The sequence below is a fragment of the Micromonospora sp. CA-248089 genome (genome assembly GCF_050948515.1).
Lineage (GTDB): Bacteria > Actinomycetota > Actinomycetes > Mycobacteriales > Micromonosporaceae > Micromonospora.
In genome coordinates this window covers 5,332,361-5,447,703 of the sequence record NZ_CP192016.1, presented here as the reverse complement: position 1 = coordinate 5,447,703, position 115,343 = coordinate 5,332,361, and the positions used below count along the sequence as shown (strand labels likewise).

Genomic DNA, 115,343 nt, shown 5'->3' with positions numbered 1-115,343 from the left:
GGCTTCGCCGAGCTGTACCGGCAGGGCGCGGCGCGGGCGCCGGAGCAGACCGCCGACCTGCTGCGCCGCATCGAGGACGAGGCGTCCCGGATGGGTCTGCTGGTGGAGGACCTGCTGCTGCTGGCGCGGATGGACCGGGAACGGCCGATCGCGCTGGCCCCGGTCGAGCTGCCGGTGCTGGCCTCGGACGCGGTGGAGGCGGCCCGGGTGGTCGCCCCGGACCGGCGGATCGAGCTGGAGCGGGAGCCGGGCGCCGGCCCGCTGGTGGTGCTCGGCGACGACGCGCGCCTGCGTCAGGTGATCGGCAACCTGATGACGAACGCGCTCACCCACACCCCGCCGGACGCGTCGGTGACGCTGCGGCTGCGGGCGGAGGCGGGCAACCTCGCCGTGGTGGAGGTGGCGGACACCGGTCCCGGGCTCACCCCGGAGCAGGCCGAGCGGGTCTTCGAGCGGTTCTACCGGGTGGACGCCGCGCGTACCCGCCGGGCCGGCGGACCGATCAGCACCGGCCTCGGCCTGGCCATCGTGGCGGCGCTCGTCGCCGCGCACCACGGCACCGTCGAGGTGGCGGAGACGCCGGGCGGCGGGGCGACGTTCCGGGTGAAGCTGCCGCTGCTGCCGGAGGCGCCCGAGCCGGGCGAGTGACATTCAGAAAACTTCCAGGCGGATTCCAGGCTGGTGACAGTGCTACGGGGAAAGCTGGTGACATGACCGACCACGAGACCGATCCGCAGCGGTCGCCGGCCCCCGCCGACGCCGAGCCGTCGCACCACACCGCCGAGCTGCCCCGCGTCGAGAGCGGGACGTCGGACTCCTCCAGCAACCCGGCCGCGGCGTCGGTTCCGGCCGACTCCCCGGCCGCCGGAACCAGCACGCCCGCCGGGCCGTACCCGCCGCAGCCGGCGACGCCGTCCGCGCCGCCGTATCCGGCCTCGGGGCAGCCGCACCCCTGGTACGGGCAGCAGCAGGGCGGCTGGAACCAGCAGGCCACCTCGGGCTACCCGTCCACCCAGCACGGCGGGCCGGTCCCGTCGTACCAGGCTCAGCCGTACCAGACGCAGCAGGGCTACCAGTCGTACCAGCCCGGGCAGCCGATGCCGCAGTGGGGCCAGCAGCAGCCGCCGCGGCCCAGCCGGGCCGGGAAGATCGTCGGCGCGGGCGCGCTGGCACTGGCGCTGATGTTCGGCTCCGGCGTGGCGGGTGGCGCCCTCGCTCTCGGGCTCAACGGGGACGGGCCCACCCGCACCTACTCGGCCGCTCCGGTGATCAACAGCGCCGACCTGCCCAAGATCGCGGCCTCCGTCCAGGACAGCATCGTCACGATCATGACGGGCAGCGGTGAGGGCTCCGGGGTGATCCTCAGCGCCGACGGGTTCGTGCTCACCAACAACCACGTGGTCGCCGGCGGCGGCGACACCGTCCGCGTGGTCTTCGCCAACGGCAAGAGCGCCTCCGCGAAGGTCGTCGGCACCGACCCGAAGACCGACCTGGCGGTGGTCCAGGCCAGCGGCGTCAGCGACCTGAAGGCGGCCAAGTTCGGCGACAGCGACGCCATGCAGGTCGGTGACCAGGTGCTCGCCCTGGGCAGCCCGCTCGGCCTCCAGGGCTCGGTCACCGCCGGCATCCTCAGCGCCCGCGACCGCACCATCCAGGCGGGCGGCGGCCAGCAGCAGAACCCGCAGCAGGGCGCGAGCTCGATCTCCGGCCTCCTGCAGACCGACGCCCCGATCAACCCGGGCAACTCCGGCGGCGCGCTGGTGAACACCCGGGGTGAGGTCATCGGCATCAACACCGCCATCGCCACCGCCGGACAGGGCAGCACCGGGAACATCGGCGTGGGCTTCGCCATCCCGAGCAACAAGGCCAAGGACGTGGCCGAGAAGCTCCAGCGCGGCGAGAAGATCAGCCACCCCTCGCTCGGGGTGAGCGTGAACGGCGCCGAGGACGGCGGAGCGCTCGTCGCCGCCGTCACGCCCGGCAGCCCCGCCGAGAAGGCCGGGCTCCAGCGCGGCGACGTGATCACCAAGTTCGGCGACAAGGTGATCAACGATTCGAACGACCTGGTCGGCGCCGTGCAGGCCGGCAAGGTCGGTGACCGGGTCGAGGTGCAGTACAAGCGAAACGGATCCAGCGAGAGCGCAACCGTGACGCTCGCCGAGACGTCGTAGTCCCGAGGACCTGCCTCCCTCCTGGGCGGCGGGTGACGGAGCCAAGGGGGTTGGCTCCGTCACCCGCCGCCCCTCCTCGTTTTCTCACCCGGTGCGGGTGAGCGCGCCTCACCCGCACCGTGGGCAGGCTCGGGGCATGACGACCACGTCCGCCGTGCGTACCGACCAGGAGATCCAGCGCGACGTCCTCGCCGAACTGGACTGGGACGCGCAGACCCGCGCCACCGAGGTCGGCGTGACGGTCTCGCGGGGCGTCGTCACGCTCACCGGCCAGGTGGACAGCTACGCCCGGCGCTGGGCCGTCGAGCGCTGCGCCCACCGGGTACGCGGCGTCCGGGCGGTCGCCAGTGACCTGGCCGTCGACCTGCCCGCCACGGACCTGCGTACCGACGCGGACATCGCGATCGCGGCAGGCCGGGCGCTGGAGTGGGACAGCTTCGTGCCCGCCGAGCGGCTGGACGTGACGGTGGCCGACGGCTGGGTGATGCTCCGGGGCGAGGTCGAGTTCGGCTTCCAGCGCCGTACCGCCGAGCGGGAACTGCGCCGGCTGCGGGGCGTACGCGGGGTGACGAACCTGGTCGAGGTGCGGCCCCCGGCTCCGCCGAGCGACGAGCAGAGGCGGCTCGACCTGCGCGCCCTGCTGCTGCGGCGCACCGGGACCGATCGGATCGACGCCCGGGTCGACGGGGACACGGTGGTGCTCGACGGCGCGGTGAGCGCCTGGTGGCAGCGGGAGGACGCGGAACGGGCCGCCTGGGCGCTGCCCGGCGTACGGGAGGTGCACGTCGGGATCGTGGTGTCCGGCTGACCGGGTGTCGTTTACCGAGGGCCGGGCCGGGAACCCGCGCGCAGCGGGGTACGCCGGGGACCGACGGGGAGGACTCGTGGCCGTGAACCAGCAGTCCCCGGAGCGCGCCCGGGCCGGGCCGCTGCGGATCGCCATGGTGGTGCCGCCGTGGCTGTCGGTGCCGCCGCCCGGCTACGGCGGGCTGGAGACAGTGGTGGCGGGCCTCGTCGACGCGCTCGTCGACAGGGGACACCGCGTCACGCTGTTCGGCGCCGGGACCGAACACGGCACCGCCGCCGACTTCGTCTCCACCTGCGACGACCTCCAGTACGAGCGGATGGGCGAGTCGCTGCCCGAACTGGCGCATCTCGCTCACGTGGACCGCCTGGTCGACCCGGCCGCCTTCGACCTGATCCACGACCACACCACGATCGGCCCGCTGGTGGCCGGCCGCCGCCGGGTGCCCACCGTGGCCACCGTGCACGGCAACCCGGTCGGGGAGTACGGCACGGTGCTCGGCAACACCGACCGGGGGGTGGGGCTGGTCGCGATCTCGCACACCCAGCGCCGGGCCAACCCGGGTCTGCCCTGGGCCGGCACGGTGCACAACGCGATGCCGCTGCGGGACATCCCCCGCAAGCGCAGCCCCGGCGCGGGCCCGGTGCTCTGGCTGGCCCGGTTCAGCCCGGACAAGGGCCCGGACGTGGCGATCGCGGCCTGCCGCGCGGCCGGGTTGCCGCTCACGCTCGCGGGCAAGAGCAACGAACCGGCCGAGCGCCGCTACCTGGAACAGGTGGTCCGGCCGCTGCTCGGCGACGACGTGACACTCGTGGTGAACGCGGACCGGGCGACGGCGTTGCGGCTGCTGCTGGACGCGCGTTGCCTGATCATGCCGATCCAGTGGGCGGAGCCGTTCGGCATGGTGATGGTGGAGGCGATGGCGACCGGTACACCGGTGGTGGCGCTGGGCCGCGGCGCGGTGCCGGAGCTGGTCCGCGACGGGGTCACCGGTTTCGTCTGCGAGCACCCCGGCGAGCTGCCGGCGGCGTTGCGGGCGGCGGCTGACCTGGACCCGGCGGACTGCGTGGCGCACGTGGGGGAGAACTTCTCGGTGGAGCGGATGGCCGCCGACTACGAGGCTGTCTACCGGGGCTTCCTCGCCGCGCGGGCGCCCGCACGGGCACCCCTGGCGGTGGCGCCGGCCGTCGCCGGGTGAGCCGTCAGGTCTGCCCGGCCACGAGTTCCGCCGCGGCGGCGTCGAGTCGCCGCGCGTACCCGGGGCTGATGCTGCCCTCGCGGCGACGCTCGTCGATCTTGCCGCGGAGCCGGTCCACGGCGGCGGTCACCTCGCCCTCACCGCTCGCGGCGACCGCGTTGCGCAGCAGGTTGCGCAGGTCCACCCCGACGTCCTCGCGGATCTGGCCCTCCGTCAGCCCGTCCTCGATCAGCCCGTCCACCCGTTCGGCGGCGTCGGCCTGACCGGCGCCCGGCGGGCGGGCGCCGCCGGTCGGCGGCACCGACGTCGGCGCGGCCGGCGACGTGGTGGCCGGCGTCTCGGTCACCGGCGGCTCGGCGGGCGTCGGTTGCACCGGCCCGGCGGTCGGCAGCACTCGGGGGTCGGCGGGCCGGTCCGGCGTCAGCGCGGGCGCCAGCAGCGCCGCGGCGGCGACCACTGCCACGCCGACGGCCGCCACCGTGAGGGTGCGGCGCCGCCCGGCCCGGCTGCCGGAACCGGCTGCGCGGCGGGGACGGGCTCCGGGGCGGGACCGGCCCCGGCGGCGCGGCTGCGGCGGCCGGTTCCGGGCCGGCCGGCGGCGAGGTCAGAGCGGGCAGCGTCATGGTCGGCGCCAGCATGGTGGCGGCCTGCGGGTCCGCCGGCAGCATCTGGTCGCGCAGCACGGCAGCCACCCGGTGCGCGGTGGGCCGGCGACGCGGGTCGCGGGCCAGGCACCGCAGGCAGATCTCCGCGACCGGCCGGGGCAGCCCCGGTACGTCGTCCAGCGTGGGTTCCGGACTGTCCGCGAGCGCCGCGCTCAGTTGCTCCCAGGTCTCCGCCGGGTACGGCGGCTGCCCGGTCAGCGTCTCGAACAGCAGCACGCCCAGCGAGTACACGTCGGTGGCCGGCTGGGCGGGCGCCCCGTCGAGCCGTTCCGGGGCCACGTACGCCGGGGTGCCGAACGTGCCGCCGTCCTCGTCGTCGTCCGGCGTGCCGATCCGGGTGGCGATGCCGAAGTCGAGCACCTTCGCGCCGGTGCCGGTCATCATGACGTTCGCCGGTGTGACGTCGCGGTGCACGATGCCGAGCCGGTGTGCCGCGGCCAGCGCCTCGGCCACCTGCGCGCCCGTCTCCACCGCCACCGGCCAGGGCAGCGGCCCCTGGGTGAGCCGGTGCTCCAGCTCCTCGCCGCTGAGCAGCTCCATCACCACGAACGAGGTGATCGAGCCGTCCGGGGCCACCGTCTCGCCGTAGTCGTGCACGGCGGTGACGTGCGGATGGTCGAGCTGGGCGGCCGAGCGGGCCTCCTCGCGCACCATGTCGCGGAACCGCGCGTCGGCGGCGAGCGAGGGGGCGAGCACCTTCACCGCCACCACCCGGTCGAGCACCTCGTCGCGGGCACGCCAGATCACCGACATGCCACCGGCACCGATCCGGTCGATGAGCCGGTACCGCCGGGCCAGCAGACGGCCGGCCTGGAGTGTCGCCATCAGCTCGCACCTGCCTGTGCTCGGGAGCGCTATCAGGTTCCGTGAATGTGTCTTACGTGTCAACAGTCCGCGCGGCGCCAATCGCGCGGCGCACATCCACGATGGCTCCCCGTCACCGCCGGGAGCGGCGGGGACGTCCGCCCGGCCGGTTGTGGGCCGCGTGCCAGGATGAACGCATGGCAGCAGGTCCGGTGGCGTTCGTGCTCGGCGGCGGGGGAGTGCTCGGCGCGGTCGAGGTGGGCATGCTGCGTGCGCTGTTCCGCGCCCGGATCACACCCGATCTGGTGCTCGGTACGTCGATCGGCGCGGTCAACGGCGCCCTGGTCGCCGCCGACCCGACCGAGGCGGTCACCGACCGGCTGGTCCGGCTCTGGGCCTCGCCCGAGGCCAGCGAGGTGTACGGCGACTCGGTCGCCCGGCAGTTGCGCCGATTCGCCGCCCGCACCCACCTGCACTCGCCCCGCCCGCTGTACCGCCTGCTGGAGAGCACGCTGGGCGAGGAGACCACCTTCGCCGACCTGGCGGTGCCGTTCCGCTGCTGCGCCGCGAACATCGAGCGCGCCGCCGAGTACTGGTTCCACAGCGGACCACTGGTGCCGGCGGTGCTCGCCTCCGCCTCGGTACCCGGGCTGCTGCCCCCGACCCAGATCGACGGCCAGCACTACATCGACGGCGGGGTGGTCAACTCGATCCCGGTCGGCGAGGCGGTGGCGCTCGGCGCGAAGCAGATCTTCGTGCTCCAGGTGGGCCGGATAGAACGCGAGCTGAGCCCGCCACGCCGCCCCTGGGAGATCGCCCAGGTGGCGTTCGAGATCGCCCGCCGGCACCGGTTCGCGCGGGAGATGGCGGCGCTGCCCGAGGACGTGGAGGTGCACGTGCTGCCCACCGGCGGGCTGGAGCCGCGCGACGACAGCCCGTGGGCGTACCGGGACACGGCGGCGGTGGGCCGGCGGATCAGTCGCGCGTACACTGCGTCGCGCCGATACCTGGACACCGCGCTGGAGCGCTGAATGCCGCTGCCACCCCGCTGGCTCCGCCGGCTGGTGCTCGCCCCTGGCGTGGTGCTGCTCGCCTTCTTCGTGGTGACCACGCTGCCGGCCTGGGCGCTGCTGGCGCTCGCCGCGTCTCCGCTGGTGCCGGGGCGGCTGCGCCCGCTGCGACTGCTCTGGATCGGCACCGTCTACCTGGTCTGGGACGCCGCCGCGCTGCTCGCGCTGTTCCTGCTGTGGCTGGCCTCGGGCTTCGGCGCGTACAAGCGCGCACCGGCGTTCCAGCGGGCCCACTACGTGCTGGCCGGCTGGTTCCTGCGGATCATGTTCTGGCAGGCCCGGTGGACGCTGCGGCTGAGCATCGACGTGGTCGGCACCGACCCGGACACCGCCCTGCCGGGCCGCCCCGAACTGGTGGTGTGCCGGCACGCCGGGCCCGGTGACTCGTTCATCCTGATCCACGCGCTGGTGAACTGGTTCAACCGGGAACCCCGGATCGTGCTCAAGGAGACCCTCCAGTGGGATCCGGCGATCGACGTGCTGCTCAACCGGCTGCCCAACCGGTTCATCGCGGCCGGGCCGGACGGGCGGGAGTCGGTGGTGCGGCAGATCGGCCACCTGGCCACCGGCCTGGACGACGACGACGCCTTCGTGATCTTCCCGGAGGGGGGAAACTTCACCCCGTCCCGGCGGCTGCGCGCGATCGACCGGCTCCGCGGGCTCGGGCTGGAGCGGATGGCGCGGCGGGCCGAGCGGATGCGGCACGTGCTCGCCCCGCAGCCCGGCGGGCTGCTCGCCGCGCTGGACGCCGCGCCGGACGCCGGAGTGATCTTCGTGGCGCACACCGGTCTGGACCAGATGCTCACCGTCGCCGACGTGTGGCGCGAACTGCCGATGGACAAGCGGATCGTGATGCGGTTCTGGTCGGTGCCGCCGGAGGAGATCCCGGCCGGCAAGCAGGAACGCGTCGACTGGCTGTTCGACTGGTGGGCCCGCATCGACACGTGGATCGCCGCCAACCGCAACGGCGCGGCCGACGACGCCTGAGCGGAATCGCCGCGCGTGTTCAGCGCGGTGCCAGGTCCGCCGCGTAGGGTGCGCTGGTGGAGCAGATCTGCGTGGTGACGACGGTGGTGGACGCCCGCGGGGTCGCGGACGTGCTGGCAGCCGCGGCAGTCGCCGGTCGGCTGGCGGCCTGCGCCCAGGTCGGCGGCCCGGTGGACAGCACCTACTGGTGGCAGTCGGCGATCCAGACCACCGTCGAGTGGCAGGTGCGGTTCAAGACCGCGCCGGACCGCGTGGACGCCCTGGTCGACCAGCTCCGGGCCAACCACCCGTACGAGGTGCCGGAGATCCTGGTCAGCCGGGAGGACAGCGGCAACCCCGGCTACACCGCCTGGGTGCACGAGCAGACCCGGCCCTAGGTATTCCTACTCTGTCCGTCCGCTCCGTCGCTGACGAAGCTGGTCGGGTGGAGAACACCGGCTACCCCTGCCCCGGTTGCGGCGCCCCGGCCGACCTCGTCGCCGGATGTCGCGGCTGCGGCCGTCCGCCCTATCCGCCCGCCGCCGAGGTGGTCCGGCTGGACCGGGAGATCACCGAGCTGGTGCCGCGCGTCGAGGCGGCCCGGCTCGCGTACCAGGACCTGTCCGGCCGGCTGGGCACGGCCCGGCAGCGGCGGGCGGCGCTCGCCGCCCGGATCCGCCAGGAGATCCCCGCGCCGCGCCCGGTCGCCGTGCCCGTGCCGCAGGCCGCCGGCCCCGCGCCGCTCCCGGTGGCCGCGCCGCCGCGCGCGCCCGCCGCCCCGGTACGCCCCGGCGGCGCGGAAACCTCCACCCGGGCGGTGCAGGGCCTGCTGTTCGTCCTCGGTGGACTGCTGCTCGGCACCGCCGCCGTGGTGTTCACCACTGTCGCCTGGGCCACGTTCGGAGTGACCGGCCGGGCGCTGATCCTGCTCGCGGTCACCGCGCTGGCCCTGGCCGCGCCGCTCGTCGCCCGGGCGCGCGGGCTGCGCGGCACCGCCGAGACACTCGCCTCGGTGGCGTTGCTGCTGGTGGTCCTGGACGGGTACGCCGCCTGGTCGGTGGACCTGTTCGGGGTGACCGGCCTGCCCGGCAGCCGGTACGCGGCGCTCGTCGCGGCCGTCAGTGCTGTGGTGGCGGCCGGGTACGCGCTGGTCAGCCGGCTCACCGCTCCCTGGTTCGCGGCGTGGCTGCTGGCGCAGCCGGTGCTGCCGCTGGCCGCTGCGGCGTTCCGGCCCACCGCCGCCGGCTGGGCGCTGGTGCTGACCGCCGTGGCGCTCGGTGATCTCGCCGTGGTGGTCGTGCTGCGCCGTCGTACCTCCGGCAACCCCACCGCCTCGGCGGCCGGGCGGGTGCTGGGCTGGACCGGGCATGGCGTGGCGCTGGTCGTGGCGGCCGGCTGCGCGCTGGTGCCGCTGGCGGTCGGCCACGCGGCGGGCGTGCCGCTGCTGGCCGGTGGCCCGCTGCTGGTGGTGGCGCTGGCAGTGGTCGCCGGCGCGCTCGCGGCCGGCAGCCGGGTCTGGCGTGCGACGACCACCGGGCTGCTGGTGCCGGTGCTCGCCCTCGCACTGATCCGGCCGGTCGGTGAACTGCGCCCGGGGCTGCTGCTGCTCGCCGCCGGTCTCGTGGTGGCGGCGCTCGCCGGCGCGGTCCGGGCGCTGCCCGCGCCGGTCCGGACCGGTCCCCGGGTGGGCGCGCTCGCGGTGACCGCCGCGCTGGGCCAGGTCGGTGTCGTGCTCACCGGCCTGGTCGGCGCGGCCACCGCGATCGACTCGTTCCCGGCCTGGCAGGGCGGACGGGACGTACCGGCCCCGTCCTGGGGCTGGCAGCTCCCGGTCGCTCTGCTGCTGACCGCCGGCGCTGTCGCGCTGCTGACGCCCCGGGCCGGTCGGCCGCTGGTCGGCGCGATCACCGCCGGGCTGGTCGCGCTCGCCGTGCCGGCCGTGACGGCGACGCCGTGGCCGCTGGTGCTCGTCGTGGACCTCGCGACGGCCACCGCGCTGCTGCTGGTGGCGGTGGCCCGGCCGCGTGGGGGACGGGTCGTCGTCCCGGTCACCGCGTCGGCCGGTGCGGTCCTGCTCGGGTACGCGCTGCTGGTCGGCGCCGCCGCGCCCGTCGGGGTGGTGGTGGTGCTCGCCGTGACGGCGCTGCTCGGCGTGACGGTGGCCGGGCTGGGCCGGCGCGGGCAGGGCGTGCAGCCGGTCGTCGGCGGCGTCGCGCTCGCGGTGGCGCTGGTCGCCGTACCGGCGGCGGTGGCCGTGGGGCTGCTCGGCCTCGGCGCGCCGCTGTGGTGGCAACTGCGGGGCGCTCTCGCCGCCGTCGTGGTGCCGGTCGTCGTCCACCTCGCCGTCCGTCGCCTGTGGCCCGACCTGAGCGGGTACGCCTCGACTGGACTCGCCGTGGCGCTCGCCGGGACCGGCCTCGTGCCGCTCGTCGCGCCGGGCGGGGAACCGGTGGCGCTCTACGCGGCGGCGGGAGTCCTGCTGGCGCTCGCCGCCGGGGGCGGCTCCCGGCCGGCGGCCGCCCCGCGCGCGGTGGGCGCCGCGCTGGCCGTGGTGGCGTTGCTGGCCACGGCGCGGACCGTGCTGCTGGTGCTCGCGGACCTGCCGGTGCGCCCCGGGTCCGGAGTGCCCGCCGTCGCGGCGGCGTCCGCCTCGACCGCCCGTGCCGGGCTGGTGCTGCTGCTCCTGGGTGCTGCCGCCGCCGGGGCGTACGCCGCGACGGATCGCCGCGTCGCGTGGTGGGTCGCCGCGTCGCCGTTCGGCGCGGTGGCGCTGCCGGTGCTGGCCGAGGCGGCCGGCGCCCCCTGGCCGGTGGTGCCGGCGACGGCGTTCGGGATCGGGCTGGCCGCGCTGCTGGCCACCGCGCTCACCGGCGCGTACCGGGCGGTGCTCGTGCCGCTGGCAGTGGTGCTCGCCGTTCCCGGGTTCGGCGGCCTGCTCGCCACCCGGGCCGGGACGCTCACCGCGCTCGGCGTGCTGGTGCTGGCCGGGGCCGTGACCGGGGTGGCCGGGCGGCCGGTGGTGGTCCGGATCGTGGGGTGGCTGGGCGCCGTCGCGGCGGCCACCGGGTTCGCCGTCGTCGCGTCGCTCACGGCCGGCCAGCCGCTGCGTACCGGGGCGTTCGCGGCCCTGGCCGTCGCGGCGGTGACGCTGCACGCGGTGCCGCTGCTGCGCGTGGTCCGAGGGCCGGAGGCGTCGGCGCGGGGCAGGCCGTCGCGTGGGCGATGGAGGCGGCGGCACAGGCCGTGGCGCTGCTCGCGCTCCTGCTCGCCGGCGGCTCGTTGCGGCACGCGGCGGCGGTCTGCGTGCTCTGGGGCGCGGCCGTCGCGCTCAGGGTGCCGCGCCGGGGCGAGTCGCCGGGCGGGCGTCGCGTGCTGGCCGTGGTGGCCGCCGGCAGCGAGCTGGTCGGCGGGTGGCTGCTGCTGGCAGCGGGCGGTGTGGTCGTGCTGGAGGCGTACACGCTGCCGGCGGCGGCGCTCGCCGTGGGCGCCGGGCTGCTGGCGCTGCGGCGCCGGCCCGGGCTGACCAGCTGGCTGACGCTCGGCCCGGGACTCGGTGCGGCGTTTCTGCCCAGCCTCGTGTCGGTGCTGGCCCTCGGTGAGCCGCAGCCGTGGCGGCGGCTCGCGCTCGGCGCGGCGGCGGTGGCGGTGGTGCTGGGCGGGGCTGCCCGGCGCTGGCAGGCGCCGGTGGTGCTGGGCGCGGCCACGCTGGTGCCGCTGGCGCTGCACGAGCTGGCCCGGGGCTGGGAGCTGCTGCCCCGCTGGCCCTTCCTGGGCGTGGGTGGGCTGCTGCTGATCGGGCTGGCCGCCACCTACGAGCGGCGCCGGCGCGACCTGGTCCGCCTGCGCGACGCGGTCGCCCGGCTCGGCTGACCCGCGCGACGAAGCCCTCTCACAGAAAGTGGTGAGAGGGCTTCGTCGCGTCAAAATTGATCGACGACAATTATTGCTCCGCGACATCGAAGGTTGTTAGATTCCTTCCGGCACCCACGGGGGGCGCTGAACCGACTCGCTCACAGAGCTTGGTCGCGGTGTCGGCACACGCATGCGCGTGCGCGGATTCTCCTTCGCGGCAGTACGAACGGCACGTCACGTGCCGGGACTCGTCACGCCCTTTTCGCGCGCTCCGCATGGAGGACACGCATGCGTCAACGTCATGCCCGCCGTCTGCTCGCGGCGGTGATCGGTGCCGTCCTGGTCGTCTCCGGCGCCCCGGCACAGGCCCGGCCGCCGGGCCAGGAGAAACCGGAACCGCGCCCCGGCACGGTGCTCCGCCCGCCCGCGGTGAAGGGCCGGGACCTGCCGGCGACCCCGCCCGGCCCGGGCAAGGTGCTTCCGTCGGTGGCCCGGCCGGTACCCGCCGCCCCGATACCCGCGCCCCGGCGGGTCCGCGAACTCACGGACCGCCGTACTGCCACCGGCAAGGTCTTCCAGCTCGCCGACGGCCGGACGCAGGCGGAGGTCAGCCGCGAACCGGTGCACTACCGGGACGGGAACGGCCGCTGGCAGGACATCCGGCCTGCGATCGCGGCCGGCACCACCGCGGGATACCCGTACGCCGCCACCCGCAACGCGTTCGTCTCCCGGTTCGGTGACCGCAGCGACCGGGTGCTGTCCTACTCGACCGGCGCGTACGGGCTGACGCTCGGACTCGCCGGGGACCGGCGTGAGCTGCGGCCGACCGCCAGCGGCACCCGGGTCAGCTACCGGGGTGCGGTCGGCGGAGCGGACCTGGTCTACGAGGTGACCCGCTCGGCGGTCAAGGAACAGATCGTGCTGGCGGCTCCGCCGAGCGGACCGGCGACGTACTCGTTCACGCTGGACACGCGGAAGGTGCGGCCGGTCGCGCACGCCGACGGCTCGGTGTCGTTCTACGCGACCGACCGCGAGGGCCCGCCGCTGTTCACGATGCCGCGGCCGTACATGTACGACAGTGCCGACGACCCGGGCTCGGTAGTCGGCAAGCGGGTCAGCTACCAGGTCACCCAGCGCATCGAGCAGCAGGGCGGCCGCACCGTGGTGACGGTGAGCGCCGACGGTGCCTGGCTGCGCAGCCCGGACCGGAAGTACCCGGTGGTCATCGACCCCACCATCAAGATCCAGCCGACGCTCGGCCAGGCGCAGGACGTCATGCTCGCCTCCGGCGGCCCGACGGAGAACTTCGACAGCACCTGGCGGCTGTCCGCCGGTGCGTCCAGCGGCGGCACCTTCCGGTCGTTGACGAAGTTCGACCTGTCGAAGGTCCCGGCGAACACGGTGCTGGACTCGGCGCAACTCGAGATGTACTTCGACCAGACCCACGGCGGCGCGGACGACTACTCGATGGCGTTCGAGGCGCGCCGGGTGACAGCGGCGTGGAACGAGAGCACCGCGACGTGGGACAGCATGGGCGGCAAGTTCGCCGAGGTCGGCGAGAACCGCGAGCAGGTCGACGAGGCGGACGCCACCAAGGTCACCGCGAGCGGGGAGTGGCCCGGTGCCACCGGCACCGACCGCAGCCAGGCGCTCAACGGCGCCTACCGCTACAACGCCGACTCCACCACGGGGCAGACGTTCACCTGGGTGCCCCGGCTCACCGAGACCGGCCAGTACGAGGTGTTCGTGCACTACGTGCCGGGCAGCAACCGGGCGACGAACGCGCCCTACACCGTCCACTACGACGGCGGGTCGGTGGTGAAGACGGTCAACCAGACCACCGGCTCCGGCAACGGCACGTGGGTGTCGATCGGCTCGTACGCCTTCAAGGCCGGCACCACCCACAAGGTGGTCCTCGGCGATGTGGCCGGCAAGACGGTGGTGGCCGACGGGGTGCGCTTCGTCAAGCGCCCCGAGGTGACCAAGCCGGCACACCAGACGAACGCCTGGCACAGCTACAGCGTCCGGTCGATCGTGCAGGGCTGGCTGGGGGACCCCGCGACCAACCACGGCTTCATGGTCAAGGGCAAGGACGAGTCGAACAAGAACGGCGGCCCGCGCTACGAGTCCGGCGACTTCTCCTACGGTGGTGAGGACGACCACGGCCCGAAGCTGGTGCTCACCTGGGGACGCCCCGGGGTCGCGTTGAACCCGGTGAACACCGTCCGCGCGACCGGCGCCGACCTGTCCTGGTCGACCTACGCCGACCCGTCCTCGTCGCCGGACGACGACCTGCTCGAATACCAGGTGCACGCCAGCCGGACGCAGAACTTCATGCCGAGCGCGGCCACGCTCGTCGCGCCGGTACGGCCGGGTCGCACCAGCTACGCCGACACGCACGCGACGCCGACCCCGGCGAACTCGTCCGGCCAGTTCGGTGACGCCTACTTCTACATGGTCGCGGCCCGGCTGCGCGACGGCACGGTCCTCCCGGCGCAGACGCAGATGGTGCGGCTGCCAAAGGCCGGCCAGGTGATCAAGTTCTTCACCGGCGCCGACGACAACACGCTGACCAGCGCCAAGCCCAACAACAACTGGGACACGCTGGACGCCGGCGGCGAACTCCAGGTCGGCAACAAGGGCTCGATCTACGGCACCAGCCGCGTCGTGCTGAAGTTCCCCAACGTCACGGGCCTGCCCGCCAAGACCAAGGTGATCAACGCCCAGGTCGGGCTCTGGGGCTGGTACAGCGAAGGGACGGGCGTCGGCCAGCAGCAGTTCCAGCTACGCGGCCTGACCCGCGGCTTCAGCGAGACCACCTCGACGTGGAACAGCGCCCAGACCGGCACCGCCTGGACCACGCCGGGCGGTGACGCCGAGTCGACGGTCCAGTCCACGGTGGGCTCCCTGAACGGGGATCCGGGGTGGACGAACTGGGAGGCCGGACCGCTGGTGCAACGCTGGATCGACGACGCCGCCACCAACAAGGGCGTCCTGATCCGGCAGGCCGACGAGGCCGGCGCGGAGCAGCGGGTGCTGTTCCTCTCCGCCGAGGCGGCCGAGCCGTCGCTGCGCCCCCGGCTCCGGGTCATCTTCACCGCGCCGACCAGCGACCGGACCTACTACGCGCCGAACACCCCGGGCCGGATGGTCCCGGGTGACCAGTACCTGGTGCCGGTCACCGTCACGAACACCACGTCGTCGGTGTGGTCGCCGTCGGACTGGGTGCTGTCGTACCGGTGGACCCGGCAGGACGGCAGCGCGGTGAGCGCGGACCCGATCGAGACCCCGCTGCCGTCCGCGCAGGCGCCCGGTGGCGTGGTCACCGTCAACGGCACGGTGAAGGCACCGACGTCCGGCAGCGACGGTGACCGCCGGGAACCGTACGTGCTGAAGTGGGAGCTGCGGAACAAGACCACGAACCAGTGGCTGTCGCAGACCGCCCAGATCGACCCGCTGGACCAGTCGGTCGCCGTGGAGGACCCGACCTCCGACCAGCTCGGGCTGGAGAAGTTCTACCAGTACGCGGGCGGTGGCACGGGGGCCGGCTCGACGCTGCTGGTCAACCAGTTCTCCGGAAACGCCCTGGTCGGCTACAACCCGATCAACAACCCGAGCCGGGGCGTCACCACGTTCGTCCGGATGACGTACAACAGCCAGGACACCTCCACCTCGTCGGCCGGCCTCGGCTGGTCGTTGTCCACCTCCAGCGCGGTCCGGCTCGGTTCGCCGCTGGAGTTCCGGGGCGGGGACGCCACCTGGCCGCAACAGGTCGCGATGACCGACGGCGACGGCACCACCCACCTGTTCGAGCTGAACAAGAACGGCAGCGGCAACCCGGCCGACTGGCGGTACGTCAAGCCGTCCGGTGTGCACCTGTACCTGCAACGCACCGGCAGCGGCGACCCCGCCGAGGCGTGGACGATGACGCGGCCGGACCGCAGCCAGTTCGTCTTCGACGAGCAGGGCTACCAGATGGCCGTGCGGGACCGCAACGGCAACCAGTTGCGCTTCGCGTACGAGCGCAAGCAGGTCGGCAACCGCAACGCGGCGGTGCTGCGGCACCTCACCGATCCGGACAACCGGCAGACGCTGACGCTCGACTACTACGAGCCGGGCGACGCGTACACGGCCTTCGTCGCCGGCACCCGGCAGTCGCTGACCAACCTCCAGAACCTCCGGATCATCGGTCAGCTCAAGTCGGTCACCGACGTGAGCGGCCGGACGCTCTCCTTCGTCTACAGCGACACCGGCCTGCTCCGGGAGGTCACCGACGGCGCCGGCACGGCGGAGGCCAAGACCTTCGGGTACGCCTACGACGAGTCGCAGGGGGCGCAGAACGCGCGGCTGATCAAGGTCACCGACCCGCGGAACTCGAACACGAAGATCGCCTACAACGATCCCGGGGACGCGTTCCAGCAGGGCAAGGTCAACACGATGACGGACCGGCTCAACCGGTCGACCCTGTTCGAGTACCAGGACCCGGACGGCGGCGCGAGCACGGGCGTGGTCACCACGGTGACCGACCCGAAGGGTCGGGCGACCGAGACGACGATCGACGGCTACGGCCGCAGCACCCGGATCTCGAACGCCAAGGCCGAGGTCACGCTGCTCGGCTGGGACGCGGACAACAACGTGGTCCGCCTCGAGGACGCCAAGAACGCGGTCTCGACCTGGCGTTACGACCAGGCGACCGGCCTGCCGCTGGAGGTCCGGGACGCGGAGGCGGTCAAGAACAACACCCCCGGCATCCGGATGGACTACCGGTTCGGGCTCGGCGGTCACACCGCCGAACTCACCGACAAGTACTCGGCCGAGGGCCGGCACTGGAAGTTCGGCTACGACGCGGTCGGCAACGTCACCTCGGTGACCGACCCGAAGGGCACGGCGACCAGCACCGAGGGCGACTTCACCACCTCGTACACGTACGACGCGGCCGGGCGGATGCTCACCGCCACCGACGCGAACGACGGTGTCACCAAGTACGCGAGCTTCGACGCCAACGGGTTCCCCCGGACGATCACCGACGCGTTGCTGAACGACACCACCTACACCTATTCGGCGATCGGCTCCGTCACCACCATGACGGACGCGAAGCAGCACACGTCGACGTACGGCTACGACATCCTCGGCCGGCCCACCACCAGGAAGATCCCGGTGGACAGCGCGGCGGGTGTCTACGCCACCACCCCGGCACCGGTCTACGACAAGAACGACAACGTCACCCAGCAGACCTCCGCCACCGGTGCGGTGACCACCGCCACCTACGACCTGCTCGACCGGACGAGCACCGTCACCACCGCCAAGGACACCAGCACGTCCGACGCGCCGACGACCAAGTACGACTACGACCCCGTCGGCAACGTCACGAAGATCACCGAGCCACGCGGCATGCTCACTCCGACGGACCCGAACGACTTCGCGACCGTCTACGTCTACGACGAGCTGAACCAGCTGACCGACGTCACCGACGCCGCCAACGGCCGGGTGCACATCGACTACGACCGGGTCGGCAACATGATCAACGTGGCCGACCAGCGGAAGATGGCGACGGCCGACTCCACCGACTACACCGCCAAGTACAACTACGACGCGAACCACCGGGTCATCGAGACCGTGGACGCGAAGGGCAACACCACTGCCGTCTCGTACGACCGGGACGGCAACACGAAGTCCTCAACCGACCAGGACGGCAACAAGACGCTCCTCAGCTACGACGAGCGGTCCGCGCTGATCGAGCAGAAGGTGCCCTACTCCTCGGCCAACGGCACCATCACCTACCGCACCACCCGCTACGGCTACGACGAAGTGGGCAACCGGACCACCCAGGTCAGCCCGCGCGGCGTGGACACCGCCGAGGCCGACGACCCGGACGACTTCACCACAGTCACCCTGTACGACAAGCTCAACCGGGTCCGTGAGGTCCAGCAGCCGTACGACCGCGACGACGAGCGGTTCACCACCCCGGCCACCACGATCTACACCTACGACAAGGTGGGCAACCCGGAGCGGATCTCGGCCCCGCCGTCGCAGGGGGAGAGCACCCGCAACGACACCGTCCAGACGTTCTACGACACCGGCTGGGTGCGGACCTCCGAGGACGTCGGCTGGAACATCAAGACCGCCTACAAGTACGACCTCAACGGCGCGCAGACCTCCCGTACGGTCACCGGCGCCAGCGGCAACCCGCGCGAGATGCTGTGGACGTACCACCCGGACGGCAAGAAGAAGACCCAGGCCGACAACGGTGCCGGCTCCGGCACGGCGCGCAAGGACTTCAGCTACGAGTACGACGTCAATGCCAACCTGACGAAGATGTCGGACGCCAGCACCGGCGCCACGGTCGACACGTACGTGATCTCCTACGACCCGCGTAACCAGGTCGCCAGCGTCGAGGAGAAGAAGTCCGGCACGGTCAAGAACACGACCACGTTCAGCTACGAGCCCAACGGGCTGCTCAAGCGCCGGACGCACGACACGCAGATCTCCGAGTACACCTACGAGCCGCAGCGGGACCTGGCGACCGAGATCAAGAACATGACCTCGCCGACCGACCCGAAGCCCAAGTACACCCGGTACACCTACACCAAGCGGGGGCAGACCGACACCGAGACCAAGGGCAACGGCAACGTCGTCACCTACGCCTACTTCCTCAACGGCGCGGTCCAGAGCCAGGCCGAGAAGAAGTCCGCCGGGACGCTGGTCAACCAGCACACCTACGAGTACGCGGCGAACGGGCAGAAGTCCAAGGACGTCTCGCGCAAGCAGAACGCGGACAACCGCACGGCCTACCTGGACACGACGACCACCTGGACGTACGACCCGCAGGACCGGGTCCGCTCGGTCACCAAGACCGGGGCCGGCGCGACGACCGAGAGCTATGTGCACGACGCGAACAGCAACGTCGCCACGCAGACCGTCGGCGGCCTCACCACCTCGTACAACTACACCAAGAACCGGCTGCTCTCCGCGACCACGAGCGGGGTGAGCGCGACCTACGCCTACGACCCGTACGGCCGGCTCAAGACGGTGACCGCCGCCGAGATCACGCTGGAGAGCTACACCTACGACGGGTTCGACCACGTGGTCACCAACGTCAAGAACCCGGGCAACAAGACGACCACGTACAAGTACGACCCGCTGGACCGGCAGGTCGAGCGGACGTACGGCGGCAAGACCACCACGTACGCCTACCTGGGCCTCAGCTCGGACATCTCCGCCGAGTTGGAGGGCACGAAGGTCGTCAAGTCCTACCAGCGCGGCCCCGGCGGCAGCCTGTTGTCGCAGGTCAAGACCAACACCGACAACAGCCAGGAGGACTCGTACGTCGGCTACGACGGCGGCTCGGACGTCGAGCAGATCACCGACGACAAGGGCGACGGCCGGGCGACGTACGGCTACACCGCCTACGGCAAGAACGACTCCGGTCAGTTCACCGGCGTGGACAAGCCGGACGCCGACAACCCCGACAACCCGGATCGGGTGCCCTACAACTCGTACCGTTTCCAGGCCAAGCGGTTCGACCAGTCCACCGGCAAGTACGACATGGGCTTCCGCGACTACGACCCGGGTATCAACCAGTTCCTGTCCCGCGACTCCTACAACGGGGCGCTGAACGACCTGGCGTTGGCGGTCGACCCGTACACCGGCAACCGGTACGCCTTCGCCGGCGGCAACCCGATCTCGAACGTGGAGCTGGACGGCCACAGCTGGATCGACAAGACGCTGGACGCCGCCAAGGAGTACGTCGGGACCGTCGCCAGCGGCATCAAGGACACGGTCAAGGGAACGCTGGACACCTACGCCGAGGTGGACGACTGCGCCTCCGGTGACAGCGACGCCGCCTGCGACAGCGTTCGTGGCAAGGCGAAGGCCGCGGCGGACCAGTTCGACAAGGCCGGCGACTGCGGTTACAACAACGACAAGGCCGCCTGCGACTCGGTCAAGCAGTCGGTCGGCTGTGGTGAGGACAAGTCGGGCCCGGAGTGCGCCGGCAACCTCACCGTGGCCGCGTTGGACATGTTCGCCGGCAAGGGTGCCGGCCGGGGTGCCGGCGCGGCACGCGCCGGCAAGGCCAGCGGGGCCTCGCCGGGCAGCCGGGCCTCACAGGGTGGTGGGGCGTCCACCGCCGCGCGGGACTGTTTCTCCAACAGCTTCGTGGCCGGCACGCTGGTGCTGCTCGCGGACGGCACCACGAAGGCGATCGAGGACGTCGACCTCGACGACGAGGTGCTGGCGACCGACCCGGAGACCGGTGAGACCGAGGGCAAGCCGGTGAGTCGCCTGATCCAGGGTCAGGGCCACCGCGACCTGGTCGACGTCACCGTCGACACCGACGGCGACGCCGGGGACGCGACGGCCGACATCGTGGCCACCGACGGCCACCCGTTCTGGGTGGACGACGAGGGCCGGTGGATCGACGCCGGGCAACTCGTGGCCGGTGACCAGGTGGCGACGCCCGACGGGGGAACCCTGACTGTGGTACGGACGCGGCACTGGACGCAGGTCACCGCCGTCTACAACCTCACCGTCGAGGACATCCATACGTACTATGTGCTGGCCGGCACGACGCCCGTCCTCGTCCACAACTGCGGCGACGGCAAGATCTCAGACAAGGTGATGAAGGAACACATCATTGAGCGGCATGATCCCTTCGACATCACGTCCGTGACTGAATGGCCGGATAAATCCAAGTTCGATGACTGGGTCAAGCCGGAGCACATTCGCAACTGGGCTAAGCTCGCGATGCGAAAGCCAATCGACCGAACGAACATCGGAACCGGATCAGGGCATAGTCACACACTGCAGATCAGAAGTGTTCATCCAGTCGGCTACGACATGAATAACAATCCGCTACATGGCGTCAAGGTGTGGGTGAATAATGGCGAGGTTGAGTCCGTCTACCCGAACTGAGGGAGTCATCCTTGATTAATCTGCAGATACGCGATGAGAAGTTCCGGATCTTAAGACGCGGATCACGTGGGATCGATTGGTCCGTCGCGGAGAAGCTAGACGAGAACAGCTATCCGATGCTCGGGGGCTTACTGCCGTTCGCGGATACCATGTTCAATCTTCGGCAGGCTGCGCGACTCCGGAGAGAGGTATCGGTAACAGCAGTCCGGGAAGCGCTGGGCGAGGATTTGGCAGACGAGATCGAACAACTCTGCCGCCAGGTCGAGAACGGGTCCCACCTTTACCTCTGGTTCTTAGGGGATTAACCAGGCTGAGCCCTGCCCGGGGCCGCCTCGTGCAGCCCACGAGGCGGTCCCGGCACGTAGCGCCCTTAGCGGAGCCACACGAGTCCGCCTCTAGGGTCACCGCGGCTCGTGGTGGAGCACAGAGACGCCGGCGGCCACCACCGAACGGCCGAGATTGCGAGAAGGGTGAGAGCGGGAGACTTGTCGCCAGATACCTTGATCGAGTTTGTGATTTCGCCTCCGCGATGATGTCATTCAAGTATCTGATCAGTGGCGAGCAGCGGTTAATTGCCATACTTTTTTGGCTGGTGAAGCCGCTGCCGACACCCGGCTGTGGATATGTTTGGTTGCCGGACAACCCGACGGTCAGAAGTGGCTGGGTTGGCTGCTGGAGTGGTGACATGGGGAAGATGAAAACGGTATATCCCATTGGGCAGCTACTCAAGGAATTGAACGCAGAAGTGACGCGTGTGGGGCGCACGGGACCGTTTGGCGCATATCTCGAAGATCACCTCTTCTTCGAAGGGTGGGATGCTGGGGGAGGTGGAATTCCGGCAGCGATATCCAACCTGGCCCCGGTTGATGTTTTGCGCCCGCGAAAGGCTGCCGGTCGAGCGATGACCATGTAAGTAGACTTTTTGGCAGAGGAAGCAAAAGCCGATTCTCCTGAGTAACAAGAAAGATTAACGCGCGGCTCGGACGGGTATTCCTGTAAGGTGCTTGCCCGGCTATTTCGCTTCGGTCCGTGACCACGTTCCGTGCCCGAAGGGCGCTGGGTGCCTGCCGTCGTTTGACCATGTTGCCGTCAGGGTTGCCGTCACGACGACGATGAGGACCAGGCCAGTAGTCATGGGAGGAGGAAATGTGCAGATCGGTCTCGTGGACGTCTACGCCAATCATGGGGTCCTCGTTATCGGAAACCGGCTGGAACCCGATGCTGATCTACCCCTCCGAGGCGCGGCTGCCGTTTCCTCCTCCCATGTCCTGCTGGCAACCCGCGGGCAGGCCGGCCTGGTGAGAGTCCGTCTGTGGAGCGGCGCTGGCCCTCGGGTCGGTGAGAACGTTGTCGCGGCGAGGCTGGAGCTCGCCAGTCAACATCTGTTCGTCTTCGATCTGGAAAAGATCAGCGTGCATTCCTTTGACACCGGAAGATCGGGGGATGTTCCCGTCCGGATTTCGGTCGACGATCCTGGGTTCGCGTCCCGCGTGGACATTCTGGTCGGGGAGGAGGGTAGCGAGAGAGATTTGCCAAGTGTGGCGAGCCACCCCCTCTTTCCGGTGACGGTAGGCTCCGATGACGAGCTGGAAGTGGCCGACGAGTTGGATCTGATCCTGTCCGGGCACGACTTGCCGTTGAACCGTCTGGCCGCTGCTGTCAAGCTGATTTCGACTGCCCCTGCGGCCCGGCCCGCAATTGTGGATTCGCGAATGGATCAAGTGGTTGAATGGAGTAGGTGGCTCACGCCTCAGCAATCTGTGGGTCGCAGCCGGGAGCTTGGGCGGTTCCTACGCCGTGGAATTGCTGGCCTGCGCGAGCCTGTCCAGGATGATGAGGTGCTGAGCCTGGCCGAGACGGCTCTGGCGAAGACCGTCTTCATCCGATAAGCCAGGCGGCGGCGCCTGGTTGTGAGCCAGGGGAGCTGACGCGCTACGCGCTGCTCTTCCGCAGAGCCGGGTGGCGTTCCGACGAGACGCCACCCGGCTCCGTGACCTGGGCTGAGCCCTACGTCTCACCTGATCGGCGAACCACCGTCGACCGGGATGGTGTGGCCGTGGATGAAGGACGCGTCGTCGCTGGCGAGGAAGCAGACCGCGCGGGCGATCTCGTGCGGCTCGCCGTACCGGCCGGCGGGCGCCTGCATGGTCAGGTCGTAGAACGGGAAGTCGCTGGTGATCTCCGCACCCTCGAAGGCGGCAGTCTTGATCACGCCGGGGCCGATGCCGACCGCGCGGATGCCCTGGTGGCCGTAGTCGTAGGCGATCTGCTTGGTCAGCCCGATGACGCCGTGCTTGGCGGTGGTGTACTCCGCGCCGACCTCGCTGGCGACCACGCCGGACGCCGACGACACGTTGATCACGACGCCCTTGCCGCGTTCCAGCATGTGCGGCAGCGTGGCCTTCGTGGCGAGGAAGACGCCCTTCAGGTCGACCTCCATGACGCGGTCCCACTGGCTGTTCTCGATCTCCAGCAGCGGCACGTACGCGCCGAACACCCCGGCGTTGTTCACCAGCACGTCGATGCGCCCGTACGCGTCGAGGGCGGCGCTCACCATGGCGCGCACCGAGTCCTCGTCGGTGACGTCGGCCGCCACCGCCACCGCGTCGCCGCCGGCTTCCTTGACGCGCGTGACTGTCGCCTCGGCGCGCTCCAGGGAGAGGTCGGAGACGACGACCTTCGCGCCCTCGGCGGCCAGTTCGACGCACATGGACATGCCGAGTCCGGAGCCCACCTGGTCGGGGCTGAAGCCGCCGCCCGTCACCAGCACCACCTTGTCTGTCAATCCACGCACCGCGCTGTCTCCCGTCTGTCGATGACCGTGCGACCTGCACCCTGGCCGTTCGGATGAGTGGCCCTCGTATTTACGTACAGATTAGCTGGTCAGAGGGGGTGCGCCCACCGGCGAGAGGGGCCGCCGCAGTGTGATGAAGATCGTTTGCGTCGCGCCGGCCCGGAGGGGTAGGGACAGCACCACCCCCGAGCCGGGGGTCTGCGGGATTACCCACGGCGACGATCATCGCCAGAATCGGTGACGGAGAGTCGCGTGCGGAGCGTGGCTCGCGGCATCGGGGGCGACATGACTTCTTCCACGGCGACGGAACCCGCGGCACGGCGGGGCAGCGACTACGCGCGGTTGTCCCGCCGGATCGCCGAGGCGGGGCTGTTCGAGCGGCGGCCCGGCCGGTACGCGCTCCGGATCGCGCTCACGCTCGGCGCGTTCCTGGCCGGCTGGGTCGTGGTGGCACTCGTCGGTGACTCGTGGTGGCAGGTGCCGCTGGCGGTGGTGATGGCGGTGGCGACCACACAGGTGGCGTTCCTTGGCCACGACGCCGGGCACCGGCAGATGTTCCGCCGGCGTGGCCCGAGCGAGGCGGCCGGGCTGGTCGCCGGCAACCTCGCGGTCGGGCTCAGCTACGGCTGGTGGGTCGACAAGCACAACCGGCACCACGCCAACCCGAACCACACCGACGAGGACCCGGACGTCGGGGCGGGCGCGCTGGTCTGGACGTACGAGCAGGCGATGGCCACGCGCGGCCTGAGCCGGTGGATGGCCCGCCGCCAGGCGTGGCTGTTCTTCCCGCTGCTCCTGCTGGAAGGGCTGGCGCTGCACGTGGCGAGCGTGCAGGCGCTCGTCGGCCGGGAGCCGGACGGGCGGTGGCGGGTGCCGATGCGGCACCGGGCGGTGGAGGCGATCCTGCTCGCCGCGCACGCCGCCGGCTACCTCGGTCTGCTGTTCGCGGTCATGTCCCCGGCCAAGGCGCTGCTGTTCGTCGCCGTGCACCAGGGGCTGTGGGGGCTCTACATGGGCTGCTCGTTCGCCCCGAACCACAAGGGCATGCCGATGCCGACCGCCGACGACGAGCTGGACTACCTGCGCAAGCAGGTCCTGACCTCGCGCAACGTACGCGGCGGCCGGCTCGTCGACCTGGCGCTGGGCGGGCTCAACTACCAGATCGAGCACCACTTGTTCCCGAACATGCCGCGCGCCAACCTGCGCCGGGCCCGGCCGCTGGTCATGGCGTACTGCGCCGAGCAGGGCGTCCCGTACGCGGAGACCGGGCTGGTCGAGTCGTACCGGCAGGCTCTGGCGCACCTGCACGACGTGGGCCGGCCGCTGCGCGCGGCCTGAGCGCGGCGGGCCGGGCGGGGGCGAGTGGCGCCCCCGCCCGGCGCCGGGTCAGATCGGGGTGCCGGAGAAGGCCGCGGCGATCGCCGCCGGTGCCTCCTCCACCGCGCCGGGTGCGGGCGGGCTCAGCCGCACCGGCGTGCCGTACTCGGAGTAGGTGACAGACATCTGCTCGAGCGACGCGTCGATGGGCGTCATGTCCAGCGTGAAGGTGCTCAGGCGCCCCTGCTCGTCGACGGTCGCGGTGAACGGCAGCGCCTTCGCCTTGTCGCCCGCCGCCGTGAGCGCCTTCGCGTTGGCGCCGCTGCGCGTGTAGTCGAGTGTCCCGGCGTACGCGCGGTCACCCGAGCTGCGGACGTCGACCACTGCCGCGAGCAGCTTCTTCACCCCGCCCGGGTCGTCCACCGGCATCACGCCGTCGCCGGTGTCCATGCGCAGCCACTTCCGGGAACCGCCGAGCTGCTCGCCCAGCGTGCCGTCGAACTTGACCCAGGTGTCGGTGCCGATGACCAGCATGCGCACCTCACCGAAGGCGGCCATCGTCAGGGTGGTCTGCATGGTGCGAGCCCGCGGGTCGGTCACGCCGTGCGCGGTGAGCATGGCCGAGTCCAGCTTGACCCGCAGCGTCTGCTCGTTGAGCTTCCCGATGGCGGCGGTCAGTTCGTTACGCGGCGTCGTCGCCGGGCTCGCGGAGCCCGCAGCGGCGGCCCGTTCGGCTGGCGCGCCCGTTCCGGTCCGGTCGCCGCATCCGGTCAGACCGAGGCCGAGCACCGCGACGAGCGCGACCCCCGTGGTCGCCAGCCGTCGTTTCGTCATCAGTGATGTTCCTCCGTGAAAAGGGCCCCCACCGGGGCCGGACGATCAATGTATCGGCACCCGCCCGACGCCGTGCTCCCGTTTCCGCAGTGCGCGGCGAGGCCGCCGACGGGGGTGGCCGGTAGGGTCGTCGCATGGTGGAGGGCGCGCCGCGGTGGTGGCGCGCGGCGCGGCGGGCCGACCGGCCCCGGCCGCGTCACGGGACGACATCGTGCGGAGCTGCGGCATGAGATTCGAGATCAGCAAGGTGCTCGACGCCATCGAGGGTCGGGTCTGCACCGACCCGTCGCTGGCCCGGGCCGTGGTCGACCTGGCCGAGGTGATCCGCTGGCAGAACCTGGACGGCGGACGCCCGGCCAGCCTGCTGCGGCTCGGCATGGTGATCGACGCGCTGTCCCGGCAGATCGGCGAGGACAGCGTCCCGGTCTACGCGATCGTGCACCGGGCGCTGCTGTCCGACGCCGACCTGACGTCCAACGAGCGGATGGTGGTGCGCCGGTGGGCCGACGACGGCCTGGTGGAGGTGCTCGACCAGCCCGGTGACCGGATGCTGGAGGTGGCCGACCTGCTCGGCCTGCCGGTGCTCACCCGGGCGCGGCTCGACGGGGTCGTCGGGCGGTACCCGTGGATCGGGCAGGCGGGCCGCGTGCTCGCCCCGGTGCCCGGCGCCGGCGGGCCGGTCTTCATCGCGCACGTCGGTGGCGGCCAGGACCCGGCCACCGGCAGCCGTTCCCCGGCCGGGGTCAAGCTGCTCACCCGGAAGTGGCGGTGCCCGGAGCCGGGCTGCGCGCTGTTCGGCGGGGGCGGCGGCGCCTTCGCCGACCTGGCCGCGGTGGACCGGGTGCCGGCCGAGCAGCCGCCGCCCACGCTGCGTACCGGTGCGCCCACCTGCCCCCGGCACGGTACGCGGCTCTCCGACGCCGGCCCGCGCCCGCGTACCGAGGTGCTCGCGGTGCGCATCGGCGGGCTGGTCCGCAAGCGGTTCGTGCTCACCGAGACCGAGCCCGTCGCGGTCGGCCGGGCGCCGGACGGGCCGGGCGGGGTGACGCTCGGCCAGTGGCTCAACGACGAGGCCCGGCGCTGGATCAGCCGCAGCCACATCCGCCTGGAGCTGCGGGTGGGCGAGGTGGTGGTCACCGACACCAGCACCAACGGCTCCGGCGTACGCCCCGGTGGCTCGATGGCGGAGCACGAGCGGATCGCGCTGGCGCCGCAGCAGTCCCGGGTGCTCACCGAGGGCGACCTGATCGAGCTGTACCCGGGCGTGCAGGTGGGTCGCGCCGGTGCCATGAGCAGCGACGCCAAGTACACCCCGAACTCGGTGATGGCCGAGGCGCCGACCATGGCGATGCGGCTGCCGCGTCAGTAGCGGCGACGTGCGAAGGCGCCGGGACCGTCGTGGTCCCGGCGCCTTCTCGCGTACGGCCTCAGCCGCGTCGCGTACGGCCTCAGCCGGCCAGGACGGCGGCGAGCTGCGCCACCGCGTGGTCGATCTCGTCGGCGGTGATCACCAGCGGCGGGGCGAGCCGGATGGTTGAGCCGTGGGTGTCCTTGGCGAGCACACCCCGCTCCATCAGTCGCTCGCACGCCTGCCGGCCGGTCATCAACGCGGGGTCGATGTCCAGCCCGGCCCACAGCCCGCGACCGCGTACCGCCACCAGGCCCTTGCCGATCAGGCCCCGCAGCCCGGCGTGCAGCCGCTCGCCCAGCTCGGCCGAGCGGCGCTGGAACTCGCCGGTCGCCAGCAGCCGGACCACCTCGGTCGCGACCGCGCAGGCCAGCGGGTTGCCGCCGAACGTCGAGCCGTGCTGGCCCGGCTGGAGCACGCCCAGCACGTCGCGGTTCGCGGCGACCGCCGACACCGGCACGATGCCGCCGCCGAGCGCCTTGCCCAGCAGGTACATGTCGGGCTCGACGCCCTCGTGCTCGCAGGCGAACGTCGCGCCGGTGCGGCCCAGGCCCGACTGGATCTCGTCGGCGACGAACAGCACGTTGCGCTCGGTGCAGACCCGGCGGACACCCGGCAGGTAGCCCCCCGGCGGCACCACGACGCCCTGCTCACCCTGGATCGGCTCCAGCAGCACGGCCACCGTGTTCTCATCGATCGCCGCGGTCAGCGCGTCCAGGTCGCCGTAGGGGACCACAGTGAAACCCGGGGTGTACGGCCCGAAGTCGGCGCGCGCGTCCTCGTCGGTGGAGAAGCTGACGATCGTGGTCGTACGGCCGTGGAAGTTGCCCTCCGCCACCACGATGTTGGCCTGGCCCGGCGTGACGCCCTTGACCTGGTAGCCCCACTTGCGGGCCACCTTGATGCCGGTCTCCACCGCCTCGGCGCCGGTGTTCATCGGCAGCACCAGGTCCTTGCCGCAGAGCGCGGCCAGTTCGCGGCAGAAGACGGCGAACTGGTCGTGGATGAACGCGCGGCTGGTCAGCGTGAGCCGGTCGAGCTGCGCGTGGGCGGCCTCGATCAGCTTCGGGTGCCGGTGGCCGAAGTTCAGCGCCGAGTATCCCGCCAGGCAGTCGAGGTAGCGGCGGCCGTCCACGTCGGTCAGCCAGGCGCCCTCGGCCGACGAGATCACCACGGGCAGCGGGTGGTAGTTGTGCGCCGTGTGACGCTCCGCGTCCCGGACGGCGGACGGAGTCCGCAGCATGTCGTCGATGATCACTTGCTCGCCTTTCCCTGACGGAGTCGCAACGTGCAGCACTTCGGTCCGCCGCCGGCCTTGCGCAGCTCGGACAGGTCGATGCCGATGGTCTCGTAGCCCCGGTCGCGCAGCTTCGCGGCCAGGTCGGTGGCCTGCGCCGGCAGCACCACGTGCCGGCCGTCGCTCACCGCGTTCAGGCCCAGCACCTCGGCGTCGGCCATGGTGGCGTGGATCGCGTCCGGGAACAGCCGGCGCAGCACCGCCCGGCTGCCGGGGGAGAACGCCTCCGGCAGGTACGCCACGGTGCGCTCGTCGAGCACCGTCAGCGCGGTGTCCAGGTGGTAGAAGCGAGGGTCCACCAGCTGCATGGTGATCACCGGGTAGCCGAAGGTCTCCTGGAGCTGGGCGTGCGACGCGTGCGCGGTGCGGAACCCGGTGCCGGCGAGCAGGTGGTCACCGGCCAGCAGGACGTCGCCCTCGCCCTCGTTGACGTGCTTCGGGTCGTAGATCTCGAAGCCGGCGCTCTCGAACCAGGCCCGGTACGCGGGCGCCTCGTCGGCGCGCTGCGGGTCGCGGAACTGCACCGCCATGGCCTTGCCGTCGATCACGGTGCCGCCGTTCGCGGCGAAGACCATGTCCGGCAGGCCGGCGACCGGCTCGATCAGGTCGACCTCGTGGCCCAGGTCGAGGTACGTCCGGCGAAGCTGCTCCCACTGCCGGATCGCCAGGTCGGCGTCGACCGGGGCGGTGGGGTCCATCCACGGGTTGATCGCGTAGTCGACGGCGAAGTACGTCGGCCGGCACATCAGAAAGCGCTGGCGGATGGCGTCCATCGTCATGTCGTGCTCCCAGGGTCGGGCGCGCCCGGCCACGGTCGGCCCACGGGCTGGCGCCGTGGTCCAACGTTATGCGGCCCGGGTAGACGATATCCACCGCGAGAAGTTGCGTCCGGCAGCGAATCGTTGCGTTGAATCGGTCAGCGGCGGGTGATCCTTGCGCCGACGCCGGACACACTTCGGGGGCGGCGAACCGCCGCCCCCGAAAGAGGTGTTGCCCGGCCGGTGAACCACCAGAACTGATCGGGCTGACCGGCCCTGCCGGCGATCGGGACAGTGCCCGTCAGAACCAGGCGCCAAACTGTGAGTCAAGCCACTCGCGGAAGCGGCCCACCCACTCGCCGTCGGTGGTCGGCCAGTCGAACTGGCCGGTCATCGCCACGATGCCGAGCACCACGGCGGCCAGGCCGACAGCGATGCCGATCAGCGCGTCGGTCTTGCCCGCCACATGCCGGCGGCGGGTGGCGATCAGGCCGAGCACGGCGAGCACCGCGCCGGCCGCGCCGACGCCGATGCCGTACCCGGCGAGCGTGCCGGAGAGCACGAACAGGGCACCGACCACCGAGACGATCAGGCCGAGCGTGGCGAGCAGGCTGGCCCGGGGACGCTTCGTGGTGTACGGCTCGGGCCGGTCCACCCGGCCGTCGCGGTCGGTGTCCGTACCGTCGGGGCGGCCGTCCCGGTCGAGGTCGGCGCGGCCGTCGCGGTCCAGGTCGGTGCGGTCCGGGCGGCCGTCGCGGTCCAGGTCGGCGGTGCGCTCGGCGACGGGCGCCGCGCCGGCGGTCCGCGCGTCGGTCACCGGAACGGTGTCGGCGTCGGCCCGGCGGCCGGTGACCGCACGCGCCGCCGCACCCCGGTCCGCGGCCCGCCGCCGCGCCTCCGCGTCCCGCTCGTCGTCGGCCGTCGCGATCCGGCCGTCGGTCGTCGTGGCCGCCGTCCGGCCGTCGGTGGCCGCCGTCGCGTCGCGGTCGCGGGCGGCCCGGTCGGTCGCGTCCCGGGCGCGCTCGTCGTCGGTCGCGGTGGCGGCGCTGCGGTACGTGGTCCGCTCCTCGTCGCGGTCGGTGACCACGGGCCGGTCGGCGGGCTGCTGGGCGGTCCGGTCGCGTTCGTCGACCACGCCGTCGCCGTTGGTATCGGTACTGGTCGCCGGAGAGTTCCGGCGGGACAGGATCTTCACGATGGCACCTCCTGATCCAGGCGCGGAGGCCGCGCATGACATGCAGGAAGTACCCAGGTGTGCCGAAATCGACACCCCTGGGTCGCTCCGCACGCTCAGGCGTGCCGTCCGGTCACGACACGGTGCGTGACCACTGCTGGTTGGTGCCCGCACCGCAGGCGTACTGCTGGACGTCCGCGCCGTCGCCGGTGCCGGCGTTCACCACGTCCAGGCACTTGCCGCTGTGCCGGGCCCGCAGTTGGAACCAGCCGTCGCGCGCGGCCCACTGCCACTGCTGGTTGGCGCCGCCGCCGCAGGTGTACTGGATGATGTTGGCGCCGTCGGCGGTGGACGCGTTCGCGACGTCGAGACACTTGCCGCTCGCCGCGTTGACGAGGCGGAACCAGCCGCCGCCGGCGTCCTGGAACTCCCACCTCTGGTTGCCGCCGCCGTTCCAGCCCCACTGCTTGACCTCGGCGTTGTTCGCAGTGGAGCCGTTGATCACGTCGAGCACCCGGCCGCTGTGCCGGGCGGTCACGCGGTGGTACGTGGGCGAGTTCCCGGTGACGGTGCCCGCCGCGGTGTCGACGGTGACGGACGGATACCAGGTCAGGCTCATGCTGGTGGCGGTCGGGAAGGCGATCGGCAGCCACACGTACTGGGAGTCGTTGGCCGGGCCGCCCCAGGCGCCCGCCCACCTGTCACCCAGATAGAGGTAGCTGGTGCCGGAGGTGCCCTGGATCGGCAGCACGAACGCCGGCTGGGAGTTGAACGTGGTGCCGTTGCCCACGTCGGTCCAGCCGCTCCACGGTCCCGAGATGCTCGGCGCGGTGGCGTACCGGGCCTGGTTCGGGCTCCAGCCCGTCGCCCCCGAGGTCAGCAGGAAGTACGTGGAGCCCCGCTTGAACATCGCCGGCGCCTCCCGGTGCGCGCCGTCCCAGAAGTTGCCCACCAGCGTGGCCACGTTGAGATAGTCCGAGGTGAGCCGGTAGATGTGCAGGTCGTAGTTGTCGTCGGCGGCCGAGATCATGTACGCGGTGCCGTTGTCGTTGTAGAGCGTGATGTCGCGGGACATGTGCTGCCCGAGCGGCCGGAAGCTGCCGTGGTACGTGTAGTTCCCGTCCACCGTGGCCGACGAGGCGACGGCGGCCCGCGCCTCGTTGTAGTCGGACCCGTTCTCCTTGTGCATCCACATCACGAACCGGCCGGTGGAGGCGTTGTAGACGACCTTCGGCCGCTCGATGTTGGCGACACGCAGTTCGGCCGCCGACGACTGGGTGAGCACGTTGTTGCGGAACTCCCAGGTGCGCAGGTCCGTGGAGCGGTAGACGGAGACCGCCCGGAACGTGTTGTCCGGGTTGCGGTTCTCGCCGAACCAGTAGTAGTAGTCGCCGACCTTGAGCACGCCGCCGCCGTGGGCGTGCACCACGGCGCCGCTTGTGTCGGTGAACTGGGTGCCGTTTGTGACCGTCACCGGCGCCGCCAGCGCGGCCGCCGGTCCCATCACCGTCACCGCGACGGCCACCGCGAGCGCCAGCCCGGCCGCCAGGAGGCGGCCGGTGGCGCCGTGCCGTGCCGCCCGTCGCACGCCGGTCACCGCCCGCAGACCGGCGTGATCGTGGCGGGTGTCGCGCTGCTCGCCACGAGCATGCCGAACGTCGTCGACGCGCCGGGTGCCAGCGTCCCGTTCCAGGAGGCGTTACGGACCGTGGCGTCCTGGCCGGTGCCCTCGGCCACCCCGCCCCAGACCGACTGGATGCGCTCGTCACCGGACCAGCGCCACGAGACGAGCCAGCCCGGGACCGGCTCGGTGCCGCCGTTGCGCACCGTCACCGTGGCGACGAAGCCGCCGCCCCACCTGCTGTCGATAGTGGCCGTCGCGGAGCAGAGCGACAGCGTGCGCGCCGGTCCGCCGATCACGTACGGATCCCGCGTGCCCTTGGTGTCGCCGAACCGGAACCAGTACTCGGTGCCCGGGGTCAGGCCGCCGATGGTCACCGTCCCCGACCGTTCCGGCCCGGTGACGGCCTCGGCCACCGGATCGCGCCACCCGGTGGCGTCCTCGCGGCTGGTGAAGAGGCTGATGAGCAGCGGCGGGTCGTAGCCGCAGGGCGGGCTGAGCACCATCCAGTAGGTGATGGTGACGCTGGTGGTGGTGGCGCCCGTCACCTGGCCGGTGACCGGCAGCGCCGGCGGGCAGGCGTACGTGGGCGTCGGGGTGGGCGTCGCCGCGGTGGCGGGCGTGATCGTCGTGGCGGCGGGTGACCGGTCGGAACCGGCCGAGGCGGCCAGGCCGGTCAGGGCGAGGGTGGCGGCCAGCGCCGCGCCGAGGGTACGGAGCATCTGTCTCTCCCGAGCTGGGGGCGCCGGGGGCGGTCGGCGCCGGAGGTGGTGGACCGCGATGTCGCCGCCGCGGCGGCACGGCGGACTTGCCGGAGACGACTGCCCGGCACCGGGGTGGCGCATCACCCCGCGCTTGTCCCTCCGGCGAGATCGAGCTGCTCGCACTGGCTCCCGAGCGCTACCGCCGCCAGTCTTTCAGTCGACGATCGTCGATTCAATGCCGTCCCAGCACCCGACGTCGCCGACGGCGCGGTCTGCTGGCTACGCTTGGCCGTTGTGCCAGAGGGACACACCATCCACCGCCTCGCCGCCCGGCACGCCGAGCTGTTCGCGGGCGACAAGGTGCACGCCGACAGCCCGCAGGGGCGCTTCGCCGAGGGCGCGGCCCGCCTGAGCGGCACCGTCCTGGACGGCACCGAGGCGTACGGCAAGCACCTGCTGCACCACTACGCGGGCGAGCTGACGCTGCACGTACACCTGGGGCTGTACGGGAAGTTCGCCGACGGGCCGGGGGAGCCGCCGGCCCCGGTCGGGCAGCTGCGGCTGCGTCTGCACAGCGACCGGCACTGGCTGGAGCTGCGCGGCCCGACCGCCTGCGAGCTGCTGACCCCGCCCGAGGTGGCGGCGCTGCGCGACCGGCTCGGGCCGGACCCGCTGCGCGCCGACGCCGACGCCGACCCGGACCGGGCGTACGCGCGGATCCGCCGCAGCCCCACCCCGCTGGCCGCGCTGCTGCTCGACCAGTCGGTCGTGGCCGGCACCGGCCTGATCTTCGTGACCGAGGCGCTGTTCCGGGCCGGTCTGCCGCCGCTGCTGCCCGGGCGGGAGCTGACGCCGGCCGGCTGGGCCGACCTCTGGGCGGACCTGGTGACGCTGATGACCCTCGCGGTCGAGCGGGGCCGGATCGACACGGTGCGCGACGCGCACCTGCCGGAGGCGACCGGCCGCGCGCCGCGCGTCGACAGGCACGGCGGTGAGGTGTACGTCTACCGCCGCCCCGGCGCGCCCTGCCACGTCTGCGGCACCCCGGTCAGCCGGGGCGCGCTGGCCGGGCGCAACCTCTACTGGTGCCCCGCCTGCCAGGCGGGCTGACTCACATCTCGTCGAGCAGCCAGCGGGCCGCCTCGACGTTGCCGGGGAAGACCTGGTCGCCGCCGATGCTCCAGGCCACCGTCTGGCCGATGGCCCAGCCGCGTACCCGCTCCCGGTCCAGACCCAGCTCGGCGCTGAGCCGGTCGAGCCGGTGCCGGACCGCCGCGGGGGAGTGGCCCAGCTCTGCGCCGCGCACCAGCGGCACCACGGCGAACTCCCGCTCGCCGACGAGCGGCTTCGGGTCGATCACCAGCCACGGCTCGCGCCCGGCCGCCAGGATGTTGCCGGCGTGCAGATCCTGGTTGACCAGCACCTGCTCGCCCTGGCTCGGCGTCAGCTCGGCGAGCAGCCCGAGCGCGGCGTCGAGCAGGCGCCGCTCGTACGGGCGGCCGGCCCGCCGCCAGTTGCCAGGCATCCGCTCCGCCCAGCCGGCCGCCTCCTCGGCCAGCGGCGTGAACGGCGCACCGGCCGGCACCGCGAGCTTTGGCAGCAACCCGATCGCGACGTCCAGCGCCGCGTCGGCCGCCAGCGAGTGCAGCGGCGTGCCGGGATCGCACCGCTCGACGAGCAGTGCGCGCCGGCCAGGGTCGTGCCCGAGCAGCCGGATCGCGCCGCGCCCGTCCCAGTGCGCCAGCGCGGTGGCCTCGTGCACGCTGTCGTCGTCCGGGTACTGGAGCTTCAACACGGCCCGGGTGCCGTCGGGCAGCGTCGCGGGCAGCGCCAGCGACGCGAACGCGTACGCGAACGGCGGACCGACCGTCAACTCCCACCGCGCGACGCAGTCGGCCAGCCGGCCGGGCAGCTCCGCGAGCCACGCCCGGCCGGTCTCGGTCCGCTCGACCCAGCGCAGCCCTTCGGGAATGTCGCACCGCATCGGCACATCCTGACCGGTGCGGCGAGTCTCCGCTGTCCCCGACGCGGCCCTCCGGCCTCGCCGGGCCCCCTCGTCCCAACCAGGCCGGCGCCGCCTCGCCTGCGGCGGGCCCGCCGAGGGCCTGTCACCGCAGTCGGCGGATGTCCCCGTACGCCCGGTAGAAGCCGCCCCGGCCGGACTCGCGGACCTCGGTGACCAGGTAGCGCGCGCCCGGCTCCCGGATGCCCTTGGGGAACTGCACCGACCAGTCCCGCCGGTAGCCGTCGGCGAGAACGTGCACCCGCAGCCGGCCGCCCTGCTCGACGCACTGCACCAGCACGCCGTCGCGGTCGTCGGTGGTCACCTCGACCGACGTCCAGGCGGCAGTCTCGGGCATCCGGGCCGGCGCCTTGACGTCGACCACGTCGGGCACGCTGCCCGCCTCGGCCGCCCGGATCGCTGCCTCACTCGCGTCGATGCAGGCCAGGTGGCCGCTCGTGGTGACCACGTAGAGCCGGTTGTCGTGGTACTGCATCGAGTACGCCGAGCCGCAGCCGGTGCCGAGCTTCCACAGCCGGTTGCCGGACTGGTCGAAGCAGTAGATCGAGGACGCGCTGTCGCCCGCGAACACGTACCGGCCGCCCTCGGCGGTGGCGCAGGAGAAGACCGCGGAGTCGCAGCGGTAGACCTGCTCGGCCCGGCCGTCCTTGCGCAGGCGCACCACCTCGCGGGTGCCCGTACCGGCGAACACGGCGTCCCGCTCCTGCCAGCCGAACAGCACCGCCCCGGTGCCGGTGTGCCACAGCTCGCGCCCGGTGCGCCAGTCGTAGCCGGTGACCCCCTGCGAGTGGCCGTGGTAGAGCGCGTCGGCGTCGCAGCGCACCATCCACGCCGACCGGCCGCGTCCCGGCCGGCGCCAGAGGAACTCGTCCTCGTGGTCGATCGCCGAGATGCCACCGTCGCGGTCGGACACGCCCAGCACGCCGTCGTGGATGTCCAGCCAGTAGATGTCGATCTCGGGCGCGATCGCGTACGCCGCCCGGGGCACCTTGCCGGACAGGTCGTAGACGTTTCCGTCGTCGCAGCCCGCGTAGACCCAGGCGTCGTCGGCAACGATGCACTTCACCCCGTCGGGCAGCCGGACCTGGTTGACCAGCCGGGCGTCGTGGTCGAGCGTGGTGATCACGCCGTGTTCGTTGCCGACCATGCAGTGCCGGTCGTCGACGAAGATGCCGAAGGCGGGCGCGCCCGAGGCGTACCGCCAGAGGACCGGGGCGGTGCGGGCGGTCGAGCGGGTGCTGACGATCTGCCGGCGCGACACGGTGCGCTTCTGGCGTACGCCGCGCACCGCCGGGGCGTACCCCTTGCGGATCTTCTCGCCGATCTTCTTCGCGGCGGCGGCGCGGGCGCGGGCGTTGTCCGGGTAGGTGCTCGTCTTCACCTGGCCCTGGTCGCCGATCCGGCCATAGCGCACTGTCATCGCGGTGTCATCGACCACCACCTCGTAGAACTTGTGCGCTCCACCGTCCACTTCGGACAGTTCGAGGTAGGTCGTCTCCTGGGACATGGGGGTTTACCTCCGAGGGGAAGTGCCGGACCGGCAACGCGCACACGCTAACGCCGGGCACCGACAAACCCGGGTGCCGGTGTTAAGAAGGGGCCCTTCCTCTACCGGAGGCGTTAACAGGGGGCCCTTCCTTACGCGGCGGCGAGGGCGTCGACGGCCTTTCGGGCCGCGATCAGCACCGGGTCCCACACCGGGGCGTACGGCGGCGCGTACCCAAGGTCGAGCGCGGTCATCTCGTCCACCGTCATGCCGTTCCAGAGCGCCACCGCGAGCGCGTCGATCCGCTTGGCCGCCTCGGACCACCCGACGATCTGCGCCCCGAGCAACCGTCCGCTGGGCCGCTCGGCGAGCAGCTTTACGGTCATCGGCCGCGAGCCCGGGTAGTAGCCGGCCCGGTTCGTCGACTGGGCCAGCACGGTGACGAACTCGAAGCCCGCCTCCCGCGCGTCCCGCTCGCGCAGCCCGGTGCGGCCCACCTCCAGCTCGCAGACCTTGGTGACGGCGGTGCCGATGACGCCGGGGAAGGTGGCGTACCCGCCGCCGATGTTGATGCCCGCTACCCGGCCCTGCTTGTTGGCGTGCGTGCCGAGCGGGATGTGCACGGGCATGCCGCTGACCCGGTGCAGGGACTCCACGCAGTCGCCCGCCGCCCAGACGCCCGGTACGCCCGGCACCCGCATCCGGCGGTCGGTCCGGACCGCGCCGGACGGACCGATCGGCAGGCCGGCGGCCTCGGCGAGCCCGATGTTGGGGCGTACCCCGAGGCCCAGCACCACGACGTCGGCCGGCATCGGCCCCTCGTCGGTGACCACCGCGGAGATCCGGCCGTCCCGCTCGTCGAGGCCGGTGACGGTGAGGCCGGTGCGGACGCCGATGCCGGTGCCGCGCATCGCCTCGGCCACCAGCTCGCCCATGTCGGGGTCGACTGTGGACATCGGCTGGTCGGCCTGCTCCACCAGCTGCACCGAGAGCCCGCGTTGCACGAGCGCCTCGGCCATCTCGACGCCGACGTAGCCGCCGCCGACCACCACCGCGTGCCGGGGCCGGGGCTCGCGTTCGAGCCAGTCGATCAGCGCCGCGCCGTCGTCCAGCGTCTGCACGCCGAACACCCCGGCCACGTCGTCGCGCGCCCAGTCCGGCTGCACCGGGGACGCGCCGGTGGCGTACACCAGGGTGTCGAAACCGGCGCGGACCTCGCCGCCGCCGTCCAGGTCGCGTGCGATCACCTCGCGGCGGTCCAGGTCGATGGCGGTGACCTCGTGCCGGGTACGGACCTCGATGCCGAACTCGTCGCGGAAGGTCGCCGGGTCGCGCGCGACCAACTCGTCCCGATCCTCCACCAGGCCGCTCACCCAGTAGGGGATGCCGCAGGCCGAGTAGGAGGTGAAGTGCCCTCGTTCGAACGCGACGATCTCCAGGTCGGACCGGTCGCGGCGGCGCCGCGCCTGCGACGCCGCCGACATGCCGGCGGCGTCGCCGCCGATGACGATCATGCGCTCGGCCACGTCGCCCATCCTGTCACGCCGGGCCACGGCCGCGTGGCCGCTCAGCCACGGGTCTGCCGCGCCACGTCCGCGACCACGTCGACGAGGTTGCCGGTACGTTCGAACACCGCCCGCTGCCGCGCCGCGCCGCTGCCGTGCCGGCGCAGCCCGCCCAGCAGATCGGTCACCCGGTCCAGGTCGCCGTGCCGTTCCAGTTCCGGGCGCAGCCGGTCGACCAGCCGGTCCAGCAGCTCCCACGCCGGGCGCAGCTCACCGTCGGTGAGGTCGACGCCCTCGCCCTCCAGCCCGTCGTGGGCGGCCCGCCAGTGCGCCGCCACGAGCAGGTGGTGGTCGGTGTTGACGGCGGGACGGCCGGCGTCGATGTCGGTGAGCGCTGTCGCGACGAGCGCGCGGACCAGCGCCGCCACCAGCACCGCGTCGTCCACGGAGGGGCAGACGTCGCCGATGCGGATCTCCACCGTGGGGTACTTCGCGGAGAGCCGGGCGTACCAGTAGAGCATCCCCTCGTCCAGCATCACGCCGCTGGCGATGAGCTGCCGGATCAGCCGCTCGTAGTGCTCGTGCGACTCCAGGTACGGGGTGGGCGCGACGGACGGCCAGCGCTCCCACTCCACCGAGCGCCAGCTCGCGTACCCGGTGTCCTCCCCCCGGGAGAACGGGGAGTTGGCGGTGGCCGCGTGCAGGATCGGCAGCCAGGGCCGGACGTGGTTGAGCACCTGCACGCCGGTGTCCGGGTCGGGAATGCCGACGTGCACGTGCATGCCGTTGTTCCCGGGGCCGGGCACCAGCAGCCGGAACCGCTCGATCATCCGGTCGAAGCGCGGCTTGTCCACCACCGGCGGCACCGGCCCGTCGACCGGCCCGGTGCCGATCGCGAGCAGCCGTACGCCGGCCCGCTCGGCCGCGTCGGCCAGCTCGGCGCGCAGCATCGACAGCGAGTGCCGGATCGAGGACAGGTCCAGTCCCGGCGGGCTGCCGATCTCGATCTGGCTGGTCTGGAACTCGCGTTCCACCTGACCGCGCAGCTCGGCTGGCACCTGCTCCATCACCAGGTCGACGGCGGGTACGGCGGTCCCGGTGTGCGGGTCGGCGAGCAGGAACTCCTCCTCGACGCCGACCGTCAGCAGGTCGGTTCCGCCCGGTGCGGCGCTCCGCTCCCGCTCCGCCACTGAGCCACTCATCGTCACCACCGTCTCCTCCGGACCGCTCACGGCACCGTGCCGCGGGGTCGAGAGCCTGTTACCCACCGTGTCCGTTTCGGGAAACGTGCCGGTGGGCGTGTCGGTGCCGGTTCGCCCGTTCGGGGTCGCGTGCGGGGCCGGCCGAGCGTCGGATCGGCGTGCGCGCAGGGGCCCCGGTGCGTGACACGGCGGGCTAGGGTGGGCTCGTGACAGGGATGCTGGCGGTGCTGACGGGGGCGTGGGCCTACGCCCTCACCCTGTTCGCCGACCGGCCGGCCGGGCTGCTCGCCGGTGCGGCGGTCGTCGCCGCGCTGCTGCTCGCGACCCTGCTCGCGCTGCGCGTCCGCGCGCTGCCCACGCCGCCCGGCACCCGGTTCGCCGCCGCACTACGGGCCCGCGCCCGCCGTCGTGGGGTGCCCCGGCAGGTCGACCCGGACGCGCCGGGGCGTCCGCGCCCCCGCGCACCCGGCCTGCGCCCCTCGGCCGCGTAGCCACCTCCTTCCGGCCCGCGCCGGCGGGCCGCCGCTCTCTCCCCGGCTTCGCGGCCGATTCCGTCGTCATCCGTCCCGCCGCGCGCACGTCGCCGCCCGGGACACCCGGAATCGCCATCGAGGGGTCCACCCATGCTCGCCTTCGCACCGTTGCACTCGGCGGCCTCGGCCGCCGCCACCGTCGTCACCTGGCTCGCCGACGTGCTCGCCCCGCTCACCGGCGGCGCCGCCACGGCGGCCGCCATCGTCCTGTTCACCGTCGCCGTCCGGCTGCTGATCTCGCCGCTGACGGTGGCACAGGTCCGCGGGGAGCGGCGTCGCACCGCGCTCGCCCCCGAGGTACGGGAACTCCAGCGCCGGTACGCCGACGACCCGTCCCGCCTGCAGAGCGAGGTGTTCGCGCTCTACCGCAACGCCGGGGCCAGCCCGGTCGCGGGCTGCCTGCCGGCGCTGTTGCAGGCGCCGTTCTTCCTTGTCATGTACCGCCTGTTCGCCACCGGTGACGGCGCGCCGCAGCTGCTGGGGGAGCGGCTGGCCGGCGTACCGCTGGGGTGGCACCTCGGCGACGGGCTGTCCGGTCCGGTGCTGCTCGTGTTCGGGGTGCTGCTGGCCGCGCTGCTCGCGCTGGCCTGGTGGTCGTCGCGGCGGATGCGCCGGGCGGCGGCCGCCACCGGCACGGTGGCCGGTACGCCCACCGAGGGCCCGGGCGCGGCGGTGCTCGGGCGGCTGTTGCCGCTGCTGCCGTACGCCACGGTGCTGGTGGCGCTCGTGGTGCCGCTGGCGGCGGTGCTCTATCTGGTCACCACCACGGCGTGGACCGCGCTGGAGCAGGTGGTGCTGCGCCGGCCGCTGCCGGCGGCGGCCATCGACAAGCGTTGACAAATGCGGGGGCGGGCGCGTAGAAATCGCTCTCAGAGAGCGCTCTCCCGGACCCGTCCCCGCAGAGAGGCACCCCGATGAACCCGATCCCGGCGGCTGCGGCCGCCTCCGCCACCGTGCCCCGACCACGCCGCCGGCTCGCCCTGGCCGCCGGCGTCCTCGCGCTCACCACCGCGCTCGCGGGCGTCTCGATGACCGCCCAGGCCGCGGTGCCCCCGACGCCGTCCGGGTGGAACCTGGTGTGGAGCGACGACTTCACCGGCTCCGCCGGCACGCTGCCCTCGTCCGCCAACTGGATCATCGACACCGGCACCAGCTACCCGGGCGGCCCGGCCAACTGGGGCACCGGCGAGATCCAGACCTACACCTCCAGCACCGCCAACCTGGCCCACGACGGCTCGGGCAACCTGCGCATCACGCCGCTGCGGGACTCCGCCGGCCGCTGGACCTCGGCCCGGATCGAGACGGTGCGTTCGAACTTCAAGCCGCCGACCGGCGGCGTGCTGGCCCTGGAGGGCCGGATCCAGATGCCGAACGTGACGGGGGCGGCGGCGTCCGGGTACTGGCCGGCGTTCTGGGCGCTCGGCTCGCCGTACCGGGGCAACTACCAGAACTGGCCGGGCATCGGCGAGTTCGACGTGATGGAGAACGTCAACGGGATCAACTCGGTCTGGGGCGTGCTGCACTGCGGCGTCGCGCCGGGCGGCCCGTGCGGGGAGTTCAACGGCATCGGCGCGTCCCGGGCCTGTCCGGGCAGCACCTGCCAGTCGGCGTTCCACACCTACCGGTTCGAGTGGGACGCCTCGATCAGCCCGCAGCAACTGCGCTGGTACGTCGACGGTCAGCTCTTCCACACCGTCGGGCAGAACCAGATCGGTGAGCCGTACTGGAGTCAGATGACCAACCACGCCGGCTACTTCCTGCTGCTCAACGTGGCGATGGGCGGCGGCTTCCCGGACGGCGTGGCCGGCTCGGCGACGCCGACCGCGTCGACCGTGCCCGGCCGGTCGATGCTTGTCGACTACGTGGCCGTCTACACCCGCGGTGGCGGGAGCAACCCGTCGCCGACGCCGACCACGCCGCCGCCGGGCGGAGTGCGTGACGCCTACTCGACGATCCAGGCCGAGTCGTTCAACGCGCAGAACGGCGTGCAGGTGGAGACGTGCGCCGAGGGTGGCCAGGACATCGGGTGGCTCGCCAACGGCGACTGGGCCCGCTACGACAACGTCGACTTCGGCTCCACGCCGCCGCGCGACTTCGTGGCCCGGGTCGCCTCCGGCGCGGCGTCCGGGGTGAGCGGGCTGGTGGAGGTCCGGGTGGACAGCCCGACCGCGCCGCCGATCGGCAGTTTCGCGGTCGGCAACACCGGCGGCTGGCAGACCTGGCGCTCGGTGCCCGGCAACGTCAGCGCGGTGACCGGGCGGCGCACCGTCTACCTGACGTTCAGCAGCGGTCAGCCGTCCGACTTCGTCAACGTCAACTGGTTCACCTTCCGCCGCTGAGGCCGGTCGGGACGCGGCCCGGACCCCCGGTCCGGGTCGCGTCGATCCGGTGCTGGACAGAAACAGTTAACACTCCTAATAATAGGCGCACGTCGACGGTTGTGAATCCCTCTCCACCCCCGCCCGTCCCCTGGAGGACGCCGTGAGACTCCGCCCCCGCCTGGCGACGCTCGCCGCCGCGCTGACCACCGCCGTGGTCGCCGGTGCCCTGCTCGCCGCCCCGCCCGCCTCGGCCGCCACCGCGGCCTTCGTCCGCACCTCCAGCTGGAGCAGCGGGTACGAGGCCCGGTTCACCGTCACCAACGACAGCTCCGCCGCCATCTCCTCGTGGAACGTCCAGTTCGACCTGCCCGCCGGCAGCACGCTCGGCTCGTTCTGGGACGCCCGCCTCACCACCTCCGGCCAGCACGTCACCGCCGTCAACCAGTCCTGGAACGGCGCGCTCGCCCCCGGTGCCAGCACCAGCTTCGGTTTCGTCGTCAGCGGCACCGGCGACCCGGTGAACTGCACGGTCAACGGCGCCTCCTGCACCGGCGGCGGCAACCCCGGCAACCCGGGCGCGCCCGCCACCCCCGGCGGACTGCGGGTCACCGGCACCACCGCGTCCTCGGTGTCGCTCGCCTGGAACGCGGTCTCCGGCACCGTCACCGGCTACCGGGTGTACGAGGGCAGCACCGTCAAGGCCACCGTCACCGGCACCTCGGCCACCGTCTCCGGGCTGGCCGCGTGCAGCGGGCACAGCTACACGGTGACCGCGTACAACGGCAGCGGCGAGTCGGCGAAGTCGGCGGCGGTAGCGGCCACCACCAGCGGCTGCACCGGTGGCGGCGGCGGTGCCATGGCCGCCGCGCCGTACCTCTACCCGGGCTGGGGCGACCCGCCCGCGCCCGCCACGGTGATGGGCGCGACCGGGATCAAGTGGTTCACCATCGCGTTCGTGCTCTCCGGCGGCGGCTGCACCCCGGCCTGGGACGGCACCGGCCCGCTGACCGGCGGCACGCACGCGGCCACCATCGCGGCGATCAAGGCGGCCGGCGGCGACGTCATCCCGTCCTTCGGCGGGTGGAGCGGCAACAAGCTCGGCCCGAACTGCTCGACCGCCGCCGCCCTGGCCGGCGCGTACCAGCAGGTCATCAACGCGTACGGGCTGAAGGCGATCGACATCGACATCGAGAACAGCGACGAGTTCGAGAACGAGGTGGTGCAGGACCGCATCCTGGACGCCCTGAAGATCGTCAAGCAGAACAATCCGGGGATCAAGACCATCATCACGTTCGGCACGTCGACCACCGGGCCGTCGTACTACGGCACCCGGCTGATCAACCAGGCCGCGGCCAAGGGCACCGGGATCGACGTGTTCACCATCATGCCGTTCGACTTCGGCGGCGGCGCGAACATGTACCAGAACACGGTGAACGCGGCCGAGGGCCTGAAGACCGCGCTGCGCAACGCGTTCGGCTGGTCCGACGCCACCGCGTACGCGCACATGGGCCTGTCCGGCATGAACGGCCTCTCCGACCAGCAGGAGCTGACCTCGCCGGCCACCTGGACGCAGATCCGCGACTGGGCCAAGGCGCGCGGCCTGGCCCGGTTCACGTTCTGGTCGGTCAACCGGGACCGGCCCTGCCCGGGCGGGGGCGTGGTCGCCAACTGCTCCGGCATCGCGCAGAACACCTGGGAGTTCACCGGCATCACCGCCGGATTCTGAGCCCGCGCGGCGGTCAGCGCCCGGTGGTCACCGACTGCCGGGCGCGCCGCCGGCGCACCTTCTTCACCGCCCAGCTGACGATCATGAAACCGAAGACGGCGAAGATCGCGTAGTTGAACCACGAGCTGTACCTGTCGACGTCCTCCCACCGCGACCCGAGAGCGAACCCGGCGCCGACGATCAGGGCGTTCCACACGCCGCTGCCGAGCGTGGTGAGCAGGATGAACTCGCCCAGCGGCATCCGGTTGGCGCCGGCCGGGATCGAGACCAGGCTGCGCACCACAGGCACCACCCGGCCGATCAGCACCGCCCACCGGCCGTGCCGCTCGAACCAGCGGTCGGCCTTCTCCAGATCCTCCAGGTCGACCAGCGGAATGTGGTCCAGCCAGCGCTTGAGCCGGTCCTCGCCGAGCGCCGCGCCGAGCCAGTAGAGCACCAGCGCGCCGAGCAGCGAGCCGACTGTCGCGGCGACCACGATCAGCACCACGTTGAACCGGCCCTCGGCGGACAGGTAGCCGGCCATCGCCAGCACGATCTCGCTCGGGATCGGCGGGATGATGCTCTCCAGCGCCACCAGCAGCGCCACACCGACCGCGCCGAACGAGTCGATCACGCTCGCCACCCACCCGGTCAGCCCGGTGAACTGGTTCGGGTCGACGTCCTGGGCCAGGGCCATGGCGGTCCTTCCACGCGAGAGCCGGAGATCCGGAAGTGTTACCCGGACCGGCTGCCGCCACACCTGTGACTCAGCCCTCCGGGTGCAGCGCCGCGTCCGCCGGACCCCGCCGCCAGCCGGTGAAGCGGACCACCAGGCCGCCCCGGCTGGGCGAACAGCAGTACGGCCCGGCCGACGCCTGCGCCGCCGGATCGAGCGGGGCGACGCGGACCAGCCGCCACGGCTCGTCGTCACACCGGGCCCGTACCGTCAGCGCGTCGCCGGCCCGGCTCACCCGGACCGTGACCTCACGGCCCGACCACTGCGGCACCGGCGCGACCGACCAGTCGGAGAACTCGTCGGTGACCACTGCTCCGACCTGCGGGACGCCGTCGCTCACCTCGACCCCGGCCTTGGTCCACCGCCGCTCGTCCACCCGGACCAGCACGCCGGCCTGGTCGAACTGGGCCGCGTAGTCGAGCAGGAACGACACCTCCACGGCGCTGTCCACGCCGAACGGCGCGAGCAGCGCCGAGCCGTCGTCGTGCACGAAGCCGTAGCTGGTGCGCCGCCAGAAGTCGCTGCCGCCGCGCGGCTCGACCAGCAGGCCGCGACCGTCCGGCTCGGCCCGCTCCGGCGGGTTCAGCCAGGTGCCGGCGGACCAGTCGTACGCCTCCTCGCTCATCGGAGCACCGTACCGGGTTTGCCGCCGCGCGCGTTCGGAGAAGTAGTCCTCGCATGGGTGACAGGTGGTATCAGGAGGCGGTCGTCTACTGCCTCGACGTGGACACTTTCGCGGACTCCGACGGCGACGGGGTGGGTGACTTCCAGGGCGTGATCGGGCGCCTGGACTACCTGGCCCGGCTCGGGGTGACGTGCCTCTGGCTGAACCCCATCCATCCCTCGCCGAACGAGGACGACGGGTACGACGCGACCGACTTCTACAACGTCGACCCGCGACTGGGCACCCTCGGCGACTTCGCCGAACTGCTGCACCAGGCGAGCAACAGGGGCATCCGGGTGATCATCGACCTGGTGGTCAACCACACCTCCGACCAGCACCCGTGGTTCCAGTCCGCCCGCTCCTCGCCGGATTCGCCGTACCGGGACTGGTACGTCTGGGCCGACCACGAGCCGGCCGACCGCCACCAGGGCATGGTGTTCCCGGGCGAGCAGCACGAGACGTGGACGTACGACCGGACCGCCAAGGCGTGGTACTACCACCGCTTCTACAAGTTCCAGCCGGACCTGAACATCGAGAACCCCAAGGTCCGCGCGGAGATCAAGAAGATCACCTCGTTCTGGCTCCAGCTCGGCGTCTCCGGCTTCCGGATGGACGCCGTGCCGTTCATCATCGAGCGCACCGAGCCGGGCAACCCGAACTCACCCAAGGACTTCGACTTCCTCACCGACCTGCGCCAGCACGTGCAGTGGCGGCGCGGCGACGCGGTCCTGCTCGCCGAGGCGAACGTCGAGCCGGACGAGCTGCCCGTCTACTTCGGTGACGGCAGCGGCTCGGGCAACCGGATCCACATGCTGTTCGACTTCATGCTCAACGGCCGGCTGATGCTCGCCCTGGCCCGGGAGGACCCGGAGGTGATCATCGAGGCGTTGCGCGACACCCCGAAGCTGCCCACCGGCGGCCAGTGGGCCACGTTCCTGCGCAACCACGACGAGATCGACCTGTCACGGCTCACCGCCGACCAGCGCAACGACGTGCTGGCGAAGTTCGGCCCGGACGAGAACATGCAGCTCTACGGCCGGGGCATCCGCCGCCGGCTGGCGCCCATGCTCGGCAACGACCGCCGGCACATCGAGCTGGCGTACTCGCTGCAGTTCTCGCTGCGTGGCACCCCCGTGCTGCGCTACGGCGAGGAGATCGGCATGGGGGAGGACCTGTCGCTGGACGGGCGCGACGCGATCCGTACCCCGATGCAGTGGTCGTACGCCGACAACGCCGGCTTCTCCACCGCGGAGCCGGAGAAGCTGGTCCGCCCGGTGATCGACAAGGGCGAGTACGGCTACCAGAAGGTCAACGTCACCGCCCAGCGCAAGGACCCGCGCTCGCTGCTCGGCTGGTTCGAGCGGATGATCCGGACGCTGCGGGAGGCACCGGAGACCGGCTCGGGCAGCACCACGTACATCGATGTGCCGATGCCGTCGGGCGTGCTCGCGCACCGGGCCGACGGGCGTACCGGGACCATGGTCTTCCTGCACAATCTCGGCACCGAGGACGTGGAGGTGGACCTGAGCACGCTGGCGCCGGAGGCGGACCTGCCGATCGACGTGCTCAGCGACCGCAACTACGAGGACGTGGGCAAGCTCGACCGGCTCAAGCTCGGCGGGTACGGCTACCGGTGGATCCGGCTGTGCCGGGGACACGAGCGGTAGGGGGCGGCGTACCGGCGGGTTAAGCTCCTTCGATCGAGCCACAAGTTACCGGGAGGTAAGCATGTCGGAGGAGCCCCGCGTCGCCATCGTCACCGGAGCCGCACGCGGCATCGGGGCCGCGACCGCCCGCCGGCTGGCGGCCGACGGCATGGCCGTCGCCGTGGTCGACATCGACGAGTCCGCCACCAAGGAGACGGTGGACGCCATCGGCTCGGCCGGCGGCCGGGCACTGGGTGTCGGCGCCGACGTGTCCGACCGGGCCCAGGTCGAGGCCGCCGTGGAACGGATCGCCGCCGAACTGGGCGCACCGACAGTGCTCGTCAACAACGCGGGCGTGCTGCGTGACAACCTGCTGTTCAAGATGACCGAGGGCGACTGGGACACGGTCATGGGCGTGCACCTGCGCGGGGCGTTCCTGTTCAGCCAGGCCGCGCAGAAGCACATGGTCGAGGCGAAGTGGGGCCGGATCGTCAACCTGTCCAGCACGTCCGCGCTCGGCAACCGGGGCCAGGCCAACTACTCGGCCGCCAAGGCCGGCCTCCAGGGCTTCACCAAGACGCTGGCGATCGAGCTGGGCCCGTTCGGGGTGACAGTCAACGCGGTCGCGCCGGGCTTCATCGTCACCGACATGACCGCTGCCACCGCGGCCCGGATGAAGGTCGACTTCGACGACCTGCAGAAGCACGCCGCCGCCGAGATCCCGGTCCGCCGTCCCGGCCGCCCGGAGGACGTGGCGCACACCATCTCGTTCCTGGCCAGCGAGGGCGCGTCCTTCGTCTCCGGCCAGGTCATCTACGTCGCCGGCGGTCCGAAGGACTGACCGGCCCGACCCGGCGCGGGCTCGCTCAGGCGGGGTCGCGCCGGGTGCGCCACAGCCAGAACAGGCCGAGTACCGGCAGCACCAGCGGCACGTAGCCGTAGCCGCTGCCGAAGTCGGACCAGACCGTCTCGTCCGGGAACAACTCCTTGTCGGCGATGCTCAGCACGCCCACCCCGAGCACCCCGACCAGTTCGACTGTGCAGCAGGCCAGCGCGACCCGGCGGCCGGCGTGCCCGGCCCGGGCCAGCCCGACCGCCGCCACGATGTAGATCAGTGCCGCCACCGCGGAGAGCAGGTACGCCACCGGCGCCTCGTCGAACTTCGTGGCGATCTGCAAGCTCGCCCGCGAGGTCGCGGCGATGGCGAAGACGATGTAGACCGCGATCAGCAGCCGGCCCGGCCCGCGATTGGTGGCGCGCTGCTCGGTCGTGGACTCAGCCACCGAGGACCTCCCAGGTCTGCTGCAGCCGTACCGCCACGACCGGCGTGACCAGGCAGATCGCGCAGACGATGCCCGAGCCCCAGCGGGTCGGCTCCATCCGGGCCAGCACCCAGGCCAGCGGCGGCAGGCAGACGAGCGTCGCCAGGTAGCCGAAGAACGCGCCCGGCTCGCCCGGCCGATCCCCGCCGCCGAGCGCGACGAGGGCCGCCACGGTGAGCGCGAGCAGCGCCACCTCCAGCACGGCCAGGCCGACGAACTGGATCCGGTCCGGCGGCCGGTGGCGTATCGCCGCCACCAGGGCCCAGACGGCGACCGCCAGCGAGATCACGATCGCGACCGTGGCGAGCGGCCCGTCCACCGGAGAGGCGGCTGCCGCGCTGGTCGTCGACACGGTGTCGTTCACCGGCACAGCCTACTAATCCGTGTAGTAGCGGCTCGCCCGCCGGGTCGGGGCGCGCCGGACGGGTCCGGCGACTAGCGTGGATCACGGTCCCGGCGTACGCCGGTGGCGGACGTGGACGGCAGGGGGTCGGGGTGCGGTTCGGGTTGTTCGGCACTGGTTACTGGGCGGCGGAGACGCACGCCGCGGCCATCGAGGCACACCCGCGGGCCCGGCTCGCCGGTGTCTGGGGGCGGAACCCGGCGAAGGCGGAGGAACTGGCCACCCGGCACGGCGTACCGGCCTTCACCGACGTGGACGCGCTGATCGACGCCGCCGACGCGGTCGCCGTGGCGCTCCCGCCGGACGTGCAGGCCGACATCGCCGTCCGGGCCGCCACCGCCGGGCGGCACCTGCTGCTGGACAAGCCGCTGGCGCTCGACCTCGCCGACGCCGACCGGGTGGTCGACGCGGCGCAGGCGTCCGGGGTGGCCTCGGTGGTCTTCTTCACCCAGCGCTTCCACCCGAACGTGACCGGGTTCCTCGCCTCGACCGCGGCGGCCGGCGGCTGGCAGCACGCCCGCGCCACCATGTTCGCGTCGATCTTCCAGCCGGGTAACCCCTACGGCGACTCGACCTGGCGGCGGGAGCGCGGTGCGCTCTGGGACATCGGCCCGCACGCGTTGTCGCTGATCCTGCCGGTGCTCGGCCGGGTCACCCGGGTCGCCGCGATGGACGGCCCGAGCGGCCTGGTGCACCTGCTGCTCACCCACGACGGCGGCGCGACCAGTTCGCTGTCGCTCACCCTGGACGCGCCACCCGAGGCGGTCACCCGGGACGTCGTCTTCTTCGGCGAGAACGGCACCGAGACCGTCCCGCCCGGCGACGGCAGCGCGCTCCAGGCGTTCGGCGCCGCGCTCGACCAGTTGCTGGAGGAGGTCGACGCCGGCACCCGCGACCACCGCTGCGACGTGCGGTTCGGGCGCGAGGTGGTGGCCGTGCTGGACGCCGCGCAGACCGCCCGCGCCCAGGCCCGCACCGTCGAGCTGTAAGGAAGGGCCCCTTATTAACGCCTCCGGTAGAGGAAGGGGCCCTTCTTGACACCCGTCGGTCAGGCGCCGGCCAGGGTGACGATCGCCTCGCCCAGTTCGGTGGGGGACTGGAACTCCTCGGCCGGCAGGGATCGCAACGCCTGGAGCGCCTCGGTGCTCGCGCCGTTCTCCTGGCCCCAGCGGACCAGGTCCTCCCGGGAGACCGGGTAGTCCAGCCCGGCCAGGAACTCCTGCAACTGCGCGCCGGTGACGGTCATGCCGCCCGGCTACCCGCTGAGCCCGGCGGCATTCCCGCCGCCGGCTCCGGAGCCGGCGGCGGGAATGCCGCTCCCGGCCCCGGCGGTTTGCCCCGGCGGGCCCCGGGTAGCCGCGGACATGCTGGTACAGCGGCTCGGCGCGCCGAGCGACTTCGACCCCTTGCTGGACCGCGTACGGGACGCCCGGGTGGTGATGATCGGCGAGGCGACGCACGGCAGCTACGACTACTACCGGCTGCGGGAACAGCTGACCCGGCGGCTCATCGCCGAGCAGGGCTTCGACTTCGTGGCGGTGGAGGGGGACTGGCCGGACTGCGACCGGGTGCACCGATCGGTGGTGGGAGCGCCCGGCGGTCTGGCCGATCCGCTCGTCGCGCTGGAACGGTTCGAACGCTGGCCGACCTGGATGTGGGCGAACGCCGAGGTGGCCCGCTTCTGCCGCTGGCTGCGGGCGTGGAACCTGGAACGCCCCGAGGGGGAGCGGGCCGGCTTCCATGGCCTGGACGTGTATTCCCTCTGGGAGTCGATGCAGGCCATCTTCGACTACCTCGGTGAGGAGGACCCGGCCTCGCTGGAGGCGGCCCAGGAGGCGTACCGCTGCTTCGAGCCGTACGGCAAACGGGTCGAGGAGTACGGGATGGCCAGCCGGTTCGTCTCCGCACGGTGCGAGGAGGAGGTGGTACGGCTGCTGGCGCGTACCCGGGAACAGGCCGCCGCGGACGGCCCGGACCGCTTCTCGGCCTGGCAGAACGCGGAGGTGGTGGCCGGCGCGGAGCGGTACTACCGGTCCATGGTCGGCGGCGGCCCCGAGTCGTGGAACGTGCGGGACGTCCACATGGCGGACACGCTCGACCGGCTGCTGGACCGGTACGGGCCGGGCTCGCGGGGGATCGTGTGGGCGCACAACACGCACGTCGGCGACGCCCGGGCCACCGACATGGCGGCGGACGGCATGGTCAACATCGGGCAGCTCGGCCGGGAACGGCACGGCCGGGACGCGGTGGCACTGATCGGTTTCGGCAGCTGGCACGGCAGCGTGGTCGCCGCGCCGCGCTGGGGCTCACCGGCCGAGACGATGGTGGTGCCGCCGGCCCGGGAGGGTTCGGTGGAGCATCGGCTGCACGAGCTGATGCCGGACCGGGCGGTGCTCGTGTTCGGCGGCGACGACCAGCCGGAATGGGTGACCGGCGAGGCGGACCACCGGGCGATCGGGGTGGTGTACGACCCGAGCTTCGAGTCCTGGGGCAACTACGTGCCGACCCGGCTGGGTGAGCGCTACGACGCGTTCATCTGGTGCGACGAGACGACGGCGCTGCACCCGCTGCCGGCGCGCGTGACGCCGGGCGAGATGGAGACGTACCCGGCGGGGGTGTGACCGGGTGGGGCCCCGCGGGGCCCCACCCGTGCGGCTCACACGTTCGCGTGCTGCTTCTCGGCGAGATGGGCCCGCAGGCCCTCGCCCTCGACGTCCACGTTGGGCAGGATCTTGTTCAGCCAGCGCGGCAGCCACCAGGCGGCGTTGTTCAGCAACGACATCACCGCCGGCACGATCGTCATCCGGACCACGAACGCGTCGATGGCGACACCGATCGCGAGCGCGAAGCCCATCGACTTGATGATCGGGTCCTCCAGGAAGACGAAGCCGCCGAACACCGAGATCATGATGAGCGCGGCGGCGGTGACCACCCGGGCGCCGTGCCCCATGCCGTTGATGGTGGCCTGCTGGGCCGTGTCGCCGTGCACGAAGTCCTCGCGCATCCGGGAGACCAGGAAGACCTCGTAGTCCATGGCCAGGCCGAACAGGATGCCGATGAGCAGGATCGGCAGGAAGCTGACCAGCGGGGCCGGGGTGTCCAGGCCGACCAGGTCGGCCAGGTGGCCCTGCTGGAACACCGCCACGGTGATGCCGAACGTGGCCGCCACGGTGAGCAGGAAGCCCAGCGCCGCCTTGACCGGCACCAGGATCGACCGGAACACCAGCATCAGCAGCAGGATCGACAGGCCCACCACCAGCAGCAGGTAGACCGGCAGCGCGTCGGAGAGCTTCTCCGACACGTCGATGCCGACCGCGGTGACGCCGGTGAGCAGCACGTCGGCGTTCTGGATGCCGGAGACCTGCTTACGGATGTCGTGCACCACCGTCTCGGTGGCCTCGTCGGTCGGGCCGGACTTCGGGATCACCCCGATCAGCGCGGTACGCCCCGACGGGTCGACCTGCGGCGGGGCCACCGCCAGCACCCCGTCGGTCTTCTGGACCAGCGCGGTCACCTGCGGGATGGCGGCCTGGGTGTCCTGCGGCGAGTCGGCGGTCACCACGACCGCGAGCCGGCCGGTGAAGCCGGGGCCGAAGCCCTCGCGGATCAGGTCGCTGCTGACCCGGGCCGGGGTGCCCTCGGCGGCGGCGGACGCGTCCGGCAGCGCCAGGCGCATGTCCTGCGCCGGGATCGCGAGCAGGCCGAGGCCGAGCAGGCCGACCAGGATCACCGGGATACGGAACCGGGTCACCCACCGCGCCCAGCGGAAGCCGAAGCCGGAGCGGTCCTCCGAGCCGGTGGCCGGGTCCTCGACCGCCTTGCGGTCACGCAGCTTGCGCGGCAGCACCTTGTGGCCGGCGAAGCCGAGCAGCGCCGGGGCCAGCGTGATCGCCACCAGCACGGCCACGGTGACGGTGCCGGCGGCGGCCAGGCCCATCACGGTGAGGAACGGGATGCCCACGACGGCCAGGCCGGCGAGCGCCACCACGACGGTCGCGCCGGCGAAGACCACAGCGGAACCGGCGGTGCCGACCGCGCGGCCGACCGCCTCCTCCGGGGAGAGTCCGTCGAGGAGGTTCTGCCGGTGCCGGGAGGTGATGAACAGCGAGTAGTCGATGCCGACCGCGAGGCCGAGCATCAGCGCCAGGATCGGCGCGGTGCTGGTCAGTTCGACCGCGCCGCTGAGCGCGAACAGACCGGCCATGCCGACGCCGACACCGATCAGCGCGTTCAGCATGGTCATTCCGGCCGCCACGAGCGAGCCGAACGTGATCACCAGGACGATCGCCGCGACCAGCACGCCGATCGCCTCGGTCGAGCCGACCTCCGGCTCACCGTTGAGCACCTCGCCGCCGGGCGCGATCTGCCAGCCCTGCGTCTCGGCCTGGGCGCCGACCTTCTCGTACGCCTCGCGCTGCTCGTCGGTGACCTCGTCCGCGCCGCCGGCGAACTGCACCTGGATCAGCGCGTACCGGCCGTCCGGGGTGAGGGCCTGCGCCTGGTACGGGTCGACCGCGCCGACCACGCCCGGGAGCGTGGCCGCCTCCTCCGTGACCTGCTTGACCACGGCCTGTCCGGCGGGCGTGGTCAGCGCGCCGTCCTGTGGCGCCTTGATCGCGATGGTGCCGGTGGCGCCGCTGGCCGCCGGGAAGCGGTCGGCGAGCAGGTCGATCGCCTTCTGCGACTCGGTGCCCGGCATGGTGAAGTTGCTCGCCGTCGGGCCTCGCAGCGTGGCCGCGGCCAGGCCGAGGCCGACGAGTACGACGAGCCAGACGACGGCGACGAGTCGCCGCCGGCGCAGGGATGCCCGGCCGAGCCGGTACAGCAGGGTCGCCATGGACCTTCCTTGTCCTCGCAGAAACGGATCAGGTGGTGACTTCGAGCGCGCGGTACGCCACGGCGAGCAGCGCGGGTCGCAGCTGGTCGTCGGGGATGTCCAGGAACTCGCCGCAGGTCTCGGCGATCCCGGCGAGCACGACGAGCGCCGCGACGCGTGCCTCCGGGCGATCGGAGAAGCCGGCGAACGCGGCGACCAGTTGTTCGGAGATCTGCTGGATGTGGGCGAACGCGGGCTGCTGGAGCAGGTCGGGGAACTCTCCCCGCAGCAGCGCGATCTCCCGGCGGAAGCGGACCGCCAGGTCGACGAAGCCGTCCGCGGCGACGCGCTGGGCCTCGGCGCCGGTGTGTGCGGCGATCCGGACGTCCAGTTCCTCCAGCATGGTGATGGCCGGTGCCATCAGCTCGCAGAGCAGGGCTTCCTTGCTGGCGAAGTGGTAGAGCACCGTCGCCTTGGAGCAGCCGACGTCGCGGGCGATGTCCTGCAGTGAGGTGCCCTTGTATCCGGTGACGGCGAACCGGCGAGCGGCAGCGGCCAGCAGCTCGTCGTGGGTGGCGGGGGTGGGTCGCGCCATGTCATCCAGCATGCCTGACCGATCGGTCAGGTGCTGACCGATCGGTCAGATCCGCCGCGTGGCGTTCGCCACAACGGCACGTTCCCGCAGGTCAGGCCGGTGTCCCGGTCCAGTCGGCGAGCCATTCACCGGACCAGGTGAGCGCGCCGGAGCGCAGGTCGGCGACGAGCGCGCGTACCCAGTCCAGTTCGGCGCGGAGCAGCGTCAGTTGGTATTCGTCCTCGACCAGGAAGAGCCGGGGGAGTTGTACCCCGGCCAGCGCCGCCTCACGCTCACGCAACCGTGCCTCGATGGCGCCGGCCCGCTGGTCGAGCCGCCGGGCCGCCTCCTCGGGCGGCAGGATCGGCAGGAACGACAGCGCGGCGGGGAACTCCGGGAACTCCCGGGCGGGGGTGGCGAGCGCGTCGGCGAGCCACCCGTCGAGCGTGCTCCGGCCGGCCGGTGTGAGCGCGTACACGATGCGCTCCGGCCGCCCCTCCTCGCGTCGGGTCTCGGCCACCCGGATCAGCTCGTCGCGGCGCAGCCGCTCGATGGTCTGGTAGATGCTGTTGCGCTGCGCGACGTTCACCACGTCGTGCTTCTCCCGCTCCCGGATGAGCTGCTGCATCCGGTACGCGTGCATCGGCTCCTCGACCAGGAGGGCCAGCACCATCATCGCCAGCGGCGAGCGACGAACCGTCATGGCCCCACCCTAGGTGCCCCCTGTCGCGCCATAGTCATTTTATGTATAGTCATGGCATGACTAAAGCTGTCGTCGTCGGTGCCGGACTGGCCGGCCCGGTCGCCGCCATGGCGCTGCGGCGCGCCGGCATCGACGCTGCGGTGTACGAGGCGTACCCGCGGGACGCGGTCGGAGTGGGCGCCTTCCTCACGCTCTCGGCAAACGGGCTCGACGCGCTGCGCGCGATCGACCTCGACGACCTGGTGGCCGGGCTCGGACACCCGACACCCCGGATGCTCATGCACAACCACAGGGGACGCCGGCTCGCCGAGTTCGGCGCCCCGGGCAGCCGTACCGTCGGCCGGTCTGACCTCTACCGCGCGCTGCGCGACGAGGCGCTGCGCCGGGGCGTCGAGTTCGTCCACGGCGCGCGCCTGACCGGCGCCGACTCGACCGGCGGCGGTGTGACCGCCCGGTTCGCCGACGGCCGCACCGCCCACGGCGACCTGCTCGTCGGCGCCGACGGGCTGCGCTCCCGGGTCCGCGCGCTGATCGACCCGGCCGCCCCCGCGCCCCGCTACGTGCCGCTGCTGAACGCCGGCGGCTTCGCCCACGGGCTGCGCCTGCCCGACGAGCGCGGCGTGATGCAGATGATGTTCGGCCGGCGCTGCTTCTTCTGCTGGATCGTGGTGGGGGAGGACGAGGTCTGGTGGTTCGCCAACCCGCCGCAGCCGGACGAGCCGAGCCGGGAACACCTCGCCGCGATCGGCCCGGACGAGGCCCGGTCCCGGCTGCGCGCGTTGCTCGCCGGCGATCCGGGACCGGCGACGACGATCCTCGACCACACCGCGCGGATCGAGTACGGCTGGCCCACGTACGACCTGCCCTCGGTGCCGGTCTGGCACCGCGACCGCATGATCGTGATCGGCGACGCGGCGCACACCGCCGCCCCCTCCTCCGGGCAGGGCGCGGCGATGGCCTTCGAGGACGCCGTCCAGCTCGCCCGCTGCCTGCGCGACCTGCCGGACGTGCCGGCCGCGTTCCGGGCCTACGAGCGGCTGCGCCGCGACCGGGTGGAGCGGGTGGTCGCGCAGGGGCGGCGGACCAGCACCACGAAGGTCGCCGGCCCGGTCGGGCGGTTGGTCCGGGACCTGGGCATGCCGCTCGCCGCCCGCTACCTGGCGCGTAACGGCGGCGCCGCCCAGGCCTGGCTGTTCGACCACCACATCGACTGGGCGCAGCGGGTGGAGGGCTGAGTCAGACCGGCGGGTGGCCGTGCCTGCGGTCGTACGCGGCCCGGGCCGCGCTGATCGCCTCCCGGTGCCGTTCGGCCCAACTGGTCAGCGCCACCAGCGAGTCGTACAGCTCCCGGGCCATCGGGGTGGCCGTGTACTCGACCTTCGGCGGCACGCAGGGGTGGACGTGCCGGTTCAGCAGCCCGTCCCGCTCCAGGTTGCGCAGCGTCAGTGTGAGCATCCGGCGGCTGATCCCCTCCACCCGGCGCTCCAGCTCGGTGAAGCGGACCGGGCCGGCCGAGGCGGCGATCAGGATGCCGATGGCCCACTTACCGCCCACCCGGTCCAGCGCCTCCCGCACGGTGCAGGCGTTCGCCTGCTCCGCCGGGCCGGACCCGCACCGGTTCGCCTCCTGCTCGCCCACGCCTCGATCGTCGCAGGTGCCGGCCACCGGAGCGCGCCGGGCACCGTGTCGGGGTTGCCGAGCCGGGCCCGGCCCGGGAAGGTGGTCCGATGGGTGCCGCCGACGAGACCCGGGCCGGAGTGTCGCTGACCAACCTCGACCAGCCGCTGTTCGACGGCGCCGGGGCGACGAAACGCGACCTGGTCGACTACCTCGACGCGATGGCTGACCGGATCCTGCCGGAACTGCGGGACCGGCCGCTGTCGGTGCTGCGGGTGCGGCCCGGCCAGGACCCGTTCATGCAGAAGAACCTGCCGAAGTACACGCCCGACTGGATACGCCGCACCGAGGTGTGGGCGGAGGCGTCGCACCGGCGGATCTCGTACGCCCTCTGCGACGACCGCCGCACGCTGCTCTGGTTCGCCAACCAGCGTGCCGTGGAGTACCACCCGACGCTCGCCCCCGCCGGGCAGGCCGAGCACCCGACCCACCTGGTGCTCGATCTCGATCCCCCGGAGGGGGACGCGTTCGGCGCCGTGGTGCGGGTCGCGCTGCTGGTGCGGCAGGCGCTCGCCGACGCCGGGCTGGCCGGCGCGGTGAAGACGAGCGGCGCCAAGGGGCTGCACGTGATCGTGCCCGTGGACCCGGCCACCACCGCCGAGGAGGCCGCCGCCGCGACCCGGGCGCTCGCCGTCCGTACCGAACGGCTCGACCCGGCGGCCGCGACCACCGCGTTCATCGTCGCCGACCGCGGCGGCCGCGTCTTCGTCGACTCCACCCGGGCGTACGGGGCGACCGTGGTGGCCGCCTACAGCCCTCGGATCCGGCCCGGCGCCCCGGTGTCGTACCCGGTGGGCTGGACCGACCTGGAGAGCGCGAGCCCGGCCGACTTCACCGTGCGGACCGTGCCCGCGCTGCTGGGCGACCGGGATCCCTGGGCGGAGGCGCTGCCCGCGCCGCAGCGCCTGCCGGCGGACCTGGTCGAGCAGGGGCGGACCATCCCGGTGGCCCGGGTGCAGGCGATGCACGAGGGAAAGCGCCGCGCCAAGGCCCGCCGCGAAGCCGGCTGAGGTCGGTCCCCGTCAGCGCCGCCGGGTCACCACCGCCGGCGGGTGCTTGCCCCAGGTGGACGCGACGAGCACCACGGCCAGGGCCCAGGTGACGATCATCGTCCAGATCGGGCGGGTCTCGGTGGCCGCGCCCACGAACCCGCCGATCGCGTAGCTGACCAGGCAGAGCAGGCCGGTCGCGGCGAGCCGCCCGGCCGCGGCCCGGCCCTCCGGCTCGAACACCCAGTCGGCGATGCCCTTCGTCGTCCGCAGCACGGTTCCGGTCTGGTACGACGTGGCGGTCTGCACGCCGAACGTGCGGACGATCAACCCGCCGAGGATGCCGACCGGGAACGCCAGCAGCGCGCTCAGGATCGTGCGCTCGGTCATCGAGTCGCGCCCCGAGTCGAGCGACCGGTCCACCAGCCCCCAGAGCACGAGCAGCGCCAGCATGGCGAGCAGTTCCATGCCCGGCGGGGTGAGCGGACCGGCCGGACGGAGGCGGCGGATACCGGCGCCGAGCAGACCGCCGAGACCGAACGCGCCAAGCGACGCCACCGCGGCCGGCCAGGGCGGAAAGTGATCGGCGGCCCCCATTCCGACGAACGCCACGTTGCCGGTCTGAATACCCACGAACACCTTGTACCTGAGGAACGAGAAAGCGTCGACAACGCCGGCGAGGCCGGTGGCGAGCGCAAGTGCCAGAAGCGGTACGTGGAAGTCGTATTCCCCTACCCGCCAGCGATCCTCAGCGTCGTTGGGCATCGCCCTCCCTACCCCCGGCTGCGCCCGTGAAACCGTGGGGGCACGCGATGCGGGAAAGTGCCGGGGAAAAGTGTTTCCTGTCGTTTCCGGTGAATGGCGCGATCGCGTTATTCACCATCGGCATCCGGTTCGGCAGCATCGCAATTGCGTCTCGACGGCGAGACTCGAAGCCGAAGGAGGCCGAGCGCATGTTCGTGCTCCCCGTCGCCAGAATCCGCGTCACGTTCTATTCGATCGCGGCCCTGGCCGTCGCCGGAGTCGCCACTGATGCTCCGTTCTGGAGCATCGCGGCGTCGCTGTTCCTCTGTGTCGCGATTCCGCTCGCGGTGGCCGTTCAGAGCCCGGAGCACCTGCGGGCGTTGTTCGTCCCGTCCCGGGCCACCGAGCCGGCGGCCCTCACCCGGAAGGACATCCGTCATGCCCAGATCCACTGACCCCGTCGGAAAGGGATCGGCGAAGGACCACTCGATGGTCGGCACCGTTCCGCGCAACCCGGCGATCGACGACACCCACCCGGACCTGGTGAACCCGCCGTCGACCGACCACGGCCTCATGCCGAACCTGGTGTTCCCGTTCTCGCTGGCGCACACCCGCCGGGAGAGCGGCGGGTGGACCCGGGAGGTCACGAACCGCCTGCTGCCGATCGCCCACGACCTGGCGATCGTGAACATGAAGCTCGACCCCGGCGCCTACCGGGAACTGCACTGGCACATCCAGTCCGAATGGGCCTTCATCCTGTCGGGCAGTTGCCGGATCGCCGCCGTGGACCAGGAGGGCCGCAACTTCCTGGAGGACGTCAAGGCGGGTGACCTCTGGTATTTCCCGGCCGGCATCCCGCACCACATCCAGGCCCACGACGAGGGCGTGGAGTTCCTGCTCGTCTTCGACGACGGCTGCTACTCCGAGGACGGAACGTTCCAGGTCACGGACTTCTTCGCGCACGTGCCGAGGGAGGTCATCGCCAAGAACTTCGGCTGGACGATGCAGCAGATGGCCAACTTCCCGCCCGAGTCGGAACGCTACATCTTCCCGGGCCAGAGCCCGCCACCGCTGGCCGAGGACCGGGTGTTCAGCCCCACCGGCGACGTGCCCCGGACGTTCAAGCACAGCCTCCTCGCGCAGACGCCGGAGAAGTTCGAGGGCGGCAGCGTACGGATCGCCGACTCGAGCAACTTCGCCGCGGCGATCACCACCACCGCCGCGCTGGTGGAGATCGAGCCCGGCGCGATGCGGGAGCTGCACTGGCACCCGAACGGCGCGGAGATGCAGTACGTGATCTCGGGCAAGGGACGCATGGGCGTCTTCGCCAACCACGCCACGGCCCGCACCTTCAACATGGAGACCGGCGACGTCGGATACGTGCCGATCTCGATGGGCCACTACATCGAGAACATCGGCGACAAGCCCTTCGTCTACCTGGAGCTGTTCCGGACCGCGAAGTTCGAGGACGTGTCACTCGCGCAGTGGCTGGCGAACATCCCGCCGGAGGTGGTCGCGGACACGATCAACGTGCCGCGCGAGCTGATCGAGGCGCTTCCGAAGACGAAGAGCCCGTTGCAACGGCACTGAGAACGACGCTGAGCGCGGACGCCACAGGGTCGTCCGCGCTCAGCCGTCCTCCCGGGACTCCCAGACCAGCGCCAGCTCCACCCGGTTGCGGACACCGAGCTTCGCGTAGATCGAGCGCAGGTGGGTGTCGACGGTGTGGAACGAGACGAACAGGTCCCGGGCCGCCTCCTGCTTCGTCATGCCGACCGCGAGCAGTTCGGCCACCCGTACCTCGGCGGGCGTCAGCGCGGCCACGGCCGGACGGCGGGCCTCGTCGCCCGCCGGGCCGTCGTGCTCCCGCGTCCCGCCGGCACCCATCCGGGTGTACATCGCGTCGGCCTCGGCCAGCAGGTCGAACGTCTCGGCCTGCGGCAGCCCGGGCGACCGGGCCAGGTCGTGCAGCGCGTCGGCCAGGGCCGGCCGGGCGGAGGTGGTGCGCAGCAGCCGTACCGCCGCGCGCAGCGCCGCCGGATCGCCGGTCAGCAGCCCGTCGACCTGGTGCGCCACCCCGCGCCAGAGCGCGTTGTTCGTCGTCCCGGCGGCCCGCTTCAGGTGGTCGGCGAGGGTCTCGGCCCGCTGCCGGTCACCGAGCGCCAGGGCCGCGCGCACCAGTCGCGGGCCGTGGTGCGGCACCAGCAGCAGGGGAGCCACCGAGCGGTCCGGCACGGCGAAGGCGGCGCCCAGCAGCGCGGCGTGCCGGCCCGGTTCCGGGTCGCCGGCGGCGGCGCAGCCGAGCCGAAACCACTGCATCTCGTCCGGCCAGCCCACGGCGGGGCGTTCCCCGGCGAGCAGCTCCCGGGCCGCGGCCACCTCACCCCGGCGCAGCAGCACCTCCACGACCGTGGCGAGCAGGTCCACCCGGGCCTGCGCCGGCAGGGTGCCACCGCGTTCGGTAAGCGCGAGACGGGCCCGGACCTCGGCCTCGGCCAGCTCACCTGTGGTCAGCCGCAGGACGCAGTCCAGCGCGGTCACCAGCGGCTGTGCCACCGCACCGAGCGTGTCGATCTCCGTGGCCACGCTGTCGAGCGCGGTCGCCGCGTCGACGTACCGGCCGAGCGCGATCTGGTTCGCCACCCGGTCGACGCGCAGGAAGATCGCCTGGGCGCGGGCGGCGGGCTCGCCCGCGTCCACCTCCCGCAGGATCCGCGCGGCGCGGGGCAGGTCGCCGGTGGCGGTGGCCCGGGACGCGTGCGCCAGGGCCAGCCGGATGCCGCCGCCGGGGGAGGGGCTGCGCTCGTGGGCCCGCTCCGCCGCCGCCACCAGCTCGGCGGCGTCGGGGTGCCCGAACCGGGCCGCCTGCGACGCCAGCATGGTGAGCGTCCAGCTCCGCCCGGCGGCGTCCAGCTCCTGGTTGAGCGCCTGCCCGAGGTACGTCAGGGACAGCGAAGGACGCTGCGTCGCGTAGTAGGCACCGAGCCGCCCGAGCAGCATCGCCCGCTGGCGTGGCCCGTACCTGTCGACCGCGACCTCCCGGTGCAGCATGCGCAGCGTCTCGTCCACCCGGCCGGCCAGGTAGAGGTTGTCGGCGACGTCGACCAGCCAGGCCAGGCGCTCGTCGGCCGGGCCGGGCGGGGGTGTGGCGAGCAGCAGATCCGCGGCGAGGCTCGGACCGACCGCCGCGTCGGCCGCCAGCCGGGCGGCCAGCGCCCGGGCGGACCGGCTCACCGCCGGGAGCACCAGGAGGAGCTGCCGGGCGGCCTGGGCGGGACGCCCGGCGTCGGCGAGCACCTCGGCTGCCGCTTCGCGCAGGCCCTGACGCACCGAGGGCGGCGTGTCCCGCAGGGCCTCGTCGCGCAGCGCGATCGAGGCCAGCCGCAGGCCGGCGGCGGTGTCGACGAGGAACCCGCGGGAGATCAGCTCCTCGACCGTCGCGCCGGCCGGCTCGTCCGGCGTGGTGCCGGTGCGGGTGGCCACCGCCTCGAGGAACCACAGACCGCAGGGAGCGTCCGCGACGGCGACGCCGCGCAGGACCCACCGCTGCGCGGTGGTCAGCGAGGAGGGTACGCCCGTGTGCATCTTGGGGCGGTTGGTCAACGGCGTCTCGGGCAACTGGCTCACCTTCGCAGGTGCTGAGGTTCGACCCGTTCATCGCGAGGTTAGCCAGGTCACGACCTGCCCATCCCCGAATCGGGGGACAAAGGTGAAAGCGGTTCGCCTCGCCCGGTACCTAGATCATCCGGCGTCGGACCCGCCACACCACCACACCGATCAGGATCGCCGCGACGGCGAGGAACAGGGCCGCCTCGACGATCTGGAACGTCCAGAACCGGTCGGCCGGGTGGTAGACGCCGAACTGCTGGATGCCCCGCGCGTGCAGGAACTGGTTGAGGTTGGTGCCGGCCCGGTCGGCGGCGTTCGCCAGCTCGGAGAACTCGGTGCCGCTCAGCCTGCGGCCGGCGGCGTCGGCGTAGCCGCGTTCGATGACCCAGTCGGCGACGCCGGGCGCGGGCCGGTGCCCCGCCCGGTCCGTCGAGCCGCCGACGGGCACCGGCCCCATGGTGGTGAGCGGCGTGGCGTACGCGGGCCGGGCCAGCAGCGCCACAGTCATCCGGGCGGCGAGGAACGCCCCGAACGCGACGCCGAACGCGGGCAGGCTGCGCCGCAGGATCGCCCCCGCGGCGGTGGCGACGCCGAACGCGAACAACGCGTACGCCACCGGAACGAGCCCTTCCAGGTCGAAGGCGTCGTACTGGAACCGCCCTTCCCACGCGTCGAACGGCTGACGGAACCAGGTGAGCACCGCGGTGAACATCCCGGTGAGCGCGACGGTGACGCCTGCGAGTGCCGCGAGCTTGGCCGCCAGCCAGCGCATCCGCGGTACGGCCTGCGTCCACGCGAGCTGCCAGGTGCCGTCCTCCAGTTCGCGCGCCAGCAGCGGCGCGCCGAGGAACGCGCCGATGACGACGGGAACCAGGTAGAAGGCCGCCAGGAGGTTCTCGACGTACCCGTACTCCTCGTCGAGCCGGCGGAAGGAGGCGGCGCAGGCCTCGTCGACACCGGCTCCTCCGGCACACCGGGCGGGACCGCCGGGGAACAGGTCGTGGGCCTGCGTCCCGAGTACGAGCAGGGCGGCGCCGAACAGTCCGACGAGCAGAGCCAGGACGCAGACCTCGGCCCGGTGCTGGCGCCAGATCACCCACGTCATGCCGCCACCTCCGACGTGACCGCGGCGCCGGGTTCGGACGGCCGCCGCAGGTACGCCAGCACCAGGTCCTCCAGCGCCACCGGCTGGGCCTGCCACCCGGGCGCGGCCGGGAGCCCGCCGTCGCGTACCAGCAGGGTCGTGTGCCGGTCGCTGTGGACGGCCTCCACGACCGCGCCGGCCCGGTCGAGGTCGTTCGTCGTTCGCGGGCCGACGAGCAGCCGGTGCTCGGCGAGGAGGGTGTCGATGTCACCGGTGAGCGTGACCCGGCCCTGGTTGAGCACGACGAGGTGGTCGCAGACGCGCTCCAGCTCGTGCACGACGTGGGAGGAGAACAGGACTGTCACCCCGCCCTCGGCCACCGCCCCCATGAGGACCTGCAGGAACTCGTGCCGGGCCAACGGGTCGAGGCTGGCCACCGGCTCGTCGAGGACGAGCAGGTCCGGCCGCTTCGCCAGGGCCAGGGCCAACGCGACCTGGGCCTGCTGGCCGCCGGAGAGCGTGCCGGCCCTGCGGTCGAGCGGGATGCCCAGCTTGGCCAACCGGCGTTCGGCCAGCCGCTGGTCGAACCGCAGGTTGCAGGCCCGGCCGAAGCGGAGCATCTCGGCGACGGTGAAGCGCTTGTACAGCGGGTGGTCCTGGGCCAGGAACCCGACCCGGGACAGCGTCTGCGGGGTGCTCGCGGTGACGTCCTGGCCGAGGACCTCCACCGTGCCGGTGCTGGGTGCCAGCAACCCGACGGCCAGGCGCAGCAGCGTGGTCTTGCCCGCGCCGTTCGGTCCGACCAGGGCGATCACCCCGCCCGTCGGCAGGGCCAGGGTGCAGTCGCGCAGCGCCCAGCCCTTCCGGTACCGCTTGCCCACACCGTCGGTGCGCAGCGCGAACCCGGTAGCTGTCACGCCACGTCCTCGTTTCTCGTCTGCCGGCGGACGGAGGTGAAGAGCGCGTCGACCGCCTGCTCGTCGAGGCCGGCCGCGTAGGCGCGGCGCAACCAGGTCTCCAGGCCGCGGCGCAGCGACGTGTACGTCGACGCCGACATCACGGCCGACTGCTGCGCGGTGACGAACGTGCCCTGGCCGGGCCGGCCGGTGACCAGGTTCTCCTGCTCCATCTGCCGGTACGCCTTGGCGACGGTGTTCGGGTTGATCGCCAGGTCCTCGACCACCTCGCGGATGAGCGGGAGGCGGTCACCGGGCTGGAGGAAGCCCAGCAGCACCGCTTGGCGGACCTGCTGGACGAGCTGCAGGTACGGCGGCACGCCGGAGTGGGTGTCGAGCCGGAAGACGAACACGGTGCTCCTCACTGCTTTACTAGTAACGTAGTAAAGCAGTGGGTCGGTGGTCAAGGACGCCGGCTCGCCCGGAAACGGAACGAGCCCGGCAGCCAAGGCGGCTGTCGGGCTCGTGAAGGTCTCTTGTTCTGGCTTCTTAGCAAGTGTGCCCCCGGCAGGATTCGAACCTGCGCTCCCGCCTCCGGAGGGCGGTGCTCTATCCCCTGAGCTACGGGGGCTCAGCGACCCGAGAAGAGTAGCAAACCCCCTCCCGGATCACCGAATCGGTACCCCCGCGAGTCGATCTTCGTCGGATCAGGCCGCGACGACGGCGCGACCGCAGCTCGGCAGCGGGTGCAGCACGACCCGGCGGGGCAGCCGGCGGGGCCATTCGTTGCGCGGCCACGAGCCGTCCACGATCAGGTGCACGGTGCGTTCCTCGGCGCCGCTGAGCCGCAACACGAAGTCCCGGGGCAGCGGCGGGTCCACCGACGGCGTGGTCACCATGAATCGCACCCGTCCCCGGGAGGAGACCGCCGAGACCACGTCCGCGGCGGGCATCGTGCCGCGCAGGCGTACCCGGCCGATCCAGTAGACCTCCGCGGCGTGCTCCTGGGCCGCCCGCGTGATCGCCGGATACTCGCTGCGTACCCAGCGCTCGACCGCGCCGACGCACAGGCCGCAGGCCCGCTCGCGCGGCTCGCGCGGCCCCAGACCCCAGGCCCGGAGGTACGCCCCGACGGTGCCGGCCTCCATCGCCAGGCCGAACCGGCGCTCGATGAGGGTGGTCAGGCTCTGCCGTGTCCAGAGCTCCTCGTCGAGGCCGAACTCGTCGGGGTGGACCCCGCGGAGCACGTCGATGAGTTCGAGTTCCTGTTCGCGGCTGAGCGTTCCCGGCTCGCCCTGCCGCAGTCCGCGACGGACGGCTGCCACCGCTCCGTCACCGCCGATGGTGTGGCGTCGGCACCAGCTGGTCACCGACCGCCCTGCGTCTCTGAGTGCAACCCCCACGTCTTGGGCAACGAGCCCGAATCGCAACTGGTCACGATATGTGGGTAGAAAACTCTCCAACCCCCACAATGACCCGTTAACCCCAAACCGTTACAAACGCCCATATCAAACATTACGGACAGCCCGAAGCTTCCCCGCCCGAGATCTTGGTACGAAACCGCCCTCCCGAGGGCCCTTCCGTACCAAGATCCCCGATCGTACGATCTCGCACCCGCGATCTTGCACTTTCAGCCCTCCCGAAACGGGGCGAATCCGGCATCCGGGGGGCCGCAAGTGCAAGATCGCCGGGCCGGGGCGGGCCGGGGCGGGTCGGGGCGGGGCGGGGGGAGAGACGGTGAGGCCCGGTGCCCCTGGGAGGGGGACCGGGCCTCGGGGGTGAGCGGGGGCGGGGGGTGTTACGGGGTGCCGCCCAGGCGCTTCAGCGCCGCGCTCAGGTTGGTCAGGTCGTTCTGCTGGGTGTTCTTCATGATCTGGGCGACCGCCAGCACGTCGTCGTCGCGCCCCTCGTCGAGGATGCCGTCGATCATGTGCACCCCGCCGATGTGGTGGCGGATCATCATCTGAAGGAACAGCACGTCGAACTCGCGACCGCTCGCCGCGCGCAGCTTCGCCATCTCCTCCGGCGTCGCCATGCCCGGCATCAGGCCGTCCTTGATCAGCCCGCCGCCGTCCTTCATCCACGCCATCGGCGCCTGCTCGCCGGTCGGGTCCAGCTTCCAGGACCGCAGCCAGGTCTGCATGGTGCCGATCTCGCCCTGCTGGCCGGTGGCGATGTCCACGCCGACCTGGCGTACCTCGGGGTCCTGCCCCTGGTTGAACGCCAGCAGGCCCATCGCCACGGCCTGGTTGTGGTGGGCGGTCATGTCCCGGGCGAACCCGGCCTCCGCCGAGTTCTCACCCGGACGGGTGAGCGTCGGGGTGAGCAGGCCGCCCGCGTACCCGAGGACCAGCCCGACCACGAGCGCGGCGGCCACCGCCAGCAGGCCGTAGCGGCGCACCGCGCCCCGGCCGCCCTGGTCGGCGGCCGGAGCCTCGTCCAGTTCGCTGTCGGTGGTCACCGGAGCGGTCATCGCGGCGTCCTCACTGAGTGGGCTGCTGGGGCATGTTGTTCTGCAGGTTGTCGCGCGGGGCGGTGCCGGTGGCGGTGACGCCCTGGTCGCAGAGCGCGTTCGGGCCCTCGATCGAGGCGTTCACCCGCAGGGTCTTGATGAAGTCGTCGATCCGGCCGTCGTCCGCGTTGTCGACCTTGAGCTGGTAGCCCCAGGCCTGGAGCGAGATCGGCTTGTCCAGCCCCTCGAACGGGCTGAGCATGAGCTTCTCCTTGCCCTGCACCTTGCTCTTGAGCTTCTCCACCTGGTCGGCGGGCAGGTCCGGGCGGTAGGTGATCCAGACCGTGCCGTGCTCCAGGCTGTGCACCGCGTGCTCGTTGGCGATCGGGGCGTCGTAGACGTCACCCATGCAGTTCTGCCAGGCCTGGTTGTGCGGGCCACCGACCGGCGGGAGGACGTCGTACTTGATCGCGCCGGGCTGGTGGTTGCCGCCCTTGACCAGGTCCTTGTCCTTCGCGCGGTAGTCGACGATGCCGTCGATCGCCTCGGCCCGCTTCTGCCACGGCTGGCCGCCCTGGTAGACCGCCCAGGCGCCGACGCCGATGATGCCCACGGCCAGGACGCCGACCGCGACGAAGAGGGCGATCGGGCCCCACGAACGGCCCTGGCTCACCTTCACCGGGGCGACCGGCTTGCGGCCCTTGCCCCCGGCGCCCTGCCGTGGCGTGCCCTTGCCGCCCCCGGCCTTGCCGGAGCCGGCCTTCGCGGCGGGCTTGTCGGCAGCCGCGGGCCGGCCGGCGGCCGGCTTCTTGCCGGTGCTGACCACGGTGGGACGGCGTTCCGGGCCGCCCGGGGTGCTGATGCTCATCGTGCCTCGTCAGGTCGGTCGGTCAGGGGAGCGCGGGGCCGGTTCACATGCTGGGTCGCCTCCGCGGTGCCCGAGTCTACCCCCGATAACATGGATCAGTGACTCCCGCAGAACTCGCCGAGGTCGTCCTCGCCGCAGCCCACGCCGTCTTCGACGAGCGGGGACTGGACCGCGCCGCGCTGCCCGCGCAGACCACCGTCGAGCGACCCCGTAATCCCGATCACGGTGACTACGCCTCGACGCTGGCGCTCCAGCTCAGCAAGAAGGTCGGCGTACCCCCTCGGGAGCTCGCGACAGCGCTGGCCGACGAACTGGCCAAGGCGCCCGGGATCAAGTCGGTGGAGATCGCCGGTCCCGGCTTCCTGAACGTCCGCCTGGACGCGGCCGCCGCCGGTCAGCTCGCCAAGGTCATCGTCGAGGCCGGTCCGGCGTACGGGCGCAGCGACACCCTCGCCGGCCAGCGGATCAACCTGGAGTTCGTCTCGGCGAACCCGACCGGCCCGGTGCACATCGGCGGGGTCCGCTGGGCGGCCGTCGGCGACGCGCTGAGCCGTCTGCTCCGCGCCACCGGCGCCGAGGTGGGCACGGAGTACTACTTCAACGACGCCGGCTCCCAGATCGACCGGTTCGCCCGCTCGCTGCTGGCCGCCGCGAAGGGCGAGCCCGCGCCGGAGGACGGCTACGGCGGCGCGTACATCGCGGAGATCGCCGCCGAGGTGGTCCGCCTGCGGCCGGATGTGCTGGACCTCACCGAGGACGCCGCCGAGGAGGTGTTCCGGACCGAGGGCGTCCAGCTGATGTTCGCCGAGATCAAGTCATCGCTGCGCGACTTCGGTGTGGAGTTCGACACCTACTTCAACGAGAAGGACCTGCACGACCAGGGCGCGCTGGAGGCGGCGCTGGACCGGCTGCGGGAGCAGGGTCACGTCTTCGAGTCCGAGGGCGCGACCTGGCTGCGCACCACCGAGTTCGGCGACGACAAGGACCGGGTGCTGCGCAAGTCCAACGGCGAGTGGACGTACTTCGCCGCCGACTGCGCCTACTACCTGAACAAGCGGGAACGCGGCTTCGACCGGGTCGTGATCATGCTCGGCGCGGACCACCACGGCTACATCGGCCGGATGAAGGCGATGTCCGCGTGCTTCGGTGACGACCCGGCGCGCAACCTGGAGATCCTCATCGGCCAGCTGGTCAACCTGGTCCGCGACGGCGCCCCGGTGCGGATGAGCAAGCGGGCCGGCACCGTGGTCACGCTGGAGGACCTGGTCGACGCGATCGGCGTGGACGCCGCCCGGTACGCGCTGGCCCGCTACTCGGCCGACTCGCCCATCGACATCGACGTGGAGCTGTGGACCCGGGCCAAGAACGACAACCCGGTCTACTACGTGCAGTACGTCGCGGCCCGTACCGCCGGGGTGGCCCGCAACGCGGCCGAGATCGGGCTGACCCGTGGCGACGCTGCCGCGTTCCAGCCGGAGCTGCTCGGCCATGAGAAGGAGAACGAGCTGCTCAAGGCGCTCGCGGAGTTCCCCGCGGTGGTGGCCACGGCCGCCGAGCTGCGCGAGCCGCACCGGGTGGCGCGCTACCTGGAGGAGAGCGTCGCGCAGGCGTACCACCGGTTCTACGACAACTGCCGGATCGCCCCGCAGGGCGACGAGAAGATCACCGACACCCACCGGGCCCGGCTCTGGCTCAACGACGCCACCCGAGTGGTCATCGCCAACGGCCTGCACCTGCTCGGGGTGTCCGCGCCGGAGCGGATGTAGCGTGCGAGCGCGAGGAGTGAGCTTGCGAGCCCCGCAGTCGCGAAGCGGAGACGAGTAGAGATGCGCGCTCACGAGGCAGGCGCACTGCACGGCGAGATCGGCACCCGGGGGCCCGCGTGGCTCCGTACCCCGGTCGACGTCAACGCCCTGGTGCCGCAACTGTGGCCGCGCAACGTGGCGCGCGGCCCCGGCGGCGCGCTCACCGTCGCGGGCCTGGACGTCCGCGACCTGGCCGCCGAGTACGGCACCCCGGCGTACGTGCTGGACGAGGACGACCTGCGCGAGCGCTGCCGGGAGTTCCGGGCGGCCTTCCCGGACGCGGACGTCTACTACGCCGGCAAGGCGTTCCTGTGCCGCGCCGTGGTCCGGATGATCGCCGAGGAGGGCATGTTCCTCGACGTCTGCACCGGCGGTGAGCTGGCCACCGCGCTGTCGGCGGGGATGCCGCCGGAGCGGATCGGCTTCCACGGCAACAACAAGTCGGTGGCGGAGCTGACCCGGGCGGTCGACGCCGGCGTGGGCCGGATCATCGTCGACTCGTTCACCGAGATCGACCGGCTCTCGGAGCTGGCCCGCGAGCGCGGGGTACGCCCGAAGGTGCTGGTCCGGGTCACCGTCGGCGTGGAGGCGCACACCCACGAGTTCATCGCCACCGCCCACGAGGACCAGAAGTTCGGCTTCTCGCTCGCGGGCGGCGCCGCCGCGGCGGCCGCGTTCAAGATCCTCGACGAGGACGTGCTGGAGCTGCGCGGCCTGCACTCGCACATCGGCTCGCAGATCTTCGACGCCAGCGGCTTCGAGGTGTCCGCCCGCCGGGTGCTCGCCCTGCAGTCGCAGATCCGTGACGCCCGGGGCGTGGAGCTGCCCGAGCTGGACCTGGGCGGCGGTTTCGGCATCGCGTACACCACGCAGGACGACCCGGCGTCGCCGCACGACCTGGCGAAGCGCCTGCGCAAGATCGTCGACGGGGAGTGCGCGGCGGAGAACCTCGCCGTGCCGCACCTGTCCGTCGAGCCGGGCCGCGCGATCGTCGGCCCGGCCGTGTTCACGCTCTACGGCGTCGGGACCGTGAAAGACGTGGACGGCTTGCGGACGTACGTGAGCGTGGACGGGGGGATGAGCGACAACATCCGTACCGCGCTCTACGACGCGTCTTACTCGGCCACGCTGGCGAACCGCACGTCAACCGCACAGCCGATGCTCGCCCGCGTGGTGGGAAAGCATTGTGAGTCGGGGGACATCGTGGTGAAGGATGAATTCCTGCCCGCTGACGTGCAGCCCGGAGATCTTGTCGCGGTGCCCGGCACGGGGGCCTACTGCCGGAGCATGGCGAGCAACTACAACCATGTCCCGCGGCCCCCGGTCGTCGCCGTCCGCGAAGGTCGGGCGCGGCTGATCGTCCGCCGGGAGACCGAAGACGACCTGCTGGCATTGGATGTGGGATGACCTCACCGGTTCGCTTGGCGCTGCTCGGCTGCGGCACTGTCGGCAGCGACGTGGTCCGGCTGCTGCACGAGCAGTCGGCCGACCTCGCCGCCCGGATCGGCGCCCCGCTGGAGATCGCCGGGATCGCCGTACGCCGGATCGGCCGTGACCGCGGCGACCTGCCCGTCGACCCGGCGCTGTTCACCACCGACGCGCTCGGGCTGATCAAGCGCGACGACGTGGACGTGGTGGTCGAGGTGGTCGGCGGCATCGAGCCGGCCCGGGGCTGGCTGGTCGAGGCGCTGCGCGCGGGCAAGAGCGTGGTGACCGCCAACAAGGCGCTGCTCGCCGAGGACGGCGCCACACTGCACGACGCCGCCGCCGAGGGTGGCGCCGACCTCTACTACGAGGCGAGCGTCGCCGGGGCCATCCCGCTGCTGCGCCCGCTGCGCGAGTCGCTGCACGGCGACCGGATCACCCGGGTCACCGGCATCGTGAACGGCACCACGAACTTCATCCTCTCCGCGATGGACGCCACCGGCGCCGGGTTCGCCGAGGCGCTGGAGGAGGCCACCGAGCTGGGGTACGCCGAGGCCGACCCGACGGCCGACGTGGAGGGCTTCGACGCGGCGGCCAAGGCCGCCATCCTCGCCTCGCTGGCGTTCCACACCCGGGTGACCGCCGCCGACGTGCACCGGGAGGGCATCACCGAGGTGACCGCCGCCGACGTGGCCAGCGCCAAGGCCATGGGCTGCACGATCAAACTGCTCTGCATCGCGGCCCGGGGCGCCGACCCGGACGGCCGGGAGACGGTGAACGTCCGGGTGCACCCGGCGATGATCCCGCTGACGCACCCGCTCGCGAGCGTCGGCGACGCGTTCAACGCGGTGTTCGTCGAGGCCGACGCGGCCGGGCAGCTCATGTTCTACGGCCGGGGCGCCGGTGGCGCGCCGACCGCGAGCGCGGTGCTCGGCGACGTGGTGGCGGTGGCCCGCAACCGCCTCGCCGGGGTGCGCGCGGCGAGCGAGTCGGCGTACGCGGACCTGTCGGTGCGGCCGATGGGCGAGGCACTCACCCGCTACCACATCAGCCTCGACGTGGCCGACCGGCCGGGTGTGCTGGCCGGGGTGGCGGGCGTCTTCGCCCGGCACGAGGTGTCCATCGCCACCGTCCGTCAGGGCCCGGCCGGCGGTGACGCGGAACTCGTCATCGTCACCCACGTCGCGCCCGACGCCGCGCTCGCGGCCACCGTGCGTGAGCTGCGCGGACTCGACATCGTCCGGTCGGTGACGAGTGTGCTGCGGGTGGAGGGCGGCGCGTAACCCACGCGTCCCGCCTGATGGTTAGGACAGGGTGTGCCGGTGGCCGGCCGGGCCGGCTGGTCCACGCTGTTGGCAGGCCCCGGAGCGGGGCGACAGAGGCGAGGAGCACGACATGTGGCGGGGACTGATCGAGGCGTACCGGGACCGGCTGCCGGTCACCGAGGCGACTCCCGTCGTCACCCTGCACGAGGGCAACACGCCGCTGCTGCCGGCGCCGGTGCTCTCCGCCCGGGTCGGCGCGGACGTGTGGCTCAAGGTCGAGGGCGCCAACCCGACCGGCTCGTTCAAGGACCGGGGCATGACGGTCGCCGTCTCCAAGGCCGTCGAGGCCGGTGACAAGGCGATCATCTGCGCCTCCACGGGCAACACCAGCGCCTCCGCCGCCGCGTACGCGGCCCGCGCCGGGATCACCTGCGCGGTGCTGGTGCCGCAGGGCAAGATCGCGCTGGGCAAGCTGGCCCAGGCGCTCGTGCACGGCGCGAAGCTGCTCCAGGTGCAGGGCAACTTCGACGACTGCCTCGGGCTCGCCGGCAAGCTCGCCCAGGACTACCCGGTCGCGCTGGTCAACTCCGTCAACATCGACCGGCTGCACGGCCAGAAGACCGCCGCCTTCGAGATCGTCGAGGCGCTCGGCGACGCGCCCGACATCCACTGCCTGCCGGTCGGCAACGCCGGCAACATCACCGCGTACTGGATGGGCTACTCCGAGGACCTGCGCGACGGCAACGCCACGAAGGCCCCCCGGATGTACGGCTTCCAGGCGGCCGGCGCGGCCCCGATCGTCACCGGTCAGGTGGTGCCGGAGCCGTCGACGATCGCCACCGCCATCCGGATCGGCAACCCGGCGAGCTGGACGAAGGCCCTTGACGCGCGGGACGCCTCCGGCGGCCTGATCTCGGCGGTCACCGACCGGGAGATCCTGTCGGCGTACCGGCTGCTGGCCCGCGAGGTGGGCGTCTTCGTCGAGCTGGGCAGCGCGGCGAGCGTCGCCGGTCTGCTCCAGCAGGCCGCCGCCGGCAAGGTGCCGGCCGGTTCGCGGGTGGTCTGCACGGTCACCGGGCACGGCCTGAAGGACCCGGAGTGGGCCATCTCGACCGCGCCGGCGCCGGTGACCATCGCCAACGACGCGCTGGCCGCCGCTCGCTCCCTCGACCTCGTCTGAGGGTTCCCGCTTCGTCGGCAGTGTCATCGGCTGGGGCGGATGCCGGGAGTGTCGGGGCGTGGGGCAGACTCAGACACCCCCCGCCGGACACCTCTCCCAGGAGTGAGTAACGCCGATGTCGCTGCTCGCCAGATTCAGCCTCGCCAACCGTGGGCTGATCGCCCTCGTCGCGTTGGTGACGACGGCCTTCGGCCTGTTCGCCGTGCCGTCGCTGAAGCAGCAGCTCCTGCCGTCGCTGGAGTTCCCCGCCGCGTTCATCGTGGCGACGTACCCGGGCGCCGCGCCGGAGATCGTGGAATCCCAGGTCACCGAACCGATCGAGAACAGCCTCAAGGGCATCCCGGGCCTCGACGAGGTCACCTCGACCTCGCGCGAGGGCGCCGCCACGATCCAGGTGCAGTACGAGTTCGGTACCGACCTGGACGACGTCGTCAACAAGATGGAGACCGCGCTCAACCGGATCGACTCCCAGCTCCCCGAGGGCGTCGACCCGCAGGTGATCGCCGGTAGCACCGACGACCTGCCCGCCGTGGTGGTCGCCGCGACCGGTGACGGCGACGAGCGGGCGCTGGCGGAGAAGCTGCGCAGCGCCGTCGTACCGGAGCTGGAGGCGCTGGACGGCGTCCGCTCGGTGGACGTCACCGGCGCCCGGAACCAGATCGTGACCATTACGCCGGACCCGGTGAAGCTGGCCGCCGCCAAGGTGGCGCCCACCGCCATCGCGTCGGCGCTCAAGAGCAACGGCGTGGCGGTGCCGGCCGGTGCGCTCGCCGAGGGCGACCGGTCGCTGCCGGTGCAGGTGGGCACGCCGATCCGGACGCTCGACGACCTGCGCGGCATCGTGCTCACCACGGCTCCCGCCGCCCCGGTACGCCTGGGCGACGTGGCAGCGGTGGAGCAGCAGCTCGCCCCGGCGACCTCGCTGACCCGTACCAACGGCAAGCCCAGCCTGGGCATCGCGGTGACGGCCGCCCCGGACGGCAACGCGGTGGAGATCTCGCACGAGATCCGGGACCGGCTGGACGAGCTGGGCGACGCCGCGGGCGCCGAGCTGACCGTGGTGTTCGACCAGGCCCCGTTCGTCGAGAAGTCCATCGAGAGCCTGACCACCGAGGGCCTGCTGGGCCTGGTCATGGCGGTCGTGGTGATCCTGGTGTTCCTGCTGTCGGTGCGCTCCACGGTGGTCACCGCGGTGTCCATCCCGCTGTCCGTGCTGGTCGCGCTGATCGTGCTCTGGTCCGGCGACTACTCGCTGAACCTGCTCACCCTCGGCGCGCTGACCATCGCGGTCGGGCGGGTGGTGGACGACTCCATCGTGGTGCTGGAGAACATCAAACGCCATCTGGAGTACGGCGAACCGAAGCGCGACGCGATCCTCACCGCGGTCCGCGAGGTGGCCGGCGCGGTGACCGCGTCCACGCTCACCACAGTCGCCGTGTTCGCCCCGATCGCCCTGGTGGGCGGCTTCGTCGGGCAGCTGTTCGCCCCGTTCGCGATCACCGTGACGGTGGCGCTGCTCGCCTCGCTGCTGGTGTCGCTCACAGTCATCCCGGTGCTGGCGTACTGGTTCCTGCGGCCGCGCGGCGCCGCCGGCGACGCCGCCGCCCGGCGCGCCGCCGAGGAGAAGGAACTGCGCAACCCGCTGCAGCGGGCGTACCTGCCGGTGATCGACTTCGCCACCCGCTCGCGGAAGACCCGCTGGGCCACCGTGGGTCTCGGCCTGCTCGTGCTGCTCGGCACGTTCGGCCTGGCGCAGAAGCTGGAGACGAACTTCCTGGACGACTCCGGCCAGGACACGCTCGCCATCCGGCAGGAGATGCCGGCGGGCACCTCGCTCGCCGGCACCGACCGGGCCGCCGCCCGGGTCGAGGAGGTGCTGCGGCGTACCCCGGGGGTGGAGACCTACCAGGTCAGCGCCGGTGGTGGCGACAACCCGTTCGCCGGCGGCGGAAGCGACCGGGCCACCTGGTCGCTGTCGCTCTCCGACGACACCGACGCCGCGACGGTACGGCAGGGCCTGCGCAAGGAGTTCGACGCGCTCGGCCCGGAGGTGGGCGAGCTGACGTTCGGCGGCGGGCAGAACACCTCGGCCAACGAGGTCGAGGTGGTCGTGCAGGCCACCGACCAGGAGACGCTGGTCCGGGCGGCCGAGGCGGTACGCGGCGCGATGGCGGGCACGCCGGGCGTGGAGGACGTCACCAGCAGCCTGGCCACGCAGGTGCCGCGCGTCGAGGTGACTGTGGACCGGCTGGCCGCGGCCCGCGCGGGTCTCACCGAGGCGGCCGTCGGGCAGCTCGTCGCGCAGACGTACCGGGGAGCGCCGCTCGGGCAGGTGACGCTCGACGGCACGGCGCAGAACGTGGTGCTGAGCAGCGGCGCCCAGCCGCCGCTGACCGTGGCGGAGCTGCGGGCGCTGCGCGTGGGCGCGGTGCCGCTGGACGCGATCGCCGAGGTCGAGCAGGTGGACGGCCCGCAGCAGGTGACCCGGATCGACGGGGAGCGCAGCGTCTCGGTGACCGGCACGGCGACCGGCTCGAACCTCGGCGCCACCACGCAGGAGCTGCAGGAGCGGCTGGACGCGCTGGACGTGCCGGGTGCCACGTACGTGATCGGCGGCGTGAGCGCCGACCAGGCGGACGCGTTCGCGGACCTCGGTCTCGCGGTGCTGGCCGCCATCGCGATCGTCTTCCTGATCATGGTGGCCACGTTCCGCAGTCTGACCCAGGCGCTGATCCTGCTGATCTCGGTGCCGTTCGCCGCGACCGGCGCGATCGGGTTGCTGCTGGTCACCGGCACGCCGCTGGGCGTGCCGGCGCTGATCGGTGTGCTCATGCTCGTCGGCATCGTGGTGACGAACGCGATCGTGCTGATGGACCTGATCAACCAGTACCGGGCCCAGGGCATGGACGTGACCGAGGCGGTGGTCGAGGGCGGCCGGCGCCGGCTGCGGCCGATCCTGATGACCGCCGTGGCGACCATCTTCGCGTTGCTGCCGATGGCGCTCGGCCTGACCGGCGAGGGCGGCTTCATCTCCAAGCCGCTGGCGATCGTGGTGATCGGCGGCCTGCTCAGCTCGACGCTGCTGACGCTGGTGCTGGTGCCGACGCTCTACACCATGGTCGAGCACACCAAGGGCTCGTTCCGGAACCGGCGCCGCGGCGCTGCGGAGCCGGTCGAGCCGCAGCCGGAGCCGGACCCGGTGCCGGTGCCGGTCGGCGGCGGGGACCGCGCCGAGGAGCGGGCCGAGGTCGCGCCGCCGCCGGCCCGCCCGTCGGGCGCGCTCGTCGACGGCACCGACCAGTTCGAGGTGCTGCGCCTGCCCAAGAGCCGCCAGTCGCCGATTCCGCCCGCCGAGTGACGGAGCCGGGAGGGGCCCGCCCGGGCCCCTCCCGGCACCTCGGCACGCGGGACACACCAGAACCGCCCCGAACGGTACGCTCAGTGAGCTGCTGCCTACTTTCGGTTCGGAGGCGTGATGGCGGGGGGTGTGGGCCGGTGGGATCGGCGTACCGTGCTGCGCCGCTCCGCGCTGCTGCTCGGCGGGGCTGTGGCGGGCTCCGTCGCGACAGTCGGGAGCACCTGGGTGGCCGACCGCAGACTCCCCATCTCCGGCGGGCCGGCCAGCGCGACGCTCGGCAGCCGCCACCAGGACGTCGGCGCCGGCGGGGTGCAGGTCGTCTGGGGCGTACGCACCGAGGAACCCCTGGTGGCGCTCACCTTCGACGACGGTCCCCGTCCACAGTGGACCCCGATGGTGCTCGACACGCTCGCCGAGCACCGGGTGCCGGCCACCTTCTTCCTGGTCGGTGAGCGGGCCCGCGAACACGCCGCGCTGGTCCGGGGCCGGATGACCGCCCACGAGGTCGGCAACCACAGCTGGGCGCACCGCGACCTGGCCCGGATGGACGCCGCGACGGTCTACGACGACCTGCGCCGCAGCCACGACGCGATCACCGCGGCCACCGGTTCGGCGCCCCGGCTGCTCCGCCCGCCCTGGGGGCACCTGGGCGGCTCGGTGCTGTACGCGTCGGCCCGGCTGGGCTACCGCCTGGTGCTCTGGACGCTCCAGATGGTCGAGGGCGAGTTCCCGCGCGACCCGGCCGGGCACGCCCGGCGGATCGTCGCCGACGTGCGCCCCGGAACGATAGTGCTCGGCCACGACGTCGGCACCGGCCGCCGGCTCGTCGCGCTCCGCGGCCTGCCCGACATGATCAATGGGCTGCGGGCCCGGGGCTACACCTTCGTGACGGTCTCCGACCTGCTGCGCCGCGCTGCCGCCACCGGAGCGGCCGGATAGGGTGCCCGCGTGTCACCCACCCTCTCGGTCCTGGTCCGCAACCGCGACTTCCGTCATCTGTTCCTCGCCGAGCTGGTGGTCTTCGGCGCGGACTGGTTCGTCATGGTGCCGCTGCTGGTGCTGCTGCCCGACCTGACCGGCAGCGGCGTGTGGGGCGCGCTGGTGCTGGCGGTGGACACCGGCACGACCGCGTTGCTGCTGCCGTACGCCGGAACGATCGCCGACCGGTTCGACCGCCGCACGGTGATGATGGTGGCCAACGTGGGCGCGCTCGCGGGGGTACTGCTGCTGCTCGGCGTGCGCGGCGCCGGTACGGCATGGCTGGCGCTGGCGGCGATCGCGGTGGTGGCGGTGGCGAAGGCGTTCTACTCGCCGGCCGCCCAGGCCGCGCTGCCCAACGTGGTGGACCCGGAGGACCTGGCCGCCGGCAACGCGGTCGCCGGCTCGGCCTGGGGCACGATGACTGTGGTCGGCGCCTCGCTCGGCGGCATCCTGAGCGCCGTCGCCGGCCCGTACGCCAGCTTCTGGGTGGCCGCCGTCGGCCTGGTCGCCGCCGCGGGCCTGGCCGCGCTGATCCGCCGCCCGTTGCAGGCGCCGCGCGACCCGGCGGCGCCGGTGCCCCGCACCTGGGCGGCGATCCGGGAGGCGTTGCGCTACATCGCCCACCGCCCGCGCGTGCTGGCGCTGGTGACGGTCAAGTCGGCGGTCGGCCTGGGCAACGGCGTGCTGACCGTCTTCCCGCTCCTGGCCGGCGTGTACGGGGTCGGCGCGGTCGGCGCCGGACTGCTCTTCGCCGCCCGCGGCGCCGGGGCCCTGGTCGGCCCGATCATGATGCGCCGGGTGCTCAGCAACCGGGCCTGGCTGCTCACCGGCCTGGCGCTGTCCATGTCGACGTACGGCCTGGCCTACCTGGGCGCCTCGATGGTGACCTGGTTCCCGCTGGTGCTGGTCCTGGTGTTCCTGGCCCACCTGGGCGGCGGCAGCAACTGGGTGCTGTCCAACTACGCCCTGCAGGGCGAGGTGCCGGACCGCCTCCGCGGCCGGGTCTTCGCCACCGACATGATGCTGGCGACGCTCGCCATCGCGGTGAGCCAGCTGGTGGTGGCGCTCGTGGTGGACCGGGTGGACGAGCGCACCGTGCTGGCCGGCTGCGGCCTGGTCACCGTCGTGTACGCGATCGGCTGGCGGTTCGCCACCCGCCGGCTCTCGCTCACCGACCCGGTCGACACGCCGACCCCGGAGCGCACCGGCTGACACGCCGGTCCCACGCACCGGGCGGTCCGGCCGGGCTGTCGGTGCAACGTCCTAGCATGAGCCGGTGCCGACCACTTTCACCCCCGGCCCGGTGCGGGTCCGGGTGCCCGCGACCAGCGCCAACCTGGGTCCCGGCTTCGACGCGCTCGGGCTGGCCCTGGGCCGCCACGACGACGTCACGGCCGAGGTGACGGACGGCGGCGTACGGGTGTCGGTCACCGGCGAGGGCGCCGGGGAGCTGCCGTCGGACGAGCGGCACCTGATCGTCACCGCCATGCGGGCCACCTTCGACGCGCTCGGCGCGCAGCCGGCCGGCCTGGCGCTGGAGTGCGTCAACCGCATCCCGCAGGCCCGCGGGCTCGGCTCGTCGTCGGCGGCGATCGTGGCCGGGGTGCTGGCGGCCCGCGCGCTGGTTGCAGGCGGCGACCGGCGGATGGACGACGACGCCGCGCTGCGCCTGGCAGCCGAGCTGGAGGGGCATCCGGACAACGTCGCGCCCTGTCTGCTCGGCGGCTTCACCATCGCCTGGACGGAGCCGGGCGGCGCGCGGGCGGTCTCGCTGCCGGTGGCGCCGGCCGTGCGCCCGACCGTCTTCGTGCCCGCCGAGCGAGGCCTGACCTCGGTGGCCCGGGCGGCGCTGCCGGCCACCGTGCCGCACGCCGACGCGGCGCTCAACGCGGGCCGGGCGGCCCTGCTGGTGCACGCGCTGACCGCCGATCCCGCGCTGCTGCTGCCCGCCACCGTCGACCGACTGCACCAGGACCAGCGGGCCCCGGGGATGCCGGCCACGGCGGGGCTGGTCGGTGCGCTGCGCGAGGTGGGTGTGGCGGCTGTGGTCAGTGGGGCGGGTCCGACGGTGCTGGCGCTCTGCGAGGTCCCGGCGGAATTCGAGGTGGGAACAGATTGGCGCCGGTGGGAGTTGCCGATAGATGTCAGCGGTGCCCGGGTCATCCGGGGTAGACTTTGACACGCCGAGCGGGGCCCTGTTGCCGCAGGTCGGACGAGGCGATTACGCTCTAGACCTAGCACAGCCGCGAAGCATGCGATCTTCCTGCGGTTCGGCGCACCCCCGAAGCTCTCGGCGGTAGCCCGTCACCCCTGCTCAAGGCCCACGCCGCACCGCAGTTTCCACAGGTCGCCGCAGACGGCGAGACCTGCTCACCGATGGTGGTGAGTCGGGAAACCACCGGCTGCTGTGTCACAGACTCCCGCGACGCGTCCATGCGAGGCGGGTGCACCGAGGCCGCCCGGCCACCTGGTTCCACGACTCCGGGCAGTCCCGGCCTATCGAGGGAAGGAATCCATTGAGCGACACCACCGACGTGACGTCGGATGTTTCCAACGTCGCTGGCGATGCCACCACCGCCGCCCCCACGCGCCGCCGGCGGAGCGGCACCGGTCTGTCGGCGATGCTGCTGCCGGAGCTCCAGAGCCTGGCCGCGTCGCTCGGCATCTCTGGTACCGCTCGCATGCGCAAGGGCGAGCTGATCAGTGCCATCACCGAGCGGCAGCAGGGCGGCGCCGCGGCCGGAACCCCTCGACCGCGAGCCGAGGTAGCGGCCGCTGCTGCTCCCGCCCGTGAGGAGGTGCACGCGGAGGTCCGTGAGGAGCGGGCCGAGGCGCGCCCCGCCGAGCAGGCGCCGGCCGCGGAGGCGACCGAGGGCCGTACCCGTGGTCGCCGCACCCGGGCCGCCGCCGCGACCACCGAGGCGCGACCGGCCGAGGCGCCGGCGGCCGAGGCGCGGCCGGCCGAGTCGGCGCGCGTCGAGGCGGCGCCCGCCGAGACCGGCGAGCGGGCCGAGCGTGGCGGTGACCGGGCCGAGCGCGGCGAGCGCACCGAGGGCCGGGGCCGTGAGCGGACCGACCGTGGCGAGCGCGGCGGCGAGCGGGCCGACCGTGGCGGCGAGCGGGCCGAGCGCGGTGAGCGCAACGACCGTGGTGACCGTGCCGAGCGTGGCGAGCGGGCCGAGCGTGGCGACCGCAACGAGCGGGGCGAGCGCGCCGAGCGCAACGACCGCAACGAGCGCGGTGACCGGAACGGCGACCGCAACGAGCGCGGTGACCGGAACGGCGACCGCAACGACCGGGGTGACCGCAACGACCGTGGTCAGCGCGCCGAGCGGGACAACGACGGCGACGACGACGGCGAGGGCGGCGGCCGGCGGGGCCGGCGCAGCCGGTTCCGGGACCGCCGTCGCGGCCGTGGCGAGCGGGGCGAGGGCGACAGCGGTGGCGGCCGCGAGCCGCAGGTCGGCGAGGACGACGTGCTCGTCCCGGTCGCCGGCATCATCGACGTGCTCGACAACTACGCCTTCGTCCGGACCACCGGCTACCTGGCCGGTCCGAACGACGTGTACGTCTCGATGTCCCAGATCAAGAAGTACGGCCTGCGCCGCGGTGACGCGATCACCGGCGCCGTGCGGGCCGCGCGGGACGGCGAGCAGCGGCGCGACAAGTACAACCCGCTGGTCCGGCTGGACACCATCAACGGGATGGAGCCGGACGAGGCGAAGCGCCGGCCGGAGTTCTACAAGCTCACGCCGCTCTACCCGCAGGAGCGCCTGCGGCTGGAGACCGAGCCGCACATCCTCACCACCCGGGTGATCGACCTGGTCATGCCGATCGGCAAGGGCCAGCGGGCGCTCATCGTGTCGCCGCCGAAGGCCGGCAAGACGATGGTGCTGCAGGCGATCGCGAACGCGATCACCCGCAACAACCCGGAGTGCCACCTGATGGTGGTGCTGGTCGACGAGCGGCCCGAAGAGGTCACCGACATGCAGCGATCGGTGAAGGGCGAGGTCATCGCGGCCACGTTCGACCGTCCGCCGCAGGACCACACCACTGTCGCGGAGCTGGCGATCGAGCGGGCGAAGCGCCTGGTCGAGCTGGGCCACGACGTGGTCGTGCTGCTCGACTCGGTGACCCGGCTCGGGCGGTCGTACAACCTGGCGGCGCCGGCCAGCGGCCGGATCATGTCGGGTGGTATCGACTCCACCGCGCTCTACCCGCCCAAGCGCTTCCTCGGCGCGGCGCGCAACATTGAGAACGGCGGCTCGCTGACCATTCTCGCCACCGCGCTGGTGGAGACCGGTTCCATGGCGGACACGGTCATCTTCGAGGAGTTCAAGGGCACGGGTAACGCCGAGCTGAAGCTGGACCGGAAGATCGCCGACAAGCGGGTCTTCCCGGCGATCGACATCAACCCCTCCGGCACCCGCAAGGAGGAGGTCCTGCTCGCGCCGGAGGAGCTGGCGATCATCCACAAGCTCCGCAAGGTGCTGCACTCGCTGGACTCGCAGGCGGCGCTCGACCTCCTGCTGGACCGGCTCAAGCAGTCCCGCACCAACATCGAGTTCCTGATGCAGATCGCGAAGTCCACGCCGGGCGAGTGACCTGACGGATCCGACGAGCGAGGGGCACGGCCGAACGCGGCCGTGCCCCTCGTCGCCTCCGTGGCACCGTCCATCGTGAAGTTTTTCTACGGTTCAGCCGCCAGGTATTGAAACTTCTGTTCATCGTCGGGTTGACTGTCGTCCATGCGAACCCGCAGTCGACCCGCCCGCCTCGCCGGCGTCCTGCTGCTGACGCCGTTGCTGACACTCACCGCGCCGGCGCCGTCCGCCGCCACTGCCGCGCCACCGGCCGTCGCGCCGCCGGGCGCCACCGCCGCCGAGGACGCGCCACGCGCCTCGTCCCGTCCCGACTCGGCCGTCGCGCTGGCCGGTGTGGAACCGGCCGGCGGCCTGGAGACCGCCAAGACCACCCGGCCGGTCGCGCCCGGCCTCGACCTGACCTCCTTCGACAGGTACGACGCGGCCGGCTGGCTGCGCGCCGACGCCCTCACCGCCGACCTGGCCGGCGGGCTCACTGTCGACTACGTGAACTCCGGTGAGGTCACCAAGGACGAGCCGCTGCGCGCCGCGGTGGACCGCTCCCGTGCCGTCGCGGCGGTGAACGGCGACTTCTTCGACATCAACAACTCCGGTGCCGCCCAGGGCGTCGGCATCCGCTCCGGCGAACTGGTGCAGTCGCCCGTCGCCGGGCACCCCAACGCGGTCGGCATCAGCGCCCAGGGCATCGGGCGGGTCGTCGAGGTCGGCTTCGAGGGCACCGCGACGCTGCCCGCCGGGCCGGTGCCGCTCACCCAGTTCAACAACCTGGTGCAGCGCGACGGCATGGGCGTGTTCACGCCGCTCTGGGGGTCGTACACCCGCACGCGGGCGGTGGAGGGCGCGGCCCGGACGGTCGAGGTGACGGTGACCGGCGGCCGGGTGGCGAGCGTCGCCACCACGGCGGGCGAGGGGCCGATCCCGGCCGGCAGCACCGTGCTGCTCGGCCGCGAGACCGGCGCCGACGCGCTCGCCGCGCTGCGTCCCGGCGACGCGGTGGACCTGACCTGGCGGCCACGGGCCTCCGACGGAGGCGACCTGCGTGCCGCCGTGGGCGGCGGCAACGTGCTGGTCCGCGACGGCGTGGTGCAGAGCATCGCCGACGCGTCGCTGGCCCCGCGTACCGCCGTCGGCTTCTCCGCCGACGGCCGGAAGATGATCATGCTGACGGTGGACGGGCGGCAGGTGGACAGCCGGGGCGTCACCCAGACCGAGATGGGCCGCATGATGGCCGAGCTGGGCGCCGCGAACGCGCTCAACCTCGACGGCGGCGGCTCCTCCACGCTGCTCGCCCGGGAGCCGGGCGCGGCCACGGTCCAGGTGGAGAACAGCCCGTCCGACGGCAGCGAGCGGCCGGTGCCGAACGGGCTGGCCGTCTACGCCCCGAAGGGCAGCGGCCGGCTCACCGGCTACTGGCTCGAGACCGCCAGCGACCCGACCGCCGCACCCGGTGTCGCGCCGGTACGCGGCGGCCGGCCGGACCGGGTCTTCCCGGGCCTCACCCGCCGGCTCACCGCCGCCGGATACGACGAGACGTACGGCCCGGCCGCGGGCGATCCGCGCTGGCACGCCACCCACGGCCGGGTGGACGGCGACGGCGTGTTCCGGGCCGCCGTCCCCGGTCGCAGCACCGTCACCGCCGCGCGCGGCCGGGCCCGGGGCACGATCGAGCTGACGGTGCTCGGCCCGCTGCAGCGCATCGACGGCACCGTCGACCGGGTCGGCCTGGACCGGGCCGGTGCCAGCGGCCTGTTCGGCGTCGTCGGCTACGACGCCGAGGGCAACACCGCGCCGATCGAGCCGGCCGACCTGACGCTGGAGTACGACAGCGACCTGCTCTCGGTCACCCCCACCGCCGACGGCAACCTGGCCGTCACGGCGCTCGCCGCGACCGGCTCGGCGCTGATCACCGCGCGGGTCGGCAACCGGAGCACGGTCCTGCCGGTGACCGTCGGGCTCACCGACGTGCCGGTGGCCGGGTTCGACGACGCCGCGTCCTGGAAGTTCAGCCAGGCCCGCGCCGCCGGGGCGGTCGCACCGGCCGAGGGGCACACCGGCGGCGGGCTGCGGATGTCGTACGACTTCAGCCAGTCCACCGGCACCCGGGCCGCGTACGCCGACCCGCCCGCCTGGATCGACGTACCGGGCCAGCCGCAGGCGTTCGGCATGTGGATCAAGGCGAACGGCACCGGCGAGTGGCCCAGCCTGCACCTGCACGACGCGCAGGACACTCAGTTCGTGCTGCGCGGCCCGTACCTGGACTGGACCGGCTGGAAGTACGTCGAGTTCGCCGTACCGCCGGGGGTGCAGTACCCGGTGCGGGTGCGCCGGTTCTACGTGGCCGAGACCGACCCGGCGAAGCAGTACCGCAGCGAGGTGGTGATCGACGACCTGGTGGCCCGGGTACCGCCGGACGTGCAGGCGCCGCCGGAGCCGAACCGCACCGACCGGGTGGTGCTGCGCGACGGCACTGTGGACGGCGCGCCGTGGCGCTTCGCGGTGCTCTCCGACGCCCAGTTCGTCGCCGCCGACCCGGACAGCGACCTGGTCGCCCAGGCCCGCCGTACGCTGCGCGAGGTCCGCGCCGCCCGGCCGGACTTCCTGATCATCAACGGCGACTTCGTGGACACCGCCTACCCGGCGGACTTCGCGCTGGCCAAGCGCCTCCTGGACGAGGAACTGGGCGGCGAGGTGCCGTACCACTACGTGCCGGGTAACCACGAGATCATGGGCGCCCCGATCGACAACTTCCGGAGCGTCTTCGGGGACACCTCGCGCGTCTTCGACCACCGGGGCACCCGGTTCCTCACGCTCAGCACCGCCACCGGGTCGTTGCGCGGCGGCGGGTTCGACCAGGTGGAGCTGCTGCGCCGGACGCTCGACCAGGCGGCCGCCGACCGCTCGGTCGGCTCGGTGGCGGTGTTCTTCCACCACCCGCCGCGCGACCCGAGCCCGGCCAAGGCCAGCCAGCTCGGCGATCGCAAGGAGGCGGCACTGGTCGAGCAGTGGCTGGCCGACTTCCAGCACCGCACCGGCAAGGGCGCCCTGATGGTGAACGGCCACGTCGGCACGTTCCACGCCGACCGGGTGGACGGCGTGCCGTACGTGATCAACGGCAACTCGGGCAAGGGCCCGTCCACCCCGGCGGCGCTCGGCGGGTTCACCGGCTGGACCGAGTTCGGGGTGGACCCGGTGACGCCGGGGGAGGCCGAGCGGGCCCGCCGCGACCCGCTGGCCGAAGGGCCGACGTGGGTGAGCGCGGAGATGCACGCGCACACCGACCGGCTCGCGCTGGCCGCGCCCGCGCAGGTGCGCCGGGGAGCGCCGGTGGACGTCACGGCCACCCTCACGCAGCCCGGCGGCCGGCAGGTGCCGGTGGCCGTGCCGGTCAGCGCCGACTGGGCCGGTTCGCCAAACCTGCACGTCGGGGGCGCCACGGGGGTACGTCCGTGGCACGCCGCCTGGTTCGACCCGGCCACGGGCAAGCTCACCGCGTTGCGCCCCGGCGCGCAGATCCTGCTCACGGTGACCGTGAACGGCGTCAAGGCCGAGGCGACGGTGACCACGGCCGCGGCGGTCCTCGCTCCGGCGGCCTGATCCGGGACCGGGGCTCCTCATCCTGGGGGAGGAGCCCCGGCCCACCTCAGCTGGCTCGTTCGCGTCAGCAGGCCCGTCCGCCTCAGCCCGGCTCCCCGCCCGAGTGGAGCGCCATGGGTGTCAAAACGGCCCGATGGCACCCACTGCGTTCCACTCGCCCACGAATCTGCGCGCGCCCTACGCCCAGTCTGATTGACCATGAAGTTAGCCCGGGACAAAGCGGGCAGAAAGTGCCGCCAACCTCATGATCGCCGGAGCCGGAGCCGGAGCCGGAGCCGGAGCCGGAGCCGGAGCCGGAGCCGCGGCCACGGCCCGGGCCGGAGGCCGGCCGAGCCGAGCGTGAGCCGAGCCAGCTCTAGCCTCCAGCCCCAGCGCCAGGGCCAGCCCAGCGCCAGGGCCAGCCCCAGGGCCAGGGCCCGGCGGGGCTGGGGCCGGGAGCGAGGGCCGAAGGCGGGGGTGGGCGGGAGGAGTGGGTGGGGTGGCTGTGGGAATGCGGAGGGGTGGGCCGGCGTTGGGGGTGGCGGACCTCCTGTGCCGGGTGGAAGACGCCCGTGGCAGACTGGTCAATCGGCCACCGGTTCCGGTTCACGCCCGAGCCCGTCGTGACGACGGGGCGCACCGACGGCGACCCGGCGACCACCGACGAAAGGACCGAGGCGACATGAAGCCCAACATCCACCCGGAGTACGTGACCACCGAGGTCCGCTGCTCCTGCGGCAACACCTTCACGACCCGCAGCACCGCCAAGGGCGGCGCCATCAGCGTCGAGACCTGCAGCGCCTGCCACCCGTTCTACACCGGTAAGCAGCGCGTGCTGGACACCGCCGGCCGGGTCGCGAAGTTCCAGCAGAAGTACGCCAAGGTTCAGGCCAAGAAGGCCAAGTAGCTCCGTCGACGACGCCCGTGTCCGGCTCCTGCCGGACACGGGCGTTCGTCCGTTTGTGCCGGTTCCATTCCCAAGGAGCATCCGCAGCATGAGCAGTGAGCGCCTGGCCGCCCTCCTCGACGAGTACGCCGAGCTGGAGCGGCGGCTGGCCGACCCGGCCATCCACGCCGACCAGGGCACCGCCCGGCGGGTCGGCCGTCGGTACGCCGAGCTGGTCCCGCTGCACAAGGCCGCCGGTGAGCTGGAGCAGGCCCGCGCCGACCTGGCCGCGGCCCGTGAGCTGGCTGCCGAGGACCCGACGTTCGGCGCCGAGGCGGACGCCATCGCGGCCTCGCTGCCGGCGCTGGAGGAGCGGCTCGCGGAACTGCTCATCCCGCGCGATCCGCACGACGCCAAGGACGTGATCGTCGAGATCAAGGCCGGCGAGGGCGGCGAGGAGTCCGCACTGTTCGCCGGTGACCTGCTGCGGATGTACACCAGGTACGCCGAGCGGCACGGCTGGGCCACCGAGGTGATCGACGCGCAGGACTCCGACCTGGGCGGCGTCAAGGACGTCTCGCTGGCGATCAAGAGCAAGGGCGTACCGGAGGGCGGCAACGGCGTCTGGTCCCGGCTCAAGTGGGAGGGCGGCGTGCACCGGGTGCAGCGCGTCCCGGTCACCGAGTCGCAGGGCCGCATCCACACCAGCGCCGCCGGTGTGCTGGTGCTGCCCGAGGCGGAGGACGTCGACGTCACCATCGACCCGAACGAGCTGCGTATCGACGTGTTCCGCTCGTCCGGCCCCGGTGGGCAGTCGGTGAACACCACCGACTCGGCGGTCCGGATCACCCACGTACCGACCGGCATCGTGGTCTCCTGCCAGAACGAGAAGTCGCAGCTGCAGAACCGGGAGCAGGCCATGCGCATCCTGCGCGCCCGGCTGCTCGCCGCCGCCCAGGAGCAGGCGGACGCGGCGGCCTCGGACGCCCGCAAGGCGCAGGTCCGCACCGTGGACCGGTCCGAGCGGATCCGCACCTACAACTTCCCGCAGAACCGGATCACCGACCACCGCATCGGCTACACCGCGTACAACCTGGACCTGGCGCTGGCCGGCGAGCTGGACGGGGTGCTCGACGCGCTGACCGAGGCGGACCGTGCGGCCCGGCTGGCCGGCGAGACGGAGCTGTCCCGCCGCTGACCGCTGGGGTGTTAACAGGGGGCCCTTCCTCTACCGGAGGCGTTAACAGGGGGCCCTTCCTTACCGCTCAGCTCGCCCGCAACCGCGCCTTGGCCCGCAGCATCTCCCGGTCGGCCAGCTCGAACGCGGTGCCGAGCGCCTCCCGGACGCTCACCGTGGTGCTGCCGTCGACCTCGGCGAAGCCGATCGTCACCCCGACCGGCGTGCCGGGGACCAGGGACTCCCAGTCCTCGGTGCGGACGGCCGCCTCGATCCGGCGGGCCACCTCGACCGCCTCCGGCATGCCGGTGTCGGGCAGCACCACGACGAACTCGTCGCCGCCGTAGCGGGCCACGAAGTCACCTCGTCGCATCACCCGGTTGATCACGCCGGCCACCCGTTGCAGCACCAGGTCGCCGGAGTGGTGGCCGTGGCGGGTGTTCACCGCCTTAAACCCGTCGAGGTCGCAGACGCCGATCACGACCCGTTCGCCCCGGGACACCACGGCGCCCAGGTAGCGCTCCAGCCGGCGCCGGTTCGGCAGGCCGGTGAGCGGGTCGGTGAGTGCCTCGCCCTCGTACCGGGCGGCCTCACGGCGCATCTCCTCGTGGTCGATCCGGGCGGCGATGCCGTCGATGTAGACGTCCCGCAGCCGGTCGCTGCGCCGTGCCGCCAGCCGGAACGCGTGCCGGTCGGCCCGGTGCGCGCCCGCGTGGTCACCGGCCCGGGCCAGCGCGACGCTGCGCAGCCGGGGCGGCTCGGCGGCGCCGAGCGTCTCGTCGGAGACGCGCAGCGAGTCCAGCCGGGTGACCGCCTCGATCGGGCGCCCGGCGGCCACCGCCAGGCAGACCTGGCCGAGCTGGCGCAGGTCGCGGGCGCGGGCGCTGTCACCGCCGTGGCCGAGCAGCCGGTTCGGGTCGGCGTCTCCGGCGGACTCCACCCGGTCGCCCAGCGCGGCCCGGCGGGCGGCGGCGTAGCCGTACGCGGCCAGGCTGCTCGGGCGCAGGTTGCCGGCGCGCCCGCCGCGCAGGAACCGGGCCAGGTCACCGGCGACGTCGCGCAGCACCCGCAGGCAGCCGTCGCTGTCGCCGTTGTGGTCGAGCGCCACCGCGTTGCGCAGCCGGATGCCGGGCGCGGCGAACGTCTCCTCGGGGATGCCGACGCTGAGCCCGACCTCGCGGGCGCGCTCGATCGCGCCCAGCGCGTGACCGTGGAAGCTCAGGTACGAGTACGCCATCGCCAGGTCGTGCCAGCCCCAGGCGGTGTCCCGGTCGGGGTCGTCGTCGGCGCCGAGCGCGCGGGCGGCCCGGACCAGGTGCATCACGCAGCGGTCCAGCGCGCCCTGGTGGTGGGCGGCGAGCGCGGCCAGCGCGTTGAGGTGCCCGTGCAGGTAGGGCTCGGCCAGGTCGCGGACGGCGGCGGAGGCGTCCTCGACGGCCCTGGTGAACTCGGCGGTCCGGCCGAGGTTGATCAGCGCGGACAGGCGCTGCACGAGCGCATCGGCGCGGGCGTACGGGTCGTCTGTGGTGCGGATGACGCGGTCGAGCAGGGCGCACGCCTCGGCGGACCGGCTGGCCTCCTGGAGGGACCGAGCGCGGCGGAGAGCGTCAACCTGGTCCTCGACCTGGTCGAGCCAGCCCACTCGCGACCTCCCTGCGGTGTGCGCCCGGACGCACCCGCTCGTGAGGTGAGCCGCGACGCCTCATGATTATTGCGTGACCGCACTCCCGCAACACCCGTCCGAAGGGACAGAACGCGAACGCCCCTCGCTGGTGATCAACCGGGTGGCGCGCTCGCTCGCGGCGGCGGGCGTCGAGGCGCCCCGCGCCGAGGCCGAGCAACTCGCCGCGTACGTCCTCCAGGTGCCGCGGGGCCGCCTGGCGCTCGCCGACGGCTTCACCCCGGCGCAGCGTGACCGCCTGGACGCGCTCGTCGGCCGGCGGGTGACCCGGGAGCCGTTGCAGCACCTGATCGGCTCGGCCGGATTCCGGCACCTGGAGCTGGCCGTCGGGCCGGGCGTGTTCGTGCCCCGGCCGGAGACGGAGCTGCTGGCCGGCTGGGGGATCGAGCGGGCGAGGGAGCACGCCGCGCCGCTCGTGGTCGACCTGTGCAGCGGGTCGGGCGCGATCGCCCTGGCGGTGGCGCAGGAGGTGCCCGCGGCCCGGGTGGTCGCGGTGGAGCGGTCCCCGGCGGCGCTGGCGTGGCTGCGGCGCAACGCGGCCGGCCGGGCCGACGCCGGGGACCGGCCGGTCGAGGTGGTGGCCGCCGACGTGACCGATCCGGAGCTGCTGGCCGACCTGGCCGGGCGGGTCGACGTGCTGCTGTGCAACCCGCCGTACGTGCCGAGGTCGGTGACGGTGCCGCCGGAGGTGGCCGGGCACGACCCGGATGAGGCGGTGTTCGGCGGCGCGGACGGACTCGACGTGATCCGGCCGGTGATCGGCCGGGCCGCCGTGCTGCTGCGCCCGGGTGGTGCGATCGGCATCGAGCACGACGACACCCATGCGGCGGCGGTGCCCGGGCTGCTGCGCGGCGACGGCCGCTACGACCGGGTCGAGGAGCACCGGGACCTCGCCGGGCGGCCCCGCTGGGCGAGCGCGTCCCGGCGGGCGGACGGCACCCACGCCGACCCGGCCCCGGCGTGGCAGACTGACTCCTCGTGATGCTCTACGACTGTCGGTCGCCCGCCGACCGGGACCGCGGCATCGCCGCTGCCATCGAGGCGGTCAAGAACGGGGAACTCGTCGTCCTGCCGACCGACACGGTCTACGGCATCGGGGCGGACGCCTTCACCCCGTACGCGGTGAAGGCCCTGGCGGACACCAAGGGTGGCGCCCGGCAGGCGCCGCCGGTGCTCATCGGTTCCCGGCATACGCTCGACGGCCTGGTCTTCTCGCTGCCCGGCGCGGCTCGCGACCTGGTCGAGGCGTTCTGGCCCGGTGCGCTGACCATCGTGGTGGAGCACTCGCCGAGCCTGGCGTGGGACCTGGGCGACAGCAGCGGCACGGTGGCGGTGCGGATGCCGCTGCACCCGGTCGCGCTGGAGGTGCTGCGGGAGACCGGCCCGATGGCCGTCGCCTCGGCCAACAAGGTCGGTCAGCCCGCCGCGCTCACCGCCGAGGAGGCGCGCGACCAGCTCGGCTACGGCGTCCGGGCCTACCTGGAGGCCGGGCCGGCGGTGGACCCGGTGCCGAGCACCATCGTCGACCTGACCGGCGAGGTGCCGCGGGTGCTGCGCGAGGGCGCGGTGACGCTGGCGAAGCTGCGCGAGGTCGTGCCGGACATCCTCGACGAGCGGGGGGTCTGAGTGCCGCCCTTCACCGTTCTGCACGTCTGCATGGGCAACATCTGCCGGTCGCCGATGGCCGAGCGGCTGCTGCTGCTCGCGGTCCGGGAGCGGCTGGCCCGCCTCGACGTCGACCCGGCCGGGTCGGACGCGCTCGTGCACAGCCACAGCGCCGGCACCGGCGGCTGGCACGCGGGGGAGGAGATGAACCCGCCCGCCGCCCGGCAGGTGATCTCGCGCGGCGGTGACACCGAGGGGTTCGCCGCCCGCCGGCTGCGCTCCGACCTGATCGACGCCGCCGACCTGGTGCTCACCGCGACCGCCGACCAGCAGGAGTACGTGGTGGCGCTGCGGCCGGACGCCGCCGCGCGCACGTTCGTGCTGGGTGAGTTCGGCCGCCTGCTCGGCGGGCTGGACCGGTCCGCCCTGCCGCCGGCGGAGCCGACGCCGGACGCCGTGTACGCGCGCGGCGTCGCCCTGGTGGCGGCCGCCGACGCGGCCCGGCAGAACGCCTCCGCGCTGCCCACGGACGATCTGGACGACCCGTGGGGGCGGGGCGACCAGTGCTTCAGCCGGGTCGCCGACGAGATCGAGGAGACGGTGCAGCCGCTGGCTGCCGTCCTGCTCCCCTGATCGCGGTTCATCCTTCCTCGCGAACTTCCTGCGCATTTCGCGGAAGATGGCGGCGAAAGCGGCCAATCCGGTCATTCTGAACGGGTCCGTACGGCCGGCTCCTGCGGGGAGAGCTGATGAACCGGGCCTATCTCGACAAGCTGTTCACCGTTGTGCTCGCCGGCGTGCTCGCCGGACTGGCCCTGGCCGCCGCCGCGCTGCCGGCCGCGCTGGTCTTCGGGCTGGGCGTGAAGAACCTGATGCCGTACACCGCGTTGCCGGAGGCGCTCAAGACGCCGCAGCCGGCGCAGCGCTCCAACCTGTACGCCAACGACGGGCGGACGCTGATCACCTCGTTCTACGTCGAGGACCGGGTGGACGTGCCGGTCGCCGAGGTGGCGCCGGTGATGCGCGACGCCATCGTGGCCGCCGAGGACGTGCGCTTCTACGAGCACCACGGCGTCGACGTGCGCGGCGTGGCGCGGGCGTTCACCGCCAACCGCCGGGAGGGCACCCGCCAGGGCGCCTCCACGCTGACCATGCAGTACGTGCGCAACGCGCTCGCCGGTGACCCCCGGCTGACCGAGGAGCAGCGCGCCGCCGCCACCGAGATCACCGTCGGGCGCAAGATCCGCGAGATGCGGTACGCGCTGACGCTGGAACGGCAGGTCGGCAAGGACGAGATTCTCGGGCGCTACCTGAACATCGCGTACTTCGGCGCCGGGGCGTACGGCATCGCCGCCGCCAGCAAGCGCTACTTCTCCACCACACCGGACCGGCTCACGCTGGCCCAGGCCGCGTTGCTGGCCGGGCTGGTCCGGTCCCCGGCCGACGACCCGATCAACGGCGACGCCGACGCGGCGGTGCAACGGCGGGCGTACGTGCTGGACCGGATGGTGGAGACCGGCCGGGTGAACGCGGCCGATGCCGAGGCGGCGAAGGCGACGGAGCTGGCCCTCAAGCCCAACACCACGCCGAACGACTGCGCGGCGGTGCCCGCCGACCACAACGACTGGGGCTTCTTCTGCGACTGGTTCACCCAGTGGTGGAACGCACAGCCGGCGTTCGGCGAGAACGTGGACGAGCGGCAGCGGACGCTGCGCCGGGGCGGCTGGAAGATCGTGTCCTCGCTCGACCCGGACGTGCAGGCCAAGGCGAGCGAGCAGGTGCGGGAGATCTACCCGGAGACGATCGCGCGGGCCGCGCCGACGGCCGTGGTGCAGCCGGGCACCGGCCGGGTGCTGGCGATGGCGGTGAACCGCACCTACGGCACGGCCGCCAACCCGGCCGGGCAGCAGAACTTCCCGAACACCGTCAACCAGCTGGTGGCCGGCGGTGGCGGCATCACCGGCTACCAGGCGGGCTCGACGTTCAAGCTGTTCGCGCTGCTGGCCGCGCTGGAGTCCGGGCTGCCACTGGACACCGAGTTCGACGCGCCGCGCGTCTACGTGACGCAGTACCCGGTCGGCGCCGGTCCGGCGAGCTGCGGCGGCCGGTGGTGCCCGGAGAACGCCAACACCTACTGGATGGACGGCGACCGGGACATGTGGGACGCGTTCGGCCGGTCGGTGAACACGTACTTCGCATGGCTGACCGAGCGCGTCGGCGCGGACCGGGTGGTCGAGATGGCGCAGCGGCTGGGCATCGTGTTCCGGGCCCCGGCGGACGCCCGGATGGCGCGCGAGGGCGCCAGGAGCTGGGGACCGTTCACGCTCGGGGTCTCCGCCACCACGCCGCTGGACCTGGCCGGCGCGTACGCCGCGGTGGCCGCCGAGGGCACCTGGTGCCGGCCCACGCCGGTCACCTCGATCACCGACCCGGCCGGCCGGACGGTGGCCGCCGGCAACACCGACTGCCGGCAGGTGCTCGACACCGAGGTCGCCCGCGCGGCGGCGGACGCCAGCCGCTGCCCGGTCGGCGACCAGTCGATGTACCGGCGCTGCGACGGCGGCACCGCCGAGGAGCTGGCCCCGGGTCTGCGCCGGCCGGTGGCGGGCAAGACCGGCAGCTCGGAGCGGAACGCCACCGAGACGGTCGTCGCGTTCACCCCGCAGCTGTCGGTGGCGACGATCGCGGCGAATCCTGACGACCCCCGGGACGCGGTCGGCGGCGGGGTGCAGAAACGGCAGATCGCCGCCGTGGGCCGCATCCTGGCGTGGTCGCTGCGCGACGAGCCGGTACGCGACTTCGTGCCCCCGGGCCAGGCGGTGGCCTTCCAGCACACCAGCCCTCGCACCGGCAACTGAGCGTCAGCTCGTCGACCTGCCGTACCGCGCGACCATGGTTCGGACGGCTTCGTCGACGACCGCTGTCGTGCGGTCCGGGGTGACCGTCCAGTCCGGAAGGACCAGGCGCGGCCAGAGCAGGTAGTTGGAGATCATCCCGAGGAAATGCGTGGCGGCCAGCTCCGGGTCGGCGATGTCCGCGCCTCCCGCCTCGTGCTCGGCCACGAGGTAGGTCCGGACGGACTCGAAGTACGGCAGTTTGCCCTGCGCGAAATGCGCTCTGGCCAGTTCGGGAAAGCGGGGCAGTTCGGCGATCACGATGCGGAACAGGTCGGTCATCTCCGGCCGGCTCAACAGCGTCGCGTAGTGCCGCCCGAGAACCGTCAAGCCGGCCGTCAGGTCACCGGCGGGCGGCACGTCGGCGACGTCGTGGCGGGCCCACGAGTTGATGACGATGGCGTCGAACAGTGCCGCCTTCGTCGGGAACTGCTTGAACAGCGTCGCCTTCGACACGCCGGCGTCGGCGGCGACACGCGCCAGTGACGCCCGGTCGTAGCCCAACTCCAGGAAGAGCTCGGTGGCGGCCTGCACGATCAGCGCGCGCTTCTCCTCCGCCACGCGCTGGTGATAGGCCGACGGCGCTGGGGTCATGCGGCAATCATAGCGAGGTGAGTGGGTTGACTCACCACTCGCGGCGGCGTAACTTCGGAATGGTGAGTCAATCGACTCATCACCCGTCCCACCCTTCCGGAGGATCCGATGTCCCGCTTCGCCCAGCAGACCGTTCTCGTCACCGGCGGCACCGGTGGGCAGGGGGCCAGCCACGTCCGCGCCCTGCACGCCGAAGGCGCCAACGTCGTCATCGGTGCCATCGACGCCGAACGTGGCGCCGACCTCGCCGCCGAACTGGGACCCCGGGCACGATTCGTCCGCCTGGACGTCTCCCGGGAGGAGTCGTGGGCCGCCGCCGTCGCGGAGACCGAGACGGCATTCGGTGCGCTCACGACCCTGGTCAACAACGCCGGGGTGCAGAACCCGCCGGCCCTGATCGAGTCCACCGACCGGGCCACGTGGGCTCGCATCCTCGACGTCAACCTCACCGGCACGTTCCTCGGCATCAAGGCGGCCGCCCCGGCGCTGCGGCGCGCGGGGGGAGGAACGATCGTCAACATCGGCTCCACCATGGGCTTGGGTGGTACCGCCTTCTACGCGCCCTACGTCGCCGGCAAGTGGGCCGTTCGAGGGCTCACCCGGACCGCCGCCCTCGAACTGGGCCGCGACAACATCCGCGTCAACGCGATCCACCCCGGCGTGGTCGAGACTCCGTTCATCACCGAGCCGGCGGCCGGCAGCGACGCCCCGATCGCCGACTTCTACTCGCCCGAGCCGTTCGCCGTCCCGCGACTCGGGCAGCCCGCCGACATCACCGCGCTGCTGATGTTCCTCGTGTCGCCGGAGGCGGCCTTCATCACCGGCGCCGAGTACGTCATCGACGGCGGGCTGCTCCTCGGCCCCGCACTGCCCAGCGGCTCTCCGGCCTAACCGGCCGGGTGTTCGGCGCCCCGGGCGATGTTGCGGGCCATGCCGCCGAAGACGACAGCGTGGAACGGGGCCACCGAGGCCCAGTAGAGGTGGCCGGGCAGGCCGCGCGGGAGGAACACGGCACGCTGGACGTATCTGCTGCGCCCGTCGCCGTCCGGCTCGGCGCGCATCTCCAGCCAGGCCCGCCCGGGCAGCCGCATCTCCGCGCGCAGCCGCAGCAGCTCACCCGGGATGATCTCCTCGACCCGCCAGAAGTCCAGCGCCTCACCGACCTGCAGCCGGTGCGGGTCGCGCCGGCCCCGCCGTAGCCCGACGCCGCCGATCAGGCGGTCCATCCAGCCGCGCACCGACCAGGCGAGCGGGAACGAGTACCAGCCGTTCTCGCCGCCGACGCCCTCGATGACCCGCCACAGCGCCGCCGGTGGCGCGTCCACCGCCCGCTCCCGAAGATCCGTGTACGCGGTGCCGCCGGACCAGCGCGGGTCCGACGGCAGCGGCTCGGCGGGCGCGTCCGGCCCGCTCGCGTTCGACCAGCGCGTCTCCACCTGCGCGTCGCGCACCTTCGACAGCGCCAGCGCGACCGCCTGGTCGAAGCCGGTCAGCCCGTCCGGCGGGTCCGGCACGTACCGGGCGATGTCGTGCTCGTGCGCCACCGCCTCGTGCACCAGGCTCTCCACCAGCGGCCGGGCGATCGCGTTCGGCACCGGCGTGATCAGGCCGACCCAGTGCGAGGAGAGCGACGGGGTGAGCGGGCGGACCGGCAGGATGACCCGGGGCCGCAGCCCGGCCACCCGGGCGTAGCGCTGCATCATCTCGGTGAAGGTCAGCACGTCCGGGCCGCCGATGTCGAAGGCCCGGTTGACGTCGGCCGGGAGGTGCGCGCAGCCGACCAGGTAGCGCAGCACGTCCCGGACCGCGATCGGCTGGATCCGGTTGCGTACCCAGCGCGGGGTGACCATCGCCGGGAGCCGCTCGGTCAGGTAGCGCAGCATCTCGAACGAGGCCGAGCCGGACCCGATGATCACGGCGGCGCGCAGCACCGCTGTGGGCACGCCGCTGTCCAGCAGGATCCGCGCGACCTCCGCCCGGGAGCGCAGGTGCGCCGAGGGCAGGCCGTCGCGCTCCGCCGGCTCCGGCCCGCCGAGATACACGATCCGGCGTACGCCCGCGGCGCGCGCCGCCTCGGCGAAGTTCGTCGCCGCCTCCCGGTCGGCCGCCTCGAACCCGCGCTGGCCCAGCGAGTGGACCAGGTAGTACGCGACCTCGATGCCCTCGAACACGGCCGGCAGCGTCTCCGGCCGGCGCAGGTCGCCCTCGACGACCTCCGCGTCGGCCGCCCACGGCACGTCCCGCAGCCGCCGGGCGGTACGGGCCAGGCAGCGTACGGTGTGCCCCTCGGCCAGCAGACGGGGCGCGAGGCGTCCGCCGATGTAGCCGGTCGCACCGGTGACGAGGCATCTCACGGCCTCCAGTGTGCGGCTCCGTAGACTCCTTCGCTGTGGAGAACGCGAGGGATACCTTCTGGGGGCCGGACTTCCAGCAGCTCAGTGCCGTCGACCCGGAGATCGCCGAGGTGGTGCTGGGTGAGCTGGACCGGCTGCGCGGCGGCCTGCAGCTGATCGCCAGCGAGAACCTGACCTCGCCCGCGGTGCTGGCCGCGCTGGGTTCCACGCTCACCAACAAGTACGCCGAGGGCTACCCGGGCCGGCGCTACTACGGCGGCTGCGCCGAGGTGGACCGGGCCGAGGAGCTGGCCGTCTCCCGGGCGAAGGACCTGTTCGGCGCCGAGCACGCGAACGTCCAGCCGCACTCCGGGGCGAGCGCCAACCTGGCCGCGTACGCCGCCCTGGTGCAGCCGGGTGACACGGTGCTGGCCATGGACCTGCCGCACGGCGGGCACCTGACCCACGGCAGCCGGGTGAACTTCTCCGGCAAGTGGTTCCACCCGGTCGGCTACACCGTCCGGCGGGACACCGGGACGATCGACTACGACGAGGTACGCGACCTGGCCCGCGCGCACCGGCCGAAGATGATCATCTGCGGTGCGACCGCGTACCCGCGCCTGATCGACTTCGCCCGCTTCCGGGAGATCGCCGACGAGGTCGACGCGTACCTGATGGTGGACGCCGCTCACTTCATCGGCCTGGTGGCCGGCGGCGCGATCCCGTCCCCGGTGCCGTACGCCGACGTGGTCACCGCGACCACCCACAAGGTGCTGCGCGGCCCGCGCGGCGGCATGATTCTCTGCCGGGAGCCGCTGGCGGCCCGGATCGACAAGGCGGTCTTCCCGTTCACCCAGGGTGGCCCGCTGATGCACGCCGTCGCGGCCAAGGCGGTCGCGCTGCGCGAGGCCGCGCAGCCGGAGTTCCGCACGTACGCCGCCCAGGTGGTCGCCAACGCCCGCGCGCTCGCCGACGGGCTGGCCGCGGAGGGGCTGCCGCCGGTCTCCGGCGGCACCGACACCCACCTGGCCCTGCTCGACCTGCGGGAGACCGGCGTGACCGGCGCCGAGGCCGAGGCCCGCTGCGACGCCGCCGGCATCACGCTGAACAAGAACGCGATCCCGTACGACCCGCAGCCCCCGATGGTGGCCTCCGGCATCCGCGTGGGTACGCCGAGCGTGACCACCCAGGGCATGCGCGAGGGGGAGATGCGCCGGATCGCGGGGCTGATCGGGCGCGCGGTACGCACCGATCCGGCCGCTCCCGGTGGCGCCGACGCGCTGGCCGAGGTGGCCCGCGAGGTCACCGAGCTGGTCGCCGCCTTCCCGGCGTACCCCCGATGACGGCGCCACGGGCGGGTGAGCCCGGCGCGATCCGGTCCCGGCTGAACCACCTGCGCCTACCGTTGCTGGCGTGCGCGGCCCTCGCGGTGGCAGGGGTGCCGGCTGCGGCGCTGCTGCGCGGCCCGACCGGGGCGGCTGGATTCGCGGCCGGGGTGGCGCTGGTGATCGTCAGCTACCTGATCTCCAGCCTCTCGGTGGCCTGGGCGGACGCCATCCACCCACGGATGATCATGTCGGTCGGGCTGGTCACCTACGCCACCAAGATCGTGATCCTGGGCGTGGTGATGGCCGCCGTGGCGGCCACCGGCTGGCCCGGTCTGCCGGACATGGGCGTGGCGATCATCGCGGCCGTGGTGGCGTGGACCGCCGCCCACCTGACCTGGGCGATGAGATCACCGCTGCCCACATTCGAGCGTCGCGACGACATCGAGTGACTTTGCGGAATCGTGTCCGGTACGGCGGGTGCCCTGACGGGCGCGACAGGAGTAACGTGGCGCCAGGTTGACGCGCCCGCAGTACGGCCCGCACGCTGCCCGCAGTGTGGGGGGTGCCGCACATCCCCGCGCGCCCCTGCTGATATTGTTCGCCACGTCATGGCCGATGACCCCCACTCCCACAAGTCCGACGAGCACTCGTCGGAGGGTGTGGCAGGCGCCGTCGTGGGTTACCTGCTCGCCGGCATTCTGGTGTGGGGTGGCCTCGGCTGGTTGGCGGAACGCTTCTTCGGTCTGCCAGCCGGCATCGGGGTCGCCGTCGGCATGATGCTCGGCGCGGCCGGGGCGATCTACCTGATCATGAAGAGGCTCAGTGCCTGAGTTCCGGCACACGCGGGTCTGTTGAGTGCGGAGGATGACACGGTGAGCGGACAGCTGGTCGTCGCCCAGGACCTTCCCTGGCCCCCCAGCGTCGGGGATTTCTACCCGCCGAACGTGGCCGGCCCCTGGGTCACCAAGTTCAGCATCATGATCTGGATCGCCGTCGCGCTGCTGATCATCTTCTTCGTGGCCGCGTACCGGAAGCCGAAGCTGGTGCCGGGCAAGGGCCAGTGGGCCGCCGAGGCGGTCTACGGGCTGGTCCGGGACAACATCGCCCGTGAGCAGATGGGCAACGCGGGCATCCGCTTCGCGCCCTACCTCACCGTGCTGTTCAGCTTCATCCTGCTGACGAACATCTTCAGCATCGTGCCCGGCCTGCAGATCTCGCCGAACTCGCACATCGCGTTCCCGATCGTGCTCGCCGCCATCTCGTACGTCATGTACAACTACGTCGGCGTCCGCAAGCACGGCCTCGGCAAGTACCTCAAGCAGAGCCTCATCCTGCCCGGCGTGCCGTGGCCGATGCACTTCCTGCTGATTCCGATCGAGTTCCTGCAGAACTTCGTCGTCCGGCCGGTCACCCTGGCACTGCGGCTCTTCGCCAACATGTTCGCCGGCCACCTGCTCCTGCTGGTCTTCACCGTCGGCGGCTTCGTGATGCTCGGGTCGAGCAGCGTCTTCGTCCAGGCGACCTCGGTCTTCTCCTTCGCGATGGCGATCGTGATGGCCTTCTTCGAGGCGCTGGTGGCGGTGCTGCAGGCATACGTCTTCGTCACGCTGAGCGCCAACTACATCGGCACGTCGCTGGCCGACGAGCACTGAGATCCGGCTCGGCGGGCACCCGGCCCGGCCAAGCATCTGGTACCGACCGCGTACACGTGAGCCCTCACGTGTGAACTAGGAGGAATACCCGCAATGAACGTTCTTGCCGAGATCGGTGGCAACGTCAACACCATCGGCTACGGCCTCGCCGCCATCGGCCCCGGTATCGGTGTGGCTCTGGTCTTCGCGGCCTACATCCAGTCGAGCGCTCGCCAGCCCGAGTCGGCCGGCTACAACCGCACCTGGCTGGTGCTGGGCTTCGCCCTGGTCGAGGCGCTGGCGCTGTTCGGCCTGGTGCTCGCCTTCGCCGTTAGCTGACGCGAGCTCTCCCGATCCGGAGGTCTGACATGTATCTCGCCGCCGAAGGCGCGCACAATCCGATCTTGCCGATCTGGCAGGAGATGGTCGTCGGAACGATCTCCTTCGCCCTGCTCGTCTTCGTCCTGCTGAAGTTCGTCATGCCCCGCATGGAGGCGATGTACCAGGCGCGGGTCGACGCGATCGAGGGTGGCATCAAGCGCGCCGAGGCGGCCCAGGCCGAGGCGAACAAGCTGCTCGAGCAGTACCGGGCCCAGCTCGCGGAGGCGCGTACCGACGCCGCCAAGATCCGCGACGACGCGCGGGCCGACGCCGACGGCATCCGCCAGGACATCCTCGCCAAGGCGCGTGAGGAGTCCGACCGGATCATCGCCGCCGGCAAGGAGCAGCTCGCCGCCGAGCGGGCCACCATCGTGCGCGAGCTGCGTACCGAGGTGGGCACCATCGCGGTGGACCTGGCCAGCAAGATCGTCGGTGAGTCGCTCGCCGACGAGGCGCGTCGCAAGGGCACCGTCGACCGGTTCCTGAGCGGTCTCGAGAGCACGGGGGCCCGCTGATGCAGGCCGCCAGCCGGGAGTCGTACCGGGCCGGGGCCGAGCGCCTCGACGCGTACGTCCGCGGCGCGGAGCCGTCGGCGGTGGCCTCCACCGCCGACGACATCCTCTCCGTCGCCGACCTGCTGCGGCGCGAGCCGCGGCTGCGCCGGGCGCTCTCCGACCCGGCCCGGGCCGGGTCGGACCGCTCCGGTCTGCTCGGTGACATGCTGCGCGGCCGGATCGGCGCGGAAGCGCTCGACCTGCTCGCGTCGCTGGTGTCCGGCCGCTGGTCGAACTCGTCCGAGCTGCTCGACGGCGTCGAGCGCCTCGGCGTGGAAGCGCTGCTCGCCAGCGCGGACCTGTCCGGAGACCTGGGCGAGGTGGAGGACGAGCTGTTCCGCTTCGGGCAGGTCGTCGGTGGTTCCGCCGAGCTGTCGAACGCGCTCTCCGACCCGATGGCCTCGGTCGAGCGGCGGGCCGAACTGGCCCGGCAGTTGCTCGCCGGCAAGGCCCAGCCGGTCACCGTCAGCCTCGTCGAGGCCGCGCTCGCCGGCTTCGGGGGACGCTCCTTCACCGGTGCGCTCACCCGGCTGGTCGAGCTGGCCGCCGACCGGCGGGACCGTCAGGTCGCGTACGTGACCGTGGCGTCCCCGCTGACCGAGGAGGAGGAACGACGCCTCGGTGCCCGCCTCTCGGAGATGTACGGTCGGGAGGTGTCCGTCAAGCAGACGGTCGACCCCGACGTGCTCGGGGGGGCACGCGTACGGGTCGGCTCCGACCTGTACGACGGCACCGTCCTGCGCCGCCTCAACGAGACCCGCAACGCGCTCGCGAAGCGCTGACCAGCGTCTTAGCAGCCCTGATTCGACGCCATCGGACCGGCCGGTACTAGGTATCCCGGGCCCTGAGATACTTAAGGAAGCAGAGGATGGCCGAGCTGACCATCTCGACGGAGGAGATCCGCGGCGCCCTGGAGCGCTACGTCTCCTCCTACACGGCCGACGTCTCCCGCGAGGAGGTCGGCACCGTCGCCGACGCCGGTGACGGCATCGCCCACGTCGAGGGCCTTCCCTCGACCATGACCAACGAACTCCTGGAGTTCGAGGACGGCACGCTCGGTGTGGCGCTGAACCTCGACGTCCGGGAGATCGGTGTCGTCGTCCTCGGTGACTTCGGCGGGATCGAAGAGGGTCAGCGCGTCAAGCGCACCGGCCGGGTGCTCTCGGTGCCGATCGGTGACGCGTTCCTCGGTCGCGTGGTCAACGCGCTCGGCGAGCCGATCGACGGCCTCGGTGACATCGCCAACGAGGGCTACCGCGAGCTGGAGCTCCAAGCCCCGAACGTGATGTCCCGCAAGTCGGTCGACGAGCCGCTGCAGACGGGCATCAAGGCCGTCGACGCGATGACCCCGATCGGCCGCGGCCAGCGCCAGCTGATCATCGGTGACCGGAAGACGGGCAAGACCACCGTCGCCCTGGACACCATCCTCAACCAGCGCGAGAACTGGCGCTCCGGCGACCCGAAGAAGCAGGTCCGCTGCATCTACGTCGCGATCGGCCAGAAGGCCTCCACCATCGCCTCCATCAAGGGGACGTTGGAGGAGGCGGGCGCGATGGAGTACACCACCATCGTCGCCTCCCCGGCCTCCGACCCGGCCGGCTTCAAGTACCTCGCCCCCTACACCGGCTCGTCCATCGGGCAGCACTGGATGTACGGCGGCAAGCACGTCCTGATCGTCTTCGACGACCTGAGCAAGCAGGCCGAGGCGTACCGCGCCGTGTCGCTGCTGCTGCGCCGCCCGCCGGGCCGCGAGGCCTACCCGGGTGACGTCTTCTACCTGCACTCGCGTCTGCTGGAGCGCTGCGCCAAGCTCTCCGACGAGCTGGGCGGCGGCTCGATGACCGGTCTGCCGATCATCGAGACCAAGGCGAACGACATCTCGGCGTTCATCCCGACCAACGTCATCTCCATCACCGACGGCCAGATCTTCCTGGAGACCGACCTGTTCAACCAGGGCGTCCGGCCGGCTATCAACGTCGGCACCTCGGTCTCCCGGGTCGGTGGCGCCGCGCAGGTGAAGCCGATGAAGAAGGTCGCCGGCTCGCTGCGGCTGAACCTGGCCCAGTTCCGCGAGCTGGAGGCGTTCGCCGCCTTCGCCTCCGACCTGGACCGGGCCTCCCGGGCCCAGCTGGACCGCGGTTCCCGCCTGGTCGAGCTGCTCAAGCAGCCGAACTACTCGCCGTACCCGGTGCAGGAGCAGGTCGTCTCCGTCTGGGCCGGCACCGAGGGCAAGCTGGACGACGTCCCGGTCGGCGAGGTCCGCCGCTTCGAGTCGGAGTTCCTGCAGTACCTGCGGCACAAGCACGAGGGCATCCTGGCCTCGATCGCGGACAACAAGTGGGGCGACGACATCATCGCCTCGCTCGACTCCGCGATCACCGAGTTCAAGCAGCTCTTCCTGGGCAAGGAGGACGAGGTCCGGGTCAACGACGCGCCGGCCAAGCCGCTGGAGGGCGAGCCGTCCCGCGAGACGGTGACCCGCTTCCGCGACGGCGCCACCGACCGCCCGGCCGAGAGCTGATCCGATGGCCGCCCAGGTACGCGTTCTCCGGCAGCGGATCCGTTCCGCCAAGGGGATGAAGAAGATCACCAAGGCGATGGAGCTCGTCGCGACGAGCCGCATCGCCAAGGCCCAGGCCAAGGTGGCGGCCTCGCTGCCGTACGCCGAGGCGATCACCGGCGTGCTGACGGCGCTGGCCTCGAACGCGCGGATCGACCACCCGCTGCTCACCCCGCGCGAGCGGGTGCGGCGGGCGGGCGTCCTGCTGGTGACGGCCGACCGGGGTCTGGCCGGTGGCTACAGCTCGAACGCGATCCGGACCGCCGAGTCGCTGATCGCCCGGCTGCGCGCCGACGGCAAGGAGCCGGTGCTCTACGTCATCGGCCGCAAGGGCGTGGCGTACTACCGGTTCCGCAGCCGGCAGATCGCCGGAAGCTGGACCGGCTTCTCCGAGCAGCCGACGTTCGCCGACGCCCGCGAGGTCGGTGACACGCTGATCAAGGCGTTCACCGCCGGCGCGGACGACGTGGACGGGGATGCCGGCGCCGACGGGATCCTCGGCGTGGACGAGCTGCACATCGTCTACACCGAGTTCAAGTCCCTGATGACGCAGAACCCGGTGACCCGGATCATCGGCCCGATGCAGGTCGAGGACCGGCCGCGGACCGAGGGCGCGCTGCCGGCGTACGAGTTCGAGCCGGAGCCGGAGTCGCTGCTCGACGCCCTGCTGCCGAAGTACATCAACACGCGGATCTTCGCGGCGTTGCTGGAGTCGGCGGCCAGCGAGTCGGCTGCCCGCCGGCGGGCGATGAAGAGCGCCACCGACAACGCCGAAGAGATGATCGAGAAGTACACGCGCGAGATGAACTCGGCCCGTCAGGCCGGGATCACCCAGGAGATCAGTGAGATCGTCGGCGGCGCGAACGCGCTGGCCGCGTCGGGAAGTGAAGTGTGATGACTGTATCCGCAGTTGAGACCAAGACGGCCACGGGTCGCGTGGTCCGGGTCATCGGCCCGGTCGTCGACGCCGAGTTCCCGCGCGACGCCATGCCGGAGCTGTTCAACGCCCTGCAGGTCGACGTGACCCTCTCCGGTGGTGAGAAGACGCTGACCCTGGAGGTCGCCCAGCACCTGGGCGACAACCTGGTCCGCGCCATCTCGATGCAGCCGACCGACGGTCTGGTTCGCGGTGCCGACGTGCGTGACACCGGGGCGCCGATCAGCGTGCCGGTGGGCGACGCGGTCAAGGGCCACGTGTTCAACGCGATCGGCGAGTGCCTCAACCTCACCGAGGGCGAGACGATCGAGGCCGACGACCGGTGGGGCATCCACCGCAAGGCCCCGGCCTTCGCGGACCTGGAGCCGAAGACCGAGATGCTGGAGACCGGCATCAAGGTCATCGACCTGCTCGCCCCGTACGTCAAGGGCGGCAAGATCGGCCTGTTCGGCGGCGCGGGCGTGGGCAAGACGGTGCTCATCCAGGAGATGATCACCCGGGTGGCCCGGAACTTCGGTGGTACCTCGGTCTTCGCCGGCGTGGGTGAGCGCACCCGCGAGGGCAACGACCTCATCGCCGAGATGACCGAGTCGGGCGTCATCGACAAGACCGCGCTGGTCTACGGCCAGATGGACGAGCCGCCGGGCACCCGCCTGCGGGTCGCGCTGTCCGCCCTGACCATGGCGGAGTACTTCCGTGACGTGAAGAAGCAGGAGGTGCTGCTCTTCATCGACAACATCTTCCGCTTCACCCAGGCCGGTTCCGAAGTGTCCACGCTGCTCGGCCGTATGCCGAGCGCCGTGGGTTACCAGCCGACCCTGGCCGACGAGATGGGCGAGCTCCAGGAGCGGATCACCTCCGTCCGGGGCCAGGCCATCACCTCGATGCAGGCGATCTACGTGCCCGCCGACGACTACACCGACCCGGCGCCGGCCACCACGTTCGCCCACCTCGACGCGACCACCAACCTGGAGCGGTCGATCTCCGACAAGGGCATCTACCCGGCCGTGGACCCGCTGGCGTCCTCGTCCCGGATCCTCGCCCCGGAGTTCGTCGGCGAGGAGCACTTCGCCGTCGCCACCGAGGTGAAGCGGATCCTGCAGCGCTACAAGGACCTGCAGGACATCATCGCCATCCTCGGTATCGAGGAGCTCTCCGAGGAGGACAAGCTCACCGTCGGCCGCGCCCGCCGGATCGAGCGGTTCCTCTCGCAGAACACGTACGCGGCGGAGCAGTTCACCGGCGTTCCCGGCTCGACGGTCCCGATCGCCGAGACCATCGACGCCTTCCGCCGAATCAGCGAGGGGGAGTTCGACCACTTCCCGGAGCAGGCGTTCTTCATGTGCGGCGGCCTGGAGGACCTCAAGGCCAAGGCCAAGGAACTGATGGACGAGGAGGGCTGAGAGCCCGCTCACACCCACGGAGGCCGTCCCGGCGAAAGCCGGGGCGGCCTCCGCCTTTTCGGGCCGGTGCACTACCAGATGCCCGGTTGTCCAGCAAGCAGTTCGCCGAATCGCGCGGTACCGTTCCTGACACGACTTCACATCCCGGCCGTTGATCTCTGCAACCAAACGGACCCCCGCGCCCGTCTTCCTACCCGTGGGCGCGACGATTGGAGATGCTCGTGGGTGGTAAGGGCGGCGCGGATCGCGGGAAGCGGTCCATGTGGCGCGGCGTGCCTCGGTGGGCCCGCGTCTGCACGATCCTGGGCATCGTCATGGTGGTGCTCAGCGGCTCCGTGCTGATCGGCTCCCGCGCCCTGGTCGCCCGCTACGAGGGATCGGTGGGCAAGGCCGACCTCTTCGGTGACCAGGCCGCCGGCGCCAACGAGAAGAAGAGCGACATCAAGGGCCCGCTCAACATCCTGCTCGTCGGTGTGGACCCCCGGACGTCGACCGCCCGCCCGCTGGCCGACTCGATCATGGTCCTGCACGTGCCCGCCACCATGGACCGCGGCTATCTCTTCTCGCTCCCGCGCGACCTGCGGGTCGATATCCCGGCCTTCCCCAAGGCCGACTACGCGGGCGCCAACGACCGGCTCAACGCGGCCATGTCGCACGGCAGCAACGTGCCGGGGCAGAACCCCAGCACCGCACAGGGCTTCGAGCTGCTCGCCCTGACCGTGCAGAAGGTCACCGGTATCAAGCGCTTCGACGCCGGGGCGATTATTAACTTCAGCGGGTTCAAGAAGATCGTCGACGCCATGGGCGGTGTCGACATGTACATCGAGCGGGAGGTGCGCTCCGAGCACCTCCAGCCGGACGGCACCCCGCGCCAGCTCCGGCCCGGCGGCGGGGGCTACCTCGGCCCGCAGGCGGTGTACAAGAAGGGCAACGCCCACCTCAAGGGCTGGCAGGCGCTGGACTACGTCCGGCAGCGCTACCCGAAGAACGGCGTACCGGACGGCGACTACGGCCGGCAGCGGCACCAGCAGCAGTTCGTCAAGGCGATGGCGAGCCAGGCGTTCAGCGCCGACGTGGTGACCAACCCCGTCAAGCTGGACCGGGTGCTGCGCGCGGCCGGCAAGTCGCTGGTCTTCAACGGGCGCGGCAACAGCGTGGTGGACTTCGGGCTGGCCCTCAAGGACATCCGTCCCGACGCGATCGAGACGATCAAGCTGCCGGGTGGGGGGATCGGCACCGGCAGCAACTACCGGGGTGAGCAACTGCTCGAACCGGCGGAGGACTTCTTCACCGCCCTGCGTACCGAACAGCTCGACGCTTTCCTGTTGGAGCACCCCGACTTCGTGCAGAAGACCAAGTAGCCTGAGCGGGTGCGGGGCCGTGGTGGTCCGGCTCTCACCACCCGCGTTGGGTGGGCTGCGGGGGCGCGACTAGACTTTCGGCAATCCGCCGCCGCAGCAAGGAGACAGCGTGGCACAGCAGCTTCACGTCGAGCTCGTAGCCGTCGAGGAGAAGGTCTGGACCGGCGAGGCCGAGATGGTCGTCGCCCGGACGACCGAGGGTGAGCTCGGTGTGCTGCCGGGGCACGCGCCTCTGCTCGGCCAGCTCGCCGAACCCAGCCAGGTACGCATCAAGCAGGCCGGCGGCCAGCAGATCGCGTACGACGTGGCCGGCGGCTTCCTGTCGGTGACCGGTGAGGGCGTCACGGTCCTCGCCGAGAGCGCAACCCCCGCCACCCCGGCCCGCTGAGCCGACCCGCCGATGGAGATCGTCGAAGGGATCGGAATCGGCGTCGCGATCGTCGTCGTCGCGCTTCTGATCCTCTTCATCCGGCGGGCCCTGTTCATGCGTAGCGGTGGCATCATCCGGCTGAGCGTCCGGGTCAACACGATCCTCGACGGTCGTGGCTGGTCACCCGGGTTCGGTCGCTTCGTGGGCGACGAACTCCGCTGGTACCGCATGTTCAGCTTCGCGCTGCGCCCCAAGCGGGTGCTCTCCCGCAAGGGGCTGGCGGTCGAGCGCCGCCGCCTGCCCGAGGGGCAGGAGCGCATGTCCATGCCGGCCGAGTGGGTGATCCTGCGCTGTACCAGCCACCACGCGCCGATCGAGATCGCGATGGCGCGATCCACTGTCACCGGATTCCTGTCCTGGCTCGAGGCCGCCCCACCCGGGGCGGTCTCGCCGCGTCTGGCCTCCCAGGACTGGCCCGCCGCCTGACCCCCACCCTCCCCGCCGCCCCTCCCCGCTTCACCGGGGCCGTGCCGGGCACCTCCGCTGACGCCGATCTTGGAGTTGTGGCGCCAGGAAATGCCGAGTTCGCACCGTTTCGCGAGGCGCCACAACTCCAAGATCGCCGCACCCCTCCCCGGCGTCGCCCGCGATCTTGCACTTAGGGCCCCGGCAAACCTCGTAAACGGGACGCCCGGAGGGCTCGAACTGCAAGATCGCGCGCCCAGTCGTGCGAGCGCCCGGCGGCGTCGCGCTCCTCGCACCGAGCCGGCCCCGCCCCGGCCGAGCTCGCTCGGGTCGGCCCCCTCTCGGGCCAGCCCCGCCCTGCGTCACTCCCGCCCAGGCCAGCTCTGACCGGCCGGCCCCGCCTGGGTCGGGTCGATCATGAACTTGGCGGCATGTGGTGTCCGGTTTGTCGCCGCTAACCTCATGATCGACGGCCCGGGGGCGGGTGGCGGTGCCATCCGTGCACGCGAGCCCGCCCCACGCGCCCTCCGCCGCCTCGGCAGCCGAGCCAGCCGTAGATACTTGGTACGAAACGGCCCCCATGAGGGCACTTTCGTACCAAGATCTACGGCTGTTCCTGGAATGCGGACATGTGTCTCAAGTGATGGGAGACGCGCTGGCGGAGGGCTCCGAGGTGCTCTGAGGTGCGGGAGGTCGGGGGCGGGAGGTCGGGAGTGCCGGGCAGCATTGCCGGTTCGGCGTGTGGGTGGTGCCGGGTCCGGGCGTGTGGGCGTGCGTGTCCGGTTCGGGGTGGTGGGCGGCACTCTGACGGCGGAATCGTCGGGGGGTGGGTGGCGTTGTAACCGGGTGAACGACGGAGCACCGGACCCGCCCCTGATGGGCCGCACGGTCTGCGGGAACAGACGTGGCCGGCTGGTCGTTGAGTACGGTTCCGGTGACGTGAGCCGGCCCGGGAATGATGCCGGGTGGCCGGTCGTTGGACATGCTTCCGGCGCCGCGTAGAGGCACCCCCCGTGCCCCCGCGAGCAGCCGAAACCCCAAGACTTTTTGAGCGCCTGACGGTGCCCACGCATCCCCCCGGGTGCGTTGACCCCCGAATGGAGCACATGTGATGAACACGATTCTGCGGAAGAGCGTTCTGGGTATTGCTGGTCTGGCTTTCACCGGTGGCGTGTTCGCCGGTCCGGTCGCCGCCCACGCCGCGGACACCACCGCGCACGCGAAGCCGGTCACGGCGACGGTGCAGGGTGACAAGCTGATTCCGCACGGTGTGCAGGGCGCCCAGTCGCGCATCGAGCTGAACGACGAGCAGACCGCGAACGTGAAGGCGATCATCGCGGCGACGAAGAAGGCCGGCATGGACGAGCGTGCCGCGGTCGTGTCGATCGCCACGGCGTTGCAGGAGTCGAAGCTGGAGAACCTCGGTCACCTGGGTGACCGTAACGACCACGACTCGCAGGGCCTGTTCCAGCAGCGCCCCTCCTCCGGGTGGGGCACGGTGGAGCAGATCACCGACCCCGAGTACTCCACGACCGCGTTCCTGAAGGGTCTGAAGCAGGTCGACGGCTGGAAGGACATGCCGCTGACCAAGGCCGCCCAGACGGTGCAGGTGTCGGCCTACCCGGACCACTACGCCCAGTGGGAGCAGCAGGCCGCCGACCTCGTCGCCGAGCACTGGAACAAGTAAGACGAACAACTAAGAACACAGCGAAAGGCCGGCACCCCGAACCAACGGGGTGCCGGCCTTTTCACGTCTGCGCGACCAGCTCGACCTCGTACCCCTGCCCGTCGGTCAGGTAGGCGGCGTAGCTGTCCGGGCCGCCCGCGTGCGGGTGCCGGTCCGGGAACAGCAGCATCCATCCGTACCCCGGGCCGGTGGCGACCAGGCGCTCGACGGCGGCCGGCGGGCCGGCGTGGAAGGCCAGGTGGTTCAGGCCGGGCGCGCACCTGTCGTGGGTGCGGCCGGTGAGCGCCGGTGACTGCTCCAGCACGAGGTAGGTCGCGCCGAGGCGCCAGGAGCGGCCGGCGGGCCAGTCCTGGTACGGCGTCCAGCCCAGCTCGCCGAGAAGCCAGCCCCAGGAACGACTGGCCGCCGCCAGGTCGGGTACCCACACCTCCACGTGATGGAGGCCGCCGATGGTCAGCGCTTCCCGCCCGGAACCCATAGCACGTCGCCGTTCGGATTTGCCGTTCTTGACAGGATAAAGAGCAAATCGGAGAGCCGGTTGAGATACTTTGCCGGGAGGGGACTGGTCCGATCGGGGTCGTGTGCGACCAGCGCCCATGCCGCACGCTCGGCGCGCCGGGCGGTCGTCCGTGCCACGTGCAGCAGTGCCGCACCAGCGGTGCCGCCGGGGAGGATGAAGGAGTCGAGCTTGCTCAGGCGCGCGTTGTACTCGTCGCACCAGCCCTCGAGGCGCTCGACGTACTCCTCGGTCACCCGCAGCGGCGGGTACTTCGGGTCCGGCTCCACCGGCGTCGCCAGGTCCGCGCCGACGTCGAACATGTCGTTCTGTACGGACTCCAGCACCGCTCGCAGCTCGTCGGAGAGCTGCCCCAGGGCGAGCGCCACGCCGATGGAGGCGTTGCACTCGTCCACGTCCGCGTACGCGGCGATACGCGGATCGGTCTTCGGCACCTGCTCGTTGTTGCTCAGCCTGGTCATGCCGGCGTCGCCGGCCTTGGTGTAGATGCGCGTGAGGTGGACGGCCATGACGCACAGCCTACGGATACCGGACCTGACCATCCCGGCCCGGCCGAGTCCGGTGGGGCCGGGGGACGCGAGCGATCCGGCGCTCAGCGACGTCGACGTCATCCGGGTACGCGGTGACGCCCGGCTCGACGGCACCGTGCACGTGGTGGGTGCGAAGAACTCCGCGCTGAAACTGATGGCCGCCGCGCTGCTCGCGCCCGGCCGCAGCCTGATCACCAACGTGCCCCGGATCACCGACATCGCGATCATGGGCGAGGTGCTGCGGCGGCTCGGTTGCGGCGTACGCTTCGGCCCGGACGACCCGGTCGACCCGATGGTGGCCCACGGCGGTGTGGAGCGGTCCCGTTCGGTGCTCATCGACGTGCCGGAGCGGCCGGGCGCGGAGGCCGACTACGACCTGGTCCGCCGGCTGCGCGCGTCGATCTGCGTGCTCGGCCCCCTGCTGGCCCGGCGGGGGTACGTGCGGGTGGCGCACCCGGGCGGCGACGCCATCGGCTCGCGCGGCCTGGACATGCACATCGCCGGGCTGGCCCGGATGGGCGCGGAGATCTCCGGTGAGCACGGCTTCGTCATCGCCGAGGCCCCGGGCGGGCTGCACGGCGCGGACATCGTGCTGGACTTCCCGAGCGTGGGCGCGACCGAGAACCTGGTCATGGCGGCGGTGCTGGCCCGGGGCGCCACGACGATCGACAACGCGGCCCGGGAGCCGGAGATCGTCGACATCTGCACCATGCTGAACACCATGGGCGCGCGGATCGAGGGGGCCGGCACCTCGACGCTGCACATCGTCGGCGTACCCGACCTGCGCCCGGTCCGCCACGCCACGGTGGGGGACCGGATCGTGGCCGGCACCTGGGCGTTCGCCGCCGCGATGACCCGCGGCGACGTGACGGTGACCGGCCTGGACCCGGCGTACCTGGCGGTCGCGCTGGACAAGCTGGTCGCGGCCGGCGGCCTGGTCGAGACGCGGGGCGACGCCTTCCGGGTACGGATGGACGACCGCCCCCGGGCGGTCGACGTGGTGACGCTGCCGTACCCGGGCTTCGCCACCGACCTGCTGCCGATGGCGATCGGGCTGGCGGCCGTCAGCGAGGGCGGCTCGCTGATCACCGAGAACATCTTCGACGGCCGGTTCATGTTCGCCAACGAGATGATGCGGCTGGGCGCGGAGATCCGTACCGACGGCCACCACGCGCTGGTGTGCGGCCGGGAGCGGCTGTCCGGCGCCCCGGTACGGGCCACCGACATCCGGGCCGGTGCCGGCCTGATCATCGCCGGGCTCTGCGCCGACGGGCTGACCGAGGTCTCGCACGTGCACCACGTCGACAGGGGCTACCCGGACTTCGTGGCCGACCTGCGGGCGCTCGGCGTCGAGGTGGAACGCGGCACCGCGCCGGAGGAGCCGGACCTGGCCATCTGACGGCCGACGCTTATCCCTCGTTAAGTAGGGTTCTGGCAGACGTTGCAGAACACGGCGAGGGAGAAGCAGATGGCGGGTCGACTCGCGGTCGTCGGTGCCGGGCTGATGGGCTCGGGCATCGCCCAGGTGGCGGCGCAGGCGGGCTGGCAGGTGACGCTGCGCGACATCGACGACGCGGCCACGAAGCGCGGTGTGGACGGCATCCGGAAGTCGCTGACGAAGTTCGCCGAGAAGGGCAAGATCGAGGCGTCCGACGTCGAGGCGACGCTGGGCCGGATCACGCCGACCACCGACCTGGAGGCCGCCGCCGACGCGGACATCGTGGTCGAGGCGGTCTTCGAGAAGATCGAGATCAAGCACGAGGTGTTCCGCGCGCTCGACAAGATCTGCAAGGCGGACGCGGTGCTCGCCACCAACACGTCGGCCATCCCGGTGACCCAGATCGCCACCGCCACCGAGCGCCCGGAGTCGGTCGTCGGCACGCACTTCTTCTCGCCGGTGCCGATGATGAAGCTCTGCGAGCTGGTACGCGGTTACAAGACCAGCGACGCGACCATGGACACGGTGAAGTCGTTCGCCGAGGGGATCGGCAAGACCGTGGTGGTGGTCAACCGGGACATCGCCGGTTTCGTCACCACCCGGCTGATCTGCGCGCTGGCGATGGAGGCGGTCAAGCTCGTCGAGTCCGGCGTGATCTCCGCCGAGGATCTGGACACCGCCTGCAAGCTGGGCTTCGGTCACGCCATGGGCCCGCTCGCCACCGTCGACCTGACCGGCGTGGACGTGCTCCTGAACGCCACCCGCAACATCTACACGGACACCGCGGACGAGAAGTTCTTCCCGCCGGAGCTGCTCCAGCGCATGGCCACCGCCGGCGACCTGGGCCGCAAGACCGGCCAGGGCTTCTACTCGTACTGACCGGCCCGTCGTCCCGCCCCCGGCCCGCGCGGCCGGGGGCCGGTTCACGTCCGGGGCGGGCTGAGCGCGGCGCCGATCAGCGCGAACGCGTCCGGGATGACAGTGCCCCAGTAGCCGAAGTTGTGCCGCCCGTCGGCCCAGGCGGCGCGTACCGCCTCCTCGGGCAGCACCCGGGCCAGCGCCCGTACGTTCTTGAGGAAGTTGTCCTGCCGCCCGCACCACAGCCCCACCGGGGTGCCGCGCAGCTTCTCCACGCCGGTGAAGACCGCGTCGCCGGGGCTCACCGCGGGGGAGAAGGCCGCCGCCATCCGCAGCCACTTCGGGTACGTCTCGGCCAGCAGCAACGCGCCGAAGCCGCCCATCGACCAGCCCCACACGGCCAGCCGGCTGCTGTCGAAACCGCGCCGGGCGCACCAGGTGGGCACCTCCTCGCGCACCATCCGCTGCGGATCGTCGTCACCGGCGGCGCGCCAGGACAGCCGCCCACCGGTGGCGCCCGCGAGCGCGAACGGCGGGGCGCCCCGGCGTACCGCGTCGGTGAGGAAGCGGGCCAGCCCGAACCGGCCGTAGTCGCGCGGGGTGGCCGACGCGCCGTGCAGCACCAGGCAGACGGGCAGGCCGCGGCCGTCGCCGTACCCCTCGGGCACCGCCGTCCAGAAGTCCACCTCGCGGCCCCGCGCGCCGGACGCGATGCGGATCAGCCGTTCGTCGCCGGCCGGGGCGTCCGGCATGGCCGGTGCCGGTCCTGGGCGGGGGCCGGACAGTTGCCGGGCGGCCAGGCCGCCGACCACCGCGGCGCCGGCCACGCCGGCGGCGGCGCCGAGCAGGGTACGCCGGGTCAGCGTCGATGCCATGCGGGCGAGTGTGCCACCGCCGGGCGCGCGTTAAGAAGGGGCCCTTCCTCTACCGCAGGCGTTAAGAGGGGGCCCTTCCTTACACCTCAGCCGTCGCGCTTGGTGGTCCAGCGGAACGTGGTCAGGCACAGCACCAGGCCGATGACGCACCACGCGCCCAGGACCAGCGCGACGGTGCCCAGCTCGAACGAGCCGCCCGGCTCCCGGGCGCCGAAGCTGTCCGGCAGGAAGACCGAGCGCAGCCCCTGGCACATCCACTTGAGCGGGAAGATCGCCGCGACCTGCTGCATCCATGTGGGCAGGCTGGTGAAGACGAAGAACACGCCGGAGATGAACTGGAGGACCAGCGCGACCGGGGTGACCACCGCCGAGCCGCTGCGCGCGGTGCGGGCCAGCGACGAGATGGCGATGCCGCAGAGCGTGCAGGCGGTGACGCCGAGGACGGAGACCCAGGCGAACGTCAGCCACTTGGTGGTGGTCTGCGGCAGGTCCAGGTCGAACATCGCCACCGAGACGGCGAGCAGCAGCACGGTCTCGGCGATGCCGATGACCACCACCATGATCACCTTGCCGGCGAACCAGACCCACTTCGGCATCGGCGTACCGCGGTAGCGCTTGAGTACGCCCCGGTCCCGTTCGATCGGGATCCAGATGCCGAGGTTCTGGAAGCTGACGGTCATCAGGCCGGTCGCGATCATGCCGGTGATGAAGTACTGCGTGTAGCTCACCCCGGGCGCGATCTCGTCACTGAAGATCGCCGCGAAGATCAGGATCATGATGATCGGGAAGCCCATCGTGAACACGACGGACTCCCGGCTGCGCAGGAACTGGGTGATCTCCAGCCGCCCCTGACGCAGCGCCAGCGCGCCCGCGCCGGGCCGCCGGGCCGCGGCGGCGGTGACCGGGGCCGCGGGGTTCGTCGTGGTGGTCATGAGTGTCCGATCATCCGCAGGTAGACGTCTTCCAGGGTCGGCCGGGTCACGGTGAGGCCGGGCACCTCGCCGCCGAAGCGCGCGGCCAGGTCGTACACCAGCGCCGTCGGCGTCGCGGTCTCCCTCAATCCCGGCGTGCCGTCCGGATTGATCCAGGAGACGGTCGCCAGCGACTCCTGCCGGTTGCCCAGCGCGTTCGGCGGTGCGACCTCGATCACCCGCCCGGCGGCGATCACGCCGACCCGGTCGGCGAGCGCCTCGGCCTCGTCCAGGTAGTGGGTGGTGAGCACGATCGTGGTGCCGGCGGCGGACAGGTCCCGGATCAGCTCCCAGAACTCGCGCCGGGCCTCCGGGTCGAAGCCGGTGGTCGGCTCGTCGAGGAAGAGCAGTTCGGGGCGGCCGATGATGCCCAGCGCCACGTCCAGGCGGCGCTTCTGCCCGCCGGAGAGCGTGTGCGTACGCGCCTTGGCCTTGGCGCCCAGCCCGACCCGCTCGACCACCTTGTCGGGGTCGTCGGCGCCCGGGTAGAAGCCGGAGAAGTGGCGGACCACCTCGATGACGCTGAGCTCGTCGAACTCGCCGGTGCCCTGGAGCACGATGCCGACCCGGGAGCGCCAGTCGGCGTCGGGGTGGGCGGGGTCGGCGCCGAGGACGCGCACCTCGCCGGCGTCGCGCTGCCGGTAGCCCTCCAGGATCTCGACAGTGGTGGTCTTGCCGGCGCCGTTGGGGCCGAGCAGGGCGAACACCTCGCCCCGCCGGACGTCCAGGTCCACCCCGGCCACGGCGACGTTGTCGCCGTACGCCTTGCGCAGCCCTCGCACGGAAATCGCGAGCTCGTTCTCCATGACGTCAAGTGTGCGTCGTGCAGCCGCCCGCTCCGCTGCCGGGTCAGCTATATACGCGAGGTATACACTCGGTGTAGTCTCTGCTCATGACGGTTCCCCTGACCCTGCTCGGCCTGCTCGAACGCGAGCCGAGCCACGGCTACGACCTCAAGCGCGACTACGACACCTTCTTCGGGCGCGGCAAGCCGCTGCCGTACGGGCAGGTCTACTCGACGCTGAGCCGGCTGGCCCGCGACGGCAAGGTGGTGGTCGGCGACGTCGCTCCCGGTGCCGGGCCGGACCGCAAGCGCTACGTCATCACCGACCTGGGCGCCACCGAGGTGGAGCACTGGCTGACCGAGCCGGTCGAACCGGAACCGCACCTGCAGACCGTGTTGTTCACCAAGGTCGTGCTCGCGCTGATGCTCGACCGCCCGGCCGAGGAGTACCTGGACACCCAGCGCGCCGCGCACCTGCGCCGGATGCGCGAACTCACCGAGATCAAGCGCAGCGGCGAACTCGTCGACGTGATGCTGGCCGACCACGGCCTCTACCACCTCGAAGCGGACCTGCGGTGGATCGAGACGACGGGCGCCCGGCTGGAGGCCCTGAGAAAGGCGGTACGGCCATGAGCCCGATGATCGAGGCACGCGACGTCACGTACGCGTTCGGCGAGACACCCGCCCTGCGCGGCGCGAGCCTCGCCGTGGCGGCCGGCGAGGTCGTCGCCGTGATGGGACCGAGCGGGTCCGGCAAGTCGACGCTGCTGCACTGCCTGGCCGGCATCCTGCGTCCCGACTCCGGCGAGGTCCGGTTCGACGGCACCCGGATCGACACGCTCGGCGAGGCCGACCGCAGCGCCCTGCGCCGCGACAGCTTCGGCTTCGTCTTCCAGTTCGGCCAGCTCGTGCCGGAACTCACCGCGGCGGAGAACGTGGCGTTGCCGCTGCTGCTGCGCGGTGTCCGCCGCACTCCGGCGCTGCGCGCCGCGCAGGGCTGGTTCGAGCGGCTCGGCCTGGCCG

Annotated in this window: 99 protein-coding genes and 1 tRNA gene (2 of these 100 running past the window's edge); 61 read left to right on the top strand and 39 right to left on the bottom strand. The window is 72.3% G+C overall.

Features of this window, described 5'->3' with window-relative positions; all coding sequences use genetic code 11:
- The 4 genes from ACQP26_RS25440 to ACQP26_RS25425 form a co-directional block, all read left to right on the top strand.
- On the top strand, positions 1-648 hold the final stretch of the coding sequence (locus ACQP26_RS25440) for a sensor histidine kinase (protein WP_281579845.1). Its footprint begins 909 nt before the window's first position; 648 of the gene's 1,557 nt are visible here — the last part of the coding sequence; its start codon lies off the left edge, out of view; it ends in the stop codon at positions 646-648.
- A gap of 62 nt (positions 649-710) precedes the next feature.
- On the top strand, positions 711-2,171 hold the full coding sequence (locus tag ACQP26_RS25435; protein WP_281579846.1) for a S1C family serine protease: 1,461 nt from the start codon (positions 711-713) through the stop codon (positions 2,169-2,171).
- A gap of 136 nt (positions 2,172-2,307) precedes the next feature.
- Positions 2,308-2,979: a BON domain-containing protein gene (locus tag ACQP26_RS25430; RefSeq protein WP_281579847.1), complete on the top strand. Its 672-nt coding sequence runs from the start codon at positions 2,308-2,310 to the stop codon at positions 2,977-2,979.
- Positions 2,980-3,061: 82 nt separating this feature from the next.
- Entirely contained in the window at positions 3,062-4,174 is a 1,113-nt protein-coding gene (locus tag ACQP26_RS25425) for a glycosyltransferase family 4 protein (protein WP_433494197.1), read from the top strand.
- A gap of 4 nt (positions 4,175-4,178) precedes the next feature.
- Here the strand turns inward: ACQP26_RS25425 and ACQP26_RS25420 are convergent, their stop codons facing one another.
- Both ACQP26_RS25420 and ACQP26_RS25415 read right to left on the bottom strand, forming a co-directional pair.
- Positions 4,179-4,358, bottom strand: coding sequence for a hypothetical protein (locus ACQP26_RS25420; protein WP_433494196.1), 180 nt, complete (start codon positions 4,356-4,358; stop codon positions 4,179-4,181).
- Positions 4,312-5,664: a serine/threonine-protein kinase gene (locus tag ACQP26_RS25415; protein ID WP_433494195.1), complete on the bottom strand. Its 1,353-nt coding sequence runs from the start codon at positions 5,662-5,664 to the stop codon at positions 4,312-4,314. Before ACQP26_RS25415 ends, ACQP26_RS25420 begins: the two co-directional genes overlap by 47 nt.
- A 176-nt stretch (positions 5,665-5,840) precedes the next feature.
- Between ACQP26_RS25415 and ACQP26_RS25410 the strand changes: the two genes are divergently transcribed.
- The 7 genes from ACQP26_RS25410 (at position 5,841) to ACQP26_RS25380 (ending at position 22,333) form a co-directional block, all read left to right on the top strand.
- Entirely contained in the window at positions 5,841-6,674 is an 834-nt protein-coding gene (locus ACQP26_RS25410) for a patatin-like phospholipase family protein (protein ID WP_433494194.1), read from the top strand.
- The gene (locus ACQP26_RS25405) at positions 6,675-7,700 is read left to right on the top strand and encodes a 1-acyl-sn-glycerol-3-phosphate acyltransferase (RefSeq protein WP_433494193.1); all 1,026 of its coding nucleotides are present in this window, start codon (positions 6,675-6,677) and stop codon (positions 7,698-7,700) included.
- Positions 7,701-7,756: 56 nt separating this feature from the next.
- Positions 7,757-8,077, top strand: coding sequence for a divalent-cation tolerance protein CutA (cutA, locus tag ACQP26_RS25400; RefSeq protein ID WP_269704256.1), 321 nt, complete (start codon positions 7,757-7,759; stop codon positions 8,075-8,077).
- A gap of 2,824 nt (positions 8,078-10,901) precedes the next feature.
- Positions 10,902-11,549, top strand: coding sequence for an SCO7613 C-terminal domain-containing membrane protein (locus tag ACQP26_RS25395; protein ID WP_433494192.1), 648 nt, complete (start codon positions 10,902-10,904; stop codon positions 11,547-11,549).
- 270 nt (positions 11,550-11,819) lie between these two features.
- Positions 11,820-20,444 (top strand): DNRLRE domain-containing protein, encoded by an 8,625-nt coding sequence (locus tag ACQP26_RS25390; protein ID WP_433494191.1) that lies wholly within the window; start codon positions 11,820-11,822, stop codon positions 20,442-20,444.
- Between the two features lie 529 nt (positions 20,445-20,973).
- Positions 20,974-21,357: a hypothetical protein gene (locus ACQP26_RS25385; protein WP_433494190.1), complete on the top strand. Its 384-nt coding sequence runs from the start codon at positions 20,974-20,976 to the stop codon at positions 21,355-21,357.
- Positions 21,358-21,592: 235 nt separating this feature from the next.
- Complete coding sequence (locus tag ACQP26_RS25380) at positions 21,593-22,333, top strand: hypothetical protein (protein WP_433494189.1); 741 nt, start codon at positions 21,593-21,595, stop codon at positions 22,331-22,333.
- A gap of 125 nt (positions 22,334-22,458) precedes the next feature.
- Here ACQP26_RS25380 and ACQP26_RS25375 read toward each other — a convergent pair whose 3' ends face one another.
- Positions 22,459-23,238, bottom strand: coding sequence for an SDR family NAD(P)-dependent oxidoreductase (locus tag ACQP26_RS25375; protein ID WP_013475298.1), 780 nt, complete (start codon positions 23,236-23,238; stop codon positions 22,459-22,461).
- Positions 23,239-23,523: 285 nt separating this feature from the next.
- Here ACQP26_RS25375 and ACQP26_RS25370 point away from each other — a divergent pair, with 285 nt between their 5' ends.
- Positions 23,524-24,576, top strand: coding sequence for a fatty acid desaturase family protein (locus ACQP26_RS25370; RefSeq protein WP_433494188.1), 1,053 nt, complete (start codon positions 23,524-23,526; stop codon positions 24,574-24,576).
- Positions 24,577-24,624: 48 nt separating this feature from the next.
- Here the strand turns inward: ACQP26_RS25370 and ACQP26_RS25365 are convergent, their stop codons facing one another.
- A complete protein-coding gene (locus ACQP26_RS25365; protein WP_433494187.1) occupies positions 24,625-25,389 on the bottom strand; it encodes a hypothetical protein in 765 nt (254 codons plus the stop codon).
- 226 nt (positions 25,390-25,615) lie between these two features.
- Here ACQP26_RS25365 and ACQP26_RS25360 point away from each other — a divergent pair, with 226 nt between their 5' ends.
- The gene (locus tag ACQP26_RS25360) at positions 25,616-26,758 is read left to right on the top strand and encodes an FHA domain-containing protein (protein WP_433494186.1); all 1,143 of its coding nucleotides are present in this window, start codon (positions 25,616-25,618) and stop codon (positions 26,756-26,758) included.
- Positions 26,759-26,837: 79 nt separating this feature from the next.
- Here the strand turns inward: ACQP26_RS25360 and rocD are convergent, their stop codons facing one another.
- The 5 genes from rocD to ACQP26_RS25335 all read right to left on the bottom strand — a co-directional run bounded on the left by rocD (position 26,838) and on the right by ACQP26_RS25335 (position 32,369).
- Positions 26,838-28,052: an ornithine--oxo-acid transaminase gene (gene rocD / locus ACQP26_RS25355; RefSeq protein ID WP_433496197.1), complete on the bottom strand. Its 1,215-nt coding sequence runs from the start codon at positions 28,050-28,052 to the stop codon at positions 26,838-26,840.
- A complete protein-coding gene (gene ddaH / locus ACQP26_RS25350; protein WP_269707006.1) occupies positions 28,052-28,867 on the bottom strand; it encodes a dimethylargininase in 816 nt (271 codons plus the stop codon). Before ddaH ends, rocD begins: the two co-directional genes overlap by 1 nt.
- Before the next feature lie 286 nt (positions 28,868-29,153).
- The gene (locus ACQP26_RS25345) at positions 29,154-30,047 is read right to left on the bottom strand and encodes a thrombospondin (RefSeq protein ID WP_433494185.1); all 894 of its coding nucleotides are present in this window, start codon (positions 30,045-30,047) and stop codon (positions 29,154-29,156) included.
- Between the two features lie 112 nt (positions 30,048-30,159).
- On the bottom strand, positions 30,160-31,614 hold the full coding sequence (locus ACQP26_RS25340; RefSeq protein ID WP_433494184.1) for an RICIN domain-containing protein: 1,455 nt from the start codon (positions 31,612-31,614) through the stop codon (positions 30,160-30,162).
- Positions 31,615-31,619: 5 nt separating this feature from the next.
- Positions 31,620-32,369: a cellulose binding domain-containing protein gene (locus ACQP26_RS25335; RefSeq protein ID WP_281579856.1), complete on the bottom strand. Its 750-nt coding sequence runs from the start codon at positions 32,367-32,369 to the stop codon at positions 31,620-31,622.
- 276 nt (positions 32,370-32,645) lie between these two features.
- On the opposite strand from ACQP26_RS25335, the gene ACQP26_RS25330 reads away from it, so the two are divergent.
- A complete protein-coding gene (locus tag ACQP26_RS25330; protein ID WP_433494183.1) occupies positions 32,646-33,461 on the top strand; it encodes an Fpg/Nei family DNA glycosylase in 816 nt (271 codons plus the stop codon).
- Between the two features lies 1 nt (position 33,462).
- Here ACQP26_RS25330 and ACQP26_RS25325 read toward each other — a convergent pair whose 3' ends face one another.
- The 4 genes from ACQP26_RS25325 to ACQP26_RS25310 all read right to left on the bottom strand — a co-directional run bounded on the left by ACQP26_RS25325 (position 33,463) and on the right by ACQP26_RS25310 (position 38,576).
- A complete protein-coding gene (locus ACQP26_RS25325) occupies positions 33,463-34,335 on the bottom strand; it encodes an aminoglycoside phosphotransferase family protein (RefSeq protein ID WP_433494182.1) in 873 nt (290 codons plus the stop codon).
- Between the two features lie 124 nt (positions 34,336-34,459).
- A complete protein-coding gene (locus ACQP26_RS25320; RefSeq protein WP_281579859.1) occupies positions 34,460-35,881 on the bottom strand; it encodes a WGR domain-containing protein in 1,422 nt (473 codons plus the stop codon).
- Positions 35,882-36,012: 131 nt separating this feature from the next.
- Positions 36,013-37,386 (bottom strand): FAD-dependent oxidoreductase, encoded by a 1,374-nt coding sequence (locus tag ACQP26_RS25315; protein WP_269704285.1) that lies wholly within the window; start codon positions 37,384-37,386, stop codon positions 36,013-36,015.
- A gap of 41 nt (positions 37,387-37,427) precedes the next feature.
- Positions 37,428-38,576 carry a carboxylate-amine ligase gene (locus tag ACQP26_RS25310; RefSeq protein ID WP_269707007.1) on the bottom strand — a complete coding sequence of 383 codons (1,149 nt, stop codon included), beginning with the start codon at positions 38,574-38,576 and terminating at the stop codon, positions 37,428-37,430.
- A gap of 206 nt (positions 38,577-38,782) precedes the next feature.
- Here ACQP26_RS25310 and ACQP26_RS25305 point away from each other — a divergent pair, with 206 nt between their 5' ends.
- The 4 genes from ACQP26_RS25305 to ACQP26_RS25290 all read left to right on the top strand — a co-directional run bounded on the left by ACQP26_RS25305 (position 38,783) and on the right by ACQP26_RS25290 (position 43,147).
- Positions 38,783-39,058, top strand: coding sequence for a DUF6412 domain-containing protein (locus ACQP26_RS25305; protein WP_269707008.1), 276 nt, complete (start codon positions 38,783-38,785; stop codon positions 39,056-39,058).
- Positions 39,059-39,190: 132 nt separating this feature from the next.
- Positions 39,191-39,937, top strand: coding sequence for a YidC/Oxa1 family membrane protein insertase (locus ACQP26_RS25300; RefSeq protein WP_433494181.1), 747 nt, complete (start codon positions 39,191-39,193; stop codon positions 39,935-39,937).
- Positions 39,938-40,014: 77 nt separating this feature from the next.
- Positions 40,015-41,439: a carbohydrate-binding protein gene (locus ACQP26_RS25295; protein ID WP_281579862.1), complete on the top strand. Its 1,425-nt coding sequence runs from the start codon at positions 40,015-40,017 to the stop codon at positions 41,437-41,439.
- A gap of 142 nt (positions 41,440-41,581) precedes the next feature.
- On the top strand, positions 41,582-43,147 hold the full coding sequence (locus tag ACQP26_RS25290; RefSeq protein ID WP_433494180.1) for a cellulose binding domain-containing protein: 1,566 nt from the start codon (positions 41,582-41,584) through the stop codon (positions 43,145-43,147).
- Between the two features lie 13 nt (positions 43,148-43,160).
- Here ACQP26_RS25290 and ACQP26_RS25285 read toward each other — a convergent pair whose 3' ends face one another.
- Positions 43,161-43,823 carry a DedA family protein gene (locus ACQP26_RS25285; RefSeq protein ID WP_269704294.1) on the bottom strand — a complete coding sequence of 221 codons (663 nt, stop codon included), beginning with the start codon at positions 43,821-43,823 and terminating at the stop codon, positions 43,161-43,163.
- Between the two features lie 70 nt (positions 43,824-43,893).
- Positions 43,894-44,487, bottom strand: coding sequence for a DUF1349 domain-containing protein (locus ACQP26_RS25280; protein ID WP_269704296.1), 594 nt, complete (start codon positions 44,485-44,487; stop codon positions 43,894-43,896).
- Positions 44,488-44,540: 53 nt separating this feature from the next.
- Between ACQP26_RS25280 and ACQP26_RS25275 the strand changes: the two genes are divergently transcribed.
- Together ACQP26_RS25275 and fabG are read left to right on the top strand one after the other, a co-directional pair.
- The gene (locus tag ACQP26_RS25275; protein WP_269704298.1) at positions 44,541-46,193 is read left to right on the top strand and encodes an alpha-amylase family protein; all 1,653 of its coding nucleotides are present in this window, start codon (positions 44,541-44,543) and stop codon (positions 46,191-46,193) included.
- A gap of 61 nt (positions 46,194-46,254) precedes the next feature.
- Positions 46,255-47,013 (top strand): 3-oxoacyl-ACP reductase FabG, encoded by a 759-nt coding sequence (fabG, locus tag ACQP26_RS25270; protein WP_013288301.1) that lies wholly within the window; start codon positions 46,255-46,257, stop codon positions 47,011-47,013.
- A gap of 25 nt (positions 47,014-47,038) precedes the next feature.
- Here the strand turns inward: fabG and ACQP26_RS25265 are convergent, their stop codons facing one another.
- Both ACQP26_RS25265 and ACQP26_RS25260 read right to left on the bottom strand, forming a co-directional pair.
- Entirely contained in the window at positions 47,039-47,455 is a 417-nt protein-coding gene (locus ACQP26_RS25265) for a hypothetical protein (protein WP_269704300.1), read from the bottom strand.
- Complete coding sequence (locus ACQP26_RS25260; protein ID WP_433494179.1) at positions 47,448-47,858, bottom strand: hypothetical protein; 411 nt, start codon at positions 47,856-47,858, stop codon at positions 47,448-47,450. Before ACQP26_RS25260 ends, ACQP26_RS25265 begins: the two co-directional genes overlap by 8 nt.
- 131 nt (positions 47,859-47,989) lie before the next feature.
- Between ACQP26_RS25260 and ACQP26_RS25255 the strand changes: the two genes are divergently transcribed.
- Complete coding sequence (locus tag ACQP26_RS25255; protein WP_433494178.1) at positions 47,990-48,886, top strand: Gfo/Idh/MocA family protein; 897 nt, start codon at positions 47,990-47,992, stop codon at positions 48,884-48,886.
- A gap of 59 nt (positions 48,887-48,945) precedes the next feature.
- Here the strand turns inward: ACQP26_RS25255 and ACQP26_RS25250 are convergent, their stop codons facing one another.
- Positions 48,946-49,143: a DUF2795 domain-containing protein gene (locus ACQP26_RS25250; protein WP_043328589.1), complete on the bottom strand. Its 198-nt coding sequence runs from the start codon at positions 49,141-49,143 to the stop codon at positions 48,946-48,948.
- A 118-nt stretch (positions 49,144-49,261) separates the two neighbouring features.
- Between ACQP26_RS25250 and ACQP26_RS25245 the strand changes: the two genes are divergently transcribed.
- Positions 49,262-50,518, top strand: coding sequence for an erythromycin esterase family protein (locus ACQP26_RS25245; protein WP_433494177.1), 1,257 nt, complete (start codon positions 49,262-49,264; stop codon positions 50,516-50,518).
- A gap of 35 nt (positions 50,519-50,553) precedes the next feature.
- Here the strand turns inward: ACQP26_RS25245 and ACQP26_RS25240 are convergent, their stop codons facing one another.
- The 3 genes from ACQP26_RS25240 to ACQP26_RS25230 all read right to left on the bottom strand — a co-directional run bounded on the left by ACQP26_RS25240 (position 50,554) and on the right by ACQP26_RS25230 (position 53,990).
- Complete coding sequence (locus tag ACQP26_RS25240; protein ID WP_269704306.1) at positions 50,554-52,734, bottom strand: MMPL family transporter; 2,181 nt, start codon at positions 52,732-52,734, stop codon at positions 50,554-50,556.
- Between the two features lie 28 nt (positions 52,735-52,762).
- The gene (locus ACQP26_RS25235) at positions 52,763-53,308 is read right to left on the bottom strand and encodes a TetR/AcrR family transcriptional regulator (RefSeq protein ID WP_433494176.1); all 546 of its coding nucleotides are present in this window, start codon (positions 53,306-53,308) and stop codon (positions 52,763-52,765) included.
- Positions 53,309-53,399: 91 nt separating this feature from the next.
- Complete coding sequence (locus ACQP26_RS25230; RefSeq protein ID WP_269704310.1) at positions 53,400-53,990, bottom strand: PadR family transcriptional regulator; 591 nt, start codon at positions 53,988-53,990, stop codon at positions 53,400-53,402.
- Positions 53,991-54,046: 56 nt separating this feature from the next.
- Here ACQP26_RS25230 and ACQP26_RS25225 point away from each other — a divergent pair, with 56 nt between their 5' ends.
- Positions 54,047-55,225: an FAD-dependent oxidoreductase gene (locus ACQP26_RS25225; protein ID WP_433494175.1), complete on the top strand. Its 1,179-nt coding sequence runs from the start codon at positions 54,047-54,049 to the stop codon at positions 55,223-55,225.
- A gap of 1 nt (position 55,226) precedes the next feature.
- Here ACQP26_RS25225 and ACQP26_RS25220 read toward each other — a convergent pair whose 3' ends face one another.
- Positions 55,227-55,628: a winged helix-turn-helix transcriptional regulator gene (locus ACQP26_RS25220; RefSeq protein WP_281579868.1), complete on the bottom strand. Its 402-nt coding sequence runs from the start codon at positions 55,626-55,628 to the stop codon at positions 55,227-55,229.
- 89 nt (positions 55,629-55,717) lie between these two features.
- Between ACQP26_RS25220 and ligD the strand changes: the two genes are divergently transcribed.
- Positions 55,718-56,677: a non-homologous end-joining DNA ligase gene (gene ligD, locus ACQP26_RS25215; protein ID WP_433494174.1), complete on the top strand. Its 960-nt coding sequence runs from the start codon at positions 55,718-55,720 to the stop codon at positions 56,675-56,677.
- 12 nt (positions 56,678-56,689) lie between these two features.
- Here the strand turns inward: ligD and ACQP26_RS25210 are convergent, their stop codons facing one another.
- Positions 56,690-57,421 carry a DUF1275 family protein gene (locus ACQP26_RS25210; RefSeq protein WP_433494173.1) on the bottom strand — a complete coding sequence of 244 codons (732 nt, stop codon included), beginning with the start codon at positions 57,419-57,421 and terminating at the stop codon, positions 56,690-56,692.
- A gap of 47 nt (positions 57,422-57,468) precedes the next feature.
- Between ACQP26_RS25210 and ACQP26_RS25205 the strand changes: the two genes are divergently transcribed.
- Positions 57,469-57,855: a hypothetical protein gene (locus ACQP26_RS25205; protein WP_433494172.1), complete on the top strand. Its 387-nt coding sequence runs from the start codon at positions 57,469-57,471 to the stop codon at positions 57,853-57,855.
- A complete protein-coding gene (locus tag ACQP26_RS25200; RefSeq protein WP_433494171.1) occupies positions 57,839-58,990 on the top strand; it encodes a cupin domain-containing protein in 1,152 nt (383 codons plus the stop codon). Before ACQP26_RS25205 ends, ACQP26_RS25200 begins: the two co-directional genes overlap by 17 nt.
- Before the next feature lie 39 nt (positions 58,991-59,029).
- On the opposite strand, the gene ACQP26_RS25195 is transcribed toward ACQP26_RS25200, so the two are convergent.
- From ACQP26_RS25195 to ACQP26_RS25160, 8 genes are all read right to left on the bottom strand, one after another.
- Complete coding sequence (locus ACQP26_RS25195; RefSeq protein WP_433494170.1) at positions 59,030-61,027, bottom strand: LuxR C-terminal-related transcriptional regulator; 1,998 nt, start codon at positions 61,025-61,027, stop codon at positions 59,030-59,032.
- A gap of 109 nt (positions 61,028-61,136) precedes the next feature.
- Positions 61,137-62,114, bottom strand: a complete 978-nt coding sequence (locus ACQP26_RS25190; protein ID WP_433494169.1) for an ABC transporter permease subunit — start codon at positions 62,112-62,114, stop codon at positions 61,137-61,139.
- Entirely contained in the window at positions 62,111-63,010 is a 900-nt protein-coding gene (locus ACQP26_RS25185; RefSeq protein WP_433494168.1) for an ABC transporter ATP-binding protein, read from the bottom strand. Before ACQP26_RS25185 ends, ACQP26_RS25190 begins: the two co-directional genes overlap by 4 nt.
- Positions 63,007-63,402, bottom strand: a complete 396-nt coding sequence (locus ACQP26_RS25180) for a GntR family transcriptional regulator (protein WP_433496196.1) — start codon at positions 63,400-63,402, stop codon at positions 63,007-63,009. The genes ACQP26_RS25185 and ACQP26_RS25180 overlap by 4 nt, the downstream gene beginning before the upstream one ends.
- A gap of 146 nt (positions 63,403-63,548) precedes the next feature.
- Positions 63,549-63,620, bottom strand: a tRNA-Arg gene (locus ACQP26_RS25175).
- A gap of 76 nt (positions 63,621-63,696) precedes the next feature.
- The gene (locus ACQP26_RS25170; RefSeq protein WP_433494167.1) at positions 63,697-64,392 is read right to left on the bottom strand and encodes a winged helix-turn-helix domain-containing protein; all 696 of its coding nucleotides are present in this window, start codon (positions 64,390-64,392) and stop codon (positions 63,697-63,699) included.
- A gap of 395 nt (positions 64,393-64,787) precedes the next feature.
- A complete protein-coding gene (locus ACQP26_RS25165) occupies positions 64,788-65,462 on the bottom strand; it encodes a DUF305 domain-containing protein (protein WP_269704330.1) in 675 nt (224 codons plus the stop codon).
- Positions 65,463-65,472: 10 nt separating this feature from the next.
- On the bottom strand, positions 65,473-66,309 hold the full coding sequence (locus ACQP26_RS25160; RefSeq protein ID WP_269704332.1) for a DUF3105 domain-containing protein: 837 nt from the start codon (positions 66,307-66,309) through the stop codon (positions 65,473-65,475).
- A 98-nt stretch (positions 66,310-66,407) separates the two neighbouring features.
- Between ACQP26_RS25160 and argS the strand changes: the two genes are divergently transcribed.
- The 12 genes from argS to prfA all read left to right on the top strand — a co-directional run bounded on the left by argS (position 66,408) and on the right by prfA (position 86,584).
- Positions 66,408-68,075: an arginine--tRNA ligase gene (gene argS, locus ACQP26_RS25155; protein WP_269704334.1), complete on the top strand. Its 1,668-nt coding sequence runs from the start codon at positions 66,408-66,410 to the stop codon at positions 68,073-68,075.
- Positions 68,076-68,135: 60 nt separating this feature from the next.
- Positions 68,136-69,521 (top strand): diaminopimelate decarboxylase, encoded by a 1,386-nt coding sequence (gene lysA, locus ACQP26_RS25150; protein ID WP_281579873.1) that lies wholly within the window; start codon positions 68,136-68,138, stop codon positions 69,519-69,521.
- On the top strand, positions 69,518-70,822 hold the full coding sequence (locus ACQP26_RS25145; RefSeq protein WP_128136665.1) for a homoserine dehydrogenase: 1,305 nt from the start codon (positions 69,518-69,520) through the stop codon (positions 70,820-70,822). Before lysA ends, ACQP26_RS25145 begins: the two co-directional genes overlap by 4 nt.
- Positions 70,823-70,934: 112 nt before the next feature.
- A complete protein-coding gene (gene thrC / locus ACQP26_RS25140) occupies positions 70,935-71,984 on the top strand; it encodes a threonine synthase (RefSeq protein WP_269704338.1) in 1,050 nt (349 codons plus the stop codon).
- Between the two features lie 115 nt (positions 71,985-72,099).
- Entirely contained in the window at positions 72,100-75,342 is a 3,243-nt protein-coding gene (locus ACQP26_RS25135) for an efflux RND transporter permease subunit (RefSeq protein WP_433494166.1), read from the top strand.
- 117 nt (positions 75,343-75,459) lie between these two features.
- Positions 75,460-76,281, top strand: coding sequence for a polysaccharide deacetylase family protein (locus tag ACQP26_RS25130; protein ID WP_433494165.1), 822 nt, complete (start codon positions 75,460-75,462; stop codon positions 76,279-76,281).
- Between the two features lie 9 nt (positions 76,282-76,290).
- Positions 76,291-77,535 carry an MFS transporter gene (locus ACQP26_RS25125; protein WP_433494164.1) on the top strand — a complete coding sequence of 415 codons (1,245 nt, stop codon included), beginning with the start codon at positions 76,291-76,293 and terminating at the stop codon, positions 77,533-77,535.
- Between the two features lie 64 nt (positions 77,536-77,599).
- Positions 77,600-78,502 (top strand): homoserine kinase, encoded by a 903-nt coding sequence (gene thrB / locus ACQP26_RS25120; RefSeq protein ID WP_433494163.1) that lies wholly within the window; start codon positions 77,600-77,602, stop codon positions 78,500-78,502.
- 337 nt (positions 78,503-78,839) lie between these two features.
- Positions 78,840-80,927: a transcription termination factor Rho gene (gene rho / locus ACQP26_RS25115; RefSeq protein ID WP_433494162.1), complete on the top strand. Its 2,088-nt coding sequence runs from the start codon at positions 78,840-78,842 to the stop codon at positions 80,925-80,927.
- A gap of 144 nt (positions 80,928-81,071) precedes the next feature.
- Entirely contained in the window at positions 81,072-84,521 is a 3,450-nt protein-coding gene (locus tag ACQP26_RS25110) for a phosphodiester glycosidase family protein (protein WP_433494161.1), read from the top strand.
- 661 nt (positions 84,522-85,182) lie between these two features.
- Positions 85,183-85,407, top strand: coding sequence for a 50S ribosomal protein L31 (gene rpmE / locus ACQP26_RS25105; RefSeq protein ID WP_013288272.1), 225 nt, complete (start codon positions 85,183-85,185; stop codon positions 85,405-85,407).
- Positions 85,408-85,495: 88 nt separating this feature from the next.
- Positions 85,496-86,584, top strand: a complete 1,089-nt coding sequence (gene prfA, locus ACQP26_RS25100; RefSeq protein ID WP_194800575.1) for a peptide chain release factor 1 — start codon at positions 85,496-85,498, stop codon at positions 86,582-86,584.
- A 67-nt stretch (positions 86,585-86,651) separates the two neighbouring features.
- On the opposite strand, the gene ACQP26_RS25095 is transcribed toward prfA, so the two are convergent.
- Entirely contained in the window at positions 86,652-88,205 is a 1,554-nt protein-coding gene (locus ACQP26_RS25095; protein WP_269704349.1) for a GGDEF domain-containing protein, read from the bottom strand.
- 130 nt (positions 88,206-88,335) lie between these two features.
- Between ACQP26_RS25095 and prmC the strand changes: the two genes are divergently transcribed.
- The 4 genes from prmC (at position 88,336) to ACQP26_RS25075 (ending at position 92,707) form a co-directional block, all read left to right on the top strand.
- Positions 88,336-89,226 (top strand): peptide chain release factor N(5)-glutamine methyltransferase, encoded by an 891-nt coding sequence (gene prmC, locus ACQP26_RS25090; protein WP_433496195.1) that lies wholly within the window; start codon positions 88,336-88,338, stop codon positions 89,224-89,226.
- On the top strand, positions 89,226-89,870 hold the full coding sequence (locus ACQP26_RS25085; RefSeq protein ID WP_116511660.1) for an L-threonylcarbamoyladenylate synthase: 645 nt from the start codon (positions 89,226-89,228) through the stop codon (positions 89,868-89,870). The genes prmC and ACQP26_RS25085 overlap by 1 nt, the downstream gene beginning before the upstream one ends.
- Positions 89,871-90,482, top strand: coding sequence for a phosphotyrosine protein phosphatase (locus tag ACQP26_RS25080; RefSeq protein ID WP_269704351.1), 612 nt, complete (start codon positions 89,871-89,873; stop codon positions 90,480-90,482).
- A 116-nt stretch (positions 90,483-90,598) separates the two neighbouring features.
- Positions 90,599-92,707, top strand: coding sequence for a transglycosylase domain-containing protein (locus ACQP26_RS25075; protein WP_433494160.1), 2,109 nt, complete (start codon positions 90,599-90,601; stop codon positions 92,705-92,707).
- Between the two features lie 3 nt (positions 92,708-92,710).
- On the opposite strand, the gene ACQP26_RS25070 is transcribed toward ACQP26_RS25075, so the two are convergent.
- Complete coding sequence (locus tag ACQP26_RS25070; RefSeq protein WP_269704353.1) at positions 92,711-93,337, bottom strand: TetR/AcrR family transcriptional regulator; 627 nt, start codon at positions 93,335-93,337, stop codon at positions 92,711-92,713.
- Between the two features lie 108 nt (positions 93,338-93,445).
- Here ACQP26_RS25070 and ACQP26_RS25065 point away from each other — a divergent pair, with 108 nt between their 5' ends.
- Positions 93,446-94,228 carry an SDR family NAD(P)-dependent oxidoreductase gene (locus tag ACQP26_RS25065; RefSeq protein ID WP_269704355.1) on the top strand — a complete coding sequence of 261 codons (783 nt, stop codon included), beginning with the start codon at positions 93,446-93,448 and terminating at the stop codon, positions 94,226-94,228.
- Here the strand turns inward: ACQP26_RS25065 and ACQP26_RS25060 are convergent.
- Positions 94,225-95,691, bottom strand: coding sequence for an SDR family oxidoreductase (locus ACQP26_RS25060; RefSeq protein ID WP_433494159.1), 1,467 nt, complete (start codon positions 95,689-95,691; stop codon positions 94,225-94,227). The two genes, ACQP26_RS25065 and ACQP26_RS25060, sit on opposite strands and share 4 nt — an antisense overlap.
- A 35-nt stretch (positions 95,692-95,726) precedes the next feature.
- Between ACQP26_RS25060 and glyA the strand changes: the two genes are divergently transcribed.
- The 14 genes from glyA to ACQP26_RS24990 all read left to right on the top strand — a co-directional run bounded on the left by glyA (position 95,727) and on the right by ACQP26_RS24990 (position 108,347).
- Positions 95,727-97,013 (top strand): serine hydroxymethyltransferase, encoded by a 1,287-nt coding sequence (gene glyA / locus ACQP26_RS25055; RefSeq protein ID WP_269704357.1) that lies wholly within the window; start codon positions 95,727-95,729, stop codon positions 97,011-97,013.
- Positions 97,010-97,447 carry a hypothetical protein gene (locus ACQP26_RS25050; protein ID WP_433494158.1) on the top strand — a complete coding sequence of 146 codons (438 nt, stop codon included), beginning with the start codon at positions 97,010-97,012 and terminating at the stop codon, positions 97,445-97,447. The genes glyA and ACQP26_RS25050 overlap by 4 nt, the downstream gene beginning before the upstream one ends.
- Before the next feature lie 159 nt (positions 97,448-97,606).
- Positions 97,607-97,828, top strand: coding sequence for a hypothetical protein (locus ACQP26_RS25045; RefSeq protein ID WP_269704359.1), 222 nt, complete (start codon positions 97,607-97,609; stop codon positions 97,826-97,828).
- Between the two features lie 42 nt (positions 97,829-97,870).
- Entirely contained in the window at positions 97,871-98,650 is a 780-nt protein-coding gene (gene atpB, locus ACQP26_RS25040) for a F0F1 ATP synthase subunit A (protein ID WP_030504732.1), read from the top strand.
- A 93-nt stretch (positions 98,651-98,743) separates the two neighbouring features.
- On the top strand, positions 98,744-98,968 hold the full coding sequence (atpE, locus tag ACQP26_RS25035; protein WP_018789141.1) for an ATP synthase F0 subunit C: 225 nt from the start codon (positions 98,744-98,746) through the stop codon (positions 98,966-98,968).
- 29 nt (positions 98,969-98,997) lie between these two features.
- Positions 98,998-99,525, top strand: a complete 528-nt coding sequence (locus ACQP26_RS25030) for a F0F1 ATP synthase subunit B (RefSeq protein WP_030504731.1) — start codon at positions 98,998-99,000, stop codon at positions 99,523-99,525.
- Positions 99,525-100,346: a F0F1 ATP synthase subunit delta gene (locus tag ACQP26_RS25025; RefSeq protein ID WP_281579884.1), complete on the top strand. Its 822-nt coding sequence runs from the start codon at positions 99,525-99,527 to the stop codon at positions 100,344-100,346. Before ACQP26_RS25030 ends, ACQP26_RS25025 begins: the two co-directional genes overlap by 1 nt.
- Before the next feature lie 86 nt (positions 100,347-100,432).
- Entirely contained in the window at positions 100,433-102,085 is a 1,653-nt protein-coding gene (gene atpA, locus ACQP26_RS25020; protein ID WP_269704361.1) for a F0F1 ATP synthase subunit alpha, read from the top strand.
- Between the two features lie 4 nt (positions 102,086-102,089).
- Positions 102,090-103,019: a F0F1 ATP synthase subunit gamma gene (locus ACQP26_RS25015; protein ID WP_030504728.1), complete on the top strand. Its 930-nt coding sequence runs from the start codon at positions 102,090-102,092 to the stop codon at positions 103,017-103,019.
- Positions 103,019-104,464, top strand: coding sequence for a F0F1 ATP synthase subunit beta (gene atpD, locus ACQP26_RS25010; RefSeq protein ID WP_269704363.1), 1,446 nt, complete (start codon positions 103,019-103,021; stop codon positions 104,462-104,464). The genes ACQP26_RS25015 and atpD overlap by 1 nt, the downstream gene beginning before the upstream one ends.
- Before the next feature lie 215 nt (positions 104,465-104,679).
- A complete protein-coding gene (locus tag ACQP26_RS25005; RefSeq protein ID WP_269704364.1) occupies positions 104,680-105,825 on the top strand; it encodes an LCP family protein in 1,146 nt (381 codons plus the stop codon).
- A 109-nt stretch (positions 105,826-105,934) separates the two neighbouring features.
- Positions 105,935-106,213, top strand: a complete 279-nt coding sequence (locus ACQP26_RS25000; RefSeq protein ID WP_013288251.1) for a F0F1 ATP synthase subunit epsilon — start codon at positions 105,935-105,937, stop codon at positions 106,211-106,213.
- Between the two features lie 12 nt (positions 106,214-106,225).
- The gene (locus ACQP26_RS24995) at positions 106,226-106,681 is read left to right on the top strand and encodes a DUF2550 domain-containing protein (RefSeq protein WP_269704365.1); all 456 of its coding nucleotides are present in this window, start codon (positions 106,226-106,228) and stop codon (positions 106,679-106,681) included.
- 1,090 nt (positions 106,682-107,771) lie between these two features.
- Positions 107,772-108,347 (top strand): hypothetical protein, encoded by a 576-nt coding sequence (locus ACQP26_RS24990; protein ID WP_281579886.1) that lies wholly within the window; start codon positions 107,772-107,774, stop codon positions 108,345-108,347.
- A gap of 61 nt (positions 108,348-108,408) precedes the next feature.
- Here the strand turns inward: ACQP26_RS24990 and ACQP26_RS24985 are convergent, their stop codons facing one another.
- Both ACQP26_RS24985 and ACQP26_RS24980 read right to left on the bottom strand, forming a co-directional pair.
- Positions 108,409-108,825 carry a VOC family protein gene (locus tag ACQP26_RS24985; RefSeq protein ID WP_433494157.1) on the bottom strand — a complete coding sequence of 139 codons (417 nt, stop codon included), beginning with the start codon at positions 108,823-108,825 and terminating at the stop codon, positions 108,409-108,411.
- The gene (locus ACQP26_RS24980; protein ID WP_043328669.1) at positions 108,801-109,373 is read right to left on the bottom strand and encodes a cob(I)yrinic acid a,c-diamide adenosyltransferase; all 573 of its coding nucleotides are present in this window, start codon (positions 109,371-109,373) and stop codon (positions 108,801-108,803) included. The genes ACQP26_RS24985 and ACQP26_RS24980 overlap by 25 nt, the downstream gene beginning before the upstream one ends.
- Between ACQP26_RS24980 and murA the strand changes: the two genes are divergently transcribed.
- Complete coding sequence (gene murA, locus ACQP26_RS24975; protein ID WP_269704368.1) at positions 109,372-110,793, top strand: UDP-N-acetylglucosamine 1-carboxyvinyltransferase; 1,422 nt, start codon at positions 109,372-109,374, stop codon at positions 110,791-110,793. The two genes, ACQP26_RS24980 and murA, sit on opposite strands and share 2 nt — an antisense overlap.
- Before the next feature lie 69 nt (positions 110,794-110,862).
- On the top strand, positions 110,863-111,711 hold the full coding sequence (locus tag ACQP26_RS24970; RefSeq protein WP_135241796.1) for a 3-hydroxyacyl-CoA dehydrogenase family protein: 849 nt from the start codon (positions 110,863-110,865) through the stop codon (positions 111,709-111,711).
- 44 nt (positions 111,712-111,755) lie between these two features.
- On the opposite strand, the gene ACQP26_RS24965 is transcribed toward ACQP26_RS24970, so the two are convergent.
- The 3 genes from ACQP26_RS24965 to ACQP26_RS24955 form a co-directional block, all read right to left on the bottom strand.
- On the bottom strand, positions 111,756-112,565 hold the full coding sequence (locus ACQP26_RS24965) for an alpha/beta hydrolase (RefSeq protein WP_433494156.1): 810 nt from the start codon (positions 112,563-112,565) through the stop codon (positions 111,756-111,758).
- Positions 112,566-112,651: 86 nt separating this feature from the next.
- A complete protein-coding gene (locus tag ACQP26_RS24960; protein ID WP_210893836.1) occupies positions 112,652-113,497 on the bottom strand; it encodes an ABC transporter permease in 846 nt (281 codons plus the stop codon).
- Entirely contained in the window at positions 113,494-114,342 is an 849-nt protein-coding gene (locus tag ACQP26_RS24955) for an ABC transporter ATP-binding protein (RefSeq protein ID WP_433494155.1), read from the bottom strand. Before ACQP26_RS24955 ends, ACQP26_RS24960 begins: the two co-directional genes overlap by 4 nt.
- 86 nt (positions 114,343-114,428) lie before the next feature.
- On the opposite strand from ACQP26_RS24955, the gene ACQP26_RS24950 reads away from it, so the two are divergent.
- On the top strand, positions 114,429-114,953 hold the full coding sequence (locus ACQP26_RS24950) for a PadR family transcriptional regulator (protein WP_433494154.1): 525 nt from the start codon (positions 114,429-114,431) through the stop codon (positions 114,951-114,953).
- A protein-coding gene (locus ACQP26_RS24945; RefSeq protein ID WP_269704373.1) for an ABC transporter ATP-binding protein crosses the window boundary here: on the top strand, positions 114,950-115,343 show its 5' portion. The gene runs 287 nt beyond the window's last position; 394 of the gene's 681 nt are visible here — the first part of the coding sequence; it begins with the start codon at positions 114,950-114,952; the stop codon falls past the right edge of the window. Before ACQP26_RS24950 ends, ACQP26_RS24945 begins: the two co-directional genes overlap by 4 nt.

What these genes read in the sequence shown, in the direction of transcription:
- ACQP26_RS24950 (WP_433494154.1), top strand. Translation starts at nt 114,429, where the DNA reads ATGACGGTTCCCCTGACCCTGCTCGGCCTGCTCGAACGCGAGCCGAGC.
- ACQP26_RS25325 (WP_433494182.1), bottom strand. Translation starts at nt 34,335, where the DNA reads ATGCGGTGCGACATTCCCGAAGGGCTGCGCTGGGTCGAGCGGACCGAG.
- ACQP26_RS25410 (WP_433494194.1), top strand. Translation starts at nt 5,841, where the DNA reads ATGGCAGCAGGTCCGGTGGCGTTCGTGCTCGGCGGCGGGGGAGTGCTC.
- ACQP26_RS25365 (WP_433494187.1), bottom strand. Translation starts at nt 25,389, where the DNA reads ATGACGAAACGACGGCTGGCGACCACGGGGGTCGCGCTCGTCGCGGTG.
- ACQP26_RS24995 (WP_269704365.1), top strand. Translation starts at nt 106,226, where the DNA reads ATGGAGATCGTCGAAGGGATCGGAATCGGCGTCGCGATCGTCGTCGTC.
- ACQP26_RS25075 (WP_433494160.1), top strand. Translation starts at nt 90,599, where the DNA reads ATGAACCGGGCCTATCTCGACAAGCTGTTCACCGTTGTGCTCGCCGGC.
- ACQP26_RS24960 (WP_210893836.1), bottom strand. Translation starts at nt 113,497, where the DNA reads ATGACCACCACGACGAACCCCGCGGCCCCGGTCACCGCCGCCGCGGCC.
- ACQP26_RS25280 (WP_269704296.1), bottom strand. Translation starts at nt 44,487, where the DNA reads ATGAGCGAGGAGGCGTACGACTGGTCCGCCGGCACCTGGCTGAACCCG.
- ACQP26_RS25160 (WP_269704332.1), bottom strand. Translation starts at nt 66,309, where the DNA reads ATGAGCATCAGCACCCCGGGCGGCCCGGAACGCCGTCCCACCGTGGTC.
- atpE (WP_018789141.1), top strand. Translation starts at nt 98,744, where the DNA reads ATGAACGTTCTTGCCGAGATCGGTGGCAACGTCAACACCATCGGCTAC.
- ACQP26_RS25275 (WP_269704298.1), top strand. Translation starts at nt 44,541, where the DNA reads ATGGGTGACAGGTGGTATCAGGAGGCGGTCGTCTACTGCCTCGACGTG.
- atpA (WP_269704361.1), top strand. Translation starts at nt 100,433, where the DNA reads ATGGCCGAGCTGACCATCTCGACGGAGGAGATCCGCGGCGCCCTGGAG.
- ACQP26_RS25045 (WP_269704359.1), top strand. Translation starts at nt 97,607, where the DNA reads ATGGCCGATGACCCCCACTCCCACAAGTCCGACGAGCACTCGTCGGAG.
- ACQP26_RS25390 (WP_433494191.1), top strand. Translation starts at nt 11,820, where the DNA reads ATGCGTCAACGTCATGCCCGCCGTCTGCTCGCGGCGGTGATCGGTGCC.
- ACQP26_RS24980 (WP_043328669.1), bottom strand. Translation starts at nt 109,373, where the DNA reads ATGGCCGTCCACCTCACGCGCATCTACACCAAGGCCGGCGACGCCGGC.
- lysA (WP_281579873.1), top strand. Translation starts at nt 68,136, where the DNA reads ATGCGCGCTCACGAGGCAGGCGCACTGCACGGCGAGATCGGCACCCGG.
- ACQP26_RS25430 (WP_281579847.1), top strand. Translation starts at nt 2,308, where the DNA reads ATGACGACCACGTCCGCCGTGCGTACCGACCAGGAGATCCAGCGCGAC.
- ACQP26_RS25130 (WP_433494165.1), top strand. Translation starts at nt 75,460, where the DNA reads ATGGCGGGGGGTGTGGGCCGGTGGGATCGGCGTACCGTGCTGCGCCGC.
- ACQP26_RS25370 (WP_433494188.1), top strand. Translation starts at nt 23,524, where the DNA reads ATGACTTCTTCCACGGCGACGGAACCCGCGGCACGGCGGGGCAGCGAC.
- ACQP26_RS24990 (WP_281579886.1), top strand. Translation starts at nt 107,772, where the DNA reads ATGAACACGATTCTGCGGAAGAGCGTTCTGGGTATTGCTGGTCTGGCT.
- ACQP26_RS25065 (WP_269704355.1), top strand. Translation starts at nt 93,446, where the DNA reads ATGTCCCGCTTCGCCCAGCAGACCGTTCTCGTCACCGGCGGCACCGGT.
- ACQP26_RS24965 (WP_433494156.1), bottom strand. Translation starts at nt 112,565, where the DNA reads ATGGCATCGACGCTGACCCGGCGTACCCTGCTCGGCGCCGCCGCCGGC.
- prfA (WP_194800575.1), top strand. Translation starts at nt 85,496, where the DNA reads ATGAGCAGTGAGCGCCTGGCCGCCCTCCTCGACGAGTACGCCGAGCTG.
- ACQP26_RS25070 (WP_269704353.1), bottom strand. Translation starts at nt 93,337, where the DNA reads ATGACCCCAGCGCCGTCGGCCTATCACCAGCGCGTGGCGGAGGAGAAG.
- ACQP26_RS24955 (WP_433494155.1), bottom strand. Translation starts at nt 114,342, where the DNA reads ATGGAGAACGAGCTCGCGATTTCCGTGCGAGGGCTGCGCAAGGCGTAC.
- ACQP26_RS25415 (WP_433494195.1), bottom strand. Translation starts at nt 5,664, where the DNA reads ATGGCGACACTCCAGGCCGGCCGTCTGCTGGCCCGGCGGTACCGGCTC.
- ACQP26_RS25230 (WP_269704310.1), bottom strand. Translation starts at nt 53,990, where the DNA reads ATGACGGTTCGTCGCTCGCCGCTGGCGATGATGGTGCTGGCCCTCCTG.
- ACQP26_RS25405 (WP_433494193.1), top strand. Translation starts at nt 6,675, where the DNA reads ATGCCGCTGCCACCCCGCTGGCTCCGCCGGCTGGTGCTCGCCCCTGGC.
- ACQP26_RS25030 (WP_030504731.1), top strand. Translation starts at nt 98,998, where the DNA reads ATGTATCTCGCCGCCGAAGGCGCGCACAATCCGATCTTGCCGATCTGG.
- murA (WP_269704368.1), top strand. Translation starts at nt 109,372, where the DNA reads ATGACGCACAGCCTACGGATACCGGACCTGACCATCCCGGCCCGGCCG.
- ACQP26_RS25205 (WP_433494172.1), top strand. Translation starts at nt 57,469, where the DNA reads ATGCGGGAAAGTGCCGGGGAAAAGTGTTTCCTGTCGTTTCCGGTGAAT.
- ddaH (WP_269707006.1), bottom strand. Translation starts at nt 28,867, where the DNA reads ATGGACGCCATCCGCCAGCGCTTTCTGATGTGCCGGCCGACGTACTTC.
- thrC (WP_269704338.1), top strand. Translation starts at nt 70,935, where the DNA reads ATGTGGCGGGGACTGATCGAGGCGTACCGGGACCGGCTGCCGGTCACC.
- ACQP26_RS25110 (WP_433494161.1), top strand. Translation starts at nt 81,072, where the DNA reads ATGCGAACCCGCAGTCGACCCGCCCGCCTCGCCGGCGTCCTGCTGCTG.
- ACQP26_RS25225 (WP_433494175.1), top strand. Translation starts at nt 54,047, where the DNA reads ATGACTAAAGCTGTCGTCGTCGGTGCCGGACTGGCCGGCCCGGTCGCC.
- ACQP26_RS25085 (WP_116511660.1), top strand. Translation starts at nt 89,226, where the DNA reads ATGCTCTACGACTGTCGGTCGCCCGCCGACCGGGACCGCGGCATCGCC.
- ACQP26_RS25285 (WP_269704294.1), bottom strand. Translation starts at nt 43,823, where the DNA reads ATGGCCCTGGCCCAGGACGTCGACCCGAACCAGTTCACCGGGCTGACC.
- ACQP26_RS25335 (WP_281579856.1), bottom strand. Translation starts at nt 32,369, where the DNA reads ATGCTCCGTACCCTCGGCGCGGCGCTGGCCGCCACCCTCGCCCTGACC.
- ACQP26_RS25295 (WP_281579862.1), top strand. Translation starts at nt 40,015, where the DNA reads ATGAACCCGATCCCGGCGGCTGCGGCCGCCTCCGCCACCGTGCCCCGA.
- ACQP26_RS25360 (WP_433494186.1), top strand. Translation starts at nt 25,616, where the DNA reads ATGAGATTCGAGATCAGCAAGGTGCTCGACGCCATCGAGGGTCGGGTC.
- ACQP26_RS25245 (WP_433494177.1), top strand. Translation starts at nt 49,262, where the DNA reads ATGCTGGTACAGCGGCTCGGCGCGCCGAGCGACTTCGACCCCTTGCTG.
- ligD (WP_433494174.1), top strand. Translation starts at nt 55,718, where the DNA reads ATGGGTGCCGCCGACGAGACCCGGGCCGGAGTGTCGCTGACCAACCTC.
- ACQP26_RS25385 (WP_433494190.1), top strand. Translation starts at nt 20,974, where the DNA reads ATGATGTCATTCAAGTATCTGATCAGTGGCGAGCAGCGGTTAATTGCC.
- ACQP26_RS25190 (WP_433494169.1), bottom strand. Translation starts at nt 62,114, where the DNA reads ATGACGTGGGTGATCTGGCGCCAGCACCGGGCCGAGGTCTGCGTCCTG.
- ACQP26_RS25235 (WP_433494176.1), bottom strand. Translation starts at nt 53,308, where the DNA reads ATGGCGCGACCCACCCCCGCCACCCACGACGAGCTGCTGGCCGCTGCC.
- ACQP26_RS25210 (WP_433494173.1), bottom strand. Translation starts at nt 57,421, where the DNA reads ATGCCCAACGACGCTGAGGATCGCTGGCGGGTAGGGGAATACGACTTC.
- ACQP26_RS25300 (WP_433494181.1), top strand. Translation starts at nt 39,191, where the DNA reads ATGCTCGCCTTCGCACCGTTGCACTCGGCGGCCTCGGCCGCCGCCACC.
- ACQP26_RS25015 (WP_030504728.1), top strand. Translation starts at nt 102,090, where the DNA reads ATGGCCGCCCAGGTACGCGTTCTCCGGCAGCGGATCCGTTCCGCCAAG.
- ACQP26_RS25250 (WP_043328589.1), bottom strand. Translation starts at nt 49,143, where the DNA reads ATGACCGTCACCGGCGCGCAGTTGCAGGAGTTCCTGGCCGGGCTGGAC.
- ACQP26_RS25025 (WP_281579884.1), top strand. Translation starts at nt 99,525, where the DNA reads ATGCAGGCCGCCAGCCGGGAGTCGTACCGGGCCGGGGCCGAGCGCCTC.
- atpD (WP_269704363.1), top strand. Translation starts at nt 103,019, where the DNA reads ATGACTGTATCCGCAGTTGAGACCAAGACGGCCACGGGTCGCGTGGTC.
- ACQP26_RS25200 (WP_433494171.1), top strand. Translation starts at nt 57,839, where the DNA reads ATGCCCAGATCCACTGACCCCGTCGGAAAGGGATCGGCGAAGGACCAC.
- ACQP26_RS25135 (WP_433494166.1), top strand. Translation starts at nt 72,100, where the DNA reads ATGTCGCTGCTCGCCAGATTCAGCCTCGCCAACCGTGGGCTGATCGCC.
- fabG (WP_013288301.1), top strand. Translation starts at nt 46,255, where the DNA reads ATGTCGGAGGAGCCCCGCGTCGCCATCGTCACCGGAGCCGCACGCGGC.
- ACQP26_RS25305 (WP_269707008.1), top strand. Translation starts at nt 38,783, where the DNA reads ATGCTGGCGGTGCTGACGGGGGCGTGGGCCTACGCCCTCACCCTGTTC.
- ACQP26_RS25240 (WP_269704306.1), bottom strand. Translation starts at nt 52,734, where the DNA reads ATGGCGACCCTGCTGTACCGGCTCGGCCGGGCATCCCTGCGCCGGCGG.
- ACQP26_RS25320 (WP_281579859.1), bottom strand. Translation starts at nt 35,881, where the DNA reads ATGTCCCAGGAGACGACCTACCTCGAACTGTCCGAAGTGGACGGTGGA.
- ACQP26_RS25165 (WP_269704330.1), bottom strand. Translation starts at nt 65,462, where the DNA reads ATGACCGCTCCGGTGACCACCGACAGCGAACTGGACGAGGCTCCGGCC.
- ACQP26_RS25050 (WP_433494158.1), top strand. Translation starts at nt 97,010, where the DNA reads ATGACGGCGCCACGGGCGGGTGAGCCCGGCGCGATCCGGTCCCGGCTG.
- ACQP26_RS24985 (WP_433494157.1), bottom strand. Translation starts at nt 108,825, where the DNA reads ATGGGTTCCGGGCGGGAAGCGCTGACCATCGGCGGCCTCCATCACGTG.
- ACQP26_RS25395 (WP_433494192.1), top strand. Translation starts at nt 10,902, where the DNA reads ATGGAGGCGGCGGCACAGGCCGTGGCGCTGCTCGCGCTCCTGCTCGCC.
- rpmE (WP_013288272.1), top strand. Translation starts at nt 85,183, where the DNA reads ATGAAGCCCAACATCCACCCGGAGTACGTGACCACCGAGGTCCGCTGC.
- ACQP26_RS25145 (WP_128136665.1), top strand. Translation starts at nt 69,518, where the DNA reads ATGACCTCACCGGTTCGCTTGGCGCTGCTCGGCTGCGGCACTGTCGGC.
- ACQP26_RS25005 (WP_269704364.1), top strand. Translation starts at nt 104,680, where the DNA reads ATGCTCGTGGGTGGTAAGGGCGGCGCGGATCGCGGGAAGCGGTCCATG.
- ACQP26_RS24970 (WP_135241796.1), top strand. Translation starts at nt 110,863, where the DNA reads ATGGCGGGTCGACTCGCGGTCGTCGGTGCCGGGCTGATGGGCTCGGGC.
- ACQP26_RS25435 (WP_281579846.1), top strand. Translation starts at nt 711, where the DNA reads ATGACCGACCACGAGACCGATCCGCAGCGGTCGCCGGCCCCCGCCGAC.